Annotated in this window: 105 protein-coding genes and 1 pseudogene (1 of these 106 running past the window's edge); 46 read left to right on the top strand and 60 right to left on the bottom strand. The window is 68.3% G+C overall.

Annotated elements, in window-relative coordinates:
- The 5 genes from IG65_RS0111885 to IG65_RS0111865 form a co-directional block, all read left to right on the top strand.
- Nucleotides 1–706, top strand: the 3' portion of a protein-coding gene (locus tag IG65_RS0111885) for an ABC transporter permease (RefSeq protein WP_051755784.1). The gene continues 89 nt to the left of window position 1, outside the view; 706 of the gene's 795 nt are visible here — the last part of the coding sequence; its start codon lies off the left edge, out of view; the stop codon is at nucleotides 704–706.
- An 84-nt stretch (nucleotides 707–790) separates the two neighbouring features.
- Nucleotides 791–4,546: an ABC transporter ATP-binding protein gene (locus IG65_RS0111880; protein ID WP_081879417.1), complete on the top strand. Its 3,756-nt coding sequence runs from the start codon at nucleotides 791–793 to the stop codon at nucleotides 4,544–4,546.
- A 150-nt stretch (nucleotides 4,547–4,696) separates the two neighbouring features.
- Nucleotides 4,697–8,560, top strand: coding sequence for a multifunctional oxoglutarate decarboxylase/oxoglutarate dehydrogenase thiamine pyrophosphate-binding subunit/dihydrolipoyllysine-residue succinyltransferase subunit (locus IG65_RS0111875; protein WP_197039822.1), 3,864 nt, complete (start codon nucleotides 4,697–4,699; stop codon nucleotides 8,558–8,560).
- Nucleotides 8,561–8,811: 251 nt separating this feature from the next.
- Nucleotides 8,812–9,510 (top strand): PadR family transcriptional regulator, encoded by a 699-nt coding sequence (locus IG65_RS0111870; protein WP_030514941.1) that lies wholly within the window; start codon nucleotides 8,812–8,814, stop codon nucleotides 9,508–9,510.
- Between the two features lie 93 nt (nucleotides 9,511–9,603).
- Nucleotides 9,604–11,091: a DHA2 family efflux MFS transporter permease subunit gene (locus IG65_RS0111865; RefSeq protein ID WP_030514940.1), complete on the top strand. Its 1,488-nt coding sequence runs from the start codon at nucleotides 9,604–9,606 to the stop codon at nucleotides 11,089–11,091.
- 158 nt (nucleotides 11,092–11,249) lie between these two features.
- Here IG65_RS0111865 and IG65_RS0111860 read toward each other — a convergent pair whose 3' ends face one another.
- Nucleotides 11,250–12,938 carry a molybdopterin-dependent oxidoreductase gene (locus IG65_RS0111860; RefSeq protein WP_030514939.1) on the bottom strand — a complete coding sequence of 563 codons (1,689 nt, stop codon included), beginning with the start codon at nucleotides 12,936–12,938 and terminating at the stop codon, nucleotides 11,250–11,252.
- Nucleotides 12,939–13,347: 409 nt separating this feature from the next.
- Between IG65_RS0111860 and IG65_RS0111855 the strand changes: the two genes are divergently transcribed.
- Nucleotides 13,348–14,418, top strand: coding sequence for a trypsin-like peptidase domain-containing protein (locus IG65_RS0111855; protein ID WP_063833588.1), 1,071 nt, complete (start codon nucleotides 13,348–13,350; stop codon nucleotides 14,416–14,418).
- Here IG65_RS0111855 and IG65_RS0111850 read toward each other — a convergent pair.
- Entirely contained in the window at nucleotides 14,385–14,888 is a 504-nt protein-coding gene (locus IG65_RS0111850; protein ID WP_051755823.1) for a helix-turn-helix domain-containing protein, read from the bottom strand. The genes IG65_RS0111855 and IG65_RS0111850 overlap by 34 nt on opposite strands.
- A gap of 119 nt (nucleotides 14,889–15,007) precedes the next feature.
- Between IG65_RS0111850 and IG65_RS0111845 the strand changes: the two genes are divergently transcribed.
- Nucleotides 15,008–15,709: an SDR family oxidoreductase gene (locus IG65_RS0111845; protein ID WP_030514936.1), complete on the top strand. Its 702-nt coding sequence runs from the start codon at nucleotides 15,008–15,010 to the stop codon at nucleotides 15,707–15,709.
- 38 nt (nucleotides 15,710–15,747) lie between these two features.
- Nucleotides 15,748–16,173, top strand: coding sequence for a tautomerase family protein (locus IG65_RS0111840; protein ID WP_030514935.1), 426 nt, complete (start codon nucleotides 15,748–15,750; stop codon nucleotides 16,171–16,173).
- Between the two features lie 48 nt (nucleotides 16,174–16,221).
- Here IG65_RS0111840 and IG65_RS0111835 read toward each other — a convergent pair whose 3' ends face one another.
- The 5 genes from IG65_RS0111835 to IG65_RS0111815 all read right to left on the bottom strand — a co-directional run bounded on the left by IG65_RS0111835 (nucleotide 16,222) and on the right by IG65_RS0111815 (nucleotide 22,130).
- Nucleotides 16,222–16,647 (bottom strand): VOC family protein, encoded by a 426-nt coding sequence (locus IG65_RS0111835; RefSeq protein WP_030514934.1) that lies wholly within the window; start codon nucleotides 16,645–16,647, stop codon nucleotides 16,222–16,224.
- A gap of 172 nt (nucleotides 16,648–16,819) precedes the next feature.
- Nucleotides 16,820–18,610: a long-chain fatty acid--CoA ligase gene (locus IG65_RS0111830; RefSeq protein ID WP_030514933.1), complete on the bottom strand. Its 1,791-nt coding sequence runs from the start codon at nucleotides 18,608–18,610 to the stop codon at nucleotides 16,820–16,822.
- 124 nt (nucleotides 18,611–18,734) lie between these two features.
- Nucleotides 18,735–19,661 carry an alpha/beta hydrolase gene (locus tag IG65_RS0111825; protein ID WP_030514932.1) on the bottom strand — a complete coding sequence of 309 codons (927 nt, stop codon included), beginning with the start codon at nucleotides 19,659–19,661 and terminating at the stop codon, nucleotides 18,735–18,737.
- A gap of 22 nt (nucleotides 19,662–19,683) precedes the next feature.
- Nucleotides 19,684–20,514: an SDR family oxidoreductase gene (locus tag IG65_RS0111820; protein ID WP_030514931.1), complete on the bottom strand. Its 831-nt coding sequence runs from the start codon at nucleotides 20,512–20,514 to the stop codon at nucleotides 19,684–19,686.
- Complete coding sequence (locus IG65_RS0111815) at nucleotides 20,511–22,130, bottom strand: NAD(P)/FAD-dependent oxidoreductase (RefSeq protein ID WP_030514930.1); 1,620 nt, start codon at nucleotides 22,128–22,130, stop codon at nucleotides 20,511–20,513. The genes IG65_RS0111820 and IG65_RS0111815 overlap by 4 nt, the downstream gene beginning before the upstream one ends.
- 60 nt (nucleotides 22,131–22,190) lie before the next feature.
- Between IG65_RS0111815 and IG65_RS0111810 the strand changes: the two genes are divergently transcribed.
- Nucleotides 22,191–22,850, top strand: a complete 660-nt coding sequence (locus tag IG65_RS0111810; protein WP_030514929.1) for a TetR/AcrR family transcriptional regulator — start codon at nucleotides 22,191–22,193, stop codon at nucleotides 22,848–22,850.
- A 2-nt stretch (nucleotides 22,851–22,852) separates the two neighbouring features.
- On the opposite strand, the gene IG65_RS0111805 is transcribed toward IG65_RS0111810, so the two are convergent.
- From IG65_RS0111805 to IG65_RS0111785, 5 genes are all read right to left on the bottom strand, one after another.
- Nucleotides 22,853–24,598 (bottom strand): MFS transporter, encoded by a 1,746-nt coding sequence (locus IG65_RS0111805; RefSeq protein WP_081879415.1) that lies wholly within the window; start codon nucleotides 24,596–24,598, stop codon nucleotides 22,853–22,855.
- A gap of 7 nt (nucleotides 24,599–24,605) precedes the next feature.
- Nucleotides 24,606–25,169 (bottom strand): hypothetical protein, encoded by a 564-nt coding sequence (locus IG65_RS0111800; protein ID WP_051755780.1) that lies wholly within the window; start codon nucleotides 25,167–25,169, stop codon nucleotides 24,606–24,608.
- A 69-nt stretch (nucleotides 25,170–25,238) separates the two neighbouring features.
- The gene (locus tag IG65_RS35800; protein ID WP_051755778.1) at nucleotides 25,239–27,299 is read right to left on the bottom strand and encodes a phosphatase PAP2 family protein; all 2,061 of its coding nucleotides are present in this window, start codon (nucleotides 27,297–27,299) and stop codon (nucleotides 25,239–25,241) included.
- A gap of 31 nt (nucleotides 27,300–27,330) precedes the next feature.
- The gene (locus tag IG65_RS0111790) at nucleotides 27,331–28,248 is read right to left on the bottom strand and encodes a DMT family transporter (protein ID WP_051755775.1); all 918 of its coding nucleotides are present in this window, start codon (nucleotides 28,246–28,248) and stop codon (nucleotides 27,331–27,333) included.
- Nucleotides 28,249–28,345: 97 nt separating this feature from the next.
- A complete protein-coding gene (locus IG65_RS0111785; protein ID WP_030514924.1) occupies nucleotides 28,346–29,386 on the bottom strand; it encodes a glycine betaine ABC transporter substrate-binding protein in 1,041 nt (346 codons plus the stop codon).
- A gap of 178 nt (nucleotides 29,387–29,564) precedes the next feature.
- On the opposite strand from IG65_RS0111785, the gene IG65_RS0111780 reads away from it, so the two are divergent.
- The 3 genes from IG65_RS0111780 (at nucleotide 29,565) to IG65_RS0111770 (ending at nucleotide 32,163) form a co-directional block, all read left to right on the top strand.
- Entirely contained in the window at nucleotides 29,565–30,239 is a 675-nt protein-coding gene (locus IG65_RS0111780; RefSeq protein WP_030514923.1) for a response regulator transcription factor, read from the top strand.
- Nucleotides 30,236–31,726, top strand: coding sequence for a HAMP domain-containing sensor histidine kinase (locus IG65_RS0111775; protein ID WP_081879413.1), 1,491 nt, complete (start codon nucleotides 30,236–30,238; stop codon nucleotides 31,724–31,726). The genes IG65_RS0111780 and IG65_RS0111775 overlap by 4 nt, the downstream gene beginning before the upstream one ends.
- 107 nt (nucleotides 31,727–31,833) lie before the next feature.
- Nucleotides 31,834–32,163, top strand: a complete 330-nt coding sequence (locus IG65_RS0111770) for a heme-binding protein (protein WP_030514921.1) — start codon at nucleotides 31,834–31,836, stop codon at nucleotides 32,161–32,163.
- Between the two features lie 79 nt (nucleotides 32,164–32,242).
- Here IG65_RS0111770 and IG65_RS0111765 read toward each other — a convergent pair whose 3' ends face one another.
- From IG65_RS0111765 to IG65_RS0111750, 4 genes are all read right to left on the bottom strand, one after another.
- The gene (locus IG65_RS0111765) at nucleotides 32,243–33,463 is read right to left on the bottom strand and encodes an NADP-dependent malic enzyme (RefSeq protein ID WP_369801523.1); all 1,221 of its coding nucleotides are present in this window, start codon (nucleotides 33,461–33,463) and stop codon (nucleotides 32,243–32,245) included.
- Nucleotides 33,464–34,014: 551 nt separating this feature from the next.
- Nucleotides 34,015–35,592, bottom strand: coding sequence for an FAD-binding protein (locus tag IG65_RS0111760; protein WP_369801522.1), 1,578 nt, complete (start codon nucleotides 35,590–35,592; stop codon nucleotides 34,015–34,017).
- 51 nt (nucleotides 35,593–35,643) lie between these two features.
- Nucleotides 35,644–35,880, bottom strand: a complete 237-nt coding sequence (locus IG65_RS0111755; RefSeq protein WP_231509157.1) for a hypothetical protein — start codon at nucleotides 35,878–35,880, stop codon at nucleotides 35,644–35,646.
- Nucleotides 35,881–35,906: 26 nt separating this feature from the next.
- Complete coding sequence (locus IG65_RS0111750; protein WP_030514917.1) at nucleotides 35,907–36,761, bottom strand: PHP domain-containing protein; 855 nt, start codon at nucleotides 36,759–36,761, stop codon at nucleotides 35,907–35,909.
- A 32-nt stretch (nucleotides 36,762–36,793) separates the two neighbouring features.
- Between IG65_RS0111750 and corA the strand changes: the two genes are divergently transcribed.
- Entirely contained in the window at nucleotides 36,794–37,876 is a 1,083-nt protein-coding gene (gene corA, locus IG65_RS0111745; protein WP_030514916.1) for a magnesium/cobalt transporter CorA, read from the top strand.
- A 35-nt stretch (nucleotides 37,877–37,911) separates the two neighbouring features.
- Here corA and IG65_RS0111740 read toward each other — a convergent pair whose 3' ends face one another.
- The 4 genes from IG65_RS0111740 to IG65_RS0111725 form a co-directional block, all read right to left on the bottom strand.
- On the bottom strand, nucleotides 37,912–38,511 hold the full coding sequence (locus IG65_RS0111740; RefSeq protein ID WP_030514915.1) for a suppressor of fused domain protein: 600 nt from the start codon (nucleotides 38,509–38,511) through the stop codon (nucleotides 37,912–37,914).
- Nucleotides 38,512–38,533: 22 nt separating this feature from the next.
- Entirely contained in the window at nucleotides 38,534–39,025 is a 492-nt protein-coding gene (locus tag IG65_RS0111735; RefSeq protein WP_030514914.1) for a general stress protein, read from the bottom strand.
- A 160-nt stretch (nucleotides 39,026–39,185) separates the two neighbouring features.
- Nucleotides 39,186–40,235: a fused (3R)-hydroxyacyl-ACP dehydratase subunits HadA/HadB gene (locus tag IG65_RS0111730; protein WP_081879411.1), complete on the bottom strand. Its 1,050-nt coding sequence runs from the start codon at nucleotides 40,233–40,235 to the stop codon at nucleotides 39,186–39,188.
- 120 nt (nucleotides 40,236–40,355) lie between these two features.
- Nucleotides 40,356–41,303, bottom strand: coding sequence for a CoA ester lyase (locus IG65_RS0111725; RefSeq protein WP_030514912.1), 948 nt, complete (start codon nucleotides 41,301–41,303; stop codon nucleotides 40,356–40,358).
- A 50-nt stretch (nucleotides 41,304–41,353) separates the two neighbouring features.
- Between IG65_RS0111725 and IG65_RS0111720 the strand changes: the two genes are divergently transcribed.
- The 9 genes and pseudogenes from IG65_RS0111720 (at nucleotide 41,354) to IG65_RS0111675 (ending at nucleotide 50,362) form a co-directional block, all read left to right on the top strand.
- Nucleotides 41,354–42,706: a magnesium transporter MgtE N-terminal domain-containing protein gene (locus IG65_RS0111720; RefSeq protein ID WP_081879410.1), complete on the top strand. Its 1,353-nt coding sequence runs from the start codon at nucleotides 41,354–41,356 to the stop codon at nucleotides 42,704–42,706.
- Nucleotides 42,703–43,311: a DUF1003 domain-containing protein gene (locus IG65_RS0111715; RefSeq protein WP_030514910.1), complete on the top strand. Its 609-nt coding sequence runs from the start codon at nucleotides 42,703–42,705 to the stop codon at nucleotides 43,309–43,311. Before IG65_RS0111720 ends, IG65_RS0111715 begins: the two co-directional genes overlap by 4 nt.
- A gap of 163 nt (nucleotides 43,312–43,474) precedes the next feature.
- Nucleotides 43,475–44,920: a lytic transglycosylase domain-containing protein gene (locus tag IG65_RS0111710; protein WP_231509155.1), complete on the top strand. Its 1,446-nt coding sequence runs from the start codon at nucleotides 43,475–43,477 to the stop codon at nucleotides 44,918–44,920.
- 164 nt (nucleotides 44,921–45,084) lie between these two features.
- Nucleotides 45,085–45,921, top strand: coding sequence for a lytic transglycosylase domain-containing protein (locus IG65_RS0111705; RefSeq protein ID WP_030514908.1), 837 nt, complete (start codon nucleotides 45,085–45,087; stop codon nucleotides 45,919–45,921).
- 144 nt (nucleotides 45,922–46,065) lie between these two features.
- Nucleotides 46,066–47,202 (top strand): Mrp/NBP35 family ATP-binding protein, encoded by a 1,137-nt coding sequence (locus IG65_RS0111700; protein ID WP_030514907.1) that lies wholly within the window; start codon nucleotides 46,066–46,068, stop codon nucleotides 47,200–47,202.
- 62 nt (nucleotides 47,203–47,264) lie between these two features.
- Nucleotides 47,265–47,546 (top strand): annotated as a pseudogene (locus IG65_RS0111695) (DivIVA domain-containing protein); the annotation flags it as partial.
- 851 nt (nucleotides 47,547–48,397) lie between these two features.
- Nucleotides 48,398–48,970, top strand: a complete 573-nt coding sequence (locus IG65_RS0111690) for a DNA-3-methyladenine glycosylase I (RefSeq protein ID WP_030514905.1) — start codon at nucleotides 48,398–48,400, stop codon at nucleotides 48,968–48,970.
- Between the two features lie 180 nt (nucleotides 48,971–49,150).
- Nucleotides 49,151–49,318, top strand: coding sequence for a DUF3117 domain-containing protein (locus IG65_RS36785; protein WP_064902036.1), 168 nt, complete (start codon nucleotides 49,151–49,153; stop codon nucleotides 49,316–49,318).
- 141 nt (nucleotides 49,319–49,459) lie between these two features.
- Entirely contained in the window at nucleotides 49,460–50,362 is a 903-nt protein-coding gene (locus IG65_RS0111675) for a putative RNA methyltransferase (RefSeq protein WP_081879409.1), read from the top strand.
- A 16-nt stretch (nucleotides 50,363–50,378) separates the two neighbouring features.
- On the opposite strand, the gene IG65_RS0111670 is transcribed toward IG65_RS0111675, so the two are convergent.
- Nucleotides 50,379–51,239, bottom strand: coding sequence for a sigma-70 family RNA polymerase sigma factor (locus IG65_RS0111670; protein WP_030514903.1), 861 nt, complete (start codon nucleotides 51,237–51,239; stop codon nucleotides 50,379–50,381).
- A gap of 87 nt (nucleotides 51,240–51,326) precedes the next feature.
- Between IG65_RS0111670 and IG65_RS0111665 the strand changes: the two genes are divergently transcribed.
- Entirely contained in the window at nucleotides 51,327–51,827 is a 501-nt protein-coding gene (locus IG65_RS0111665; protein WP_081879429.1) for a DoxX family protein, read from the top strand.
- Here the strand turns inward: IG65_RS0111665 and glgA are convergent.
- Nucleotides 51,803–52,960: a glycogen synthase gene (glgA, locus tag IG65_RS0111660; protein ID WP_030514901.1), complete on the bottom strand. Its 1,158-nt coding sequence runs from the start codon at nucleotides 52,958–52,960 to the stop codon at nucleotides 51,803–51,805. The genes IG65_RS0111665 and glgA overlap by 25 nt on opposite strands.
- A 171-nt stretch (nucleotides 52,961–53,131) precedes the next feature.
- Here glgA and glgC point away from each other — a divergent pair, with 171 nt between their 5' ends.
- Nucleotides 53,132–54,346, top strand: coding sequence for a glucose-1-phosphate adenylyltransferase (glgC, locus tag IG65_RS0111655; protein ID WP_030514900.1), 1,215 nt, complete (start codon nucleotides 53,132–53,134; stop codon nucleotides 54,344–54,346).
- A gap of 28 nt (nucleotides 54,347–54,374) precedes the next feature.
- Here the strand turns inward: glgC and IG65_RS0111650 are convergent, their stop codons facing one another.
- The 5 genes from IG65_RS0111650 to IG65_RS0111630 all read right to left on the bottom strand — a co-directional run bounded on the left by IG65_RS0111650 (nucleotide 54,375) and on the right by IG65_RS0111630 (nucleotide 58,837).
- Nucleotides 54,375–54,623, bottom strand: coding sequence for a hypothetical protein (locus IG65_RS0111650; protein WP_030514899.1), 249 nt, complete (start codon nucleotides 54,621–54,623; stop codon nucleotides 54,375–54,377).
- 129 nt (nucleotides 54,624–54,752) lie between these two features.
- Nucleotides 54,753–56,411 carry an ABC transporter permease gene (locus tag IG65_RS0111645; RefSeq protein ID WP_030514898.1) on the bottom strand — a complete coding sequence of 553 codons (1,659 nt, stop codon included), beginning with the start codon at nucleotides 56,409–56,411 and terminating at the stop codon, nucleotides 54,753–54,755.
- Entirely contained in the window at nucleotides 56,408–57,373 is a 966-nt protein-coding gene (locus IG65_RS0111640) for an ABC transporter ATP-binding protein (protein WP_051755774.1), read from the bottom strand. Before IG65_RS0111640 ends, IG65_RS0111645 begins: the two co-directional genes overlap by 4 nt.
- Before the next feature lie 24 nt (nucleotides 57,374–57,397).
- Nucleotides 57,398–58,051, bottom strand: a complete 654-nt coding sequence (locus IG65_RS0111635) for a TetR/AcrR family transcriptional regulator (RefSeq protein ID WP_030514896.1) — start codon at nucleotides 58,049–58,051, stop codon at nucleotides 57,398–57,400.
- Nucleotides 58,052–58,198: 147 nt separating this feature from the next.
- On the bottom strand, nucleotides 58,199–58,837 hold the full coding sequence (locus IG65_RS0111630; protein WP_104392717.1) for an O-methyltransferase: 639 nt from the start codon (nucleotides 58,835–58,837) through the stop codon (nucleotides 58,199–58,201).
- 215 nt (nucleotides 58,838–59,052) lie between these two features.
- On the opposite strand from IG65_RS0111630, the gene sigE reads away from it, so the two are divergent.
- The 5 genes from sigE (at nucleotide 59,053) to IG65_RS0111605 (ending at nucleotide 63,359) form a co-directional block, all read left to right on the top strand.
- Nucleotides 59,053–59,895, top strand: a complete 843-nt coding sequence (gene sigE, locus IG65_RS34615) for an RNA polymerase sigma factor SigE (RefSeq protein WP_063833582.1) — start codon at nucleotides 59,053–59,055, stop codon at nucleotides 59,893–59,895.
- Between the two features lie 65 nt (nucleotides 59,896–59,960).
- Nucleotides 59,961–60,350: a hypothetical protein gene (locus IG65_RS0111620; protein WP_030514893.1), complete on the top strand. Its 390-nt coding sequence runs from the start codon at nucleotides 59,961–59,963 to the stop codon at nucleotides 60,348–60,350.
- Nucleotides 60,335–61,909 carry a trypsin-like peptidase domain-containing protein gene (locus IG65_RS0111615; RefSeq protein WP_051755814.1) on the top strand — a complete coding sequence of 525 codons (1,575 nt, stop codon included), beginning with the start codon at nucleotides 60,335–60,337 and terminating at the stop codon, nucleotides 61,907–61,909. Before IG65_RS0111620 ends, IG65_RS0111615 begins: the two co-directional genes overlap by 16 nt.
- Before the next feature lie 9 nt (nucleotides 61,910–61,918).
- The gene (gene tatB / locus IG65_RS0111610) at nucleotides 61,919–62,383 is read left to right on the top strand and encodes a Sec-independent protein translocase protein TatB (RefSeq protein WP_030514891.1); all 465 of its coding nucleotides are present in this window, start codon (nucleotides 61,919–61,921) and stop codon (nucleotides 62,381–62,383) included.
- A gap of 139 nt (nucleotides 62,384–62,522) precedes the next feature.
- Nucleotides 62,523–63,359, top strand: a complete 837-nt coding sequence (locus IG65_RS0111605; RefSeq protein WP_030514890.1) for a hypothetical protein — start codon at nucleotides 62,523–62,525, stop codon at nucleotides 63,357–63,359.
- Between the two features lie 77 nt (nucleotides 63,360–63,436).
- On the opposite strand, the gene IG65_RS0111600 is transcribed toward IG65_RS0111605, so the two are convergent.
- The 6 genes from IG65_RS0111600 to dapE are packed head-to-tail and all read right to left on the bottom strand — an operon-like array spanning nucleotide 63,437 to nucleotide 69,574.
- On the bottom strand, nucleotides 63,437–64,360 hold the full coding sequence (locus tag IG65_RS0111600) for a glucosyl-3-phosphoglycerate synthase (protein WP_030514889.1): 924 nt from the start codon (nucleotides 64,358–64,360) through the stop codon (nucleotides 63,437–63,439).
- The gene (gene folP, locus IG65_RS36780; protein ID WP_030514888.1) at nucleotides 64,357–65,235 is read right to left on the bottom strand and encodes a dihydropteroate synthase; all 879 of its coding nucleotides are present in this window, start codon (nucleotides 65,233–65,235) and stop codon (nucleotides 64,357–64,359) included. The genes IG65_RS0111600 and folP overlap by 4 nt, the downstream gene beginning before the upstream one ends.
- Before the next feature lie 45 nt (nucleotides 65,236–65,280).
- Entirely contained in the window at nucleotides 65,281–67,050 is a 1,770-nt protein-coding gene (locus IG65_RS0111590; protein WP_030514887.1) for a long-chain-acyl-CoA synthetase, read from the bottom strand.
- A gap of 41 nt (nucleotides 67,051–67,091) precedes the next feature.
- Nucleotides 67,092–67,655 (bottom strand): TIGR00730 family Rossman fold protein, encoded by a 564-nt coding sequence (locus IG65_RS0111585; protein ID WP_036524162.1) that lies wholly within the window; start codon nucleotides 67,653–67,655, stop codon nucleotides 67,092–67,094.
- Nucleotides 67,652–68,455: a TIGR00730 family Rossman fold protein gene (locus IG65_RS0111580; protein ID WP_036524122.1), complete on the bottom strand. Its 804-nt coding sequence runs from the start codon at nucleotides 68,453–68,455 to the stop codon at nucleotides 67,652–67,654. Before IG65_RS0111580 ends, IG65_RS0111585 begins: the two co-directional genes overlap by 4 nt.
- An 18-nt stretch (nucleotides 68,456–68,473) precedes the next feature.
- A complete protein-coding gene (dapE, locus tag IG65_RS0111570; protein WP_030514884.1) occupies nucleotides 68,474–69,574 on the bottom strand; it encodes a succinyl-diaminopimelate desuccinylase in 1,101 nt (366 codons plus the stop codon).
- 109 nt (nucleotides 69,575–69,683) lie between these two features.
- Here dapE and dapD point away from each other — a divergent pair, with 109 nt between their 5' ends.
- Nucleotides 69,684–70,637 (top strand): 2,3,4,5-tetrahydropyridine-2,6-dicarboxylate N-succinyltransferase, encoded by a 954-nt coding sequence (dapD, locus tag IG65_RS0111565; RefSeq protein ID WP_030514883.1) that lies wholly within the window; start codon nucleotides 69,684–69,686, stop codon nucleotides 70,635–70,637.
- 75 nt (nucleotides 70,638–70,712) lie between these two features.
- On the opposite strand, the gene IG65_RS0111560 is transcribed toward dapD, so the two are convergent.
- Together IG65_RS0111560 and IG65_RS0111555 are read right to left on the bottom strand one after the other, a co-directional pair.
- The gene (locus IG65_RS0111560) at nucleotides 70,713–71,084 is read right to left on the bottom strand and encodes a PPOX class F420-dependent oxidoreductase (RefSeq protein WP_030514882.1); all 372 of its coding nucleotides are present in this window, start codon (nucleotides 71,082–71,084) and stop codon (nucleotides 70,713–70,715) included.
- Between the two features lie 68 nt (nucleotides 71,085–71,152).
- A complete protein-coding gene (locus tag IG65_RS0111555) occupies nucleotides 71,153–72,577 on the bottom strand; it encodes an acyl-CoA synthetase (RefSeq protein ID WP_030514881.1) in 1,425 nt (474 codons plus the stop codon).
- 164 nt (nucleotides 72,578–72,741) lie between these two features.
- Between IG65_RS0111555 and IG65_RS0111550 the strand changes: the two genes are divergently transcribed.
- Nucleotides 72,742–73,590: an oxygenase MpaB family protein gene (locus IG65_RS0111550; RefSeq protein ID WP_030514880.1), complete on the top strand. Its 849-nt coding sequence runs from the start codon at nucleotides 72,742–72,744 to the stop codon at nucleotides 73,588–73,590.
- A 143-nt stretch (nucleotides 73,591–73,733) separates the two neighbouring features.
- Here IG65_RS0111550 and IG65_RS0111545 read toward each other — a convergent pair whose 3' ends face one another.
- From IG65_RS0111545 to IG65_RS0111535, 3 genes are all read right to left on the bottom strand, one after another.
- A complete protein-coding gene (locus tag IG65_RS0111545) occupies nucleotides 73,734–73,952 on the bottom strand; it encodes a DUF397 domain-containing protein (protein WP_030514879.1) in 219 nt (72 codons plus the stop codon).
- Nucleotides 73,949–74,833: a helix-turn-helix transcriptional regulator gene (locus tag IG65_RS0111540; RefSeq protein ID WP_030514878.1), complete on the bottom strand. Its 885-nt coding sequence runs from the start codon at nucleotides 74,831–74,833 to the stop codon at nucleotides 73,949–73,951. The genes IG65_RS0111545 and IG65_RS0111540 overlap by 4 nt, the downstream gene beginning before the upstream one ends.
- A gap of 379 nt (nucleotides 74,834–75,212) precedes the next feature.
- A complete protein-coding gene (locus IG65_RS0111535) occupies nucleotides 75,213–75,857 on the bottom strand; it encodes a TetR/AcrR family transcriptional regulator (protein ID WP_030514877.1) in 645 nt (214 codons plus the stop codon).
- Nucleotides 75,858–76,023: 166 nt separating this feature from the next.
- Here IG65_RS0111535 and IG65_RS0111530 point away from each other — a divergent pair, with 166 nt between their 5' ends.
- Entirely contained in the window at nucleotides 76,024–76,890 is an 867-nt protein-coding gene (locus IG65_RS0111530; protein ID WP_030514876.1) for an oxygenase MpaB family protein, read from the top strand.
- A 1-nt stretch (nucleotide 76,891) separates the two neighbouring features.
- Here the strand turns inward: IG65_RS0111530 and IG65_RS0111525 are convergent, their stop codons facing one another.
- The 5 genes from IG65_RS0111525 to IG65_RS0111500 form a co-directional block, all read right to left on the bottom strand.
- Nucleotides 76,892–77,842, bottom strand: a complete 951-nt coding sequence (locus tag IG65_RS0111525) for a proline dehydrogenase family protein (RefSeq protein WP_030514875.1) — start codon at nucleotides 77,840–77,842, stop codon at nucleotides 76,892–76,894.
- Nucleotides 77,843–77,876: 34 nt separating this feature from the next.
- Nucleotides 77,877–79,514: an L-glutamate gamma-semialdehyde dehydrogenase gene (pruA, locus tag IG65_RS0111520; protein ID WP_030514874.1), complete on the bottom strand. Its 1,638-nt coding sequence runs from the start codon at nucleotides 79,512–79,514 to the stop codon at nucleotides 77,877–77,879.
- Nucleotides 79,515–79,626: 112 nt separating this feature from the next.
- Nucleotides 79,627–80,733, bottom strand: coding sequence for a succinyldiaminopimelate transaminase (gene dapC / locus IG65_RS0111515; RefSeq protein ID WP_036524160.1), 1,107 nt, complete (start codon nucleotides 80,731–80,733; stop codon nucleotides 79,627–79,629).
- Nucleotides 80,734–80,747: 14 nt separating this feature from the next.
- The gene (gene fdxA, locus IG65_RS0111510) at nucleotides 80,748–81,071 is read right to left on the bottom strand and encodes a ferredoxin (protein ID WP_030514872.1); all 324 of its coding nucleotides are present in this window, start codon (nucleotides 81,069–81,071) and stop codon (nucleotides 80,748–80,750) included.
- Between the two features lie 242 nt (nucleotides 81,072–81,313).
- Nucleotides 81,314–83,926, bottom strand: a complete 2,613-nt coding sequence (locus tag IG65_RS0111500) for a bifunctional FO biosynthesis protein CofGH (protein ID WP_030514871.1) — start codon at nucleotides 83,924–83,926, stop codon at nucleotides 81,314–81,316.
- A 392-nt stretch (nucleotides 83,927–84,318) separates the two neighbouring features.
- Here IG65_RS0111500 and IG65_RS0111490 point away from each other — a divergent pair, with 392 nt between their 5' ends.
- From IG65_RS0111490 to IG65_RS0111480, 3 genes are all read left to right on the top strand, one after another.
- Nucleotides 84,319–84,834, top strand: a complete 516-nt coding sequence (locus tag IG65_RS0111490; protein ID WP_030514869.1) for a PH domain-containing protein — start codon at nucleotides 84,319–84,321, stop codon at nucleotides 84,832–84,834.
- A complete protein-coding gene (locus IG65_RS34605; protein WP_063833580.1) occupies nucleotides 84,831–86,618 on the top strand; it encodes a PH domain-containing protein in 1,788 nt (595 codons plus the stop codon). Before IG65_RS0111490 ends, IG65_RS34605 begins: the two co-directional genes overlap by 4 nt.
- Before the next feature lie 177 nt (nucleotides 86,619–86,795).
- Complete coding sequence (locus tag IG65_RS0111480) at nucleotides 86,796–88,751, top strand: GMC family oxidoreductase (RefSeq protein WP_030514867.1); 1,956 nt, start codon at nucleotides 86,796–86,798, stop codon at nucleotides 88,749–88,751.
- A gap of 25 nt (nucleotides 88,752–88,776) precedes the next feature.
- Here the strand turns inward: IG65_RS0111480 and IG65_RS0111475 are convergent, their stop codons facing one another.
- From IG65_RS0111475 to typA, 8 genes are all read right to left on the bottom strand, one after another.
- Nucleotides 88,777–89,142, bottom strand: a complete 366-nt coding sequence (locus IG65_RS0111475; protein WP_030514866.1) for a DUF742 domain-containing protein — start codon at nucleotides 89,140–89,142, stop codon at nucleotides 88,777–88,779.
- A gap of 6 nt (nucleotides 89,143–89,148) precedes the next feature.
- On the bottom strand, nucleotides 89,149–89,538 hold the full coding sequence (locus IG65_RS0111470; protein WP_030514865.1) for a roadblock/LC7 domain-containing protein: 390 nt from the start codon (nucleotides 89,536–89,538) through the stop codon (nucleotides 89,149–89,151).
- Nucleotides 89,531–92,023, bottom strand: coding sequence for a nitrate- and nitrite sensing domain-containing protein (locus IG65_RS0111465; RefSeq protein WP_231509149.1), 2,493 nt, complete (start codon nucleotides 92,021–92,023; stop codon nucleotides 89,531–89,533). Before IG65_RS0111465 ends, IG65_RS0111470 begins: the two co-directional genes overlap by 8 nt.
- Before the next feature lie 254 nt (nucleotides 92,024–92,277).
- Entirely contained in the window at nucleotides 92,278–92,712 is a 435-nt protein-coding gene (locus IG65_RS0111460; protein WP_231509148.1) for a hypothetical protein, read from the bottom strand.
- Nucleotides 92,709–92,867 carry a hypothetical protein gene (locus IG65_RS38450; protein ID WP_167331885.1) on the bottom strand — a complete coding sequence of 53 codons (159 nt, stop codon included), beginning with the start codon at nucleotides 92,865–92,867 and terminating at the stop codon, nucleotides 92,709–92,711. The genes IG65_RS0111460 and IG65_RS38450 overlap by 4 nt, the downstream gene beginning before the upstream one ends.
- Before the next feature lie 30 nt (nucleotides 92,868–92,897).
- Nucleotides 92,898–93,827 (bottom strand): N-acetyl-1-D-myo-inositol-2-amino-2-deoxy-alpha-D-glucopyranoside deacetylase, encoded by a 930-nt coding sequence (gene mshB / locus IG65_RS0111450; protein WP_231509147.1) that lies wholly within the window; start codon nucleotides 93,825–93,827, stop codon nucleotides 92,898–92,900.
- Complete coding sequence (locus IG65_RS0111445; protein ID WP_030514862.1) at nucleotides 93,824–95,605, bottom strand: ABC transporter family substrate-binding protein; 1,782 nt, start codon at nucleotides 95,603–95,605, stop codon at nucleotides 93,824–93,826. Before IG65_RS0111445 ends, mshB begins: the two co-directional genes overlap by 4 nt.
- Nucleotides 95,606–95,781: 176 nt before the next feature.
- Nucleotides 95,782–97,683, bottom strand: a complete 1,902-nt coding sequence (typA, locus tag IG65_RS0111440; protein WP_030514861.1) for a translational GTPase TypA — start codon at nucleotides 97,681–97,683, stop codon at nucleotides 95,782–95,784.
- Between the two features lie 161 nt (nucleotides 97,684–97,844).
- Between typA and IG65_RS38445 the strand changes: the two genes are divergently transcribed.
- Nucleotides 97,845–98,021: a hypothetical protein gene (locus IG65_RS38445; RefSeq protein WP_086006963.1), complete on the top strand. Its 177-nt coding sequence runs from the start codon at nucleotides 97,845–97,847 to the stop codon at nucleotides 98,019–98,021.
- Between the two features lie 29 nt (nucleotides 98,022–98,050).
- Nucleotides 98,051–98,344, top strand: a complete 294-nt coding sequence (locus tag IG65_RS0111430; protein ID WP_030514860.1) for a 4a-hydroxytetrahydrobiopterin dehydratase — start codon at nucleotides 98,051–98,053, stop codon at nucleotides 98,342–98,344.
- A gap of 6 nt (nucleotides 98,345–98,350) precedes the next feature.
- On the opposite strand, the gene IG65_RS0111425 is transcribed toward IG65_RS0111430, so the two are convergent.
- The gene (locus tag IG65_RS0111425; protein WP_369801530.1) at nucleotides 98,351–99,679 is read right to left on the bottom strand and encodes a mannosyltransferase; all 1,329 of its coding nucleotides are present in this window, start codon (nucleotides 99,677–99,679) and stop codon (nucleotides 98,351–98,353) included.
- Between the two features lie 358 nt (nucleotides 99,680–100,037).
- On the opposite strand from IG65_RS0111425, the gene IG65_RS0111420 reads away from it, so the two are divergent.
- Both IG65_RS0111420 and IG65_RS0111415 read left to right on the top strand, forming a co-directional pair.
- Nucleotides 100,038–100,880 (top strand): hypothetical protein, encoded by an 843-nt coding sequence (locus IG65_RS0111420; protein WP_369801518.1) that lies wholly within the window; start codon nucleotides 100,038–100,040, stop codon nucleotides 100,878–100,880.
- Between the two features lie 198 nt (nucleotides 100,881–101,078).
- Nucleotides 101,079–101,393, top strand: coding sequence for a hypothetical protein (locus tag IG65_RS0111415; RefSeq protein ID WP_030514857.1), 315 nt, complete (start codon nucleotides 101,079–101,081; stop codon nucleotides 101,391–101,393).
- A gap of 29 nt (nucleotides 101,394–101,422) precedes the next feature.
- Here the strand turns inward: IG65_RS0111415 and IG65_RS0111410 are convergent, their stop codons facing one another.
- From IG65_RS0111410 to IG65_RS0111400, 3 genes are all read right to left on the bottom strand, one after another.
- Nucleotides 101,423–102,154: a DUF1906 domain-containing protein gene (locus IG65_RS0111410; RefSeq protein WP_030514856.1), complete on the bottom strand. Its 732-nt coding sequence runs from the start codon at nucleotides 102,152–102,154 to the stop codon at nucleotides 101,423–101,425.
- 215 nt (nucleotides 102,155–102,369) lie between these two features.
- Nucleotides 102,370–103,500, bottom strand: a complete 1,131-nt coding sequence (locus IG65_RS0111405; RefSeq protein WP_030514855.1) for a hypothetical protein — start codon at nucleotides 103,498–103,500, stop codon at nucleotides 102,370–102,372.
- A 71-nt stretch (nucleotides 103,501–103,571) separates the two neighbouring features.
- Nucleotides 103,572–104,180 (bottom strand): CHAP domain-containing protein, encoded by a 609-nt coding sequence (locus IG65_RS0111400; RefSeq protein ID WP_030514854.1) that lies wholly within the window; start codon nucleotides 104,178–104,180, stop codon nucleotides 103,572–103,574.
- A gap of 179 nt (nucleotides 104,181–104,359) precedes the next feature.
- On the opposite strand from IG65_RS0111400, the gene IG65_RS0111395 reads away from it, so the two are divergent.
- Genes IG65_RS0111395 through IG65_RS0111380 form a run of 4 tightly spaced genes read left to right on the top strand, consistent with a single transcriptional unit; the run spans nucleotide 104,360 to nucleotide 107,934 of the window.
- Entirely contained in the window at nucleotides 104,360–105,010 is a 651-nt protein-coding gene (locus IG65_RS0111395) for an ABC transporter permease (protein ID WP_081879407.1), read from the top strand.
- On the top strand, nucleotides 104,955–106,193 hold the full coding sequence (locus tag IG65_RS0111390) for a betaine/proline/choline family ABC transporter ATP-binding protein (RefSeq protein WP_081879406.1): 1,239 nt from the start codon (nucleotides 104,955–104,957) through the stop codon (nucleotides 106,191–106,193). The genes IG65_RS0111395 and IG65_RS0111390 overlap by 56 nt, the downstream gene beginning before the upstream one ends.
- Complete coding sequence (locus IG65_RS0111385; RefSeq protein ID WP_030514851.1) at nucleotides 106,190–106,945, top strand: ABC transporter permease; 756 nt, start codon at nucleotides 106,190–106,192, stop codon at nucleotides 106,943–106,945. The genes IG65_RS0111390 and IG65_RS0111385 overlap by 4 nt, the downstream gene beginning before the upstream one ends.
- Entirely contained in the window at nucleotides 106,942–107,934 is a 993-nt protein-coding gene (locus tag IG65_RS0111380) for a glycine betaine ABC transporter substrate-binding protein (protein WP_030514850.1), read from the top strand. The genes IG65_RS0111385 and IG65_RS0111380 overlap by 4 nt, the downstream gene beginning before the upstream one ends.
- A gap of 2 nt (nucleotides 107,935–107,936) precedes the next feature.
- Here IG65_RS0111380 and IG65_RS0111375 read toward each other — a convergent pair whose 3' ends face one another.
- Together IG65_RS0111375 and IG65_RS0111370 are read right to left on the bottom strand one after the other, a co-directional pair.
- A complete protein-coding gene (locus IG65_RS0111375; RefSeq protein WP_231509145.1) occupies nucleotides 107,937–108,500 on the bottom strand; it encodes a hypothetical protein in 564 nt (187 codons plus the stop codon).
- Between the two features lie 193 nt (nucleotides 108,501–108,693).
- Entirely contained in the window at nucleotides 108,694–109,359 is a 666-nt protein-coding gene (locus IG65_RS0111370) for a GNAT family N-acetyltransferase (protein ID WP_030514848.1), read from the bottom strand.
- Between the two features lie 342 nt (nucleotides 109,360–109,701).
- Here IG65_RS0111370 and IG65_RS35795 point away from each other — a divergent pair, with 342 nt between their 5' ends.
- Complete coding sequence (locus IG65_RS35795; protein WP_051755769.1) at nucleotides 109,702–110,256, top strand: HAD domain-containing protein; 555 nt, start codon at nucleotides 109,702–109,704, stop codon at nucleotides 110,254–110,256.
- Here the strand turns inward: IG65_RS35795 and hpnE are convergent.
- Complete coding sequence (gene hpnE, locus IG65_RS0111360) at nucleotides 110,253–111,611, bottom strand: hydroxysqualene dehydroxylase HpnE (protein ID WP_030514846.1); 1,359 nt, start codon at nucleotides 111,609–111,611, stop codon at nucleotides 110,253–110,255. The genes IG65_RS35795 and hpnE overlap by 4 nt on opposite strands.
- Nucleotides 111,612–111,848: 237 nt before the next feature.
- Here hpnE and IG65_RS0111355 point away from each other — a divergent pair, with 237 nt between their 5' ends.
- Nucleotides 111,849–112,124: a hypothetical protein gene (locus IG65_RS0111355; RefSeq protein ID WP_197039820.1), complete on the top strand. Its 276-nt coding sequence runs from the start codon at nucleotides 111,849–111,851 to the stop codon at nucleotides 112,122–112,124.
- Between the two features lie 63 nt (nucleotides 112,125–112,187).
- Nucleotides 112,188–112,952, top strand: coding sequence for an SDR family NAD(P)-dependent oxidoreductase (locus IG65_RS0111350; RefSeq protein ID WP_030514844.1), 765 nt, complete (start codon nucleotides 112,188–112,190; stop codon nucleotides 112,950–112,952).
- Here IG65_RS0111350 and IG65_RS0111345 read toward each other — a convergent pair.
- On the bottom strand, nucleotides 112,945–113,784 hold the full coding sequence (locus IG65_RS0111345; RefSeq protein WP_030514843.1) for a mycofactocin-coupled SDR family oxidoreductase: 840 nt from the start codon (nucleotides 113,782–113,784) through the stop codon (nucleotides 112,945–112,947). The genes IG65_RS0111350 and IG65_RS0111345 overlap by 8 nt on opposite strands.
- A gap of 141 nt (nucleotides 113,785–113,925) precedes the next feature.
- Nucleotides 113,926–114,624, bottom strand: a complete 699-nt coding sequence (locus IG65_RS0111340) for an NAD(P)-dependent oxidoreductase (protein WP_030514842.1) — start codon at nucleotides 114,622–114,624, stop codon at nucleotides 113,926–113,928.
- Nucleotides 114,625–114,728: the final 104 nt, after the last annotated feature.

Genomic DNA, 114,728 nt, shown 5'->3' with positions numbered 1-114,728 from the left:
CTGGATGCTGCCCCCGGTGCTCGCGGCCGTGGGCTTCGTCGTCGCCTCTGCCTCCGCGCTGCGCGGGTCGGGTCCGCAACCGCGCGAGGCGCTGGTTACCGGGACCGCGACCGTCGGGTTGTATCTGGCGATCGCGGTGGCGGTGGGTGCGGCGGCGATCGGCGGCGCGGTCGTGGCCGGCGACGAATACCGCTACCGCGGCATGGAACTCACCGCACTGTTCACGCCCGACCGCAACGTGCTCTTCGGCGCGAAAGCCGGTGTGGCCGCGGCCTATTCGCTGGTTCTCGCGGCGTGCGCGGAGATCGGCGCGGCGCTGGGCCTGCTGGCCTTCGGGCGGCACACCGTCGAATTCGGCTGGCGACTGGTGGGGGTGTTCGGCGGCGGCCTGCTCGCGGCGGTGTGCTGGGGCGTGATCGGCGTGGGCCTGGGATTGCTGGTGCGTTCACCCAATCTGGCCGTGATCGCGATGGCGGGATGGCTGTTCATCCTGGAACCGCTGATCTGGCTGGTCGCCAAGGGCGCCGGCATCGCGGGCGTCGTGGTGCTGCTGCCGGGTTCGGCCACCATCGGCTCGGTCGCGGTCGGTTCGTTCCCCGAGAGTCCGTTCCTGCCGCCGAATGCGGCTTCGGCCGTGGTGCTGGTGATCTGGGCGGTCGCCGCCGGGGCGGCCGGGTGGTGGTATCTGCGCACGCGCGACATCTGATTCGACAGCCGATCCGGGTGGAATTTCCCGCACGGGGTGCGGGAGACGCCGGGTGTCGGGGCGCGTCGGTACCGTCGAATCGACATGAACGACACCGACACCCTCGACCCCGGATCCCGCCGCGGCGCCGGCTCGGCCGCAACGGCACCGTCCCGTGAGCGGTCCCGCCGCGCGCCCGATGCGGGCCGCGGCGGCTGGTTGCGACGGCTCTGGACTGCCTGCGCCGGTCATCCGCGGGTGCTGGCCGGGGTCGTTCTGGCCGTGGTGGCGGGAGCCGGCGCGGAGGCCGCGGCACCCCTGGCCGCGAAGGCCGCGTTGGACCGGGCCCGGGCCGGCGAGGTCGGGGCACTCGCTCCGATCGCCGGGATATTGGTCGCCCTGGCCATAGCCCGATTCGCGGCGACCTACGGGCGGCGCTGGCTCGCGGGACGGCTGGCGCTGGACGTCCAGCACGAGGTGCGGGTGGACCTGCTCACCGCGCTGCACCGCTACGACGGACCGCGGCAGGACCGGTTGCGCACGGGCCAGGTGGTGTCGCGCTCGATCAGCGATCTGCAGTTGGTGCAGGGGCTGCTCGCGATGGCGCCGCTCTCGGCCGCCTCGCTGCTGATCTTCGTCTTCGCCGCGGTGGCCATGCTGGTGCTCTCGCCGCCGCTGGCCCTGGTGTCGCTGCTGACCGTGCCGCTGCTGGCGCTGGTGGTGTACCGGGTGCGGCCGCGGCTGCACGCGGCCACCTGGTCGGCGCAGCAGCGGGCGGCCGATCTGGCCCAGCACGTCGAGGAAACCGTCACCGGCGTGCGAGTGGTGAAGGGTTTCGGCCAGGAATCGCGGATGGTGCGGATTCTGGAGGAGCACGGGCGGCGGCTCTACGCGCACCGGATGCGCGCGGCGCGCATCGATTCCCGATTCGCGCCGACGGTGTCGGCGATTCCACAGGCCGGGCTGGTGATCGTGATCGCCCTCGGCGGCACGCTGGCGCTGCGTTCGGTGATCGGCGTCGGCACCTTCCTGGCCTTCGCTACCTACGTGACCATGATGGCGTCGAGCACCCGGATCCTGTCCAACGTCCTGGTCATGGCGCAGCTGACCCGGGCGGCGGCCGAACGCGTCTATCAGGTCATCGACGAGGCTCCGGAGAGCATCGACCCGCCCGATCCGCAACCGCTGCCGGAGGGGCCGCTCGGCCTGCACATCCGAGGCCTCACCTTCGGATTCGAACCGGGACGCCCGGTGCTGCACGATTTCGATCTCACCGTGCGCCCCGGCGAGACGGTGGCGGTGATCGGACCGGCCGGCTCCGGAAAATCGACGCTGACACTGCTGCTGCCGCGATTCCACGCGCCCGAGTCGGGACGGATCAGCCTCTTCGGGGCGGACCAGGATCCGGAGACCGCCGGAATCGATATCGCCCGGGTGCGGGCCGCCGATCTGCGCGAGACGATCGGCGTCGTCTTCGACGAGCCGTTCCTGTTCTCCGACACCATCTCCGCCAATATCGCGCTCGGCGCACCGGATGCCGATCCCGAGGAGATCCGCGCGGCCGCCCGGATGGCCGCGGCCGACGAATTCATCCGCGCCCTGCCGGACGGTTACGACACCGTCGTCGGCGAGCGCGGCCTCACGCTCTCCGGAGGGCAGCGGCAACGCCTGGCCCTGGCGCGCGCCCTCCTCGCCGACCCGCGCATCCTCGTCCTCGACGACGCCACCTCCGCGGTGGACGCCGTCACCGAGGCCGCGATCTTCGACGCCCTGCCCGCCCGCGGCCGCACCACGCTGATCCTCGCGCACCGCGAATCGACCCTGGCACACGCGGATCGGGTGATCCGCCTGCCGGGACCGGGCGGCCGTATCGCGGAGCCGGGCCCGGATGGATTTCCGGATGCCGAACTCGTTGCGGCTGCCGAGGATTCGAGTTCGGAACCGGATTCGCCGCCGGAGATGCGGGCCGCGCTGGCGAGTCTGGCTCCGGCGACCGAACAACCGGAGCTCGACGATCGCGAGCTGGAACAGCCGGATCCGAAATTCCGGCTGGTGCGGTTGCTGCGGCCGGTGCGCCGCCTGCTGGCGGCCGTGGTCGCGCTGCTGGCCGTGGACGCGGCCGTCTCGGTGGCGTTCCCGGCGCTCACCCGATTCGCACTCGACGACGGCGTCGGACAGCATCGCAGCGCCGCGCTGGCGATCGCGGCCGTCGCCGGGGTGGTGCTGGTGGTCCTGAGCTGGGTGGCCGAGGCCCTCAACACCCGGCTCTCGGCGCGCGGCGGCGAGCGAGTGCTGTACGGGCTGCGGGTGCGCAGCTACGCCCACCTGCAACGACTCGGCCTGGACTACTACGAGCGCGAGCTGTCCGGCCGGATCATGACGCGGATGACGACCGATATCGACGCGCTGTCGACCTTCCTGCAAACCGGGCTGGGCACCGCCCTGATCAGCCTGGTCACGGTCGTGGGCATCGTGATCGCACTGCTGGTGATCGACGCCGCGCTCGCCGTCGTGGTGTTCGTGGCGCTGCCCCCGTTGATCGTGGCGACAGTGTTCTTCCGCCGCGTCTCGGCCTCGGCGTATTCGGCCTCGCGGGAACGGGTGGCCACGGTCAACGCCGACTTCCAGGAGAACGTCGCGGGCCTGCGCGCGACCCAGGCCTACCGCCACGAGGCCGAGGCCGCCCGCCGGTTCACCGACTATTCCGACCGATACCGCAGAGCCCGGTTGCGGGCCCAGCGCGCCATCGCGCTGTATTTCGCGTTCGTGCTGGCGTGGGCGGATCTGGCGCAGGCGGCGGTGGTGTATCTGGGCGCCCGCGAGGTCGCGCACGGCACCACGACGGCCGGCACGCTGGTGGCCTTCGTGCTCTACCTGAGCCTGTTGTTCGGGCCGATCACCCAGCTCTCCCAGGTCTTCGACGGCTACCAGCAGGCCCGGGTGGGGTTGCGCCGCATCGAAACGCTGCTGCACACGCCGTCCTCGATCGCTCCCGATCCGGCCGATGCGGTCGACATCGAGGACGGACTGCGCGGCGACGTGCGCTTCGACCGCGTGACCTTCCGCTACCCCGACGCCAGAACGCCTGCGCTGGAAGATGTTTCGCTGCACATCCCGGCCGGCTCGACCCTCGCGCTGGTCGGAGAGACCGGGGCGGGCAAATCGACGGTGGTCAAACTGCTGGCGCGCCTCTACGACCTTCCCCGTTCGCATCCCGGCGCAGACGGAGCCGGCGCACACTCCGGATCCATTCGCGTCGACGAGATCGATATCCGTGACTACCGGCTCGACCGGTTCCGCGCCCGGCTCGGCGTGGTCCCTCAGGAAGCTCACCTGTTCACCGGCGACGTCGCTAGCAACATTGCATTCGGGAAACCTTGTGCCACATCGGCCGACATCGCCCGGGCCGCCGCGGCTGTCGGCGCACTCGAGATGATCGAGACGCTGCCGCGCGGCATGGCCCAGCCGATCGGCGAGGGCGGACGCGGGCTGTCGGCGGGTCAACGCCAGCTGATCGCGCTGGCCCGCGCGGAGCTGGTCGACCCGGATCTGCTGCTGCTCGACGAGGCCACCGCGGTGCTGGATCCGGCCAATGAGGAAAAGGTGCTGGTAGCGAGCAGATCGCTGGCTCGCGGGCGCACCACGGTGATCGTGGCGCACCGCTTGGCGACCGCCGCGCGCGCCGATCGGATCGCGGTTGTCGCGCACGGCCGGATCGTCGAATTCGGCGCGCACGAGCAGTTACTGGCGGAGCGCGGAATCTATAACCGACTCTGGGAGGCAGCCGATTCCGACGAAGGAATATTCTCGACCGGGGACGAGTCGTCACCTATGAGGCTGGGTCTGTCCGGGGGTGGTTAACCGGACAGTGGCGCGGCGGTGCGCCTACGCATGGCCGCGCTGGGGCACGCTGTCACGGCTGGGCCTATCCTCAGAAAGGGCGCATCGGCGCACATCGTGCCGATCGACCCGTGCCGGGCACGTCACAAACGTCGCAGCGCGAAGAACGAAATGAGGCGAACACCTGCTGTGAGCAGCTCAACATCCCAGTTCGGACAGAACCAGTGGCTCGTCGACGAGATGTACCAGAAGTACAAGCAAGATCCGTCGTCGGTCGATGAGAGCTGGCACGAGTTTCTCGCCGACTACACACCGGAATCGCCGGGTGAGATAGCCAACAGCACTCCCGCCGCCTCCGCGCCGACCGCCGCCCCCAGCGCGCCGGCCACTCCGGCTCCGGCCCCCGCGAACGTCAACAACGCCGCGCCGAAGACCGCCCCCACGCCGGCGCCCGCTCCGCCGCCGGCACCGGCGCCCGCCGCCCCGGCGGCCTCCGCTCCGGCCGCGCCCAAGGCCACCGCCGCCGCCTCGGCCGCCGCCGCGCCGCCGCAGGCCCGCGGCAGCAAGCCACAGGCCAGCACCACCCCGGCGCCGACCTCCAACGCCGCTCCCGCCAAGACCGCCCCGGCCGAACCGGCCGCCGACGAGTCGAAGGTGCTGCGCGGACCGGCCGCGGCGATCGTCAAGAACATGTCGTCGTCGCTGACCATCCCGACCGCGACCAGCGTGCGCGCCATCCCGGCGAAGCTGATGATCGACAACCGGCTGGTCATCAACAACCACCTCGCCCGCACCCGCGGCGGCAAGATCTCGTTCACCCACCTGCTCGGCTACGCGATCGTCCAGGCGGTCAAGGCGTTCCCGAACATGAACCGCCACTTCGCCGAGGTCGACGGTAAGCCGAACGCGGTCACCCCCGCGCACACCAACCTCGGCCTGGCGATCGACCTGCCGGGCAAGGACGGCAGCCGCACCCTGGTCGTCGCGGCGATCAAGAACACCGAGACGATGTCGTTCGCGCAGTTCCACAGCGCCTACGAGGACATCGTGCGCCGCGCGCGCGACGGCAAGCTCACCACCGAGGACTTCACCGGCGTCACCATCTCGCTGACCAACCCGGGCACCATCGGCACCAACCACTCGGTGCCGCGGCTGATGCCAGGTCAGGGCGCGATCATCGGTGCGGGCGCCATGGAGTACCCGGCCGAATTCCAGGGCATGAGCGACCAGCAGCTCGCCGAGATCGGTATCGGCAAGTTGATGACGCTGACCTCCACCTACGACCACCGCATCATCCAGGGCGCGGAGTCGGGCGATTTCCTGCGCACCATCCACAACCTGCTGATCTCCGACGAATTCTTCGACGAGATCTTCCACGGCATGGGTGTGCCCTACGAGCCGGTCCGCTGGCGCAAGGACGTCAAAGAGCGCGGTGTCGACAAGAGCGTGCGCGTCCAGGAGCTGATCGCGGCGTATCGCAGTCGCGGCCACCTGATGGCCGACACCGATCCGCTGCGGCTGGTGAAGGACAAGTTCCGCAGCCACCCCGACCTCGACGTCACCCAGCACGGCCTGACCCTGTGGGACCTCGACCGTGAATTCAACGTCGCGGGCTTCCACGGCCAGGAGCGGATGAAGCTGCGCGATGTGCTGTCGGTGCTGCGCGACGCGTACTGCCGCCACGTCGGTGTGGAGTACACCCACATCCTGGAAACCGAACAGCTGCAATGGATTCAGGACCGGGTCGAGCAGAAGCACGCGAAGCCGACCGTCGCCCAGCAGAAGTACATCCTGTCGCGGCTGAACGCGGCCGAGGCGTTCGAGACCTTCCTGCAGACCAAGTACGTCGGCCAGAAGCGCTTCTCGCTGGAGGGCGCCGAGTCGACCATCCCGATGATGGACGCCGTCATCGACCAGTGCGCCGAGCACGGTCTCGACGAGGTCGTCATCGGCATGCCGCACCGCGGCCGCCTGAACGTGCTGGCCAATATCGTCGGCAAGCCGTACTCGCAGATCTTCACCGAGTTCGAGGGCAATATGAACCCGGCCGCCACCCACGGCTCGGGCGATGTGAAGTACCACCTCGGCGCGCACGGCACCTACATCCAGATGTTCGGCGACAACGACATCGAGGTCTCGCTGACGGCCAACCCGTCGCACCTCGAGGCCGTCGACCCGGTGCTCGAGGGCCTGGTCCGCGCGAAGCAGGATCTGCTCACCAAGGAAGACCTGGTGACCAAGGGCGAGGAGGCGCGCACCTTCTCGGTCGTGCCGCTGATGCTGCACGGTGACGCGGCCTTCGCCGGCCAGGGTGTGGTCGCCGAGACGCTGAACATGTCGGGCCTGCGCGGCTACCGCGTCGGCGGCACCGTGCACATCGTGGTGAACAACCAGATCGGTTTCACCACCGCGCCGGAGAACAGCCGCTCCACCGAGTACTCGACCGATATCGCCAAGTCGATCGGCGCGCCGATCTTCCACGTCAACGGCGACGATCCCGAGGCCTGCACCTGGGTGGCGCGCCTGGCGACCGACTTCCGCGAGAAGTTCCACAAGGACGTGGTCATCGACCTCATCTGCTACCGCCGTCGCGGCCACAACGAGGGCGACGACCCGTCGATGACCCAGCCGTACATGTACGACGTCATCGACACCAAGCGCAGCGTCCGCAAGTCCTACACCGAGGCCCTGATCGGCCGCGGTGACATCTCGATGAAAGAGGCCGAGGACGCCCTGCGGGACTACCAGGGTCAGCTGGAGCGGGTGTTCAACGAGGTCCGCGAGCTGGAGAAGTACCCGCCGGAGCCGAGTGAATCGGTCGAGCAGGAGCAGACCGTTCCGGGCACCGTCGTCACCGCCGTGGACAAGTCGGTGCTGCAGCGCATCGGCGACGCCTTCCTCGGCGTGCCGGACGGCTTCAACGTGCATCCGCGCGTCAAACCGGTGCTGGAGCGCCGCCGGGAGATGGCCTACGAGGGCAAGATCGACTGGGCCTTCGCCGAGTTGCTCGCCTTCGGCACCCTGATCGACGAGGGCCGCGCGGTGCGCTTGACCGGTCAGGACTCCCGGCGCGGCACCTTCACCCAGCGGCATTCGGTGATCATCGACCGCAAGTCCGGTGCGGAGTACACCCCGCTGCACAACATCGGCAGCGAGAATCCGGGCTGGTTCGCGGTGCACGACTCGGCGCTGAGCGAGTTCGCGGCCGTCGGTTTCGAATACGGCTACTCGCTGGGCAACCCGGACGCGCTGGTCCTGTGGGAGGCGCAGTTCGGCGACTTCGTCAACGGCGCGCAGTCGATCATCGACGAGTTCATCTCCTCCGGTGAGGCCAAGTGGGGTCAGCTGTCGGAGGTCGTGCTGCTGCTGCCGCACGGTCACGAGGGTCAGGGTCCCGACCACACCTCCGGCCGCATCGAGCGGTTCCTGCAGCTGTGCGCCGAGGGTTCGATGACGGTGGCGGTCCCCTCCACTCCGTCGAACTACTTCCACCTGCTGCGCCGGCACGCGCTCGACGGCATCCGCCGCCCGCTGATCGTCTTCACCCCGAAGTCGATGCTGCGCAACAAGGCCGTGGTCTCCAACGTCGAGGACTTCACCGACGCGAAGTTCCGCTCGGTGCTCGAGGAGCCGACCTACGAGAGCGGCGACGGCGACCGGTCGAAGGTCAAGCGGATCCTGCTGACCAGCGGCAAGCTCTACTACGAGCTGGTCGCCGAGAAGGCCAAGAAGAACCGTGACGACGTCGCGATCGTGCGCATCGAACAGCTGTACCCGATCCCGTCCTACCGGCTCAACGAGAAGCTCGCAACCTACCCCAACGCCACGGATCTGGCGTGGGTGCAGGAGGAGCCGGCCAACCAGGGCGCCTGGCCGTTCTTCGGGCTGAACCTGCCGGAGATCCTGCCGGACCGGTTCAACAAGCTGCGCCGCATCTCTCGCCGCGCCATGTCGGCCCCGTCCTCGGGTTCGTCGAAGGTGCACGCGGTGGAGCAGCAGGAGATCGTCGACGAGGCGTTCGCCCCCACCGACTAGTTCGTATCGCCCGGACGCCGGGTCGGATCGCTCTGCCGAGCGGTCCGGCCCGGCGTTCGTCGTATCCGGGGCCCGAGCGGCGCCGCACATCCGGCGGCGTCACATTCGGGGTTCCTCGATCGTCGTAATGAGTGAAACAGCCTTGTGCCGCCCCACTTCCACGTCGTATATTCGGCGTGGAATATTTGAGCCGGAACATGTCGGTCCGCCCGCGTAGTGTGCGGCGGCAGCGACGAAGGGAGTCGAGACCGATGTCCAAGCAGCCGGGTGCCACGTTGACGCCGTTGGCGATCTCGGTACTGGCGCTGCTGGAAGAAGACCGCATGCATCCGTACGAGATGTACCAACTGCTGCTCAAACGCCGGAAGGACAATCTGCTCAAGATTCGCCCCGGCTCGCTCTATCACACGGTGACCCGGCTGGCCGAACAAGGACTGGTCCAGGCGGAGGGTACCGAGCGTTCGGGTAACCGGCCGGAACGCACCACCTACTGCATCACCGAAGCGGGTACCGCGGCGCTGCGTACCCGGATCGCCGATATCGTCCGGCAGCCGACTCGTGAGTATCCGATCTTTCCCATCGGCTTGGCGGAGGCACACAATCTTCCGGTCGAGGAGGTGATCGCCCTGATCACCGAGCGGATCGGCTGGCTGGACAACGACATCACCGAACTCGACGCCATCCGCGAATGGGCGCGCTCCCGCGAGGTACCCCGGCGGTACTGGATGGTGATCGACTATCTGCGAGGTGTCGCACAACACGAGGTCACGTGGCTGCGCGGTCTCACCGAGGAGTTGCGTGACGGCTCGCTGCCGTGGCTGGAATTCGACGAGGGCGGAACCCGTTGCCCCAACAGAACCGGTGACCTCGGTCACGACTGGGGTGCGGCCCTGACCGACGACGTACTCGCCGAGCTGCGGAAAGGTGGTGCGACCGCTGCCGAGCACTGATCGGGCGCTGGTACGCGGCGCGCCCCGAGACCTTCATACGAACCACCCATCGGTCGTCGTCGTCGATCGATGCCGGGAACAGGAACGAAATCTATGACATCGCAAAGAAATCCGTGGCTGGCGCTGACCGCGCTGGTCGTCGGATTCTTCATGATCCTGCTGGATATGACCATCGTCGCGGTGGCCAATCCGGCGATCATGCAGGATCTGCATACCGACATCAACAAAGTCATCTGGGTGACCAGCGCCTATCTGCTCACCTACGCGGTGCCGCTGCTGGTCACCGGCCGCCTCGGCGATCGCTTCGGACCGAAGAACATCTACCTGGCCGGTCTGGCGGTCTTCACGCTGGCCTCGCTGTGGTGCGCGGTCTCGGCCAATGTGGAGATGCTGATCGCGGCCCGCGCGGTGCAGGGCCTGGGCGCGGCGTTGATGACGCCGCAGACCATGGCCGTCATCACCCGCACCTTCCCGCCGGACAAGCGCGGTGCGGCGATGGGGCTGTGGGGCGGCGTCGCCGGCCTCGCCACACTGGTCGGCCCGATCCTCGGCGGCGTGCTGGTCGACTGGCAGGGCTGGAACTGGATCTTCTACATCAACGTGCCGATCGGCGTGGTGGCGTTCGCGCTGGCGGTGTGGCTGGTTCCGAATTTGGACACCCACCAGCACAAATTCGATTTCGTGGGCGTGGTGCTCAGCGGTATCGGCATGTTCCTGCTGGTCTTCGGCATCCAGGAGGGCAATACCCGGGATTGGGACGCCTGGATCTGGGCGATGATCATCGCGGGCCTGGTGGTGCTGGGTCTGTTCGTGGTGAACCAGGCGCGCAACAAGGACGAGCCACTGGTGCCGCTGAGCCTGTTCCGCGACCGCAACTTCTCGATGTCGAGCGTCGCGATCGCCGCGATGGGCGCCGCGGTCACCTCGCTGATGGTGCCGGCGTACTTCTACCTGGAGGCGGTGCGCGAGTACACCCCGACCCGGGCCGCGCTGGTCTTCGCGCCGATGGCGATCGTCACCGGCCTGACCGCGCCGTTCATCGGCAAGGTCTCCGACCGGATGCCGCCGCGCATCCTGCCCACCATCGGATTCCTGGTGTTCGCGCTGACCGTCTTCGGCTTCGCGGCGTTGATGAAGCCGGACAGCTCCATCGCGGTATTCCTGGTGGTCGCGGCCGTCGCCGGTCTGTCGAACTCCTGCATCTGGGCTCCGCTGGCCTCCACCGCCACCCGCAACCTGCCGATTCATCAGGCGGGCGCCGGCGCGGGTGTCTACAACACCACCCGTCAGGTCGGTTCGGTGCTCGGTAGCGCCGCGATCAGCGCGCTGATCTCGGCCCGCATGTCCGCTCAGGGGCTGGGCAGCGGCCAGTTCGGCGAGGGTGGCGGCACCGGAATGGGCCATATCCCCGAGCAGATCCTCGATAAATTCAGCACAGCCCTGGGCCAGGCGATGATCCTGCCCGGCGCGATTCTGCTGATCGGCGTGGTGGCTTCGGCCCTGTTCGTGGGCAACTCGGCGGAGAAGCAGCAGGCAGCCGAGGCGGGTACCGAACCGGAGAAGGCAGGCATCCCCGGCTGAGGCCGGTCGGCGCGCCGAACAGGGTGCGCGACAGCGCGATACGAGGTCCGCGTGGCAGTGCTGCCACGCGGACCTCGCCGTATTCACTGCGGTGCGGGTAGCCGATCGGCGCCGGGCCGCATATCCTCCGCTCGGCCGCGCCGGCGGAGGTCGCACATCTACCCGACTCGGATCGTCCGCGAGGGGTAGCCGCTCGCCCCGTCCGGGATGACGTCGGCGACCTCCGCGGTCTGAACCGTTCCGGTGCCGTCGGTGGCGCGGGCGCGGACCGTATGCGTTCCCGCGGAGGCGTCCCAGTCGTAACTCCATTGCCGCCACGTGTCGACGGACGGTTCGGCGGCCAGGCGGGCGGGTTGCCACGGGCCGTTGTCGATCTGGACCTCGACGGCGTCGATACCGCGATGTTGCGCCCAGGCCACACCGGCGATGGTCACCTTCCCGGCCCGGACGGCACCGCGCGGGGTGTCGATACGGGTGCCGGTCTTGATGGGCCCGCGTTCGGACCAGCCGCGCCGTGTCCAATAGGCCTGGGCGCGATCGAATCTCGTGATCTCGAGTTCGGTGACCCACTTGGTGGCCGAGACGTAACCGTAGAGTCCGGGCACGACCAACCGGGCCGGATATCCGTGTTCGACGGGCAACGGCTCGCCGTTCATGCCGACCGCGAGCAGGGCGTCGCGACCGTCGGTGAGCGCGGCGAGCGGACTTCCGGCGGTGAAGCCGTCGGCACTGCGCGACAACACCATATCGGCGTCCGGATGCGGCCCGGCCTCGGCGATCAACGCGTCGAGCCGATAACCCAGCCAGCTCGCGTTGCCGATGAGATCGCCGCCGACCGGATTCGAGACGCAGGTCAGCGTCACCAAGCGTTCCACCGCCGGCCGGCGCGCCAGATCGGCGTAGTCGAGCCGGATTTCGCGGTCCACCATGCCGTGGATCCGCAGTGACCACGTCTCCTTGCTGACCTGTGGAACGGTCAGCGCGGTGTCGATCCGGTAGAAGTCGGAATTGGGGGTGAGATACGACGCCAGTCCCGGTACTCGCAGATCCGCGGCCGGATCCACCGGGGGCACCGGCACATTCGGCGGCGGCAACCGCACCGCCGCCCGTTCCCCCGCCACACTGCGCGCGCTCGCCCCGAGTACCCGCCCGGCGATTCCGGCCGCCACCGCCAGTACTCCCACCCCGACGATCCCCCGCATCACCTGCCGCCGATCAACCTGCGCCGCATCGGGTTTCACCACGCGCGGCCAGGCGGCTCCGCGCGCACTCAGGCGGGCGTCGTCTCCCTCGAAGAGCCCCGGCATCGCATCGGGGCCCTCGCTACCCGCAGGGTGTTGCGCACCCGTTTCCGCACCGGCCCCAGCTCCCCTGCCCGCACCAGCACCGCCACCACCCCGCACCATCGCCGGCGCACCGAACGCCTCGTATCGCCGAATCAACCACCGCAGCGACACGATTGCCAGCGCCACCCCCACGACCGACGGCAGCGCCCAGGTCCAGTTGGCGGCCGGGCGTTCGAGCGCGGCCCACGCCGCCCCGATGCCGAAGACGCCGAGCACCACCGATCCGATCGGCCGCGCGGTTCGCTCGACCACCCCGACGAGCGCCGCGACGATCAGCGCCACCACGCCCATCAGCAGATACAGCATCATTTTGTCGTCGGTGCCGAAGGTGTCGATCGCCCATTCCCGCACCCCGTCGGGCGTGTGGTCGACCACCGTCGCCCCGATCGCCGCCAACGGCGCGCTCCCCGCCCCCACCGGCACCGACACCAACTCCGCGACGCCCAGCGCCAGCCCCGCGGACACGATTCCGCAGGCCGCGCGCAGTCCCGATCCGGCCATAACGGCGAGCGTACTGCGGATTCCCCCCGGTGAACCCGCCCGAACGAGCGCATCGACCACAGCGTCACAGTTTCGTCAGAACTCGAAGCCGGACGTGATCCGGCCCATGTCGGCGGTTCCACGGCAAGCACCCAGCCCCTTCTCAGGAATCGCGCGCTTAATTGATAGAGGATCCGAATGCGTCGGGGCCCGGGTCCGAGCCGACACACAGGATGTGACCGAACAGGACGTGATGAGCGTGTATCCGAACGAGGGCAATCGGCCGCACCAGCCCGGACCGTACGAACCACGGTCGGGGGCGTACGGTCCGAACGGGTATCCGGGTCAGCCGCCTTACCCGGGGCAGTACCCCTACCCGCAGCAGTATCCGCCGCGAGGACGCGCGCCACGGCACGGCCTGACCTTCGGAATGCTGGCGGCCCTGGTCGCGGTGGTGGCGCTCGCCATCGCCCTGGTCGGCTCCCGCATCGACGCCCACGGCCCCGGCCAGGCGGCCCCGTTCGGCCACGGCCAGGGCTCGGTGGTGCAGCCGGTCGATTCGCAACCGCAGTCCGCGGCGCTGGAACAGGCGGCGAACGCGGTGGTGCCGGGCATCGTCGTGATCAACACCGAACTCGGAATGCAGAACGGCGCGGGCGCCGGAACCGGCATCGTGCTCGGATCGGACGGCACCATCCTCACCAACAACCATGTCGTGGAGGGCGCCACCGACATCTCGGCCACCGATCTCGGCAACGGCCGCACCTACAGCGGCAGCGTCACCGGATTCGACCGTCAGGACGATCTGGCCGTGGTGAAGTTGCAGGGCGCCTCCGGACTGCAGACGGCGCCGCTCGGCGATTCGGACCAGGTGAAGGTCGGCGACGCCATCGTGGGTGTCGGCAACGCGGGCGGCACCGGCTCCCCGACCGCGGCGGGCGGACGCGTCACCGCACTGGACCGCTCCATCACCGCCAGCGACGAATCGGCCGGCGCCGCCGAGCAGCTGACCGGTCTCATCCAGGTGGCCGCGAACATTCAGCCGGGCGATTCCGGCGGTCCGCTCATCAACAGCTCCGGCCAGGTGGTCGGCGTGAATACCGCCGCGTCCCAGGGCTTCCAGCTCGGCGCGAGCGGTGGTCAGGGCTTCGCGATTCCCATGAACAAGGCGAAGACGATCGCCGCGCAGATCCAGGCGGGGAAGAGTTCGGACCGCGTGCACATCGGCGATTCCGCGTTCCTCGGTATCACGATGAGCGATGCCAACGGTTCCGGTGCGCTGGTCCGCAATATCGTGACTGGCGGTCCGGCACAGGCCGCGGGCCTGGCCGCGGGCGATGTGATCACCGGGCTGGACGGTCACGGCATCGATTCGGCGACCACCATGACCAACACGATGGATCAGCATCACCCGGGCGATACGGTCACACTCACCTGGGTGGACCGCTCGGGACAGAGCGAGTCCGGTCAGGCGTCGCTCGCCCAGGGTCCCGTGGGCTGACCCGACGAGTTCAGCCGGATCTCGATCTCATCGGCCTTCGTGTCCGGTACGGGCTCAGCCGTGACCCGCACCCCCACCACCGCCCCGGATTCCCGGTCGACGAACGACAGCGGCGGCTTTCCGTCCTGCAGATATTTGTCGCCCCACTGCATCAGCGACAGGAATATCGGCAGCAGATCCTCACCGGCCGCGGTCAGGCGGTATTCCGCGCGTTCGCGCCGGCCGGGTTCGCGATACGGCACCCGTTCCACGACGCCCGCCGATTCGAGCTGTTTGAGCGCGCGCGACACCGCCGGCGCCGACGTTCCGATCCGGGTCGTGAAGTCCTCGAATCGGGTTGTCCCGTAGAAACATTCGCGCACGACGAGGAATACCGTCCGCGTGCTGAGCAACTCGAGCACCCGTCCGGCCGAACATCGGTCACCGATCGACCAGGCGTCCCGGTCGCTCAGTCGCGGCTCGAACATCATCGACACGAGACCATGTTACCTAACGCTTGCGTTACTCAGCGAGCTGTGCTGTCATCTAACTAACGAGATCGTTATCCAGAGGGTGGGCAGTCGCCCCGAACGATCCGAAAGGACGAGAGATGGCCGGAATCGAAGGCGCGGTCGCACTGGTGACGGGCGGGCAGCGGGGGCTCGGCAGAGCCTTCACCGACGAACTGCTCAGGCGCGGCGCCGCCAAGGTCTACACCACCGCCCGCGCCCCGAAGGCCGCCCACGACCCCCGCGTCGAGCCGCTCGCCCTGGACGTCACCGACGCCGATTCGGTCGCCGCCGCGGCATTGCGGGCCCGCGACGTCGAGATCGTGGTGAACAATGCCGGCGTTCTCCTCCCCGCACCGCTGCTGACCGCCGATATGGCCGATATCGTCACCACGTTCGACACCAACGTCTTCGGCCCGCTGCGGGTGGCCCAGGCATTCGCGCCGATTCTGGCGGACAACGGCGGCGGCGTCCTGATCGACATCCATTCGGTGCTGTCGTGGGCCGCGGGCGCGGCGGCCTACGGTGCGTCGAAGGCGGCGCTGTGGTCGCTGACCAATTCGCTGCGGCTGGAGCTGGCCGCACAGCGCACGCAGGTGGTCGGCGTCCATTTGGGATTCGCCGATACCGAGATGGTGCGGCGCCTCCCGGGCGACAAGCTCGCACCGAGCGTGGTGGCCGAGGCCGTCTTCGACGGCGTACTGCGCGGCGATACCGAAGTGCTGGTCGACGACGTCACGCGCGGCGTGAAGGCGGCACTGTCCGGCCCCGTCGAGGGCCTCGCACTGACCATCTCCCGCTGAACCCGTTACCGCACATCATCTTTCGAAGGGAATCACCGATGCCACTGTGGCATGTCCACCACCCCGCCGACACCTATTCCGAGGCCGACAAACAGGATTTCGCCCGGGACATCACCGCGCTCTACGCCTCCTTCGGCTTGCCGGAGTTCTACGTCGTCGTGCTGTTCCGGGAGATCGAGGAGACGTCCTTCTTCGTCGGCGGGAAGCCGTCGAACAACACGGTGCGAATCGTCGTGGAACATCTCGCCCGCCATCTGGACGACCCGCAGATGCGCAAGCGATCGACGCAGCGGCTCAACTCGATCATGGAGCCCTACACCGGCGCGCGTGGATTGCACTGGGAATTCCACACCTACGAATCCCCGCGCGATCTGTGGATGATCGACGGACTGTTCCCACCGGACGCCGGCAGTGAGGCCGAAAAGGCGTGGGCGCGCGCCAACGAACCCATTCCCTACAGCTAGCTCCCCACAACCGACGCCGCCCGGCGGGTCACGGCGTGCGGTCGAAATCTATTCGCCGCCGTACAGATTGATCATCCACGGCACCGCGAATTTGTCGGTGACCATGCCGAACTGCTTCGCCCACTCGGTTTTGCCCAGCGGCATGGTGACCTGTCCGCCCGCGGACAACCCGGTGAAGATCCGTCCGGCCTCGGCCTCGTCGTCCACATCCAGGCAGACGCTGAACGGCACGTTGTCGTGGTTGATCTGCTGATCGGGCGGACAGTCCGACCCCATCAGCAGCTGATCCTCCCGCCATGTCAACGCGGCGTTGGCGATGCGCTTGCCCACCTCTTCGGGCAGGTTCCCGCCACCGCCGTCACCCATGTCGCGGTAGCGGACCATCTGCAGTTCCCCGCCCAGTACCGACTGATAGAAGGTGAATGCCTCCTCGGCATCACCGTCGAACAACAGATATGCGGTAGCCGACTTCACGATTGCCTCCTCCGGAGTGGATACGGGCCTGCGGCCGGCGGCCGCGGCCCCACAGATGAGACGGCGGCAGCCGGAGAAAATCATCGCCGGATATCGCGCATATCGCCGCACGTCGAAACGCAGAACGGCCCGCCTCCGAGAAGAAGGCGGGCCGTTCGGCGTTCGGGCGGGCTCAGCCGTAGATCGCCTCGACCTCGTCCGCGTAGTTCTTCATCACCACGTTGCGCTTGAGCGACATCTTCGGCGTCAGCTCACCGCTCTCCTCGGTCCAGTCGACCGGCAGGATGCGGGTCTTCTTGATCGCCTCCGCGTGCGAGACCAGCTTGTTGGTGTCCTTGACCGCCTTGTCGATCTCGGCGTTCAGTTCGGGCAGTTCGATCAGCTTCTCGATCGGGGTGTCCTCGGGCACGTTGTTGCGGGTCTTCCAGCCGGGCAGCGCCTCCGGGTCGAGGGTGATCAGCGCGCCGACGAACGGCTTGCCGTCGCCCACCACCATCACCTGACTGATCAGCGGATGCGAGCGCAGGGAATCCTCGAGCATCGCCGGGGAGACGTTCTTACCGCCGGCGGTGACGATGATTTCCTTCTTGCGGCCGGTGATCGTGATGAAGCCCTGCTCGTCGATCGCACCGAGATCGCCGGTCTTGAACCAGCCGTCGTCGAAGGCGTCCTCGGTCGCTGTCGGGTTGTTCCAGTACCCGGCGAAGACGACCGGGCCGCGCAGCAGCAGCTCGCCGTCGTCGGCCACCTTCGCGGCGTGACCACCGAGCGGGCGGCCCACCGAGCCGACCTTCAAGTGCTCGGGGGTGTTCACCGAAACAGCGGCGGTGCTCTCGGTCAGGCCGTAGCCCTCGTAGATCGTGACGCCGATGCCACGGAAGAAGTGGCCCAGCCGCGCGCCGAGGGGGCCGCCGCCGGAGACGGCGGACTTGCAGCGCCCGCCCATGGCCTCGCGCAGCTTGCCGTAGACCAGCTTGTCGAACACGGTGTGCTTGACCTTGAGCACCAGCCCCGGGCCGCCGTTGTCCAGTGCCTGGCTGTACTCCACGGCGGTGTCGGCGGCCAGATCGAAGATCTTGCCCTTGCCGCCGTCGTGTGCCTTCTGCTTGGCGCCGTTGAACACCTTCTCGAACACCCGCGGCACCGAGAGGATGAAGTCCGGCTTGTACTCGCCGAACTGCTCGACCAGCGTCGACCAGTCGGCCGTGTGCGCGACGGTGACACCGGCGTCGAAGGCCGCCAGCGCGACCGCGCGGGCGAAGACGTGGGCCAGCGGCAGGAACAGCAGCGACCGGTGGCCCGGCTTGAGGAACTGCGGCATCGCGGCGCGGTCGGCAGCCGATTCGGCGTAGAGGTTGGCATGCGAGAGCATGACGCCCTTGGGCCGGCCGGTGGTGCCCGAGGTGTAGATCAGCGACGCCGGCGACGCGGCCCTGACCTGCTTGCGACGCTCGTGCACGACCTCGTCGCCGAGGTCCTTGCCGCGGGCGACCAAGGTGTCGATCGCGCCGTCGTCGATCACCAGCGGCTCGCCCAATTCGGGCAGACCGTCCTCGATCTCGGCGATGGTAGCCCGGTGCCGGGCGTTCTCGACCACGATCAGCTTGGTGCCCGAATCCGAGAGGATCCAGCGCGCCTGTTCGGCGGAGGAGCTGTCGAAGATCGCGACGGTGCAGCCGCCGGCCGCCCAGATGGCGAAGTCCAGCACGACCCACTCGTACCGGGTGGAGGCCAGGATGGCGACCCGGTCGCCGAGTTCGATGCCCGAGGCGATCAGTCCCTTGGCCACCGCGGTGACGTGCTTCGCGAACTCCGCCGCGGTGACATCTGTCCAACCGCCCTTGCCGTCCGGCCTGTTGAACACCACCAGGCCGGGCGTGCGCTCGGCGTGCCGGAAGGCGCCATCGGACATATTGGCGTCTTCGGGGATGGTGTAGGTAGCCGGGACTTCGAACTCTCGCATCGGTGCCCTTCCACGTGGTCTACTCGCCAGTAATTTACGCCAGCCGCAACGGCAGGTTCCGCCCGGCCGCCCGGTCGAGGATTTTCGACGTGGGTGCGGCCGGGCGGAACCTGTCCTACGGCTTCTATCCTATGGATCCGGTTTGCGCTGGTTGCAGCGATTGACCGAGGAATCCCGCCAGTTCGCGCGCGGCGAGCGCGGCCGGCGCCACCAGCGACGCCTGCAACTGCGAGACGTGCCAGAGCCCGCGCGTCACCGAGAACTGCATCGGCACCTCCGCGGCCCGCAGCGCCGCCGCCAGGCGCACGCACTGCGAATGCAGCAACTCGCCCTCGTCGACCTGGACGTAGGTCGCGGGCAGCCCACCCAGGGACCCCAGCAGTGGCGCGTAGCCCGGATCCAGCGGATCGCCGTCGCCCAGATAGGCGGCGGCGCACAACCGCGACCACGCCTTGTTGACCACCAGATCCCGCTCGCGCGCCGGCAGCTCGTTCGGATCGGCCCACGGGGCGATCAAACCGAGTGCGGCGGGCCGCATTCCGTGCCGGTCACGCAACCGCAACGCCAGCGCGAGCGACAGACCGCCGCCGGCGGAATCGCCCGCGACCGCGATCTGCTGCGGCGCGAGTCCGGTGGACACCAGCTCCAGGAAGGCCGCCTCGGCATCGTCGAGCGCGGCCGGATACGGATGTTCCGGCGCCAGCCGATAGTCCGGAACATAGACCGGACAATCGATTTCGCGCGCCAGATGCGCCGCCAGCGACCGATGGGTCGCCGGAGACCCGATGGTGTACCCACCACCGTGCAGGTACAGCACCGCACCCGGGCCGGCGGCCGGTCCGGCGGTCACCCGCTCGGCGGGACGGCCGCCCAGCCGCATCCGATGCACCCGGGTGCCGGCGGGCAGCCTCTGCAACACCGAACCGGCGTCGAGCAGGTAGCGCTGGGCCTCCCACGGCAGCCGACTGTGCATCGCGAACCGGAACATCGGCCCGAGGACGGCCCGCGCGACGGGCAGCGGCAAGGACAAGGGTTTCGAAAGACCAGGCATCACAGTCGGTTCCCGCGGCGGATCAGGGCAGGAACCGGCTGTTGACGACGTTCGCGATGCGCTGGTAGTAGGACGCGGTGGTGCGCACGAACAGATCGAGCGCCTTCGCCTCCCAGCCGATCAGCACGCGGCCGTGGCCCTTGCGCACGGCCTCGGTGATGGTCTGCGCGGCCATCTCCGGGGTGTGCAGCGCGAGCTGCTTGTCGAAGAACGAGGAGAACTTCTGGGCGTCGATCCCCTCGGCGTAGGTGGCGTTGCGCGCCACGGCGGTCTTGATACCGCCGGGATGGACGCAGGTCACCTTGACCGGATGCTTGCGCGCCATCATCTCCTGGCGCAGCGATTCGGTGAAGCCGCGGACCGCGAATTTGGCCGCGTTGTACGCACTCTGGCCCGGCACCGCGATCAGGCCGAACAGACTGGACACGTTGATCACGTGCCCGTCGCCGGATTCGATGAGGGCCGGCAGGAACGCCTTGGTGCCGTTGACGACGCCCCAGAAATCGACATCCATGATGCGCTCGATGTCTTTGAACTGGGAGTCGATCACCTCGCCGTGGAAGGCGATACCGGCGTTGTTGTAGATCTGGTGCACCACGCCGAAGTGCTTTTTCACCTCGTCGGCGTAGAGCAGCACCGCTTCACGCTCGGCCACGTTGAGCCGATCGGACTTCACCTGCGCGCCCAGCGCCTCGACGCGGCGGACGGTTTCGGCCAGACCCTCGGTATCGATGTCGGAGAGGGCGAGCTTCGCGCCCCGGCGGGCCAGATTCTCGGCCAACGCACGGCCGATACCCGAGCCGGCGCCCGTGATCACACATACCTTGCCCGTGAAATAAGCGTCATTGCTCACTGTGCTGCTACCACTTTCAGATCGGGACCCGCGGCCCCGTCGGTCGATCGGGTCGTGTCGTATGCCGCGACGTCGAATTTCTCGGTCAGCTTGCGGAAGCGGAACGTGAAATCGGGCCACAGCGTGGTGTTGTTGCCGTGCTTGTCCAGATACCAGCTGGCACAACCACCGTTGAGCCAGACGCTGTTGGACATGCGGTCCTGCAGATCGCGGTTGTAGCTGTCCTGCGCGTCTTTCCTCACCTCGACCGTACGCAGGCCGCGCTGGTCGAAGGTGGCGATCGCGTCGGCGATGTAGTTGATCTGCGATTCGATCATGTACACCATCGAGGTGTGGCCGAGGCCGACGTTCGGGCCGAGCAGGAAGAACATATTCGGGAAGTTGTGGATCGCCGCACCCTTGTAGCCCTGCTGCCCGATCTCGTCGAACAGTTCGGTGAGCGTGCGGCCGTCGCGACCGGAGATCGTCTCGTACACCGGCGAATCGGTGACGTGGAATCCGGTCGCCACGATGAGCGCGTCGATCTCGCGCTCGGTGCCGTCGGCGGTGACGACGGAATTCGCGCGGATCTCGCGGATGCCGTCGGTGACCACGTCGACGTTGTCGCGGCCGAGCGCCGGGTAGTACTCGTTGGAGATCAGCATGCGCTTGCAGCCGATGCGGAAGTTCGGCGTGACCTTCTCCCGCAGCTGCGCGTCCGGCACCTCGAGCCGCAGCTTCAGCCGAGCCAGGCCCTCCAGCGCGAGCATGGCCGGCGGGAATTTCGCCAGGCCGACGACCTGCGTTTCGCGGGCAGCGTAGATGGCCGCGCGCGACAACTTCTGCACGCCCGGAACGTACTTGAAGGCCAGGCGCTCGGGCAGGGTGTACGGGCGGTCGATCCGCGGCAGCAGCCACGGCGCGGTGCGCTGGTAGACGTCGAGATGGGCCACCTTCGGCGCGATCGACGGCACGATCTGGATGGCCGAGGCGCCGGTGCCGATCACCGCCACCCGCTTGCCGGTCAGATCCGCGTCGTGATCCCAGCGCGCGGAGTGGAAGATGCGGCCTCGGAAGTCGTTGATGCCCTTGATATCCGGAAGATTCGGCTCGCACAGCGCGCCGACGGCGGAGACCAGGATATCGGCGGTGAACGCGCCCTTGCTGGTCTGCACCTCCCAGCGGGCTTGCTCCTCGTTCCACCGGGCGCCGGTCATCTCGCAGTCGAAGATGTGCTTGTCCCGCACGCCGTGACGGTCGGCCACGCCCTGGATGTAGGACTGGATCTCCGGCTGCTTGGAGAACGAGCGCGACCAGTCCGGATTGAGCGCGAACGAGTAGGAGTACAGCTGCGACGGCACATCGCAGGCCGCGCCGGGGTAGGTGTTGTCGCGCCAGGTACCGCCGACGTCGTTGCCGCGCTCGAGCACCAGGTAGTCGTCGCGACCCTGCTGGCTCAAACGGATGGCCAGGCCCAGGCCCGAGAATCCACTGCCGACGATCAACGTATGCACATGACGCGCCCCCGCTGCACCGCGGCTCCGCCCATCACGGCCTTCGCGGCGCTCTCCGTGGTCACGCAAGCTACCGCCTCCGAGCGCGTCGCCACGGCCGTTGTCTGTAACCCTACGACTCATGTATCAAACCCTACGATCCTATTGAGCAGGAGTCAACAGTATTGACTACCGTTCAGTAGGATGGCAACCGTGAGTGACAACGGTCCCGGCACCAAACGGGTGCGGCTGAGCCCGGACGAACGGCGCGAACAGCTGGTGTCCCTGGGCGTGAAAATGCTGCGCGACCGCACGCTGGAGGACATTTCCATCGGGGAGATCGCGCGGCAGGCGGGAATCTCGCGCGGCCTGCTCTTCCACTACTTCGCCTCGAAACAGGATTTTCAGCGCGCCATCGTGCGCCGCGCCAACGAGGAACTACTCGCGCGCACCATGCCCGACCGCAGCCTCGATCTGTTCAGCATGCTGCGCGACGCGGTCGAACGCTACATCGATTACGTCAGCGAGAACCGGATCTCCTATCAGGGCCTGCTGCGCGGACCCGCCAGCGGCAGCCCCGAACTGATGGCCCTCGCCGACGCCACCCGCGATGCCATGGTGGACCGCATCCTCACCGAAACCCCGCTGGCGGCAGACGATCCCGAACTGCCGCGACTGCGCCTGGTGTTCCGCGGCTGGATCGCGTTCGTCGAGGAGACGACGCTGATCTGGTTGCGGGAGGAGCAGATCGGCCGAACCGAGTTGATCGACACCCTCGTCGGCGCACTGCCGGCGCTCGCCATGCATCCCGTTCTCACCGAATGGCTGGCCGGTTCGGCCGACGGCAATGTCCTGCCCGCGTGACCTCAGTCCTCGTGCACGTATCCGGCGCGATCGCCGCGGCGCGGTAACCAGAGCGCGGTGACCACGGCGGCGACCAGGATCATGATCGCCGACACCAGCAGCGCCACCTCGAGTCCGCGGTGGAAGGCCTCGTAGGTGGCATGGATGACCCGGTTCACGATCGGCCCGTAGGCGGCCGAGGCCGCCGCGTCACCGCCTGCCGGAACGTTGCCGGTCTCGATGGCGTCGATGACGATGGCCTGGAAATTCGCCGGAACGCCGATCTGCTGCAACCGATCTCGCAGATCGGAGTTCAGGAATGAGTTGACCAGCGATCCCAGCGCGGCCACCCCCACCACCGCGCCGACCTGACGCATGGTGTTGGTGGCCGCGGCGGCCATACCGGAGTGTTCGGCCGGAACACCGGACAGAACGGCGGAGGTCAGCGGCACCACCGCGATCCCGAAACCGAGTCCCGCCAGCATCAGGGCCAGCGCCAGGGGCGTGAATTCGACTGTGACGCCGAGGAACTGGCGAGTGAGCAGAATACCCGCGGCGCCGAGCACACAGCCGGCGATCATCGGCGTGCGGGAGCCGCGCAGTGCCACCCAGAATCCGGAGATCAGCGAGCCGACGATGATGGCCACGGCCATCGGGCCGAACACCGCGGCGGTTCGCCACCCCGAATAGTCGACCACTTCCTGCAGATACAGCGCGGTGAAGAAGAAGATCGAGAAGATCCCGAAGTAGACCGCGAACGCGACCACCAGCGCACTGCGCACCAGCGGTCGCTCCAGGTAGCGGAAGTCGAACATCGGATTGGCCGCGCGCGACTCGACCACCAGGAAGGCGACGAAGGCGATCGCTCCGATCACGAACAGCGTGATCACCGAGGCGGCCGAATAGCCCACCTGCTCACCGGAGATGGCCGCGTAGATCACGCAGCCGAGAAAGGTCGCGCCCAGGACGAATCCGGCCCAGTCGACCGGTCCGGGCTGCGGATCGGCGCTTTCCGGGACGAATTTCAGCGCCGCCGCCAGCACCACCACGCCGACGATCAGGTTGAACCAGAAGATCGAGCGCCAGCCGAACGCCCCGACAAGCAGGCCGCCGATCACCGGCCCCAGCGCCAGCGCCAACCCGGAGACCGCCGCCCACGCACCCAGCGCCTTCGCGCGGGCGCCGCGATCGGGGAAGATGTGCCGGATCACCGACAGCGTGCCCGGTTCGGAGGCCGCCGCACCGACACCCATCACCGCGCGGCCGGCGATCAGGATAGAGACACTGCCGGCCACCGCGGACAACACCGAGCCGAGGGCGAACACCACCAGCCCGCCGACCATCACGCGTTTGCGGCCCCACCGGTCGCCGAGAGTGCCCGCGGTGAGCATCAGACTCGCGAACACCAGCGTGTAGGCGTTCACCACCCACTGCAGCGACACCACACCGGCATGCAGGTCGGACTGGACGGCGCCCAGGGCGACGCTGACGATCGTGGTATCGAGGAAGGTGACGAACAGGACGGCGGTGACCACCGCGAGCGCCACATAGGGACGCTCGGCGCCGGGCGACACAGGTTGCGCCGCAACGGAATCCACCGAAGCCGCACCGCTCGCCGCCGCGGTCTCGGCCCGCGCACTCGCGGCGGGCCCGGTACCGGGCACATCGGACTCGGAGCCCGCCCCGGCAGCCGCGGCGGCCGATGCGTCGCGGTGCGGCGGGCGACCCGATCCGGCGCCGCGGCGGTCCGACGGGTCCGACGACGTCATCGCAATCTCAACTGGTCGGCGCGGGAAGGATGGTGGGGTTCGCAGGTGTCGCGCCGGGGGCCGGCGTCGCACCCGGACTCGGGGTGCCCGAGGCCGTACCGCAGACCGGCGGGGCCGCGCCCTCCAGGGTGAGCAGCGCGCAGAAGGTCGCGGCCGTCACCTTCCAGGTGCCCTCGATCTGCACCGCGCCGCCCTGCTGCCCGGACAGGGCCGGGGTGCCGTTGAACAGCACGTCGAAGGTGACGTCGGCGTGGTCGGTGCTGGTGCTCGCGACATTGGTGACCTTGGCCGAGGCGGATTTGGCCATCGGCGAATCGGCCTGTGCCTTGATCGCGGCGGCGAATGCGGGCCCGTTCTCGAGGAGGGCGATCTTCTGGTCGGCGGGGGTGGATCCGTCGAAGAAGCGCTCGAAGTTCCGGCTGACCGCCTGGGCCACCGTCGGGGTCCCGCTACTGGACGATTCGGCGGATTTGCTGCCGGAATCATCGCTGCCGCAGGCGGCCGCCACGGTCACCAGCGCGGTAAGTGCGCATGCCGCAAGCATTTTCGCCGCGATCCCACGATCGAACATAATGCGGCCTCCCTCGGTGACGGTAGGCTCGGTGATCAACTCGCTCGAAGACTACTCGCCGGACCGGGGCTACGGACGCTTATCGGCCACGAATGCGGTATCGGCGAGTTCGGCCAGTACGTCGGGCAACTCGGCGGCGACCGCCCGGGCATCGAGGATCGCCGGATCCACCGAAAGCCCGATCCCCAATTCGCCGTTCCAGCTCAGCACCCCGGCGACCAGCGGCACTCCCGGCGCCGACGGCAGAATCGGAAACACCTGGGTGATGGGCATATTCGCGAACGTCATCGCCATCTCGGGGCCGGCCATATTGGAGACGATCGCGTGGAAGAACCGCCCGCCGTACACCGACCGCGCGAAGGCCCCCACCGTCGGTTCGGGAAACAGCCGGAGCACCCGATCCATCACGAAATGCGAGGCGAGCGCCCGGGTTCCGGAATGCAGCCGGTCGCTGCGGGTGCGGATCTCGGCCAGTCGCTGCGCCGGGGTCGCCGCCGTCAGCGGGATATCGATCATCACGGCGGCGGTCGAATTGCCCTCCGCTCCCGACGTGGGGTCGCGCACCATCAACGGCACCGCCACCCGGATCTGCCCGCGCAATCGCTCGTCCAGGTCGGGGCGCAGACGATGCAGCGCGGTGACGGTGACGCTCAGCAGCACGTCGGTCACCCGGGCGCGGTGCGAACGAGCCACGGCCCGAACGGTTTCCAGGTCCAGCGAGCAGACGGTGAACACCCGTCGCACACAGTCGTCGGGCAGTATTCCCTTCGGCTGCGCGTCGGCGGCCAACTGCGCCAGACCGGCCGCGGTACCGGCGACGAGAGTGCCCCAGCTCGGCGGTTTACGCTCGGCCACCGGCAGATCGATGGTCGGTCGCAGCAGGCGCAGCGCCTGCACCACGGTGCCGATGCCGTCGGCGACCACGTGATGCAGCAGCAGGATCACGCCGATCGCGCCGGCCTCCGGGTCGCGCACCAGGACGAGGCGCCACAACGGCCGATCCTTGGGCAGCACCTCGGCGGCCAGATCCGTCACCACCCGGCTGATTGCGTCCACTCGCCGCGCCACCGCGCTCGGCGCCATGGTCATTTCGGCCGTCGCCGCACCGAAAGCCGTCCCGGGGCCGGCCTCTCGACCACTCGGGTCGGCGACGGTATCCGGATCGGTGCCCGGAATCGTGCGCTCGGTGACGTGCCAGTCCCAGTCGACCGGACTGTCCACCCAACGTGCCCGGCGCCACCGCCCCGGCTGGTCCAGACGCTGCTGGAACCGCGGCAGATGGGCCAGCTCGCCCTGGACCAGTTCCCGCACCGCGTCGAGACCGGGCCCGCCGTCGGCCCGCGGCCGGAACACGACCATGCCGCCCACCTGCTGCGGAATGCCGGACTTCTCGATGTGCAGGAAGAACGCGTCGGCGGGAGGCACCACGGGCGGTCGCGCGTACCAGCGGTCGACCAGCTGGATACTCACCGCGACGAAGGCCACCGCGATCACCGCGTCGAGGACGAAGTGGTTCGCGGTCGCGACGATCACATAAGTGGTCAGCCCGACGTGGAAGGCGCTGAGCACCTGCACCACCCAGCCGCCGGAGACGCGGGCCAGCACCACGCTCACCCACAGTGCCCACCCGACGTGCAGCGAGGGCACCGCCGCGAGTTGATTCGCCCCCGACACCAGCGACGAACCCCAGGACCCCCAGGTGTGGCCGTCGACGACGGTGTCGGTGAAGCCCAGCTCGGGCAGCAGCCGCGGCGGGGTGACCGGGAAGAGCGCGAAACACGCGATGGCCAGGACGTTCAGCAACAGGAAGGAGTCGCGGGCACGGGCGTAGTCGGCGCGGCGGCGAAAATACATCCAGAACAGCAGTGCGAAGGCACTGACGATGTAGGTGAACGCGTACTCGTAGTTGGCCAGGGTCGCGAGCAGCACGCGCGACTCCAGCCAGCGGTTGAGTGGACGCTCGAAGTCGATGGCGAGCCACTGCTCGAGATCGAAGATGCGATGGGCATTGCGATCGGCCAGTTCGCGGCGGGCCGGGGTGTGCAGCGCGTCGACCGCCAGGTACAGCCCGAATACCGCGAGCCCGACCACACAGTCCCGCCACAGCACCGGACGCGACGGATTGCCCACACAACCGTCATAACACATGTGTCACAAGCTTTTACGACATCAAGCTGGGCGATTCGTCGGTTATCTCCTTGTTACCGGCGTAGAAGGCGCGGGCCAGCGGCGAATGGGCGAGTCCGCCGATACCGGCGGCGATCAGCGCTCCGGCGACCGCGACCCCGGCCAGCGACCCGGCGGTGTGCGGTAGCGCGACCTTGAAGGCCAGCACGCCGACCACGTAACTGACGATCGGATTCGTCACGCTCATGGCCGCGATCGCCCATGGCAGCGGCCCGGCGGCGAAGGCGGTCTGTTCCAATACCAGCCCGCTGAGCGTGGAAACGGCGAGCAGATAGCCGGGCCAGTCGCCGGCGGTGGCGGGAACGCCGCGATAGATCAGATCCTCGGTGGTCAGCTTCATGAAGACCGCGCTCATCGCGAAACAGACGCCGGCGGCCACCGCGACGAGATTCGCCGCCACCCAGATCGGGCAGCGGATGCTGATCAGGGCGAGCAACGCCACCAGCGCCGCGGCGGAGAAGGTGGCCAGCAGTACGCGGCCGCGATCCGGGTCGCCCTCGAGCGGCGCCACGCCGCCGACGCCGAACAGCACTCCCAGCCCGGCGCAGACCAGCAGCGCGAACCAGATGTCGCGCCCGCGCGGGCGACGCCGGCGTCCGAACGCCTCGAGCGGAACCGCGAACAACAGCTGCGTCGACATCAGCGGCTGCACGGCCGCCACCGAGCCCAGATGCAGCGCCGCCGCCTGGGTGAGGAAACCCGCGAGATTCGTGATCCAGCCGCGCAGCCATGTGCCACTGCGCAGCAGACGGTGCATGAGTGTGGTCATACCGAAGACCCGGGCCGCCCGGGGTTGTTCGGCGACCACGGTGCGTGCCGCGCGCTGTTGCAGATAACCCGCCGCGGCGAACAGGAATGCGGCCAGCACTCCCAACGCAATGACCAGGACCATGCGGAACTCCGCTCAGGGATCTATTCGCACTGTACGCCCGAAGCCGTGTCGAACCTGATCATGAACGATGAGCGGGAACGGCGGACGAGCGGGGTGCTCAGAGGGCGTGTTCGTCGAGCCAGGTGCGGGCGAGGTCGGCCGCCGAGGCGTGTTCGTCACGCACGCGGCGGATCATGGTCGCGAATTCGGCCGTGGTGAGCTCGCCGGCGACGTAGTTGAGTTTCTTGATCTGCCGCTGGTCCAAGGCGCCCTGACGCAGCAGCGGGACCACGTTCTGGGCGCGGAAGGCATAGGCCGGATCCGTGACGACGGCCGGATCCGTGCGGGCGGCCGAATCGCCGGGACCACCCGGCAGCAGTGCGACGGCCGAGGTGAACACGCCCGCGTCGACGGTGCCGTCGCGCAATGCCTTTCGTAGTTCGGCATCGCCGGGAAATTCGACGTGACGGGTGATATCGCAGCCGTAGACCGTGCGCAGCGGCGTCACCACGTCGCGCTGCGGGTCCGGCGGCGGCCGCAGCGGGTCGAGTTGGCGCCCGCCGGCGATGCCGACGGTCAGATCACCGCAATGCGGTGCCAGATCGGCGGCATTCGCCGGATAGCGCGCGGCCGCGGCGGCGCCGAGCGCGAGTTGCGGGCGCAGGTCGGTGGCGTCGGCGAGATCCGACACCGCCAGTCCCTCCGGCACGGCCCGGCTCAAGTCGTCGGCGACCGAGCCGACATAGCGCGCCTCGAGCGTGACCGGCGACCCCGCCGTCGTGTCGACCGCCGGGCCGGGGGCATGGTGTGCCGCGACGCTTTCGGCCGTCGCCCGATCCGGCGCGGTCGCCGAGGACGAGGAGTCGAAGGTGGTCAACAGATCGCCGCTGGTATCGCCGACCAGAGTGATCGTGCCCGCGTCCAGGGCCGCCAGATAGTCCGCACGCTGTCCGAGATGCTTCTTCACCGTCGTCGGCGTGCCGGCGCGCGCGAGCGCCTGCGCATAGATTTCGGCGAGCACCTCCGACTGCGCCGAATCGCCGGCGCCGACGGTGATCGTCGCTTCGCCGTCCTCGTTGGCACATGCCACCGCCAGCGTGGCGGCGGTGACGGCGACCAGAACCCGGGCCGTCACTCGCACCGATCCGGCCAATCCCATCCGGCGACACCCACTCCCGATAGTCAGCGACAACCACATCCGGCGGCCGGGCGCGCCCCGGCACAGGAATCGTAGGTGGGCCGCGTCCGTGCCGCCGCCCCGCACCCCCGCCGGCCGCGAACCGGACTCTCGAGCGGTATTCAGCCGGGTCTCAGCCGGGGCGACGAATAATGTGCGGGTGCAGCCGGGACGCATTCTCCTGATCGAAGACGCCGACGCCATTCGCACGGCGGTCGCTGCGGCCGTGCACGCCGCCGGGCACGAGGTCCTGGCCCGCGAACACGGCGACCGGCTCGAGCCCGACCTGGAGCGATTCCGTCCCGATGTCGTCGTGCTCGACGTGATGCTGCCGGGTCGCGACGGTTTCGGCCTGCTCGAGGTGGTGCGCGCCCGCAGCAGCGCCGGAGTGGTGATGCTGACCGCGCGCGACGGCGTGGAGGACCGGGTGCGCGGACTGCGATCCGGTTCCGACGACTACGTGGTGAAACCCTTCGACCTCGCCGAACTGGTGGCGCGGATCGAGGCGCTGCTGCGGCGGATGGGACGCATGCACAGTCGCATCACCATCGACGATCTGGTGCTGGAAACCGATTCCGGCCTGGTGCTGCGCGGCCGAGAACCGATCAGCCTGACGGCCACCGAATTCAAACTCCTCGCCTACCTCGCCGCGCACCGCGACCGAGTCGTCACCAAAACCCAAATTCTCACCGCGGTCTGGGGTTACGAGGACTACGACCCGAACCTCGTGGAGGTCTACGTCAGCGCGGTGCGCCGCAAACTGGAGGAACACGGACCGCGACTGCTGCACACGGTGCGCGGTATGGGCTACGCGTTACGGGCGAATCCGCGATGAGCGGCGAGCCCGGCCACCGCGCGCCCCCACCGCCCGATCTCCCGGACGACGCGGGCGAATCCGGACCGCACGCGTTGCCGACGATATCGCTGCGCCGCCGGGTAACCCTCACCGCGGCAACGGTTTCCGGGCTCGCACTGGTCGTCGTGGCGCTGGCGGTGCACAGTCTGTTCGGCATCGTGGTGGCGCGCAGCGAGAACGCTGTGCTCACCGATCGGGCGCAACTGGCCCGGCAACTCGCGCAGCAGAACACTCCGCCCGCGGAATTGATCGCCCGCGTGGACAATCGCTCGGTCCGGGCGCGGCTGGTCCTGGCCGACGGTACCGCCTACGGCAGTCTCTCGCCCCGGCACGCCGGCGACAGCGGTATCCGGACCAGAACCATCCCCCTGGGCGGTGGCGGCACGGTGGACCGCGCCCGGCTCACCCTGCAGGTCGACACCCCGCTGCTGACCAAGCTGCGGTCGCGCCTGGGCCTGGTCCTGATCGGGGTGACCGCGACCGCCCTCGTCGTGATCACCGCGGCGCTGTCGTGGGGACTGCGCCGAGCGCTGGCACCCTTGGATTCGATGACCCGGCTGGCCCGCGACATCGCCCGCGGCCGCCGTGGACGCCGCCTCTCCCCCGCCCGTACGGATACCGAATTGGGCCGCACGGCGAGCGCATTCGACGAAATGCTGGACGCCCTGGAGGGCGCGGAGGCCCGGGCCCGGGCCTCGGAACAGCAGATGCGCGCCTTCGTCGGGGATGCCGCGCACGAACTGCGCACCCCGATCGCGGGGATCAAGGCCATGGCCGAAGCGGTGCTGCATCAACCCGCCGATATCGACACCGAAGAGCGTGAGCGCATGTACCTGCTGCTGGTGCGCGAGGCGCAGCGGGCCGGCCGCCTCGTGGAGGATCTGCTGGACATGGCGCGCATCGACGCCGGGCTCACCCTGCAACCGCAGCCGGTCGACCTGCACGAACTGGCCCGCACCCAGCTGGACCGGATGCGAGTCCTGCATCCCGGCACAGCTTTCCGGCTCACCGGCCCCTCGGTGCCGGCGGTCGCCGACCCCGAACGCATCGGCCAGATCCTGGTCAACCTCCTGGCCAACGCCTGCCAGGCCATGGGACAGGACGGAACGGTGAGTGTCACCGTCGTCGAGCCCGGCACGCCCGGCGGCCGGCGGGACACCCTGCCCCCCATGGCCGAAATCCGTGTCGCCGATACGGGGCCGGGCGTGCCCGCCGCGGAACGCGAGCACATCTTCGACCGCCTGGTCCGCCTCGACGCCGCCCGCGACCGGCGCCGCGACGGCGCGGGTATGGGCCTGGCCATCGCGCGCGGGATCGCCCGGGCCCACGGGGGTGACCTCCGCTGCGTCGAGCCGCCGCCCGGAACCGCCGGCGCGGTATTCGTACTGACGCTTCCGCCGGCCCCGCCCTCGGCCGATGGTCACACCGGCCGCGCGGTGAGCGCCGAAGGCCGCCCGCCTTTCTGAAGTTCGGCTGAAGATCCGTCCGGCCCACTCGGCGTTTTCAGGGTCCTTTCAGATTCGGCGCGCAGATTCGGACCCGACACGTTCCCGTCACGAATGGAGTTACCGGTATGAAGCGCACTGTCGCCGCCCTGCTGGCCGGCACCGCCGGAATCGCCGCCCTCGCCGTCGCCGTGCCCGGCGTCGCCTCGGCCGACGCCCCGCAGTGCAGCCCGCAGGCACGCGCCCAGGTCCAGGCCCAGACCGCCCCGCAGGTCGCGGCATTCCTGGCGGGCCACCCGGATCTGGCCGCCGAGCTGGCCAAGGTGAAGGGTATGCCGAAGGATCAGCGCAAGGCCGAGATGCAGGCCTACCGCCAGGGCCACCAGCAGGAGCTGAAGGACTTTCGCGGGGTGCGGCAGCCGATGATCGACTACCGCAAGGCCTGCCACAAGAAGTAGCGGCAGCGCGTCGGCATCCGAATACGGCGAGGGCGCCCCGGGAGTTCCCGGGGCGCCCTCGCTGTGGTCGAACCTGGTGTTACGCAACGCCTTCCGCGCGCGCGGCCGCGGCCACGGCCTCGGCGACCGCCGGAGCGACCCGGGGATCGAGCGGGCTCGGGATGATCTTGTCGACCGAGAGTTCGTCGGCCACCACACCGAAGATGGCGTTGGCGGCGGCCACCTTCATGCCCTCGGTGATCCGGCGCGCACCGGCATCCAGCGCACCCTTGAACACGCCCGGGAAGGCGAGCACGTTGTTGATCTGGTTCGGGAAGTCGCTGCGGCCGGTCGCCACGATGGCGGCGTAGCGGCGCGCGACCTCCGGGTGGATCTCCGGATCGGGGTTCGACATGGCGAACACGATGGACTCCGGCGCCATCGAGGCGATCAGTTCCTCGGCGATGGTCCCGGCCGACAGGCCCAGGAACACATCCGCACCGGCCAGCGCCTCGGCCGCACCGCCGGTGACGCCACGCGGGTTGGTGCGGGCGGCCAGATCGGCCTTCACCTCGTTGAGGTCCGTGCGGTCCCGGCTGACGATGCCCTTCGAGTCGAGCACCACCACATCCGACACGCCGGCGGCCAGCAGGATGTTCGAGCAGGCCACACCCGCGGCACCGGCACCGGAGACGACCACCTTCAGGTCGGCGATATCGCGCCCCTGCACCTTGGCGGCGCCGTTGAGCGCCGCCAGCACCACGATGGCGGTGCCGTGCTGGTCGTCGTGCATGACCGGGCAGTCCAGCGCCTCGACGACGCGCTTCTCGATCTCGAAGCAGCGCGGGGCGGAGATGTCCTCCAGGTTCACCGCACCGAAGCTCGGACGCAGGCGCACCAGGGTTTCCACGATCTCGTCGACATCCTTGGTGTCGAGCACGATCGGAATCGAGTCCAGACCGGCGAACTTCTTGAACAGCGCGGCCTTGCCCTCCATGACCGGCAGCGACGCACGCGGACCGATGTCACCCAGGCCGAGGACCGCGGTACCGTCGCTGACCACGACCACCAGACGGTCGGTCCACGTGTAGCGCTTGGCCAGCGCCTCGTCCTTGTGGATGGCGCGACTCACCTCCGCGACGCCCGGCGTGTACGCGATGGACAGATCACGCTGGGTCTCCAGCGGTGCGGACAATTCCACCGAAAGCTTGCCACCGAGATGGCCGGCGAAAATTTCCTCGTGCGTGATAGCGGACAGATCGGTCGTATCGGTTTCACGGCTCGCTGTAGTGGCATTCGGTGCGTCAGTCACAGATGACACGATTTCACTCCTGCTCGGTCCGGGCTGAACCGGCTCACGGTTACCGCCGGGTTTTCGTATAAAAGTTCTTCGAAATTCGAACGATGTGCGCCGACCGCGCGTTCACGTGGCCGCGCAAAACCGTTCGGTGATTAGCGCCTTTGCGGGCTTGCTTCTTTGCGATCTGGCCGCGCACGATCCGTCGAGCGAGAACCGGACGGGTGGTCCGGGCAAGGCTGCGGGGTGATCCGCGGATCGGAGCCGTGCGTCACGAACCGAAGGTCACCAACCGTCCCGGACCGGGCGGTGGCGTCGGCCGGGAATCCGCAACATTCTGCCAGTACGGACAGGGAGTTGCAAAATCGCTCCTCGACCGGGGCACGATCCCCTCGATGCGGGGCCGGCCCGAGGGCGGGTGTCTACTGCCATCTTCCGAGGGTAGGGCCCCCGAATTACCTGCGCGTAAGGGGAAACTCGCCCCTGCTGGGAAGCAGCGGTGAACAGTCCCACCGCCACCCGGAACGCCGATGTGAGCTCAGGGTCACGCAGGCTGGCGCCTCCGGGCCTGTCCGCTACGCCGGGCGCACCCAGATCTCGTTCACGCCGCCGGTCAGCAGGCGGCGCCGCCAGTTGCGGGCCGGGCCGGGATGATCGGTGCGCCGATGCAGGCCGCGGGTCTCGGTGCGCGCCAAGGCGCTGTACTTCGTCCAGCGGGCCACCGCCAGCAAGGCCGCGGCCTGCCGGGCCCGCACCTGATCGGCGCCGGTGCCGCCGAGCCCGTATTCGGTGACCGGCCACATCGCGTCGAGTTCGGCGATGCTGTCGCGCAGGCTGCCCGCACTGCGCCAATAGCTGCGCCGCAGCGGCAACGTATGTTCCTGCACCAGCCCGATCACCGCACGGGGATCGATGTCCGCGCGCGGATCGTCGCCGGGATGGGAATTCAGCCCGGCCCCCGGAACCGGCCGCGCGTCGCCGACGCGGCCCCGGTGGCGAGCGAACCGCGCCGCGCCCGATCCGGCCCACATTCCGGACGAGATCGCCCACCCGCCGCCGTGCCCGTCGAACCCGCCGACCGCACCGGTGATCGGTTCCCGAGATGCCACGTCACCCGCGGCATAGAGTCCGGAAACCGTTGTGGCGCAATCGAAGCCGGTCAGCTTGATCCCACCGGAACCACGCACGGTGCCCTGCAGGACCGGACGCAGACGCACCCGGCCGGCCGGCGGCGACGCGTCGGCGCTCGCGGGCACCGCCGTGGTACCCGGTGGCGCCGCCGACGCGGGGCCGTACCGTACCGCGGACTCCGGCGGAATGTCGGCGTAGACCGCCCTCCCCTCCGCCAGCGCGGTGAGGGCCGCGGACCGGACGGTGAAGTCGTCCCCGTCGATGCGAGCCCCCGATTCGTCGTACAGCGAGGCGAACCGGGGCTCACGCAGATCGCTCATCGTCGCGAGACCGTAGGCGCCGGAGAACTCCATGCCCGACAATTCGGTGCCCGCCTCCGCCGCCATCAGCAGGCCCTCACCGGTATCGACATCGGTTCCCGCGCCACCGGCCAGAAACGCGCACCCACCCGTCGCGAGCACCACCGCACCCGCGCGGATCGTCCAGCCGCGGTATCGGTCGTCACCGGCGAGCCCACCGGCCCCGCACACCGCGCCATCGGCGTCGACCAGCAGATACAGCGCCGGATGATGATCGACGACCTGGACACCCAATCGGAACAGCGTGCGCCGCAGTGCCGCCAGATACCGCCGGCCCTCGAGGTGGACGCGCGTCGACGGCCCGTCTCCGGCCTGCCGGTATCCCCAGCGCAGCAGGTGGGCGATGCGGTGATGGGTCTCGCCGAGCACCCGGTCCATCCACTCGGGATCACCGAGGTCACCGCCGCGCGAGAGACTGTGCGCCAGCGCTCGCTCCCGCTCCGGCCCGGGCGGGATATCCCACAGCGCGACAACGCCTTTCGACGTCGGACCGCATTCCCCGCAACGACCCTTGTCGACCAGGATCACGCGCGCTCCGGCCGTCGCCGCCGTCAACGCCGCCCAGGCACCCGCCGGGCCGCCACCCACCACCAGCACGTCGGCGGACGTCTCCGCCGCGAACTCGGATTCCGCGCGAATAGTGGACCGGCTACGCACGCTCACAAAGGAAAATATTCGGCCACAATTCATCCGGCCGCAACTGTTACGCGGAGATCAATTCCACCATTGCGTAACCAATAGGTAACCCGCCGCCACAAAGACGACCAGAGATCCGAAAAACGCCGGAATTCCCCGACGCCGGTCGGAAAAAATTTGCGCGCCGAGCGCCAGCCCCGCCATTCCGATATGCCAGCCGACACTGCTCGCCCCCGGCCCGGGAAATCCGCGCCGCACCCCCAGGACCGCCGCGCCGACGACGACCGCCGCCAGCACCACCAGTCCGGCGGCCACCGTTCCGCTGAGCGCCCGCACGACCCTCACGAGGCGGCCACCGCGACGCCGCTGGCCTTCTCGGCCAGACGCTCGAATTGCTCTGCGTCCGTGAGGCATTCGCCCAAACCCACGGGTTTGTCGGCGCCGTGGTAATCCGAGGATCCGGTGCCGATGAGGTCCAGTTCGCGCGCCAGCTCGCGCAGCACCGCCCGGTCGGCGGGATTGTGGTCGGGGTGATCGATCTCGACTCCGCCCAGCCCGTGCTCGGCCAGATCGCGGATGTCGTCGAGCGCCAGCAGCCGCCCCCGGGTGCGGGCGCGCGCGTGCGCGACCACGGTCACCCCACCGGCCGCGGCCACCATCTCCACCGCCTGCCGCAACGGCGTGTCGGCCTTCTCGACGTAATAGCGGCCGCGCGGCGCGAGCAGATCGTCGAAGGCCGCGCCGACGGTCGGGACCACACCGGCCTCGACCAGCGCTCGCGCCAGATGTGGGCGTCCCGCTGCCGGACCCGCCGCGGCGAGTACCGCGTCCGGGTCGATCGGCAGGCCATCGGCCACCATGAGATCGGCCATCGCGCGCACTCGCGAGACGCGTTCGGTACGCAACCGCTCGCGTTCTGCGGCGAACGCGGCATCGGCCGGATCGAACAGATAGGCCAGCAGATGCACCGGCACCGGCCAGCCGTCCTCCCCCATACCGACGCAGGACATCTCCATCCCGCGCACCAACCGCAGCCCCGCCGGCAGCGCGGCGACCGCCTCGTCCCATCCGGAGGTGGTGTCGTGATCGGTGATCGCCACCACGTCCAGCCCCGCCGCCGCGGCCGCGCGCATCAGATCGCCGGGAGTCTCGGTGCCGTCGGATGCGGTCGAATGGGTGTGGAGGTCGATACGCACGCGTTCCATCTTGCCCAACTAGCATCCGGGGCGTGCCCTCGATACCGCCGTTTCCCCCGTTCCGTGGCTCCGGGAGGTCGCGGCGCGGGCCGCAGCTGCCCCGGATTCCGGTTCCCACCGCCCGCGCGATCGTCGATTGCGGCGTCTATATCGACGGCCGCCGCCAGTCCGGACATGTGACCCCGGCGGCCGCGCTGGCACAGGTGCGCGAGCGCGGCGACGGCTTCGTCTGGGTGGGCATGCACGCTCCCGACGCCGACCAGATGACCGAGGTGGGCGAGATCTTCGGCCTGCACGAACTCGCGGTCGAAGACGCCGTGCACGCCCATCAGCGCCCCAAACTGGAACGCTACGACGACACCCTGTTCCTGGTGTTGCGCACCGTGAAATACCTCGAACACGACCCCAACTCGGTCAGCGAGATCGTGCAGACCGGCGAGATCATGATCTTCATCGGCGCGAATTTCGTGGTCACCGTCCGCCACGGCGAGCACACCGCGCTGAAGGTGGTCCGCGAGGAGATGGAGAAGCATCCCGAACGCCTGGCGCTGGGACCGGGCGCGGTCCTGCACGCCGTGGCCGACCATGTGGTGGATACGTATCTCCTGGTGACTCAGTCGGTCGAAGACGATGTCGAGGGCATGGAGGAAGAGGTCTTCACCCCGCGCAGCCGGCTCACCATCGAGGCCATTTATCAGCTCAAGCGCGAGGTGGTCGAGTTGCGGCGGGCGGTCAACCCGCTCGCGCTGCCGCTACAGGTGCTCAGCCGCAGTTCGGAACTGCCGATGCCGAAGGAGATCCGCCGCTATCTGCGTGACGTCGCCGACCACCACACCGCGGTCGCCGAGCGGATCAGCGATTTCGACGAAGCGCTCAGCGCGCTGATCAACGCGGCGCTGGCGAAGGTCAGCGTGCAGCAGAACACGGATATGCGCAAGATCTCGGCCTGGGCCGCGATGGCCGCGGTGCCGACCATGATCGCCGGCATCTACGGCATGAACTTCACCCATATGCCGGAGCTGTCGTGGACCTACGGATACGGGATGGTGTGGATCGTGATCCTGGTCATCTGCGGTGGGCTGTTCGTCGCGCTGCGGCGCAACAAGTGGTTGTGAGGCTGGACGTTTCGCCGCCGGGTGCCCGCGCGGGCTTACAGATTCGCGGCGGCCCGGTGCGGATCCCGGATGTCGATCCCCGCTTCGGCCCACGCGTCCCGTAGCGCCGCGGCCCCACGCACCCGCACCCACGCCGCCTCGGTGGCGGTGATCGGCGCGACCGACAGGAATCGCACCGGATCGGCGGGATCCGGCAGTGCCACCTCGGCGATATCGGCCTCGCCCAGCAGGACCGCGGTGAAGGGAGCGTTGTGCCACAACGGTTCTCCGAGGTCGAGCAGCGCATCCGGTTGCAGCACAACGCCTTCCACCGCGGGCGCGGCGATCAGCACGCCGAGTCCGCGCGGCAGGCCCGCCTGGGCACCGGCTCCGCCGCGCAGCGTCAGCACCAATTCGGCGCGCGGGCCGAGCACGGGGTCGGCCAGCGCCGCCGCGGAGTCGGTCATCGGATGCCGGGAGCCGCCGAGGGTGACGTAGTGCACGAACTCGCCGTCGGGGATGCGCAGGATGTCGATCGGCTCCAGGCCGAGGAAGGTCACCGACGCGGAATCGAAGCGGGTGTCGTCGAATCCCGACCCTGTCCGGGGGATGCCGAAATGCGTCAGTACCGCGGACCGCACCTGATCGAGTTCCATAGCCCTAGAGCGTGCCAGAGCCCTACAGCGCCAGGCGCGCCAGCATATCCCGCGCCTGCTCGGCCACCTTCGGGTCGCACAGCACGTCGTAGCGGCCGGCGACCAGCTGCATGGTGGAGGCGAAGTCGCGGGTGCCGCGGGTGGCGGCGTACGGGATCACCGCCGAGATGAGCCCGAAGATGATGCCGCCGACCAGGCCGACCACCAGCGGCCCGATCACGCCGCCCGTGGTGAACAGGCTCAGCAGCAACCCCAGGAACAGGCCCAGCCAGGCGCCCGAAACCATGCCGCCGCCAATGACTTTGCCCCAGGTCAGCCGGCCCAGCACTCGTTCGACCTGCATCAGATCGACACCCACGATGGTCATGTTCTCCACCGGGAACTGGTTGTCGGCCAGATAGTCGACCGCCCGCTGCGCCTCGGCGTAGGTCGGATAGGAGGCGACCGGCCACCCCGACGGCGGCGTCGGCAAGCCGGGCCGATTGCGATTCGGACTACCCAACGGATTGGTCATAACTCCACGATCCTAGGTCGATATCGCCGCTGCGGCTGGATGCGACGACTCAGCGGCGCACCGCGTGTCCGATTTTACCGCCGAAGGGCAGCAAATCGGACATCGCGCCGCCGAGGATCACACCGGGGGGACCGCATGCATCGACCCGGACGAGTCCGCCTCACGCCAAGCGGACCTCGGCGGTGGCCAGACCGAATATCTTGCGGCCCGCCGACTTCGCGACGACCACCACGACGGCGGTGCGGGCCTGCGGATCGAGGGATTTGATCCGGCCGCTGAATTCGACGACGCCCGCCGACCGGGCATCCACGATCGTGTAGTTCGACAGCCGCACCGCGTATCGGGTCAGCGCTCCGGGGTCGCCCAGCCATCCGGTGACGAAGCCCGCCCCGAGCCCCATCGTGAGCATGCCGTGCGCGATGACGTCGGGCAGGCCCGCGAGCGCGGCGACGCCGTCGTGCCAGTGGATGGGGTTGGCGTCACCCGAGACACCCGCGTAGTTCACCAGATCACCGCGGGTGACCCGCGCGGTGCGCGGCGGGAGCTCGTCGCCCACCGCGACCTCGTCGAAGCGAATGACATTGTGCAGTACGCGCTTTCGCGATACCTCGGAGTAACGGTGGTCGCGGCTGGGCGCGACGGCGGCTTCCAGCACTTCCGCCTCGGAAAGCCCCTGCGCCGCCGACGGCGCCCCGACGCCGTGCATGATCACGCGTTCGATCGCACCGCCGATACCCGCGTCGATATCGTCGCCGGTCACACCGACCGCGGTCGTGTGCATCACATGGACGACCTCGTCGAACTGATCGGTGAAGGTGTTGGTGACGGTGATCAGATCCTTTCCGGCGATGGTGCGCACCGCGGCGACCTCGACGTCGCTCACCAGACGATCACCGGAGACCACCGGCCGATGGAACTCGAAAACCTGATCGGTCTGCACGTACACGTCGTAGCCGGTGATGACGCGTTCGAACAGCCGGCGATTGGCCAGCATCGCGGGAATCGACAGGAACGTGGGCGGCGCGACCACCGCGCCGTAGCCGTACTCCGCGGCGGCCGCCTCCCGCCAGTGCACCGGGCCGTGATCCTGCACCGCCCGGGCGTACTCGCGAATCTTCTCCCGCCCGACCTCGTAGTAGTCCTCGACTCGGTAGGCATATCCCACCAGGGACCGCGTGTATGCCGCCACATCCACGGTTAGCTCGGACAAGCCACACTCCTCAACGCTCGGCTGCGCTGGAGCGTAAGCACGCCGCAGCCACCGGTCGCCGGATCCGCCTACCTTTCGGAAGGTTTCACGACACCCGGGCGGGCCGATTGTGAGTTGTCGCTATGCCTGCGGCGGGACGAAACTCGTGCTGCGGGCCATCCCCGCGGCCCGGCCCTTCTCCGCGACGACCTGCGCCATCTTCGCGCTGGCCTCGTCGATCATCTCGTCGCCGAGCATGACCGCGCCGCGGGCGCCGCCGGCGGTCGAGGTGTGATACGCGTAGGCGTCGAGGATCTCCTCGGCGCGGTCGTAATCGGCCTGGCGCGGGCTGAAGATCTCGTTGCACGCCTCGACCTGCGTGGGGTGCAGCACCCATTTGCCGTCGAAACCGAGGGCCGCGGTGCGGGACGCGGCGCGGCGGAAGCCGTCGAGATCGCGGATCTGCAGATAGGGACCGTCGATGGCCTGCAGGCCGTGGGCCCGGGCGGCGAGCAGGATGGTCATCAGAATGTGGTGGTAGGCGTCGCCGGGCGCGTAGCCCTCGGGCTGTTCACCGACCACCAGGGTGCGCATGTTGATACTGGCCATGAAGTCGGCGGGACCGAAGACCAGGGTCTGCACGCGCCGACTGGCGGTGGCGATCTCGTCGATGTTGCGCAGTCCCTGCGCGTTCTCGATCTGCGGCTCGATGCCGATGCGGCCCACCTCGAGGCCGTTGGCCTTCTCCAACTGGGTCAGCAGCAGATCGAGCGCGCGCACCTGGGCGCCGTCGAGCACCTTGGGCAGCAGAATCGCGTCCAGATCGCGGCCGGCGCCCTCGACCACCGAAATGACGTCGGCGTAGGTCCATTCCGTCGTCCAGTCGTTGACCCGCACCACCTTGATCTGATTGCCCCAGCCGGGCGAGTTCAGCGCGGCCACGATATTGGCGCGGGCGGCGGCCTTGGCGGGCGGAGCGACGGCATCCTCGAGGTCGAGAAAGATCTCGTCGGCGGGCAAACCTTTGGCCTTGTCGATCATCCGAAGATTACTGCCGGGTACGGCTAGCACCGATCGACGCGTTGACATGGGCGGCTCCTGAATCGTCTCGCGGGGCTGCACCACATAGCCTTGCACTTATGGCAGCAACGAAAGTTTTCGCCGCCAGGCTGGCGGGCCTGGTGGTACTGGGTCCGGACGGCGAGTCTATCGGCCGTCTGCGGGACGTGGTGATCTCCATCCGCTACGACCGCCAGCAACCCCGGGTGCTGGGACTGCTGGTCGAATTACCCACGCGCAAACGTATTTTCGTCCCGATGCTCCGGGTCAACGCGATCGAGCCGAACTCGGTCAACCTCAACACCGGCACCGTGAGCCTGCGCCGCTTCGAACAGCGGCCCGGCGAAATGCTGGCGTTGGCGCAGGTGCTCGACTCCAAGGTGCGCGTCGTCGATCCGGAACTCCCGGACCTCGAGGGGGTGGACGTCTTCGTCGTCGACCTCGGCATCGAACAGAGCCGCACCCGCGACTGGGTGCTCTCTCGGGTGGCGGTGCGCGGACATCGGCGCCTGGGCCGGCGGCGCGAGGTGCACGTGGTCGAGTGGTCGGATGTGCGCGGGCTGACCCAGCACGAACTGAATCTGCCCGGTCAGGACGTCACCCAGCTGCTCGGCCAGTTCGAGGGCCTGCGCCCGGCCGACGTGGCGCATCTGCTGCGCGAACTGCCCGAGAAGCGCCGGATCGAACTGGCCCGGGCCCTCGACGACGAACGACTCGCCGACGTGGTGCAGGAACTTCCGGAGAACGACCAGGTCGACGTGCTGCAGAATCTGGGTGTCGAACGCGCGGCCGATCTGCTCGAGGCGATGGACCCCGACGACGCCGCCGACCTGCTCGGCGAGCTGCCCACCGGCGAGGCCGAGGCACTGCTGGCACTGATGGATCCGGAGGAATCGGAGCCGGTGCGGCGCCTGCTCGAATATTCGCCCTACACCGCGGGCGGCATGATGACGCCGCGCCCGGTGGTGCTGACCCCCGCGGCGACCGTCGCCGAGGCATTGGCCCGTATCCGCAACCCCGACCTGACTCCGGCGTTGGCGTCGATGGTGTTCGTGGTCCGCCCGCCGACCGCGACGCCGACCGGCCGCTATCTGGGTTGTGTGCACACCCAGGCCCTGCTGCGGGAACCGCCCGCGACCATGGTGGGCGGGCTGGTCGACAGCGACCTCACCCAGCTGCATCCCGATGCCGCGCTGACGGCGGTCACCCGCTACTTCGCGACCTACAACCTGGTCTGCGGGCCGGTGGTGGACGAGGAGAATCACCTGCTCGGCGCGGTGAGCGTCGACGACGTGCTGGACCATCTGCTGCCCGAGGACTGGCGCGAACAGGACGAGGACGCCTCCGAACCGGCGAGCACCATTCATTCGATCGCAACGGCGGGGCGCGCGGCGGAGGCCGCTGAAGCGGCAGCCGGAAGGGCGAAAGCATGAGTGAGCGCAGCGAACGCGCGAGCCGCCCGGACAAGCCGATCGCCCGGCAGCGCTTGGAAACACCTGTCGAATCGCGGTTCCGATTCGAGATCGACCCCGAGGCCGTGGCGCGGGGCAGCGAGACCGTGGCCCGGTTTCTGGGGACCGGTCGTTATCTGCTGTTGCAGTCGGTCGTGGTCGTGGTCTGGATCGGGCTCAACGTCTTCGCGGTCAGCCTGCAGTGGGATCCGTATCCGTTCATCCTGCTCAACCTGGCCTTCTCCACCCAGGCCGCGTATGCCGCACCGCTGATCCTGCTGGCCCAGAACCGGCAGGACAACCGCGACAAGGTATCTCTCGAGGAGGATCGCCGCCGCGCGGCACAGACCAAGGCGGACACCGAATTCCTGGCCCGGGAGCTGGCGGCGCTGCGGATCGCGGTGGGCGAGGTGGCTACTCGCGACTATCTGCGCCGCGAACTCGAAGACATCAAGGACGCTCTGGCGCGGCTCCAACTCCATGCGCCTCTGGACGACGAAGATGCTGTCGAGACGGCGAAGTCCAAGAAAAGTACCGATCGAAAGAGGGGTCGAGTACCGATTTCGCCTCAAATAGATGGCAGCTGACCGCAATTATCGATAACAAGGTGCTGACCGACAGGTAACCTGGATCACGTTGTCCGTGGCGGCCCCGCGCGAATCAGGTCGCTCAACGACTACGAGGGGATTGGTTGTGCCGATGCGAATGTCTGGACCGATTACCGTATCGGCGCTGGTGGTTGCGGGTTTGATGGCTACAGGTTCGGCGGCGCACACGACCGCGCGAACCAGTGCGCCCAAGACGGCCGAGGCGCGCTTGGCGGCAGCAAGCTCCCCCACCGACGCCGGCAACTCCGACCCCGAGGCGGTGGGGCTGGTACCCGCCGCTCCCGAACCTCCTCGCAAACTCAGAGCTATGACGGCGCCCGCGGATGGGGCGCCGTTGTTCGGCGGTACCGTGCCGCTGCAGGACATCGCGTTGCCGGGCGGTAGCGGAGCCTTCGGAATTCCGGAGATCGTGCTCGCCGCCTATCGCAATGCCGAACTGACACTGCAGTCCTCGGAGCCGAACTGCGGTCTGAGCTGGAGTCTGCTCGCCGGGATCGGGCGCATCGAGTCCAATCACGCCGGGCACGGCCGCACCGACGCCGCGGGCACGACCATCGGCACCATCTACGGGCCGTCGCTGGATGGCACGCTGCCGGGTAACGAGGTCATCAAGGCCGCCGACGGCAATTTCGTGCGGGCGGTCGGCCCGATGCAGTTCCTGCCCGGCACCTGGTCGCTGTACGCGTCCGACGGTAACGGCGACGGCGTCGCGGATCCGAACAACGTCTTCGACGCGTCGCTGGCCGCGGGCAAGTACCTGTGCTCGGGCGGGCTGAATCTGCGTGACCCGCAGCAGGAACTGCGCGCGGTCCTGCGCTACAACAACTCGATGGCCTACGCCGCCAACGTGCTGAGCTGGGCCAATGCCTACAAGACCGGCGGCGCGCCTACCCAGGTGCAGATCTCGCCCGATCTGATTCCGCCGGGCACGATGCAGGCCCCGCCCGCGGGCCCGGACATCCTCGCCGCCAACGGCAGCATTCCGACCACCACCGCACCGCCGTCGCAGGCCACCCCCACCGCGCCGACGCCGCAGCAGCCGACCCAGGTGATGATCAATATTCCGGGGCTGCCGCCGATTCCGTGCGGCATCTTCTGCCCGCCGCCGAAGCCGAATCCGTGCGATCCGGCCGTGGTGCCGGCGCCGATGCCGCAACCCGGGCAACCCGCACAACCGGCCGCACCCGCGCAGACTCAGCGCTGGGCGGCGGGCGACCCGGTGCGCCCGATCGATCCGCAGGCCGCCGAGGGCAAGCCCGTCGATCCGAACGCGCCCGCGAATCAGAATGCGGCCCCGGCCGATCCGAACGCACCGAAGCCGGCGGCCCCGGCGTGCACGCAGCCGCAGGGCCAGCCGGCGCCCGGCAGCCAGCCCGGGGCACCGGCACAGCCGGACGGGGCACCGGCACCGGCCGCGCCCGAGCAGCAGTCGCAAACGCCTTCCAAGACACCGGAACCCGGCCCGGAGGCTGCCGCGCCCGCACCGGCGGCGCCACCGAGCCCGACCCAGCAGCCGGGAATCACGCTGCCGTTCGGAATCGTCGTCCCGCTGCCCGTCCTGCCGGGTCCGCCGGCGCCGCCGCAGTAGTCGCTCGATACCCCCGCTACGATCCGAAACCCCCGCTGAGGCGGGGGTTTCGGCGTAAACGGGACAGGCGGTCACGAAGCAGTAACGAAAAGGTCTCGGATGCGGTAATCTGATCTCGTTGTGTCACGAAAAGCTCACAGCGAGCATTGGAGGGTCACCACATCGTGGGACGTCACCGTAAGCAGCCGGCCACCCCTGTCCGGCGCGGATCCGTTATCGCTCTGACCGGACTCGTCCCCGCGGGACTCGTCGCCGTCGGCGCCTCCGCCGCCGAGGTCAACACCGGCGAATTCACCGCTGTGGCTCTGCCGCAACACACTCCGGACGCCCAGCAGGCCGTCGACCAGCAGGCCGCGCCGGACGAAATGATGCGCGCCGCAAAGCATCCCGGCCCGCCGATCGTGAAAACCGTTGCGCAGCCGGAAGGCCGGGTCGCTGCCGATCTGCCGCCCGGACCGAACGGTATGCCCGGCATCGCCTACGCGGCATACCAGAACGCGGAACGCATTCTGGCCCAGGAGGAACCGGACTGCCACATGCCGTGGTCCGTGCTGGCCGGTATCGGACAGGTCGAATCGCATCACGCCTACGGCAAGGCCGATTCCAAGGGTGTCGCGCTCGACCCGATCTACGGGCCCGTCCTCGACGGCAGCCTGGCGGGCAACAACGTCGTGCACGCGAACGGCGACGACCTCGATGGCGGTATGCAGGGCTTCACCCGCGCGGTCGGCCCGATGCAGTTCCTGCCCGAGACGTGGCGCAAATTCGCCGGAGACGGCGACGGAGACGGCATCGCCGATCCGCAGAATCTGTTCGACGCCGCCTTGACCGCGGGCAACTACCTCTGCTCGGGCGGACTGAACATGACGGATCTGTCGCAGCAGTCCAAGGCGATCATGCGCTACAACAACTCGATGGCCTACGTCGCCAATGTGATGGCGTGGGAGGTCGCGTACCGCACGGGTGTGGCGCCCAAGCCCAGCCAGCTGCCGCGAATCTGAGCCGGACGGTGACGGGCCCAGGCTGCCGCCCAAAACAAACCCGTCGCTCCGGTCGCTGTGTCTATGGCGACCTACGCGGCGGCCTCCGGGGTTACGCAGGCTGCCGCCTCCGGCCCCGTCGCTCCGGTCGCTAGACTCACGGCTATGCCAGTGGTTACGGAAACGGATGTGCGGGGCGCGCTCGCAAAGGTGGACGACCCGGAGATCCGCAAGCCGATCACCGAACTCGGCATGGTCAAGAGCGTCTCGGTCCGCGACGACAGCAGTGTGCACGTCGAGATCTATCTGACGACCGCGGCCTGCCCGCTGCGCACCAAGCTCACCGAGATGGTCACCAAGGCGGTGGCCGACGTCGCGGGCGTCGGTGCCGTGACCGTCGACCTCGATGTGATGAGCGACGAGCAGCGCACCGAACTGCGCAAGCAGCTGCGCGGCGATTCCGCCGACCCGGTGATCCCGTTCGCCCAGCCCGGATCGCTGACCCGCGTGTACGCGGTCGCCTCCGGTAAGGGCGGTGTCGGAAAGTCGAGCGTCACCGTCAATCTCGCGGCCGCGCTCGCCGCGCGCGGTCTGTCGGTCGGCGTGCTCGACGCCGATATCTACGGCCATTCCGTACCGCGCATGCTCGGCACGGACCAGCGGCCCACGCAGGTCGAGCGGATGATCATGCCGCCGGTCGCCCACGACGTGAAGGTCATCTCGATCGCCATGTTCACCCAGGGCAATACCCCGGTGGTGTGGCGCGGCCCGATGCTGCACCGGGCGCTGCAGCAGTTCCTGGCCGACGTGTTCTGGGGCGATCTGGACGTGCTGCTGCTGGACCTGCCGCCCGGCACCGGTGACGTCGCGATCTCCATCGCTCAGCTCATTCCCAACGCCGAGATCCTGGTGGTGACCACGCCGCAGCCGGCCGCCGCCGAGGTCGCCGAACGGGCCGGGGCCATCGCCCTGCAGACCCGCCAGCGCATCGCCGGTGTGGTGGAGAACATGTCGTGGCTGGATCTGCCCGACGGATCCCGCATGGAGCTCTACGGGTCGGGCGGCGGCCAGGCCGTCGCCGACCGGCTCACCCGCGCGGTCGGCGCCGAGGTGCCACTGCTCGGCCAGATTCCGATCACCCAGGAATTGCGCGAGGCCGGTGACGAGGGCACCCCGATCGTGCTGAGCGACCCGGAAAACCCCGCGGCACAGGCCCTTCAAGGGATCGCCGATAAATTGGCGGTGCGCCGCCGCGGGCTGGCGGGCATGTCGCTGGGCATCGACACCACCCGTCACCTGTAGGGCGGTACCGGCCCGCCACAGCTGCCGAGATCGCTGTCGGTGTCGCCACCTAAGCTCGACCTATGCTCACGCTGCTGTTGTACGTGCTCATCGTCGGCTTGGTGGCCGCGTTGCTGTTCCTGGTGGCCAGTGCGGTGTTCGGGCGCGGGGAGGAATTGGGGCCGCTGCCGGAGGGGACAACGGTGACGGTGCTGCCCGCCGCGGGTATTCGCGGATCGGATGTGCGCGCATTGCGGTTCCAGCAGGTGTTCCGGGGATATAAGGCGGGCGAGGTCGACTGGGCGCTGAGCCGATTGGCCGCCCGGATCGACGAGCTGGAAATGCAACTCGAGCGCAGCCGCAGCACCTACCCATCCGCCGCCGGGGAACCCGAAATCACACCGGCGCAACCGAATACGGGAAGCACGCTCCCTCCCACGGACACTCCCCCGGCCGCCGGCAACGGCACGACCACCAACTTCAGCACCGGTACCTTCTTCGGCGGCGCCACCTTCGCGGGTCCCGGCGGCGCCACCTTCGCGGGTCCCGGCGGCGCCACCTTCGCCGGTCCCGGCAGCGCGACTCCCCACGGTCTAGGCGGACCGGCTTCGGCCGGTCCAGGCACCCCGGCTGTCGGCGGTGCGACCGGTCAGATTCCTGCCGATAGCTCCGGCACCGGCTTCACCCCGGGCGCGAGCTTCGCCCCCGGCGGTGGTTTCGGTAGCCTGCCCGCCGGGTCGGGAATGCCCACCGGCACTGCCCTCCCCGGCACTGCCTTCCCCGGAACCGGCTACCCGGCGAACGGATACGCACCGGCTACCGGCACCGCCCCGACCGTCGCGGGCCCCCACACCGCCACGCCCACCGGGACCACTGTCGGTGATCCGGGCAGCATCGGGCAGGCCCCCGGCACGGTCGGTGTCGCTTCACCGACCGACACCACCGCGCAGGCACCGGCATCGGGCTTCGTCGAGCAGGGCACCACCCCGCAGGCTTCCGCCGGGCACGACGGTGTGGCGCCGACCGACCGGTCGACGACCGTCCGCTCCGAGTCGGAGAACACGAGCGAGGCGGGAGTGGCTGGAACCACCGGTTACATCGCTCCCTCCGGGCCGGACTCGACGACCGGATTCGCCCCGGCGACGGAGACACCCGCGACCGGCTGGGCGCCGCCGCCGTTACCGGGAGACCCCCCATCGGCCGCCGGAGGGCTTCGATGAGCGTCGAGGCGGTGGTGGACGACGGGAAGGTGCGCTGCGGCTGGTCGCAGTCCTCGCAGCTCTACCGGGACTATCACGACACCGAGTGGGGCCGGCCGCTGCACGGCGACGACGCGCTGTTCGAGCGGATGTGTCTCGAGGCGTTCCAGTCCGGGCTGTCCTGGATCACGATCCTGCGCAAGCGGCCGGCGTTCCGGGCGGCCTTCGCCGGATTCGCCATCGACCGGGTGGCCGAATTCGGGGACGACGATGTGGAGCGGCTCCTGGCCGATCCAGGCATCGTGCGCAATCGCGCCAAAATCCTTGCGTGTGTCGCCAATGCCCGGGTTGCGCGGGAGTTGAGCCCCGGGCTGGACGAGCTGCTCTGGTCGTTCGCGCCGCCCGCTCGCCCGCGCCCGCGCGAACTGTCCGACGTGCCCGCCGTCACACCCGAATCCGTCGCTCTCGCAAGAGAACTCAAGAAGCGCGGGTTCCGGTTCGTAGGTCCGACCACGGCGTACGCATTGATGCAGGCGACCGGAATGGTCGATGACCATCTGGCCGATTGCTGGGTCGATCTGCGGCGTTGATCACGCGCCACGCCGGTCGGTTTTCGAACTCAGGTACCCGGCCGGTTCGCTGATAAGGAAGAATAGGCGTGGTGCAGCCCAACCGGACATGCCTGTCGCGTCCGGCGGCTGCCTGTTGGTGACAACACATTAGTTCCGAGAAGTGCGCAGCAGACCGCGCGGATCTGGAGGGAGCAGAGGATGGCGGCCATGAAGCCCCGCACCGGGGACGGTCCCCTCGAGGCAACCAAGGAAGGGCGTGGAATCGTCATGCGGGTTCCACTCGAGGGTGGCGGGCGTTTGGTCGTCGAGCTCACGCCGGAGGAAGCGGCAGCTCTCGGTAAAGAGCTCACCGCGGTCACCAGCTAGCCGCTCGACCCAACGAAATACACCGGTGATGAAATTGCCGGCGCGAACCCGCGCGCGCAGATCCGGCCGGGTCACCGGCTGGATCTGCGCCCGTCGCGTCGGCCTCCTCGACCGGGCGGCCGAGAATGCCCGGCGGATCACATGACCGGACCGAACCGCGGAACACGGCAGGCGGCACCGGGCACGACGCCGGAGCCGCCCACAGACCACGCCTCACCCTTGGCCTCGATCGCATCCGCGGTGGCCTGCCCGGAATGCCGTGCGGGCGTCGAGCTCCGGGATCGTCGCCTGGTGTGCGAGTCGGGCCACAGCTTCGACATCGCCAAACAGGGTTACGTCAGCCTGCTGACCGGCGCCGCGACCAAGATGACCGGCGATACCGCCGACATGCTGGACGCCCGGGCGCGATTCCAGAGCGCGGGCCATTTCGACCCGATCGCGCGCGCGACGGCCGACGTCGTCGCGGACGGCGCACCGACCGGCACGATCCTCGAAATCGGCGCCGGAACCGGTTACTACCTGGCCGCCGGGCTGGAGGCGGCGCCCGACGCGCACGGCATCGCACTCGACGTCTCGAAACCGGCGGCGCGCCGGGCCGTTCGCGCCCATTCGCGGGCGGCATCGATCCTCGCCGACGTGTGGCGGGGGCTGCCGATCCGGGACCGTGCGCTCGACCGGGTGCTGTGCGTCTTCGCCCCGCGCAATCCGGCCGAGGTCGCGCGGGTGCTGCGCCCCGGCGGCGCCTTCGTCGTCGTCACACCCACGCCGCGCCACTTGGCCGAACTCATCGCCCCGTTGGACATGGTGGGCGTGCAGACGGACAAGGACGCGCGCCTGACCGACGCGCTGTCCGCGGATTTCCGGCCTGCCGGACGCGTCACGGTCGAATACGAGATGACCCTCGATCACGCCGCGATCGCGAATGTGGTCGGCATGGGTCCGTCGGCACACCACGCCGCCACATCCCGCGACGACCTGATCGCCGGCCTCCCCGAAGCGATGCCGGTGACGGCCTCGGTCACCGTCGCGGCCTACCACCGCTGACCGGCGACCACCCTGCTCACCGGAAGAAAGCCGCAACCCGCTCCCGGTCGGCGTAGACGTAGATCTCCGCGATACGTCCGTTCGTCACCGTGAAGGCGAGCAGCACTCCGGGCTGCCCGTCGAACATGATCACCGCACCGGCGGCGCCGTTCACCAGCACCGGCCGCACATCCGAGGACGGCCGGGCGAACAGCAGGGCGCGGGTGGCGGTGTCGCGCGAGCCGTGAATTTCCCAGCCGCCTCCCGCACCGGCGTCGGCGCGCAGCACGATCTCCGGGGCCAACTGCGCCACCAGAGCCTCGAAGTCGCCACGGCGGGCGGCCGCGAAGAATGCCTCCACCACCGCCCGCTGGTCGGCGAGTTCCCCGTCGGGTGTCGGCGCGGCCCGCAGCCGGCGACGAGCGCGGCTGGCCAATTGGCGGGTGGCGGCCGGGGTCCGGTCCAACAGCGCGGCGATGTGATCGAACGGCACCGCGAAGCTGTCGTGCAGAACGAAGGCGATACGTTCGGCCGGATCCAGCTGTGACAGCACCAACTGCATCGCCAGGCCGACCGAATCCGCCAGCAGCGCTTGCTCTTCCGGCGCCGCGGGACCGTCGGCGGCGACGAGCAGCGGATCCGGCAGCTGGGTGCCGCTCGGCTGTTCGGGCCGAGACCGTCGGGTGCGCAACAGATCCAGGCAGGTGTGCGCCACGGCCGTGGTGAGCCAGGCATCGAGGTTGCCGACCGCGCGGGGCGGGCTGCGATGCACGCGCAGCCAGGTCTCCTGGACGGCATCCTCGGCATCGGTCGCCGAGCCGAGCATGTGGTGCGCGAGCGCCCGTAATCGCGGCCGCTGGTCGTGCAGCCGTTGCAGGGCCTGCTCGCGCTCGCTCATGCCGGTCACATCCTCGCCACGCGCTACGCCGTATCAAGTGCGGCCGTATCAGTGCGACCACTCACCATCATCAGCCAGGAGGCAGCCATGCGCAGTCTTTCCCGCTCCGCGCCGGCCGGTACGACCACGTCGGCCGGCACCATCGGACGCCTTGCCCGCCGCGACCGCTCACCCGTGCTCGCGACAGCCGACGGCCGCTACCGCACCGTCGGTTATCGGGTCGCCACCGCGGCCATTGTCGCCGAGGCCGGGGTGGGCGGCGTCTGGGATCTCGCCCGCATCCCGTTCGTGACCGATGTGGTCACCCAGCTCGGGTACCCACGCTATTTCCTGGTGTTGCTCGGCGTGTGGAAGATCCCGGCCGCGATCGTGCTGGCCGCTCCCCGGCTTCCCCTGTGCAAGGAATGGGCTTATGCCGGAACGTTTTTCGTCTACACCGGCGCGATCGCCTCACATCTGGTCACCGGTTACGCCCGCGCGGAAGTCGGGATTCTGAGCGTCATGACCGCGCTGACCGTCACGTCCTGGGCGCTACGGCCCGCCGACCGTTGCCTGCCCGGCCGTCAGCCCTTGCGGATGCGGTCGTAGAGGTCGGTGGTGCGGGCGGCGACCTGCGCCCAGCTGAATTCGGCCGTCGCGCGTGCCCGGCCGGCCGCCCCGAATCGCGCCGCGGTCTCCGCGTCCCCGGCGAGGTCGTTCACCAGGTCGGCGAGGTCTCGTTCGAAGTCGCGCGGCGCCTGCGGGTCGTAATGCGCCAGCCGTCCGGTCTGCCCGTCGAGAACCACCTCCGGAATCCCGCCGACGTCCGAAGCGACCACCGCGGTGCCGCAGGCCATCGCCTCCAGATTGACGATTCCGAGCGGCTCGTACACCGAGGGGCAGATGAAAACGCTTGCGGCGGAGAGGATCTGGCGCACCTGCTCGGTCGGCAACATATCGCGGACCCAGAACACGCCGCCGCGTGTTGCCGCGAGTTCGCGCACCGCCGCGGCCGCCTCGGCCTCCAGCTGCGGCGTATCCGGTGCGCCGGCGCACAGCACCAGCTGAATCCCCGGGTCGATATCGCGCGCCGCGGCGAGCAGGTGGGCGACCCCCTTCTGCCGGGTGATGCGGCCGACGAACGCCGCGATCGGCGCATCGCCGCGTACCCCCAATTCGGCGAGGACATCGCGGGCCTCGGGCACCGGCCCGCCCGGGAACCAGGCCCGCGTGTCGATCCCGTTGTGCACGACGTGTACTCGCCCGGGATCGACGGTCGGGTAGGCATCGAGCACATCGTGGCGCATGCCCTCGCTGACCGCGATCACCGCGTCGGCATTCTCCATGGCGGTGCGCTCCGACCACGACGACAACCGGTAACCGCCGCCCAGCTGTTCGGCCTTCCACGGCCGGCGCGGTTCCAGCGAATGCGCGGTGAGGACGTGCGGGATGCCGTACAGACTCGCGGCCAGATGTCCGCCGAGCCCGGTGTACCAGGTGTGGGAGTGAACCACGTCGACCGCGCCGACGGCATCGGCCATGCGCAACTGCGCCGACATCATCTGCAGGGCGGAATTGGCGGCGTAGAGCATCGGATCGGGCTGATGGACCACCGCATCACCGCGTTCGGCGCCCATGCAGTGCACCGTCACGTCGCACAGCCGGCGCAACTGCGGGACCAGTTCGGTCACGTGTACTCCGGCCCCGCCGTACACCTCGGGGGGATATTCGCGGGTCAACATCGCGACCCGGAGCCGGTCGGGGTCGGCAGGCGATATCGGCTCGCGGCCGCCATCCGCGAAACTCACCGGTCCAACCTAATCGGTACGCCCCCGCCCCACCACACCTGCCCGGCCACGCCGGAGTGAACCGGCATCGGACACGCCGTGGCCTGGGACGGTAGGTTGAATTCCGTGAGGAGCCAGCCGCACGTACTCGGAGTAGTGCTAGCCGGTGGTGAGGGCAAACGACTCTTTCCCCTCACCAAGGACCGCGCGAAGCCGGCGGTCCCGTTCGGGGGCGCGTACCGCCTGATCGACTTCGTCCTCTCCAACCTCGTCAACGCCGGTTATCTGCGTATCTGTGTGCTGACCCAGTACAAATCGCATTCCCTGGACCGGCACATCTCCCAGACCTGGCGGCTGTCCGGCTTCGGCGGCGAATACATCACTCCGGTCCCGGCCCAGCAGCGGCTGGGACCGCGCTGGTATACCGGCAGCGCCGACGCGATCATGCAGTCGCTGAATCTGATCTACGACGAGGACCCCGACTACATCGTGGTGTTCGGCGCCGACCACGTCTATCGCATGGATCCCGAACAGATGGTCGCCCATCACATCGATTCCGGTGCGGGGGTGACCGTGGCCGGAATCCGGGTGCCGCGCAGCGAGGCCAGCGCCTTCGGCTGTATCGATTCCGACGAATCGGGCCGTATCACGCAATTTCTGGAGAAACCGGTCCATCCGCCCGGCACGCCCGACGATCCGAATATGACCTTCGCCTCGATGGGCAATTACGTCTTCACCACGAAGGTTCTCGTCGACGCGATCCGCGCCGATGCCGACGATGTCGATTCCGATCACGACATGGGTGGCGACATCATCCCGGCGCTGGTCTCCCAGGGGCAGGCCGGTGTCTACGATTTCGCGCGCAACGACGTTCCCGGTTCCACCGACCGCGACCGCGGCTACTGGCGCGACGTCGGGACGATCGACGCCTTCTACGCAGCCCATATGGATCTGGTGTCGGTGCACCCGATCTTCAATCTCTACAACAAGCACTGGCCCATTCGAGGCACGGCCGAGAATCTGGCACCGGCGAAATTCGCGCAGGGCGGGCTCGCCCAGGAGTGCATCGTGGGCGCGGGCAGCATCCTGTCCGCGGCGACGGTGCGCAATTCGGTGCTGAGCTCGAATGTGTTCATCGAGGACGGGGCGACCGTGGAGGGCAGTGTGCTGATGCCCGGAGTGCGGATCGGCCGCGGCGCGGTGGTGCGGCGCGCGATCCTGGACAAGAACGTGATGGTCGGCGAGGGCGAGATCATCGGCGTCGATCTGGACCGCGACCGCGAGCGGTTCGCGGTGAGCAACGGCGGCGTGGTCACCGTCGGCAAGGGCGTCTGGGTCTGAGCCCCCGATGTCGGGGTGAGCAGCCGGCTCAGCGGCCCGGCATCGGATACTGCGGCGGCGGGGCCGGTTCGGTGACTCCCGGACTTTCCGGCGTGTAGCAGAACGGCGCACAGGTACCGTGCGGCACTCTCGGATATCTCGACGGATCGTCGAACTTGTCGTCACTGACCAGCAGCATCACCAGCAGTGCCACGAAGACCGCCGCGCCGAGGCTGACGAGAGCCAGGACCAGCCACCCGCGAGGCGCGACCTCGATCAGGATTCCGCGCTCGTACACTCCCCGCCTCCCGGTACCGCCGAATTACCCACTGTGCCAATGGTATCGGCAGTCCGGTGGTCCCGGCCACGGAAAGTGCCGCCCGGCGCTCCGGGAGAGGAGCGACCGGGCGGCGAAATGCCTTGCGGATCAGCGCAGATCGCGTCGGCGCCAGCCCGCGAGTCCGACCGCGGTGATCACCACCGCGAGCACCAGCAGCACGATCACCGGCATCGCGCGGAAGTCCTCCGCCGGCAGTTTCGGCAGATGACCGTAGGGGTTGAGGTCCAGAACCCATTGCGGCATACCGGAGATCGAGCCGAGCAGATAGATCGCCACCCCCGCGGTGAACACACCCCACGCCACCGGGGTCCAGCGCGGCAGCAGTCCGAACAGCAGCACGGTGATCGCGGTGAACACCCACACTGCGGGAATCTGGATCATCGCCGCTTCCAGCGCCTGCGGGAACTTGCCGCCCAGATCCGACGCGGCGATCCCGTAGGACAGGCCGCCGATTACGCCGGAGGCGAACAGCGCCACCACCGGACCGCCGAACGCGAAGATCAGATGGCTTGCGGCCCAGCGAATTCGGCCGACGGCGCCGGTCAGCACGGTTTCGGCGCGATCGTCGCTCTCCTCCGCGTACATCCGCAGCGCGGCCGAGATCGAGAAGGCCGCCGCTCCCAGGCCGACCATCGAGAAGGCGGTGTTCAGGAAGGCCTGTTCCACCCCCTGCGAACCGCCGAGCCGGGCGATGATGTCGCGGACGGTCTGGCTGGAGCCGATCTCGTCGCCGATGCCGTGAACCACGCTGCCGATGATCAGGCCGTAGAGCGCGAGCCCGACCGTCCACGCCGCCAGGGTGCCGCGCTGCAACCGCCAGGCCAGCCCGAACGGCCCGCTCAGCAGGGCTGATCCGGCGGTGGGACCGGGCCGGTCGGCGATCAGCCCGGCCCCCATGTCGCGCCGCCGCAGCAGCGTGTAGGCGACCGCGACCAGCACGACAGTGGTCACCGCATGCAGCAGCAGCACCCACCAGCGATCACCCGCGAAGGGACGGACCTGCAGCGACCAGCCCTGCGGCGACAGCCAGGTCAGGATGTCGGTCGGGCCGTCTCCGGCCCGCGCGTCACCGATGGCGCGCAGGGTGAAGGTCACCGCGAGCACCGCCAGCGCGATGCCGCGGGCCAGCCGGGCACTCGCACTCAGTTGCGCGGCGACCGCGGCGACGGCCGCGAAGACGATGCCCGAGGCCGCCAGCGCCGCGCCGAAGGCCAGCGAGCCGTCGAACGGCACTCCCGCCGAGGCGATGCTCAGCGTCGCGACGATTCCGACCGCCACGCAGGCGGCACAGGTCAGCAGCAGGGTCGCGGTCAGGGCGGCGAAGCGGCCCACCCGGGTCGAGGCGAGCAGCTCCTCGCGTCCGGTCTCCTCCTCGGCGCGGGTGTGCCGGATGACGGTGAGAATCGTGGCGATGCCGATCAGGGTGTAGAACGCCCCTGCCTTCCACACGCCGGCCGCACCGATGCTGGTGTTGTAGATCGGGCCGTACAACGCCAACTGCGCCGGGCTGGACAGGATGGTGTGCGCGAAATTCTGCAGATCGGCCGGCGACGAGTACAGATTCTTCACGCTGGAGACGTAGACGCTGCCCAGCGGCGCCGAGAGCAGCAGCACCCACAGCGGCAATACGATGCGGTCCCGCCGCAGATACAGGCGCAGCAGCTGCCCGGTGCCGGTGAAATCCGAGGACCGAGTGGAGCGTTCGGCGAATCCGCCGTGCGGGCGGTCGAGGGTCGCGGTGGTCATTTCGTCGCCTCGCTCAATGCCTGCTCGTCCCGCGACGCGGAGGTGTGCGCGGGTCGCCGGGCATCGGCCGGCGCGTCGCCGTCGAGCGAATAGTGGCGCAGGAACAGCTCTTCCAGCGTCGGCGGCTGACTGACGAGGCTGCGCACTCCGGCGTCGCCGAGCACCCGGATCAGTTCGCCGAGATGTTCGCTGTCGACCTGGCAGTGCAGCGTGTGGTCCTCGATCGTGACGTCCTCGACGCCCGCGATGGCGCCGATATCGCCCGGGTCGCCGATGAGTTCGGCCTTGATGGACGTGCGGCTGAGATGACGCATCTCGGCCAGGGTGCCGCTCTCGACCGTCTTACCGGCGCGGATGATCGTGACCCGGTCGCACAGCGCCTCCACCTCGGAGAGGATGTGGCTCGACAGCAGCACGGTGGCGCCGCGCTCGGCCGCCTCTCGCGCGCATTCGCGAAAGACCTGTTCCATCAACGGATCCAGGCCCGAGGTCGGTTCGTCGAGCAACAGCAGTCGCGCGTTCGAGGAGAACGCGGAGACGAGTGCGACCTTCTGCCGGTTGCCCTTGGAGTATGCGCGCGCCTTCTTGCGCGGATCGAGTTCGAAGCGCTCGATCATCTCTGCGCGGCGAGCGGTATCGATGCCGCCGCGCATCCGTGCCAGCAGATCGATCGTCTCCCCGCCCGACAGCGACGGCCACAGCGTGACATCGCCCGGGACGTAGGCGATATCGCGATGCAACTCGACCGCATCGGTCCACGGATCGCGCCCGAGCACCCGGGCCTGCCCCGAGGTGCGCGCCAGGATGCCGAGCAGAATGCGGATGGTGGTCGACTTGCCGGCCCCGTTGGGCCCGAGGAAGCCGTGCACCTCTCCCTCGGCGACCTCGAGGTCGAGGCCGTCCAGGGCGCGTACCGATCCGAAATGCTTGTGCAGCTTCCGGACCTCGATTGCCGATGACATCGAATCTCCTTGTGAGATAAGGGTTCACATTTCGGCGAGCAACGAGTCGAGCACCGAGGAATCGGCGAACAGGCCGTGGGTGTTGGCCTCGACCGCCGGCAGCATCATCTGGTCGGCGTACTCGCGCAACGCTTTTCGAAAGTCGAGCTTTCCTTCGTGGCGGGCGGCGTAGAGCTGCAGGAAGAAGAAGAATCCGCCGCCGTTCTGCACCGCCAGATAGTTCGCCGTCGCCGATACGTCCCTGGGCCGGCGCAGGGTGCCGGCCTCGATACCGACCTCGAGATAGGACTCCACGTCCGCGCGCATCTGATCGAACAGCGAGGTCATCAGCGTTCCGCCGGCCTGGAAGCTGCGCATCAGATACGCGGTGTAGGGCGCGAACTCCTCGATTTCGGCGAGGGCCTTCAGGGTCGAATTCGGCGAGGGCTGCTGGACGTATTCCGTCTTCGCGGCCCGGATGACGGCACGTACGTGCTCGTCACACGCCTCGCGCAGGCCGTCCTTGGAACCGAAGTGGTGATTGACGAGGCCGGGCGAAACCCCCGCCGCTTTGGCGATGGCCCGCACGCCGACCCCGAATCCCTCTTCGCCGAAGACGACGATCGCCGCGTCCCGGATCCGGGCGGGCGTGCTCAGATCCGAGGCGGATCCTTCCGGTACGGCTGCTCCCTTAAACACATGTTCAATATACTAAACACTCGTTCAATCCGCACGCAAGACTCGGCCCGCGACAAATTTCGGAAGCCGAACGCGCAGGTAGACAGCTTTCAGCGAGCTATTTCCGGAACCGGCTCGATCGAACCGCCGGAGAACCGGGAGCGGCGACTAGCCGCGCGAGGCGCAGAGCAGCCCGTCTCCGACCGGGATCAGCACGCTGGTCAGGGCGGGGTCCTCGGCCACGGCCCGGGTCGCCGCCCGCACCGCCTGGGTCGCGGCGTCGCGCTGCGCCGGATCGGGCACCCGCCCGCCCAGCAGCGCGTTGTACATCAGCACCGCCCCGCCCTCGCGCAGCAAACGTACGGCCTGCTCGACGTATTGCGGATGCTCGAGTGGAGCCGCGTCGATGAACACCAGGTCGTAGGCGCCGTCGGCGAGCCGGGGCAGCACGTCCAGAGCGCGGCCGTTGATCAGCCGGGTGCGCGCGGGCGCGATATCGGCCGCGCGGAAGGCGTCCTTGGCCGCACGCTGATGTTCCGGCTCGGAGTCGATCGTGGTCAGCGTCCCGTCCTCGCGCATGCCGTCGAGCAGCCACAGGCCGCTGATTCCGGCGCCGGTGCCGACCTCGACCACCGCGCGGGCGCCGAGCAGCTGCGCGTACATGCTGAGCAGCGCTCCCACCGACGGCGGCACCGGCGCGGCGCCCAGTTCGGTGGCCCGCTCCCGCGCGGCGATGAGGATCTCGTCCTCGACCACGGATTCCTCCACGTAGGCGAGGTTGCGCTGCAGGGCCGATGCCGCTGGGATGTGGCTCACGAATATGAGGCTAACGGCGTGGCTGTCCGGGGGCGCGACGACGGCCGGTGTTTTTCTCAGGTGTCCCTCAGCCTCCCCATACCACCGGCACATCGGGAACCGCCAGAGTATTGACCAAGCAAGGGCCGGCCGACCGCCGGACGGCGCCCGGGAACACCGGACTCGGGTCCGGGGTTGTACCCGGTACGCGACGACCACCAGTCGTCGTGCGCCTACCACGGTCCCGAGTAGGAGGTCACCCCATCCACAAGGTCGATGCGGCGCGCGAGTACGCCACCCTGCCCGAGTCGAGTCTGCCGATCGGCGTCTCGGCCGATTACGAGCTGCCCGCTGCCGCTCGTAGCGATGTCCGTACCGAAGTCGAAGTTCGTCCGGAAGCCGAAGTCGGTCCCGAAGCCCGGGCCGTCGTCGCGAACGGCGCCGACTTCGACGATACCGAATCCGTCGCGGGCGAGGCCGCGGACGACGACGCGCTGAGCGGTACCGCCGCCTTCGACGCCACCGGCGACCGCACCATGATGCCGACCTGGGACGAACTGGTCCGCGAGCACGCCGACCGGGTGTACCGGCTGGCCTACCGCCTGACCGGTGACCCGCAGGATGCCGAGGATCTGACCCAGGAGACCTTCATCCGGGTCTTCCGCTCGCTGCAGAACTACCAGCCCGGCACGTTCGAGGGCTGGCTGCACCGGATCACCACGAATCTGTTCCTCGACATGGTCCGCCGGCGCAACCGCATCCGGATGGAGGCGCTGCCCGAGGACTACGACCGGGTGCCGTCCGAAGGTCCCGGGCCCGAGCAGGTCTATCACGATGCCCGGCTGGATCCGGACCTGCAGCGGGCGCTCGACGCGCTGGCGCCGGAATTCCGCGCGGCCGTCGTGCTGTGCGATATCGAAGGTCTGTCCTACGAGGAGATCGGCGCTACCCTCGGTGTGAAGTTGGGTACCGTGCGCAGCCGGATCCACCGCGGCCGTCAGGCACTGCGGGAATACCTTGCGCATAATGGTTCTCAGCAGCGGATCGCCGCTGAGGAGAAAGTCGGGTAAACAGCGGTGCAGCGCCGCGGCCGTGCCCGGCGAAGCTGTAGTCCGTCGGAAGGGTGTGCATCCGTATGACCGGCGAGGGTCGTTTCGCCCCCACCGAACACCTGGCCAATGAGGCCGTCGTCGCATATGTCGACGGCGAGCTGAGAATGAACGCCTATCTGCGCGCGGCCGAACATCTGTCCCGCTGCCCCGAATGCGCCGCCGAGGTCGAGGCGCAGCAGCAGGCCCGGGTGGCATTGCGCCGAGCGGCACAAATGCAGATTTCCGCGCCGACCGACCTGCAGGACACGCTGAGCAGAATTCCGCTGGCCGACCTGACCGGACGTAGCACCGAAGATATGTCGCGCGGCGCGAGTTTCCTCGGGCTGCGGGCGGATTCGTTCCGTTTCGCTTCCTCCTCGAATCGAGAAATGGGATTCGAGAGCAGGCGGTGGACGGGATGGTGGCGCAAGTAGAGTTTGCGAACGTGACCACCGAATCGACGCCGTCCGCTTCATCGGATTCGGCGGCCAGGGGGAACCTGAGGCCGTCGGACGCGCCCGTGCTGGGGCCGCGCCCGGTGTACCGCCCGGATATCGATAAACACACCGCCCGCGCTTTCCGCCGCCCCGAGGGGCAGGCCGGATCCTTCGCACCGCACGCCCAGGCCGCGTCCGCGCCGCGCCACGACAGTCCCGAATTGGTCAATCGCCCGCCGGACGCGGTGCTGGCCGAGGCCTTCGGCCGGCCTGCGGGTTCGGACGAGCGCCTGCAGCGCGATCCGGACGCCGCAACCGACACGCCCGATAGCGGCGCACCGGTCGATCCCTGGCGCGATCCCGCCGCCGCGGCCCGCCTCGGTGATCCCGCCATCCACACCCCCGCCCCGCAGCCGCTGCCGCCGGGTACCAAACTCGGCGCCCGCGAGGTGCTGTTCGGCGGCAGGGTAGCGCCCAAGGCGTTGGCCGTCCTGGGTGTGGTCGCCCTGATCATCGGCGTGCTCGGCGGCCTGGTGGGCCGGTTCACGGCCGAGAACACCGGGGCGCTGACCTCGCGCAAGATCGCGCTGCAGCAGGAGAGCAACACCGACAAACCGCACAGTCAGGTCGCCAAGGTGGCCGACGCGGTACTGCCCTCGGTCGTCTCGATCCGCGAGACCGTCGGCGACAACGGCGCCCTCGGTTCGGGCGTGGTCATCGACGGCAACGGCTATATCGTCACCAACAATCACGTCATCTCGATGGCGGCACAGGACAAATCCGGGCGGGCCAAGATCCAGGCCACCTTCTCCGACGGCACCAGGGCTCCGGCCCAGCTGGTCGGCCGCGACCCGAAGACCGACCTCGCGGTCCTGAAGGTCGACGTGAAGAACCTCACCGTGGCCCGGCTCGGGAAGTCGAGCGATGTGCAGGTCGGTGACGACGTGCTGGCCATCGGCTCGCCGCTGGGCCTGAGCAAGACCGTCACCTCCGGCATCGTCAGCGCGTTGCATCGCGCGATCCAGGAGAGCCCGGAGGCCGGCGACGACACCGCCGGCGCCTTCGACGCCGTGCAGACCGATGCCGCGATCAACCACGGCAACTCCGGCGGCGCCCTGGTCGACGGCGAGGGCCGGCTGATCGGGATCAACACCGCCATCCGCAGCGAGAGCGGCGGATCGGTCGGCCTCGGCTTCGCGATTCCGGTGGATCTGGTGCAGCGGGTGTCGCAGACGCTGATCCGCGACGGTGTGATGTACCACCCGTGGCTCGGCGTGAGCGCGAAGACCAAGCAGGTCGAGAACGACGTCATGAGCGGCGCCGCGGTGGCCGATGTGGTCGGCAACAGCCCGGCCGCCAAGGCGGGTATCGCCGAGGGCGACGTGATCGTCAAGGTGGGTGATCGGCAGGTCACCGAACCGGCCGAACTCACCGTCGCCGTCCAGTCCCACCAGATCGGCGAGACGGTGAATTTCCAACTGATCCGCGACGGCCGTCAGGTCGATGTGCCGGTGACGCTGGAATCCGATAAGAACGCCCCGCAAGCACCCCAGTAGCCTGGTCTTATGTTCAATATCGGCTGGCCCGAGATGGTGATCCTGGTGGTCGCCGCGCTGGTGATTCTCGGCCCGGAACGGCTGCCGGGGGCGATTCGCTGGACCGCGCAGAGTCTGCGTCAGGTCCGCGACTACGCCTCCGGCGCCACCAGCCAGCTGCGCAACGATCTGGGACCCGAGCTCGACGAACTGCGCAAACCGCTCGAAGAGCTCAACGAGCTGCGCAAGCCGCTCGAAGGTCTGCGTGGTATGACGCCGCGGTCGATGGTCACCAAGCACCTCTTCGACGGTGACGATTCGCTGTTCACCGGCACCTTCGGGGCAGCGAATCCGGGCAACGGCTCGTCCGGCGATTCCGGCATCTCACAGACCGGCTCGCCGAATTCTGTGACCGCACCCAGCTATTCGGTGCCCGAGCCGCCGAAACCGCTCGACCGCAACGAAAAACCGCCGATCGATTTCGACGCCACCTGACCGAAAAGCACTGATAGCACCCCTTACGGACCGTCCGGTCCGGCCCAAATGTCCGGCGCTCTCGATGGATTCGGCCCCTGCGGCGGATTCGTCAACCGGACTAGACACATCCGGCTGTCGAGCTATCTAGACTTCGCACATGTCAGCCGACGAGGTGGCACGGGTGTTCGCGATCGAAGACAAGGTCGAACGCCTCAAGGCTGCCACCGAAGGGGTCGCGGCGGCCCAGCAGACCATCAACGAGCTCACCCGCATCCGCCGAGCGGTGATCAGGGAGTTGCACGCCGAGGGCTGGACCTTCGCCAGGATCGGTGCGGCAGCAGGACTTTCACGCGCCCGGATTCACCAGGTCAGCACCCAGGGCCCGGTGCCGGAGGGGCTGTTCTTCGGGCACGGACCACTCACCGTGCTCACCCCGGACCTGCGCGCGGTCACACGCGCCACGCCGCTGATCGGCGCGCCGGACGCCGCCGCCCCGCACCGGCTGGCAGAACTGTTGCGACAGCTGGGATTCACCGTCACGGTCGAACGATTTCTCCCCGGACGTCCGCTGAATCTCGACCGCGAGGGCTTGATCGTGCTCGGCGGGCCCGAATTGTCGCCCAGTCTGCGCTATCTGGTGTCGGCGGATCCGCGACTGCGCCGGACCCTGGCCCGGGCCGGGCGGGTCCGCCGCGCGATCGAGGACCGGGCCGCCCGCCGGATCTACCGGCCGGGCGGCACCGAGCCCTACGACATCGCCTACCTGGCGCGCCTGCCCCGCCCCGACGGCCACGGAACCATTCTCGTCATCGACGGACTACATCCGCCCGGATCGCTGGGCGCGATACGGCTTCTCGGAACACGGCTGGCGACTCTGCACGAACGCGCCGACACCCGCGCCTTCTCGACGGTGGTCGGCGTCCGCTACGACCGCCACACCGGCGAACCGATCGAAGTGGATCTGTTGACCCCGATCTACCGTCACGAACGCTGAATCCTCGCCGTCGGCTCCGCCGCGGCGAGGTTTCGGGAGCACCGGCTCGCAGCGGGATTACCGGCTCGCAGCGAGATTCAGGCGGCAACCTCTTCGGGGCGCAGGGTGTTCATCGGCGGCCGATCCGCGAGGTGCACATCGGTGGTCAATGCCGTGAATTCCTCACCGATCAGCGGGAATTGCGTCAATGCCGCACCCGAATCGCGAATTCCGCTGCGTCCCAGCACGGTTCCGAGAATCTGCCGGCTCATGACACCCAGATCCGACAGCGGACGATTGCGATGCGTGCGCACGCCCAGATTCACCTGGCCGATCGCCGAGAGGCCCAGCATGTCGAAAGTGTCCAGCAGCAGACCGATCTCCACACCGTAGCCCGGGGCGAACGGCACCGCGGTCAACAGCTCGCGCGTTCCCGCGTACTCACCGCCCAAGGGCTGCAACACCTTCGACAGATCCGGACGCAACGCCGCCAGCAGCGGCCGCGCCACCAATTCGGTCACCCGGCCACCACCGTGCTGCTCCACCGCCGCGCCCTGGCGCAGCGGCCGCCGGTAGTAGGCCTTCACCAGATGCATACCGTCCACGGTCAGCAGCGGACCCAGCAGTTTCGGCACGAACATCGGATCGGGATCGATCAGATCCGAATCGACGAACGCCACCAGGTCGCCGGAGGTCGCGGCCAGTGAGCGCCACAGCACCTCGCCCTTGCCGGGCACCGGCTCCAGTTCGGGCACGGCCTGCTCGCGGGTGACCACCTGCGCCCCAGCCGCCCGGGCCCGCTCGGCCGTCGCGTCCACGGAACCGGAATCCAGCACCACCAATTCGTCGACCAGCGTGCCGAGCAGCGGCCGGATACTGGCCACCACATCGGCGACCGTGCGTTCCTCGTTCAATGCGGGCAGCACCACCGACACGGTGCGCCCATCCTTCGCGTCGACCAATTCGTCGATCGCCCACTGTGGTCGGTCCCACGTATTCGTGGCAGTCCAATCGAACGTCATACCAGACCTCGCAAGGTTCGTGCGGGGGGCCGGATGCCCTGAATCGCCGCGATCATGTCCACTACTCGCCGGGTCGCGGCGACCTCGTGAACTCGGAAGACCCGGGCGCCGGCCGCGGCCGCCCACGCGGTTGCCGCCAATGTCCCCTCCAATCGCTCGGAAAGTCCGACACCAAGAGTCTCTCCGATGAAATCCTTATTACTCAGCGCCATCAAGACCGGCCATCCGGTATTTACAAGAATGTCCACGGCCCGCAACAGTTCGAGCCCGTGATACGTGTTTTTCCCGAAATCGTGGGTCGGATCGATGAGAATCGCATCCGCCGCGACCCCTGCCGCGCGCGCCGCCTCGGCGGCCCGCACCAGGGTGTCGGTGACCTCGGACACCACGTCGGCGTACCGGACCCGATGCGGGCGGGTGCGCGGCCGAGCGCCGCCGGTGTGGCTGCACACGATCCCCACGCCCAGTTCGGCGGCCACGCCCGCGAGCTGCGGATCCGCCCCGGCCCAGGTGTCGTTGATCAGATCCGCACCCTCGGCCACCGCCGCCCGCGCCACCTCACTGCGCCAGGTGTCCACACTGATCAACAGGTCCGGATAACGCGCGCGGATGGCCGCCACGAACGGCACCACGCGCCGCGCCTCCTCCGCGGCGTCGACCTCGTCCCCCGGCCCGGCCTTCACCCCGCCGATGTCGACCAGATCCGCCCCCTCGGACACGGCGCGCGCCACCGCGGCCATCGCGGCGTCGTCGGAGAAGGTGGCGCCCCGGTCGTAGAAGGAATCGGGGGTTCGGTTGACGATCGCCATCACCAGCGCCCGATCCGTCGCCACCGGCTTACCGCACAGGGTGGACAGCGGTGACGCAGAACTCATGGAGGTGAGTCTAATTGCCGGGCCGTCGGCGCCCTCGGACACGACCTAGCCCCGGGGTGCGGTACCGGCCGCCACCTCGTCGGGATAGCTCGGGTAGAACGGCACATATCCCTGGTCGCGGCCCTTCAGCGCATAGACCTCGGTCGAATCGTCCGGGGTGAATCCCTGCTTGCGCAGGTCCACCTTGCGGCTCTTGAAGGTCGACGTGGTCTCCAGTTCGGGCACCACGCGGACGAACAGCGGCACCGCATATCCGGGCAGGCGGTCGTAGAGCTGAGCGGCCAGGCCGGAGCCGTCGAAGGCGGCCCCGGCGGCGAGGGTCACCGCGGCCATCCCCGCCTTGCCGTCGGCTCCGGGCACGTCCACGCCGTACACCACCGCCTCGGTGATGCCGGGCGCGCCGTCGAAGGCGCCCTCGACTTCGGTGGTCGCGACGTTCTCGCCCTTCCAGCGGAAGGTGTCGCCGAGGCGGTCGACGAAGGCGATGTGGCGCCAATGCTGGTCGCGCACAAGATCTCCGGTGTCGAACCAGCAGTCGCCCTCGTCGAATGCGTTGCGCACCAACTTCGATTCGGTCGCCGACTTGTCGGTGTAGCCGTCGAACGGGGAACGGTCGGTGACCTTCGCCAGCAGCAGGCCCACACCGCCGGAGGCAACCTTGCGCAGTCGTCCGTCGGGGTATCGCCGCGCCTTACCGGTCTCCTCGTCGAATTCCACCACGGCGTAGGGCAGCGGCCCGAATCCGGCGGTGCGGTCCACGCCGAAGGCGTTGATGAAGGCGATATTTCCCTCACTCGCGCCGTAGAACTCGACCACCCGGCCGATGCGGAAGCGCCGCCGGAATTCGTCCCACAACTCCGGGCGCAGGCCGTTGCCGACGGCCAGCCGCACCGAATGTTCGTGTTCGCGAGACGATTCCGGCTGGTTGAGCAGATAGCGGCAGAGCTCGCCGATGTAGATGAAGGCCGTCGACCTGGTCGCGATGACCTCGCTCCAGAAGTTCGACACCGAGAATTTGCGTCCCAGCCCCAACGTCGCGCGCGAGCCGAGCACCGCGCCGAGCGCGACGGTCAGCGCGTTGTTGTGATACAGCGGCAGGCAGCAGTACATGGTGTCGCCACCACGCAGGCGGATGCCGAGACCGCCCAGCCCGGCCATACTCTTCGTCCAGCGCAGGTGGGTCATCACGCTGGCCTTCGGCAGGCCCGTCGTGCCGGAGGTGAAGATCAGGAACGCGCGCTCCCGGGCACGAATGTCGGCGCACACCTCGGGGTCGGCCGGATCGGCGTCGCGGGCCAGTTCCCGCAGTTCCTCGGAGTACAGCAGATTCGGCGGCGGCTCGGGCAGCGAGCGCACCGCGTCCTCGCATTCCTCGCCGATCACGTTGACGGTGCTGTCGAGCAGGCCGAAGCTGTGGGCGAGTACCTGTTCGCGCTGATTGTGATTGAGCAGCCCGACGGTCGCGCCCAGCTTCACCGTCGCCAGTACCACGAACAGGGTCTCGGGGCGGTTGGTCATCAGCACGCCCACCACATCGCCGCGGCGCACACCGCGCTGCGCCAGCACCTGCGCGAAGCAGTTCACCTCGGTATTGGCCTCGCCGTAGGTGTATTCGCGGCCCTCGAAGCGCAGGAACGGCCGATTGGGATACCGCCGTGCCGCCTTCTGGAAGTACAGCCCGACCGAGGATTTGCCGTCGGCGCGCACCAGCATGCCGGTGGCGCCGCGCAGCATGCCCGGCGTCTCCACCGCCATCGCGGGCAGCCTGCGCACCAGATCCCAGAGACTGATCGTGTTGCGGGCGTCGGTGCTCACATTCTCCTCCAACGGGTTCCGGTCGGGCGGTGTCGAATCGCTCAGGCGGTGCCGATGCGCGGCGCCGTCAGGGCTCGGAATGCGGATGCCACATCCGCGGTCACGGTAATCCGATCCAGTGCGGGCCGCCCGATGAATCCGGCCGCGCTCAGTTCGTCCAGCCACGTGAACAGCCCGCGGTAGTGGCCGTTCGGATCCAGCACCACCAGCGGCTTGCCGTGCAGTCCCAGGTATCCGCCGGTCCACGCCTCGAAGAATTCCTCCAGCGTGCCGATTCCGCCCGGCAGGGTCAGGAAGGCGTCGGCGCGATCCTCCATGATCTGTTTGCGTTCGCGCATGGTGTCGGTGACGATCAGCTCGTCGCTGTCCACATCGGCGACTTCCTGATGCACCAGGCGTTTCGGGATCACGCCCGTGGTGCGGGCGCCCCCGGCGCGCGCGGCCACCGCCACCGCACCCATCATCGACACATGTCCGCCGCCGGAGACCAATTGCCAACCGCGCCGGGCGATTTCACTGCCCACCTCGGCGGCCAGCCGCAGCGCGTCCGGATCCGTGGCGCTGGCCGAACAGTAGACACACACCGCGAACGGCTGCCCGTTCACCACTTGTCCTCCGTCCCCGTGGACTCCTCGCCGCGGCGCGCGGCGGCCTGCAGCACGATGTCGATCAGCTCCTCCACACTGTCGGTCACGTGCAGCAGTCCCAGATCACCGGGCGAGATCTTGCCCGAGCCGGCCGGCGAATCCCGCAGCCAGTCGACCAGCCCCGCCCAGTACCGACTGCCGAACAGGATGACCGGGAAGCGGGTGATCTTGTTGGTCTGGACCAGCGTGAGCGCCTCGAACAGCTCGTCCAGGGTGCCGAAGCCGCCGGGCAGGCAGATGAAGGCCTGGGAATACTTGACGAACATCGTCTTGCGGGCGAAGAAGTAGCGGAAGTTGATGCCGAGGTCGACCCATTCGTTGAGGCTCTGTTCCATCGGCAGTTCGATGCCGAGGCCCACGGAGTATCCGCCCGCCTCGCAGGCGCCGCGATTGGCCGCCTCCATCACTCCGGGGCCGCCGCCGGTGATCACCGCGAAACCGGCCTCGGCCAGCGCGCCGCCGATGGCCCGCGCCGCCTCGTATTCGGGTGTATCCACCTGCGTCCGCGCCGAACCGAAAACCGATACGGCCCTGGGTATTTCGGCGAGGGCGCCGAAGCCCTCCACGAATTCGCTCTGGATCCGGAGCACCCGCCAGGGGTCGGTGTGCACCCAGTCGGTGGGTTCGCGGCCGTCGAGCAGATGCTGATCGGTGGTTCCGGTGCCCTGTTTGCGGGCCCGGCGCAACATGATCGGGCCCCTGAACTTCGGAGTGGACTTCGGTGATCTGGTCGGTGCGGGCTCGGACGCGGTGGACATGGGACCGAACCTACCGGTTCAGCCCTTGTGACCGGTCAGGTAGTTGCGCAGGATCTCGGTGACGACGGTGATCTGGCGGGTGGGTACGCGCTCGTCCACCTTGTGCGCCAGATTGGGGTCGCCGGGCCCGAAATTGACCGCCGGGATGCCGCGAGCGGCGAATCGCGACACGTCGGTCCAGCCGTATTTCGCGCGCACCCCGCCACCGCCATGGGAATGGACGCGTTCCACCAGGTTCTTCGCGGCCGGAGACGACAAACCCGGCAGCGCGCCCGGCGCACCGTCGGTCCGCTCGAAGCTCACATCGAGTCCGTCGAACACCTCGCGCACGTGCTCGGTCGCCTCGTCGAGGGTGCGATCGGGCGCGAACCGGAAATTCACCAGCACCTCGGCCTCGTCGGGCACCACATTGCCGGCCACACCGCCCTCCACCTTCACCGCGGACAACCCCTCGCGGTACACGCAACCGTCGATCTCCACCTCGCGCGGCACGTAGTCGCGCAGCCGCTGCAGGACGGGCGCCAGCTTGTGAATGGCGTTGTCGCCCAGCCACGCTCGCGCGGTGTGGGCGCGGGTGCCGCCGAGGCCGAGGCGGACGCGCAGGGTGCCCTGGCAGCCGGCCTCGATCCACGCGCCCGACGGTTCGCCGAGGATCGCCAGATCGCCGTCCAGCCATTCCGGCAGCTCGCGTTCGATGCGGCCGAGACCGTTGTATTCGGCGGCGATCTCCTCGCAGTCGTAGAAGATCAGGGTCAGATCGCAGACCGGGTCGGCGACGGTCGCGGCCAGGTGCAGGAAAACCGCGTCACCGGATTTCATGTCGACGCTGCCGCAGCCGAACAGCACTTCCTCACCGTCGATCGTCTCGAACCGGCCCGGCACGTTGTCGGCGATCGGCACGGTATCCAGGTGACCGGCCATGATCACCCGGTGCGGCAGCCCGCGATTCGTGCGAGCCAGCACGGTGTTGCCGTGCCGCAGCACCTCGAAGCCCTCGGTCTGCTCACGCAGGGCCCAGGCGACGGTGTCGGTGATCGCCGCCTCGTCGCGGGAGACGCTCGGGATGTCGACGAGGGTCGCGGTGATCGAGATCGGGTCGGCGCGCAGATCGATGGTCACCGGACCAGCCTAATTGTTCGCACGTCTCACGACCGGGCCGAGCGGCTCCGGCCCTGGCGGCACAGGGAGCCCGCCACCTCGCGATCCGCACCCAGTAGGCTGAGGGGCCGTGAGCACACAGGGAGCATCCGCAGTCGGCCTAGCGACGGTGACCGTGAACGGGACGGTCCTCGACACCTGGTACCCGTATCCGGAACTGGGCACGTTCGAGACGTCCGAGACCACGCGGCTGAGCCCGAGCGACCCGGAGTACGCGCGCTTCGCCGACCTGGTCGGCCCCGACGAGGCCCGCCGGGTCGAGGTAGTCGCGGTGCGCACCACGATCGCGGACCTGTCCGCGCCGCCGATCGACACCCACGACGAATATCTGCGCCTGCATCTGCTCTCGCACCGGCTGGTCCGCCCGCACGGGCTCAGCCTGGAGGGGCAGTTCGGCCTGCTGGCCAATGTCGTGTGGACCAATTACGGCCCGTGCGCGGTCGAGGACTTCGAGCTGGTGCGCGGAAAGTTGCGCGCCCGCGGCCCGGTCACCGTCTACGGCGTCGACAAATTCCCCCGCATGGTCGACTACGTGCTGCCCGCCGGCGTCCGCATCGCCGACGCGGACCGGGTGCGGCTGGGCGCGCATCTGGCCGAGGGCACCACGGTCATGCACGAGGGTTTCGTGAACTTCAACGCCGGCACCCTCGGCGCCTCCATGGTCGAGGGCCGCATCTCCGCCGGTGTGGTGGTCGGCGACGGTTCCGATGTGGGCGGCGGCGCCTCCATCATGGGCACCCTGTCCGGTGGCGGTAAGCAGGTCATCTCCATCGGCGAGCGCTGCCTGCTCGGCGCGAACGCGGGCCTGGGCATTTCGCTGGGCGACGATTGCGTCGTCGAAGCCGGCCTCTACGTCACCGCGGGCACCAAGGTCGCGCTGCCGGACGGCCGCACGATCAAGGCCGCCGAACTGTCCGGCCAGTCGAATTTGCTCTTCCGCCGCAACTCGCTGACCGGCAGCGTCGAGGTGGTCGCGCGCAAGGGCACCGGCATCGAACTCAACGCCGCCCTGCACGCCAACTGATCTCACGCGAAACGCCCCTTCCCGCTCGGCATCCGATCCGAGCGCGGAAGGGGCGTTTCGTGACTCGTGCCGGGCCTAGTCGATGCCGAAGCCGAGCACACGCTGCGGAGTGATGCGGATCAGTTCCCGCGAGCCGCCGTCGAGGTAGGTGTCGACATCTCGCAAAGCCTGTGCCACGCCACGGATTTCGAGGCAGCGCACCTGCCAGGGATTCACCGAGGCGATATCGTCGACGACAAACGCGACCCGCTCCTCCTTGGCGAGATTGCGGAACTTCTGCGAGGCGCCCATGTTGTGGCCCGCGATATCGATGGTGCCGAGGGCTTCGTTGTAGCGGAAACCCACCGGGTTGTTCTGCGGCGATCCGTCCGGGCGGATGGTGGCCAGCCGACCCAGGCGTTGGCCCGCCAGATACTCGATCTGGGCTGCAGACAGCGTTGCGATCATGCGCCGACCTTAGAACCTCGAGTACGGTACAGGTCAACCCGCCACGTTCCCGGCACCGGAACGATGGATCAGCGCAACTGCTTCTTCTGCACCTTGCCCATGGCGTTGCGCGGCAACTCGGTCACCATCAGCACCTCGCGCGGCCGTTTGTGCGCCGACAGCTGCTGGGCGACGAAGTCGATCAGTTCCCGCTCCGACATCGGGGTGTCCGCGCGCGGCACGACGTAGGCCCGGATGCGCTGCCCCAGATCCGCGTCCTCGATCCCGACCACTGCGACCTCGGCCACATTCGGGTGACCGAGCAGGCAGGTTTCGATCTCCCCGGCCCCGACGCGATAGCCACCGGATTTGATCAGATCCACCGATTCGCGCCCGACGATGCGATGGAATCCCTCGGCGTCGATCGCGGCCACATCGCCGGTGACGAACCAGCCGTCCTCGGTCCAGCTGTCGGCGGTGGCCTCCGGCCGGTTGAGATAGCCGTCGAACAGCATGGGCCCGCGCACCTGCAGTCCGCCGATACTTTCGCCGTCGTGCGGAACCGGCGCGCCCGTCTCGTCGCGCAACCTGGTCTGCACACCCGCCACCGGCAGGCCGACCCAGCCCGGCCGGCGCTCGCCGTCGGCCCGGGTGGAGAGCGTGATCATGGTTTCGCTCATGCCGTAGCGCTCCACCGGCGCCTGCCCGGTGAGCTCACGCAGCCGTTCGAAGACCGGAATCGGCAGCGGCGCACTGCCGGAGATCAACAACCGGGCATTCGCCAATTCCTTTGCGGCATCCGGGTCTTCGGCGATACGCGACCACACCGTCGGCACGCCGAAGTACAGGGTGCCGGCCGCGGCCGCATAGGCGGCGGGCGTGGGCTTTCCGGTGTGCACGAGCGGGCTGCCGACTCGCAGCGGCCCGAGCACGCCGAGGATCAGACCGTGCACGTGGAACAGCGGAAGACCGTGCACGAGCGTGTCTTTCGAGGTCCACGACCACGCCTCGAACAGGGCGTCGAGCCCGGCGGCGATCGCGCCGCGACTGAGCACGACCCCCTTGGGCGCACCCGTGGTCCCCGAGGTGTAGAGGATGAAAGCCGTTGTGTTCGCGGCCGGTTCGGGATGGCTGTGCCAGGAGCGGGCGTGTTTGCGCACCGGAATCACCGGCAGCGTGGGGTTGTCCGGCGCCGCACCGAGCCAGGCCCGCGCCCCGGAATCGGCGAGGATATGGTCCAGTTCGGCCGATCCGGCATCCGGCGGCACCGGCACGGCGGCGACCCCGGCGATCAGGCAGCCGAGGATGCCCAGCACGGTGGTGGCGGTCGGGCGGGCGAGAATCGCGACGCGACCGGCGCCGGCGATGCGTTCGGCCACCGAGGTCGCGGCACCGACCAGATCGCTGCGCGACAGCGTCTCACCGTCGATGGTGACCGCATCGGGAATGTCGTATCCGGCGGCCACGGCGGCCGGATTCAGCGAGGGCAACAGCGGCAGCGAACCGTAGGACATCGCGCCAACCTATCAATCCGGCTCGACGATCCGGCACTGCCGGCACTCTCGCCGACCGAGCGGCCGATTGCGAATTCGTCTCGTCGTCCCGCGGCCGTTGACAGCGCATTGAGGTGGTGAGACTGTCGAAGTACAGCCTTCTCACGCGGAGATGGGGGTCGATGATGACCACGTCCATTCGCAGGTCGCCCGGGCAACCGGTCGCCGACTACGATGTCGCGGCGCACCTGGACGGCTCGGCCGCCTTCTTCGGTGCCGCGGCCAACGTCATCATGCAGTTGTCGCTTCCGCCCGTCGGCTACGGCGTGGTGGAGAGCACCGTCGACAGCGGCAAGGTGATGGTGCATCCGGTCAAACGCACCCGCACGACGCTGACCTACCTCGCCGTGGCCATGCTGGGCAGCGACGACGAACGCGCCGCCTACCGCGCGGCGGTGAACTGGCAGCATCGTCAGGTCCGCTCCACCGCGCAGAGCCCGGTCAAGTACAACGCCTTCGATCCGACGTTGCAGCTGTGGGTGGCGGCCTGCCTGTACTGGGGTTCGCGCGACCTCTACGAGCGCATGCACGGCCCGATGCCCGAGCAGGAGGCCGAGGCCTTCTACCGCCACGCCGCCCGGTTCGGGACCACCCTGCAAATGCCGCAGGCACTGTGGCCGGCCGACCGCGCCGCATTCGACGCCTACTGGAACCGGCAGATCGCCGAGGTCCGGATCGATCCGACGATCCGCGCGTACTTCGACGATCTGGTGGACCTGAAGATGTTCCCGCCGCCGATCCGCCTGGCGTTCGGGCGATTTCACCGCTGGGTGGTCGCCGGACTGCTGCCGCCGAATCTCCGCACGCAGATGGAGATGCCGTGGACCGAATCCGACGACCGCCGCCTGGCCCGGTTACTGCACGCGGTCGGCGCGGTGGAGGATCGAGTTCCCAAGTCGCTCAAAATGTTTCCGGTCAACGCGTATTTGTTCGACATGCGCCTTCGGCGGCGTTTGGGACTGCGGCTGGTATGAGGCAACACGAAGTAGGCACCGAGTTCCCTCCACGACGGCACGAGTCACCTCGTCGTCGAGAATCGTGGCCGGCCAGCCAACCTGTGGCCAAGCATTTCGAGATGTGGCCACGACTCTCGAGACCCTACAACGACCTGTGATCGCTACGCCTGGTCGAACTCGCCGTCCTTCGCACCACCGATGAATGCCCGCCACTCGCCGGGAGTGAAGACGAGCGCCGGGCGAGTGCGATCTTTGCTGTCGCGCACCCCCACAAGGCCACCATCCAGGAATGCCACCTCCACGCACTCCTTTCCACCCGAAGTGCGACTGCTGGTGAACCACTGGGCATCGGACAGGTCGACGTCGTACTTTCCGCTCACGTTGCGAACTCCCTTGCTATCCGGCGAAGCAGGTCTCTGCTCGCCTGCTCATCCAGGGTGGCCCGCTGGATTCCCTGATGCGCCTCAGTGTAGTGGCGCACGTCGGCCGGCTTCTCGAGATACAGGTCGCCCGTTGGATGTTCGAGATAGACGATCGGCGGCTCGATCAGATTGCCCTTGGCGTCCTTGCCGAACTCGAGAACGATGAACTGGCTGTATACCTGGCCGAGCGGAATGCCTGCGGAGAACGGCAGTATTCGCAACGAAACATTCGGCATCGTGCTGATGTCCGCCAAGCGCTTCGCCTGAGCCGCCATCACACGTCGCCCGCCGACTGCCCGACGAATGGCCGCTTCCCCCAGCACCATCCGAAGTTCGGCCGGGCCGCGGCGCCGAGTGATGAGCGACTGCCGGCGCATTCGCATGTGCACCCGCTGCGCGATCTCTTCCGGTGTGGCGCCGGGAAAGACCTCTCGCGTCAGCACCGCTGCGTAATCCGGAGTCTGGAGCAAACCCATCACCGCATCCGGCGAGTAGACCACCAACCGCTCCGCCGCCGCCTCCAACCCCATGTACACATCGAAGTCCTGCGGGATCACGTCGTCGTACTCGTGCCACCAGTTCTGCACATTCGCTTGCTGCGCGAGGCCTTCCAGGGCGGCGGTCATGGTTTCGTCCGCGCCGAGGACCGCGCAGATTTCGCGAATGTCCGCCGATCGGAGTTTGGTCGGGAAGCGGCCGTTCTCGTAGCGCTGCACCGTGCTCGCGCTGATCTCGGCCTTCTGCGCAACCTCGTGCAGCGTCATCCCGGTCTGTGATCGTAGGTCGCGAAGGTATCGGCCGAGTTGCCGCCTGGGTACCGTACTGCCGGGTTCTGACATGTCGACTATCTCCTTCTCGGGTTCGAGGAGCTTCGATCCGGACCGGAGTCGTCCCGGATTCTTGGGGATCGTGCTGGCGATACGCCGAAGTGCCCCCGGGAAATTCATCTCCGCCGGTCCCCACAGCTCGATCGTGATGTTCTGTGCGCGCTCACCCGGCAGCCCCCGAGGCGCGGGCCCGGCTCTATGAACCGGTACGCGGCGTGGCACCGCCGCGAAGATCTGGAGAGGTCACGAAGACAACGATGGAACAGCAGACCAATGCGTCGAGCGAATGCTATAGCACCGAGATACTCGGCACCCGATACCCCAGTCTAACACTGGCACAACAGACTTCACCACGGCCCGACGAGCCGGACCTTATGGGCTGATCCAGTGACTAGGGAATTCGGAAACCGGGGACCACGTGGTCGCGGGCGAACTGCCGGCACGCGGCCTCGTCGTCGACCGGGATCAGCGTCTGCGGAGTCAGCGCGAGCGAGAGCGCGTTGCGCGCGACGAGTTCGGCCAGTGGCAGCGGATCATACTGCGGCAGTTTGTCTTCCGTCTGCAGGCGGGTGATGAACTCGGCGACGTAGTCGCGCCCCAGCTCGATCACCGGCGCGCCCTGCACGGTGAGATAGGGCAGCACGACCTCCGGTTCGGTGGTCAGCAGCCGGTCCAGCAGTTTGTTGCCGCGCAACCCGTCCAGGAAGGCGACGAACAGTTCGACGATCTGATCCTCGGCGCTGGCGTCGCGATCGATCTGGCGCTGCACCGCGGCGTCGACCTGTTCCACGAACTGGCGTGCCTGCCACAGCCCGACGGCCTGAATCAGATCGGATTTGCCGGCGAAGCGCCGATACAGCGTCGCCAGCGACAGCCGGCCGCGCCGCGCGACCTCGACCATGCTGGTGCGTTTGATGCCGAAATCGAGGAAAGCCAGCAGTGCCGCGTCGAGTACCGTGGTCTGATTGCGGTCCTCCGGACCCGCGCCGCGAACCAGCGGCAGGAGCCGAGTCGACAGTCTGGTCGAGCCGGTCATGGTGGTTCCTCTCGTTCGCCCGGGTCGCGGACACGGTGACGCTCTCATCATCCCATATGGTCAGCGGCCTCGATTGACACGATGCCACACCGATGAGAAGGTTTATACGAAAGCTTCTCATATTCTCTCGCCGATCCGGCGGGGAGGAACAGGAGACGAGTCGACGATGACCGCCCCCCTGCGCGCGACCGAGCCGCTGCCCGAGATTCCGGGCGACGAGCTGACCCCGGAGACGGTGCGCGAACACATCGACGGCGTGGCCGCCTTCCTGGGCGGTGCCGCGAACGTGATCATGCAGCTCAGCCATCCGCCGGTCGGCTACGGCGTGCTGGAGAGCACGGTCGACAGCGGCAAGGTGACGTTGCACCCGCTCAAGCGGCTGCGCACCACGCTGACCTATCTGGCCGTGGCCTGGCTGGGCAACGACGAGGACGTGCAGAGCTATCGGGAGGCGGTCAACGCCTCGCACCGCCCGGTGCATTCGGGACCGAACAGCCCGGTCAAGTACAACGCCTTCGATCCGAAGTTGCAGTTGTGGGTGGCGGCCTGCCTGTACTGGGGCGTCGACGATCTGTACCGGCGCATGCGCGGACCGATGGATCCCGAACTCGCCGAGCGTTTCTACCGCTACAGCGTCCGGCTCGGCACCGGGCTGCAGATGCGTCCGGAGATGTGGCCGGCCGACCGGGACGCGTTCTACGCGTTCTGGGAGGAGAACCTCGCGACGAAGACCATCGACGAGCCGGTGCGCCGCTACTTCAACGATCTGATCGACCTGAAGATGCAGCCGCGCCTGATTCAGCTGCTGGCCGGGCGGTTCCATCGCTTCACCGTCACCGCCCTGCTGCCGCAGCATCTGCGCGACGAGATGGGGATGCGCTGGACCGCGCGCGACGAACGCCGGTTCCGATTCGTCCTGCGCACGATCTCGGCGGTGTGGACGCGGATGCCCACGGTGATCCGGGTCTTCCCGTTCAACTTCTACCTCGCGGACATGCGGTTGCGCCGGCGCTTCGGGCGACCGCTGGTCTGATTCAGCGCTCGGCGAGGGCACGGAGGAAGAAGCCGAGGTTGGCCGGGCGTTCGGCCAACCTTCGCATCAGGTAGCCGTACCACTGGTTGCCGTAGGGGATGTAGACCCGCACCGCGTGCCCGACCTCGGCGAGGCGCCGCTGTTCGAGCGAGCGGATGCCGTAGAGCATCTGGAATTCGAAATCGCCCGGGGCGCGCCCGTTCCGGTCGGCCATGTCATGGGCGGCGGTGATCATGACCGGATCGTGGGTGGCGACCATCGGATACCCCGGACCGGCCATGAGCAGTTCCAGGCACCGCAGATACGACTCGTCCACATCGGCGGCGCGCTGGTAGGCGACGAACTCCGGCTCGCGATACGCGCCCTTGCACAACCGGATTCGCGCGCCCTCGGCCGCGGCGATGCGACAGCGATCCTCCGCGCGGCGCAGATAGGTCTGGGTGGCGACCGCCAGCCAGGGGTAGTCGGCACGCATCATGTGCACGGTCGACTCGGTGGTTTCGGTGGTGGTGTGGTCCTCCGCGTCCACGGTGATCCACACCCCCGCCTGCTGCGCCCGCTCGCACAGGGTCCGCAGATTCGCGGTGGCGATCTCCGGGCCCGCCAGCCCCAGCGACTGGCCCAGCGCGGAGAGCTTCACCGAAACCTCCACCGGCGCAACGGGTTGCGCCGGTGGCCATCGGTTCCATCGGGCCAGATCATCGATCAACGCGAGGTATTCGGCGACGGCGTCGTCGGCCATCGAGCGCTCGGTCGTGTACTCACCGAGAAAGTCGACGCTCACCATCCGGCCGCTGCCCAGCAGCTCGCCGACGACCGGGGCCAGGTCGGCGCGGGTCTCACCGGCCACGAACCTGTGCACGACCTCGGCGGTGACCGGAAACCCGGTGATCGCCCGCTTCATCCGCACCGATCCGGCGGCGGCGAGGATCGCGGGGCGCAGCGGGTTCATCGTCGCCTGCCGGGTGGGGCCACCGATAAGCCGTTCATTCCGACTCCATATGCGGATAGCGGTAATCGGTCGGCGGCAAGAAGGTTTCCTTCAGCGTCCGGGGCGCGACCCAGCGCAGCAGGTTCAGATACGACCCGGCCTTGTCGTCGGTGCCGGACGCGCGCGCACCGCCGAAGGGCTGCTGGCCGACCACCGCGCCGGTCGGCTTGTCGTTGATGTAGAAATTGCCCGCGGTGAAGCGCAGTGTGGTGGCGGCCCGGTCGATCGCGGTCCGATCGCGGGCGAAGACGGCGCCGGTGAGCGCATAGGGCGCCGCCGAATCCACTTCCGCCAGTATCGAATCGAAGGCTTCGGGGTGATCGTCGTCGTACACGTACACCGCCAGGATCGGCCCGAAGTATTCGGTGGTGAACGCCTCGTCGCGCGGGGTATCGGCCAGGAGCACGGTGGGCTCGACGAAGAAGCCCTCGCTGTCGTCGTAGGTGCCGCCCGCCGGTATGCCCAAACCGGCCGCGCGGGCCCGCTCGATCGCGGCGACGTTCTTGTCGTAGGCGCGCCGATCGATCACGGCCCCACCGAAATTGGCCAGATCGGCCACGTCGCCGTAGCTCAGTTCGTCGACCTCGGTGAGGAAATCGTCGCCCATCTCGCGCCACAGCGAGCGCGGAATGTAGGCGCGGGAGGCGGCCGAACATTTCTGTCCCTGATATTCGTAGGCGCCGCGAATCAGCGCGGTGCGCAAGGCATCCGGATCGGCCGAGCGGTGCGCCAGGACGAAATCCTTCCCGCCGGTCTCCCCCACCAGCCGCGGATATCCGTGGTAGTGACCGATATTCGCGCTCACGCGCTGCCACAGGTGCTGGAATGTGCGGGTGGAGCCGGTGAAGTGGATTCCGGCCAGCCGCGGATCGGTCAGTGCGGCTTCGGACAGTTCGATGCCGTCACCGGTGACAAGATTGATCACCCCCGGCGGCAGCCCGGCCTCCTCGAGCACCCGCATCGTGTAGTACGCCGCCAGCGTCTGGGTGGGCGAGGGCTTCCACACCACGGTATTGCCCATCAGCGCGGGCGCGGTCGGCAGATTCCCCGCGATCGCGCTGAAGTTGAACGGGGTGATCGCGTAGACGAATCCCTCGAGCGGGCGATAATCCATCCGATTCCACACGCCCGCAGACGATTCCGGCTGCTGCGCCAGAATGTGGCTCGCGAAGGCGACGTTGAACCGCCAGAAGTCCACCAGCTCGCAGGGTGCGTCGATTTCGGCCTGATACGCCGATTTCGACTGCCCCAGCATGGTCGCGGCGGCCACCGTCTCCCGCCACGGCCCGGCCAGCAGGTCGGCGGCCCGCAGCAGCACCGCGGCGCGCTCGGTGAACGGCAGCGCGCGCCACTGCGGCGCGGCGGCCGTCGCCGCCTCGATCGCGGCCCGGCCTTCCTCCTGAGTCACATCGGCGTAGGTGCCCAGCGCGTGCTCGTGCCGATGCGGCATCACGATCTCGGATCGGGGCCCGGTCCCCGGCCGATGCTTACCACCGATCACGAGCGGCACATCGACCATTCGCCCGGAGATTTCGGCAAGTTTGCCGATCAGTAGTTCTCGTTCCCGGCTCCCCGGCGCATACGAGTGAACCGGCTCGTTCGCCGGAGTCGGGACAACCGTGACAGCGTCCATAACGCCAGGCTAGTCCCGCATCGGGGCGATGCTGCGGTAAACCGACGAGTACGACGCGCGTCGCGTCGCCGGTTGATTGCTGAGGAAACCGAGGCGCGGCCCGGCCGCCGTCTCAGGCGGACAGCCGGACCGCCGCGGCCGCGATGCGCTCGTCGGTCGCGGTCAGGGCGATGCGTACGTGCTCGGTGCCGGTGGGGCCGTAGAAGTCACCGGGTGCGGCGAGGATGCCGCGCTCGGCGAGCCAGTCCAGCGTGGTGCGGCAGTTCTCGCCGCGCGTGGACCACAGATACAGGCCGGCCTCGGAGTGGTCGATGCGGAAACCCGCCTCCTCCAACGCCTTTCGCAGCACCTCGCGGCGGGCGCGGTAGCGTTCGCGCTGCTGCGCCTCGTGCCGGTCGTCGGCCAGTGCGGCGGTCATCGCGGCCTGGATCGGGTACGGGACCATCATGCCGGAATGTTTGCGCACCTCCAGCAGCTCCCGGATCAACTCGACGTCGCCGGTCACGAAACCGGCCCGGTAGCTGGCCAGATTCGACGTCTTCGACAGCGAGTGGATGGCCAGCAGACCGGTGTGGTCGCCGTCGCTGACGCGCGGGTCGAGGATGGATACCGCTTCGGCATCCCAGGTCAGGCCCAGGTAGCACTCGTCGGAGGCGACGATCGCGCCGCGTTCGCGGGCGAAGGACACCACCTTGCGCAAATGGTCGATGCCGAGCACCCGGCCGGTGGGATTGGACGGTGAGTTCAGGTAGATCAGCGCCGGCGATTCGGGGCCGAGCCGAGTCATGCCGTCCGCCCGCAGGATTCGCGAACCCGACAACAGCGCACCCACCTCGTAGGTCGGATACGCAACCTCGGGAATCACCACCAGATCCGCGGGGCCGAGGCCCAGCAGTCGCGGCAATCCGGCGATCAGTTCCTTGGTGCCGATCACCGGCAGCACCGCATCGGAGTCGATGCCGGACATGCCGAAGCGGCGCGCGACCGCCGCCACCGCGGCCTCCCGCAGTTCGGGAGTGCCGTAGGTGGCGGGATAACCGGGGACGGCGGCGGCCGCGTCGAGCGCGGCGCGGATCAGCGGGTCGACCGGGTCGACCGGTGTGCCCACCGACAGGTCGACGATGCCGTCGGGATGCGCCGCGGCGCGAGCCTTGGCCCCGGCGATGGTGTCCCAGGGAAAATCGGGCAGCAGACTGCTGACCCGCACACGATCGCGGATCACCGAGGCGCTACCTACTCGTTCGCCATCGGCGGCAGCGCGGCGATGAACGGCACGTCGTAGTCGGTCTTGCCGACCTTGGTCGCGCCGCCGGGCGAGCCGAGGTCATCGAAGAAGTCGACGTTCGCGTTGATGTACCCGCTCCACTGGTCCGGGGTGTCGTCCTCGTAGAAGATCGCTTCCACCGGGCACACCGGCTCACATGCACCACAGTCCACGCACTCGTCGGGTTGGATGTACAGCATGCGATTGCCCTCGTAGATGCAGTCCACGGGGCATTCCTCGATGCACGCCTTGTCCTTCACGTCAACGCACGGTTCAGCGATGATGTACGGCACTGCCGTTCTCCTAGTCTGTCCTTGCCTGCGGGACACTTCCGCCCGCGCAACAGTATCCCGGGGACTCACATTACAACTGGTCAGCCTTGCCTAACTTGTCCATCCCGACGGGATGCGACACACCGTCTCCGGCGCTGTTCGCCGACCCGGTCCGGCGGGTGTCCGAATCGCCGGAGCCGCCGGTGTGCGCGACGGCCACCTCCGAAGTTCCGCGGCGCGGGTCCGGAGGCAGCGCCGCCGGCTCAGCCGACCGTCAGCGGCAGGGCCGACACCTGGTGTCTCGGTATCCCGTAGGTGGTGGTGCGCTCCCGCACCGGGCGACCGATCCCGGCGCCGATCTCGACCAGTTCGGCCACCGACTTCGCCGAGCCGTGCTCCGATCCGGCCATCCGGGAAATGGTCTCCTCCATCAACGTACCGCCCAGATCGTTGGCGCCGCCGTTGAGCATCACCTGGGTGCCGGTGATGCCCAGCTTCACCCAACTGGTCTGGATATTGGCGATGCGCCCGTGCAGCATGATGCGGGCCAGCGCGTGCGCGGCGCGGTTGTCCCGGATCGTCGGCCCCGGCCGCGACGCGCCCGCCAGATACAGCGGCGCGCTCTGGTGTACGAACGGCAGCAGCACGAATTCTGTGAACCCACCGGTCTCGTCCTGGATGCCGCGCAGCACCCGCAGGTGGCCGACCCAGTGCTTCGGATTGTCGACGTGGCCGTACATCATCGTCGAACTCGACGGAATGCCGAGTTTGTGGGCAGTGGTGATGACGTCGATCCACGCCGAGGTGGGCAGCTTGCCCTTGGTGAGCACCCAGCGCACCTCGTCGTCGAGAATCTCCGCCGCGGTGCCCGGAATCGTGTCCAGCCCGGCCTCTTTCAGCGCCGAGAGCCAATCGTGCACGCTCTGGCCGCCGCGCGAGGCGCCGTTGACGATCTCCATCGGACTGAACGCGTGCACATGCATCGACGGCACCCGCTTCTTGACCGCCCGCACCAGATCGGCGTACCCGGTGACCGGCAGGTCGGGGTCGATGCCACCCTGCATACACACTTCGGTCGCGCCTTCCACATACGCTTCCCAGGCGCGTTCGGCGACCTCGTCGGCGGAGAGGGTGAAGGCGTCGGCATCGCCCTTGCGCTGCGCGAACGCGCAGAACCGGCAGCCGGTGTAGCAGATGTTGGTGAAGTTGATATTGCGGTTCACCACGTAGGTCACGTCGTCGCCGACGGTGTCGCGGCGCAGCTGATCGGCCAGTGCGGCGATGGCGTCGAGTTCCGGGCCGTCGGCGGTGGCCAGCGCCAGGTACTGGTCGTCGGTGAGCCCGGCCGGATCCTTCTCCGCGGCGCGCAGGGCGCTCAACACGTCGGTGTCGAGCTTCACCGGCGCGCTGAGCGAAAGTACTTGTTCCCGAACGGTTTCCCAGTCGCCGAAGGCGCCGAGGCCGTCGCTGTCGAGCCCGGAATCGCTGCGCGACTCGGTATTGCGGCCCTCGGTGTCGATGGCGGTGTTGAGATCCACCCGGCCCAGCGACTCCCAGGACTGGTCGGGTTCCTGCCACGGGCGCCCGGACGGATTCACGTCGCGGGCCAGACCGGTGTACGGATCGGCCAGTGCCACAACATGTCCCAGCACGCGCGGGTCGATCCAGGGATTGCCGGCGAGTACATATTTCGGATGGGCCGTGAGCCGCTCGGTCAGCACATAGCCGGCCTGCGCGGTCACCTCGGCGAGCACCTCGAGATTCGGCCACGGCCGCTCCGGATTCACGTGATCCGGCGTCAGCGGCGAGACCCCGCCCCAATCGTCGATACCGGCATCGATCAGGGCCCGGCACTCGTCGAGCGACACCAGATTCGGCGGGGCCTGAATCCGCATCTTGGGGCCCAGCAACAACCGGGTCACCGCGATGGTGGCGCGGAACTCCGCGAGATCCGCATCGGGGGTGTCGCGCATGGCGGTATCGGACTTGGCCAGGAAGTTCTGCACGATCACCTCCTGCACATGCCCGAAAGCCTTGTGCGACTTGCGGATCGCCAGAATCGAGTCGACGCGCTCGGCGTAGGTCTCACCGATGCCGACGAGGATGCCGGTGGTGAACGGGATGCTCAGCCGTCCGGCATCGGTGAGGGCGCGCAGCCGGACCTGCGGATCCTTGTCCGGGCTGCCGTAATGCGCCTGACCGCGCTCGGTGAACAGGCGCTCGGAGGTGGTCTCCAGCATCATGCCCATCGACGGGGCGACCGGCTTGAGCCGCGACATCTCCGCCCAGCTCATCACCCCGGGATTCAGATGCGGCAGCAGGCCGGTTTCCTCGAGCACCCGGATCGACATGGCGCGCACGTAGTCGAGCGTGGAATCGTAGCCGCGCTCGTCCAGCCACTGCCGCGCCTCCGGCCAGCGGTCCTCCGGGCGATCACCCAGCGTGAAAAGCGCTTCCTTACAACCCAATTCGGCGCCCTTACGGGCGATATCGAGGACCTCGTCGGGTTCCAGATACATGCCGTGGCCCTCGGCGCGCAGCTTGCCGGGCACCGTCACGAATGTGCAGTAATGACATTTGTCGCGACACAGGCGGGTGAGCGGAATGAACACCTTGCGGGAATAGGTGATGGGCAGGGTGTCCCCGGAATACGTCTCCCGCAACCCCGCATCCCGCACCCGCGCCGCGGACGCGGCCAGATCTTCGAGATCCGCACCGCGCGCGTGCAGCAGCACCACGGCCTCGTCGAGATTGAGCGTCGCCCCGTCGCGCGCACGCCGCAAGGCTCTGCGCATGGCCGAAGAACTCGGCGGAACGGGCGGTACACCAGGAGTCGGTAGCCCAGTGTGCGGTTGTTCGTTCACGCCGTCGATCATGCGCCAACCATCCGAGTGTTCTCCCTTCGGTGCCCTGTGACGTGAGACAACCCGAGGGCCTTCACCGGTTATTCCTGCTTCGGGCGACCAGTTTGCGCCCGGAACGACGCCGCGGACGAGTGTGCTGGTGAGAGCGTCGACAGGTGGCGGTCGCGTTAGGCTGCCGGTCACACCGGATACATACGAGGCGGCGATGCCATGCGATTCGGGTTACACGGATTGGGAATCGGCTCCGGCTCCCGGCCGGAGATCGTCCGGGCGACCGCCCGGCGATCTCGGCATCACGGAACTGATCCTCGTCGACGCCCCACCGGACACCGCCGAGGAATGTCCCGTTTGGGTCGATCGGCTCGCCGACCGATGGATCATCTGAAACATGTCACGATGGCTGCATGACCCGGTCGCCGGAAGTCTCGCCCGTGCGCACGATATCGGCCGCTCCGGCGTGGCGGGCCAGTCGGCGGGCACCGCTGTTGTGGGCGGCCGGGCCGGCGATCTTCTGGGCGTTCGCGCTGGTGGGTGAGCTGGTGTGGGTGGTGCTGGACGGCTCGCATCGGGGGTGGGCGCTCGCTCTGGTGGCGGCGACGGTGGTCGCTGCGGGGTTCGGCGTCGGGGTCGTGCCGGTGTGGCGATATGCGGTGCATCGGTGGGAGGTGACCGACACCGCGGTCTACACGCGGACGGGGTGGTTCAACCAGGAGAGCCGGGTTGCGCCGATTACGCGGGTGCAGACGGTGGATACGCATCGAGGACCGTTGGAGCGGATGTTCGGGTTGGCGACGGTGACGGTGACCACGGCCTCCTCGGCGGGCGCGGTGCGGATCGCGGCGCTGGATCTGGAGGTCGCCGAGCGCACGGTGAACCGGCTGACCGATATCGCGTCGATTCATCGGGAGGATGCGACGTGAGTGATCCGCGGGTGGGGGCAACCGCCGACTGGCGCCGGCTGGATATGCGGATGCTGCTCGTGCATCCGGTGCGGGAATTGTTCAAATACATTCCCGTACTGCTGGGCGCGGTGATCGTGGGGACCCAGAGCGGCGGGCCGGCGTGGAGTCCGGTGGCGGTCGCGGTGGTGATCGTGGCGTTCGCGTTGACGCGGTGGTTCACCACCAGTTACCGGATCGGCGCCGACTCCGTGCAACTGCGCCGGGGCTTGCTGCAGCGACGGACCCTGACCGTGCCGCGGTCCCGGATTCGGTCGGTGGACGTGCACGCGGACCTGATGCATCGGCTGCTCGGGTTGGTGGTGCTCGTCATCGGCACCGGGCAGCACGCCGATCGGGAGAAGCGGTTTCACCTCGACGGTGTGGACGCGCGGCAGGTTCCCGAACTGCGGGCCTTGCTGTTGCGGCCGGCCGAGAACACCGAGCCGGGCACCGGTGCGGCAACCGGCGCGCCGAGTGCGAATCCCGGGGCTTTCGGTCACACGGCCGGCAGCGGATCGGCGACCGAACCTAGGATCCGTGACCATTCGAATACGCCCGCACATCAAGGCACTTCGGTTCACAACGGGATCACCGCCGGCCGGGCCGCACTCCAGCGAGCCCTGAACGGCAATACCGACGATCTCGCGGACGAGGCGATCGAGATCGGGCATTGGCAGCCGCGCTGGGTTCGGTACGCACCGCTGTCGCTGACCGGCCTGGCCATCGTCGGGCCGGTGATCGGCCTGGCCGCGAAGGTCGGAGTCGCCGATGTGCTGGTGCGCTCGCAAGCCGTGCAGGACTTGACCGAGCACAGTGCGGTTTTCATCGCCCTCGCCGTGACGGGTGCGGTCACGGTGCTGCTGGTGATCGCCGCGATCGCCGCCTGCGTCCGCTATCTCACCACGTATTTCGGGCTGCGGGTACTCGACGACGGTGCGGCGCTGCATATCCGCGGCGGCCTGTTCACCACCCGTCAGACCACGCTCGACCTGTCCCGACTGCGCGGTGCGACGGTCAAGGAACCGCTGCTGCTCCGGCTGGCCGGCGGCGCCGAACTCGAGGCCATCATGACCGGCACCAGCCCGCGCCAGAAGCTCCTCCCCCAGGCGCCGCGCGCCGCCGTCGACCGCACCCTCGCCCAGCTCCTCACCAGCGGATCCCGCCGCACCGACGCCACCCCAGCGGGCGGCGCTGCGATCGCGACCGCGGCCGCCCCCGCGTTGGTGACGCTCGAACAGCACGGCCCGCGCGCACGGCGCCGGCGCTACACTCGCGCTTTCATGCCCGTGTGGGTGATGCTCGCCCTCCTGGTCGCGATATCCCTTGCCGGACTTCATGTTCCGCTGTGGGCCTGGATTCTCCTCGCGGTCGTCGCCCTCTTTGCTGCGGCGCTGGCGCACGATCGATATCGCGGACTGGGGCATGCGGTGATCCCGTCGGACGGCGCGCGTCCGGTCTGGCTGATCACCCGGCGCGGATCGCTGGATCGCGACCGTGACTGCCTGGAGGCGCCGGGTGTGATCGGGTGGACCCTGCGGCAGACCTTTTTCCAGCGGCGGGTGGGACTGGCGACCGTGATCGCGGCCAGCGCGGCCGGGAAGAAGAAGTACAGCATCGTGGATCTGCCCATCGAACGGGCGTGGGCGCTGATCGACCAGGTGACGCCCGGGCAGCTGGGCGTGCGTGCGGAACATGAGACGACGCCCGTTCCGACACCGGACTCCACATCGGACGACGCCGTCGCGAAACTGCGCGCAACCTGACGCCGACGCTGCGCCGCGGCGCCGATCACCGAACTGCATGTAACCGGCAGTTCTCCCGCGAAAACTCGGCGCCGCCCCCCGAAAATGGGCCATATCTGCATGTATGTGGCAGATAAGTAAGCACGGATTCACGCATCGTGATACAACTCACCCCAGTGTTGTGAAAGGTGAGCTTTTATGGATCCGACAGCGAAGCAGCGCGCAGCCCTGGGCCTGATCTGCGATACGTTCACACCGGGCGACGGGCTGAGTTTGCCGTCGGCGACCGAATTAGGTTCCGTGGCTACGGTTTTCGACATCCTGAGCCGCAACCCGCGCCCCTCAGAGGTGAAACAGCTCGCCACCCTGCTCGATCTGTGGGATTCCCGATTGGCGGGGGTACTGCTCGGCAACCGGGGCCGGCGCTTCTCGGCGCTGACCGCCGACGAGCGCGAGCGCACCCTGCTCCGCCTCGGCGATTCCCGAATCACGCTGAAGCGCACGCTGTTTCAGGCGCTCAAGCAGGCCGCTCTGCTGTCCTACAACGTCACGCCGGGCCCCACGGGTAGCCACCCGCTGTGGAAGGCCATCGACTATCCGGGCCCGCCCAGCACGCTCGCCTCGGCGCCGGCGCCCGCCCTGTCCGTGCTGCGTCCGACCGCAGCGACCACACTGACCTGCGATGTCGTCATCGTCGGTTCGGGGGCCGGCGGTGGCACCGCCGCCGCCGTACTGGCCGAGGCGGGTCTCGACGTCATCGTGCTGGAACGCGGAAACTATTACGACGACCAGGATTTCGGCACCGGCGAACTCGACGCCCTGCTCAATCTGTACGCCCCCGGCCCGCCCGCCACCAGCGAAGGCCAGATCACCCTGGTCGCGGGAACCTGCCTGGGCGGCGGCACGGTGGTCAACTGGAGCACCTCGCTGCGCACGCCCGACGAGGTGCGCGCCGAATGGGCCGGACTCGGTGTGCCGCAGTTCGCGCAGGACGAATTCACCGCCGCCCTCGACGCGGTGACCGGCCGTCTCGGCGTCAACGACCGCCACTCCCCGCTCTCGGCGCGCGACAGCGTGCTGGAACGCGGCGCCACCGCTCTGGGCTGGCATATCGACACCCTGCCCCGCAATGTCGGCGACGCGTGCGACGCCGGGGTCGAATGCGGTCGCTGCCCCTACGGCTGCCGCGTCGGCGCCAAGCAGTCGGTCACCAAGACCTGGCTCGCCGATGCCGCCGAGCACGGCGCCCGGTTCGTGGTCGACGCGAATGTGCGGCGCATCCTCGTGAACAACGGTCGCGCCGAGGGAGTCTCGGCCGTGAGTTCGAACGGCACCCCGATCGAGGTGCGGGCCCGCGCCGTGGTCGTGGCCGCCGGTGCGGTGCAGACCCCGGCGCTGCTGAAGCGATCGGGTCTGGGCAACAAGAACATCGGCAACTATCTGCGACTGCATCCCGCCGCGGCGGTCTTCGGCGTCTTCGACGAGCCGATCCGGCCGTGGGAGGGCGGTATGCAGGCCCGGATCAGCCGCCAGCACCGCGATCTGGACGGCAACGGCTACGGCGTCATCTACGAGACCGGTCCCATCCATCCCGGCATGGGCGTCGGTTTCATGAACTGGCGCGGCGCGGCGGCCTACCGGACGAATCTGCTGGAGCTGAACAAGTCGGTGGCCCTCGGAGTGATCACTCGCGACCGCGACCACGGCAGTGTCGGCGTCGACAAGAACGGCGAAGCGGTGGTCTCCTATCGGCTCTCCGACCACGATCGCGGCCATCTGCACACCGGAATCCTCGGCGCCGCACAGATTCTCGAGGCCGCCGGGGCGCGTCGCATCTATTCCGGCCAGCAGGCCGGCCCCGCCTACGAGCCCGGACGCACCGGGTCGCACGCCGAATTCGCCGCCGCGTGCGCCGCCGCCGGCTACGAACCCGGGCAGTGCGCGATGGGCGCGCTGCACATCATGGGTTCGGCGCGGATGGGCGGCTCCCCGGACATGTCGGCGGTCGACCCCGACGGCGCCACCTGGGACGTGCCGAACGTCGTCGTCGCCGACGCGTCCTGCTTCCCCACCGCGTCCGGGGTGAATCCGATGGTCTCGATCGAGGCGATCGCCCATATGAACGCGAAACGCCTTGCGGCACGGTTGCGCTGAGCCGTGCCGGAGGCACTCCGCCGTGTCAGAGCCCGCGAATACCGTCCAGCAGCGCCTGCAGCAGGCCGACGTCGGATGCCTCGTCCTGACGAGGCTGGCGGTATTCGAGGCGGCCGTCGTCGATGAGGTCGCCGATGAGCACCTTCGTCATCGTCAGCGGAAGTTCCAGCCGCGCAGCGACTTCCGCGACCGACTGCGGTGTGCGGCACAACTCCACGATGGCGGCGTACTCGGGTTCGTGGCGGCGCAGCGCCGCGCCCCGGCCGATATCGACCACCAGGGTCAGCATATCCAGCTCCGGCCGATTGCTGCGGCCACGCCCCTGCGTGACCGCGTACAACCGGACCAGCGGTCCGGCCTCGTCGTCGAACCAGGCGTCACCGTCGTTCACGGTGACTCATCGTCGGTCGACGGCGAGATGTGAACCGACCCGCTGCACGGTCTGGTTCATCGCATACGCGACCATGCCCAGATCGGCGTTGTCCGCGGCCAGCAGGCCCAGGCAGGCGTTGTCGCCCGCGGCGGTGATGAACAGCACCGCCCGGTCGAGTTCCACCATGGTCTGGCAGACACCGCCGGCGTCGAAATGGTGTCCGGCGCTGCGGGCCAGGCTGTGCAGCGCGGACGCCATCGCACAGAACCGCTCGGCATCGGAGTTCTCGAGCTCCGAGGAGTTACCCAGCAGCAGTCCGTCGGTGGACAGCAAGACCGCGTAGCGCACACCGGTGAGACCCTTCACCAGATCATCGAGCAGCCAGCCGACGTCACTTCGGTTGGGATTAGCCATCTTCACCCTCGTCTGTGTCGAATTGTGATGCCGTGGAGCCGGTTTCGGCAGCGGGTCGGCGGCCCTGCCGAGTGCCCTGCTCGACGGCGCTGATCAGGTTGCGAGCTTGATCGGCGGTGCGTTGCCGAACGGTATTCGAGCCGGCCTCGGGCGTATCGGCGCGATCGGCCGAACGCACCCGGCGCGGCAGCGGCGGGCGGCCCTCACCGGCGCGAACCACGCCCGGAGTGGTCACGGGCGCACCGAACACCCCGGTCGCGGGCGCGGAATCGATGTGCTCGGAGGCCGAGGTGAACCAGGCCGAGCGTCGTGTGCCCGGGTCCGGATCGGTCGCCGGTGGCGTGGACACTTCGGTCACCGGAACATCCTCGGCGACAACCACTTCGGCACGGGCGGCGGAAGCGTTGGTCGCCGGTCCGAGCACGGCGAACTCACCGGTGGCGGGTCCCGGATCCTCGAACTCCGTACCGTTCACGTCGCCGGCTTCCAGCACCGGCGTGCCGATCAGCACCACCGCGCGCACGCCGCCGTACACCGATTCGCGCAGCTTCACCGAAATACCGTGGCGGTTGGCCAGTTTCGCGACCACGAACAGTCCGAGCCGGGTGTCGCTGGAGAGTGCGGCCACACTGAACTCCGGCGGATGCGACAGCATCTCGTTGCGCCGGTCGAGCTCGTCGGCGGTCATGCCCAGGCCCTGGTCGACGATCTCCACCGCTACCCCGCGACCCACCACCGCGGCATGCACCTCCACCCGCGCCTGCGGCGGCGAATACGAGGTGGCGTTGTCCATCAGCTCGGCCAGCAGGTGGATCAGGTCGGCGACCGCGGTGCCCATCACCCGGGTGCGCGGAATGCGGCCGATGCGAATTCTGGTGTAGTCCAGGCTTTCCGCGACCGCGCCGCGAATCACCTCGATCAGCGGCACCGGATTGCGCCAGCGCCGGCCGGGCTGCTTACCGCCGAGGATGATCAGATTCTCGGCGTTGCGGCGGGCGCGAGTCGCCAAATGGTCGAGCTGGAACAGCAATTCGAGCTGGTCGGCATTCTCCTCGCGCCGCTCGGCCTGGTCCAGCAGCGCCAGCTGACGATGCACCAGCGCCTGGCTGCGATGGGCGATATCCAGGAAGATCGTGTTGATACCGGCGCGGGTATTCGACTCCGCGACCGCCGCCGATACCGCCGCCACCTGTGCCCGGTTGAACGCCTGCGCGACCTGGCCGAGTTCGTCGGAACCGAAGTCCAGCCGCGACACCTCCAACGGGGCATCCACCGTCTCGCCCGCCGACACCCGGCGCATGATGTCGGGCAGCCGTTCATTGGCCAATTCCAGTGTGTCGCGGCGCAATCGGCGCATCCGGCCGATGAACCGGTTCGCCAGCACCAGCGAGGCGAGGAAGGCCAGAACCGACACCAGCAACACCGCACCGCCGCCGGCCAGCGATCCGATGGCGGTGCGGTCACCCTGATCCCGCGCCTCGGCATGCGCGTCCCGGCTCTTGTCCTGCCACAGTGTCAGCAGTCCGGACGCGATCTGCGCGGAACCGTCCTGCCAGGCCTGCAGGGTCATCGGCAGCGGTTTCGCGGTCTGCCGGGTCGTGCGCGAACGAGTGGTGTCGCCGGCCCTCGTACTCGAGTCGGCATCGTCGGTGGCCGGTGTCGGACCGCGCGCGGCGATCGCATCGGCCATCTCGTTGATCTGGGCCCACGCCGGACTGTTCACGATCGCGTCGAGCTGATCCGCGCGTTGGCCCTTCAGCACCGAGAGCGAATAGGCTATCTGGCCGCGGAATTCACCCAGATAGTTGGTGTACTGGGTCCACTGCGCGGGCGTCGACGTGTTTGTCACCAGGAACAATTCACCCAGCGTCGTGGCTTCGGACAGCGCCTCCGCGGCCCGCATCACCTGGACGGCATAGCCGAGTTGCACGGCGATGCCGGCATCCGGTGCGACCCGGGCCGCCAGCATCGAGGCATCGATGATCGCCGCGGTGAAACGGCTGAACAGTCCGAAGACCTGATCGGCCGGCGCCTGGCCGGAATCGATGCCGCGGCGCACCAGCGGCAACTGTGCGAGCAGCTGGCCGTAGGCGGCGATATCGGCTCCGGAGTTGTCCGGATTCATCTTCTGCGCCTCGTCGCCCTTGGCGGTGAGGGCGGCCAGCGCCGCATCCGAGCGCTGCCGCGCCGCCGTCAATTGTGCTGTGGCGCCGGGATCACCCGCCAGTTGCAGCATCGAGAGCCGGCGTTCCTCACCGAAGGTCTCCATGATGGCAACCGCGGGAGCCGCGGTGCTGCTGGCGAGTTCGGCCCACTGCCGGGCATCGCGACCCGACCGCACCAGATACGACGCCGCGCCCACGCCGATGGCGAGCAACGTGACGCTGGAGATCAGCACGATCGCGAGCAGGCGCACGCGCACACTGACCCGCCCGCGCACACCCCGGCTCATCAGGCCGAGCCAGCGCGAATCCTTTGTGTTCACAGGCAATCCAGGAAGCTTCGACCACTCAACCACGGGTGATCTTCCTGTTGTCGGGCGATGTCCGCGCGCATTCGGATCTCGGCGCACCCGAGCCAACCGGCCAGCTGAGCAACCGGCCCCCACTTCCTAACCACACCGCCCGCCGGGCGGCAGAACCACAGATAACGCCTGAGAGACTAACCGACCCTCCGGCCCGCTACAGCGGTTCGCCGATATCTCTTTCCGGCAATGCCTTTCCCGCGACCGGCACTGGTTCAGAGCGTGGCGGGCGTGGCCTTCGGACGCAGGAACGCGCGGCGGAACAGATAGAAGCCCACCGGCACGATGCCGCACGCCAGCAGCAGCGGAGAGGTCCACGAATCGGTCAGCAGCACATCGCCGCCGGGCCCGGTGGTCGAGCAGATCAGGAATCCGAACAGCCACGCGATCACGGGCAGCCCCATCGCGGCCGGGCGCGACACGACCACACCCATTCCCCGCACCAGCAGCACGTTCACCACCGCGGCGACCAGGGCCGCGATCGGGAACGGCGTGGCGCCGATGTGGAGCGGCAGATAGAGCACCTCGAGCACGACCGAGAGCAGCCCGTCGAACACCAGCACCGCCGCCAGCACGCCGCCGAGCATCGGCCAGGCATACTTCGACCCGCCGGGCACATACGCGGTCCGGCTGGTCGTCGCCGCCGTCACGGTACCGGCGGGAAGCCGAGCAGGGTCAACAGATGACTCTGCATATCGACGAATCCGTAGAGCACCGACAGGTACAGATCGTGCTGCGCCTGCCAGTTCGGCTTCTGGCTCTCGACGAACGCGACGATGGCGTCCTGCAGGCTCCAGTTGTACATGCCCAGCAGTCTAAGCCGAAGCACCCACGATCAGGCCAGCCCCGGTGCCGGCTCCCACGGTCGATCCAGCCCGGCGAACAGATCGTCCTCGTGTCCGTCCGGGCCCACCGGCCCGAGACGACCACGCACCAGCACGTAGTGCTCCTCCGGCAACACCGGCTGGGCGATGTTGTTCGACAGCGCGAATTCGCGGCCCGAGGGCGCGACCGTCACCTGAGTGGCGTGCGCGCGCAAGGCGGCGCGCTTGGCCGCCAGCACATCCGAGACATCGATCGTGGTGGTCACGGTCTCACTCGACACACATGCCAGCTCGCCCACCGCCGGCAACCGCCATCCGCTCGGCAGGGCCCCGGGCAGACGATCGACCGTGCGGCGGGCCAAGGCCGCGGTATGCCGGCGCAGCACGTCGGCGTCGGTCACCGTCCAGTACACCTTCGGTGTGTCCCAACCCTTTTCGGCCGCCGCGGCCACCGCGTCCATGGTGACCCGGTGGGCACGCATATGGTCGGGATGGCCGTAGCCGCCGCGCGGGTCGTAGCCGACCACCACGCGCGGGCGCAGCCGCAGCAGCACCTCGCTCAACTCCGCCACCGCGGCCGGCCCGGAATCGACGAAGGCACGCGGATGCGTCGGCACCAGGGGTTTGGGGTCGGCGGTCGTACCGGTCATCCCGGAATCCCGCCAGCGCCCCGCCCCGCCGAGAAAATGCGGCGCTTCGACACCGAGGGCGGCCAGCGCCGCGGTCAGCTCGTGAATGCGGAAGCCGCCCAGCTGATCGGCGTGGGCGCTGGTGAGCTGTTGCCAACGCTCTCCGATGACCTCGCCCTCCTCGCCGAGCGTGCAGGTCACCACGGTCACCGGAACCCCACGGGCGCGGTAGTGCGCGATGGTGCCGCCGGTGGCGATCGACTCGTCGTCGGGGTGGGCGTGTACCAGAACCAGTCCGCCGGTTCCGGTCACGACAGCCGTCGCCAGGTACTCGCGCCGCCGAAGATCCCGACCTGGATCGAACCGCTCAGCGAAACCCCGTCCATCCGCGAACTCGCCGCGGCGACACCGGTGTCCTGCACGATCGGCAGCACGGTCGCCAGATCCCACAGCTTCGGCTCCGCATCACCGATCGCCTTGGGCACATCCACCCCGCGCAGCGCCGCGTCGATCTGCGGCTGCAGCGAGGGATCACAGATCCCGGACACATTGCCCGGCGCCTTGCGGATGGCATCGATCTGCGAGGTGTCCTCCTGACCGGGCGCGGCCACCGGCGGGCAGCCGTACCGCGAGGACAGGATCGTCGCCGGATCCTCACCGGCCCGCTCCCAGCCGACCACCGCGTCGACGGTTCCGTCCGCGAGATCCTTACCGTAGAGCTCGTCGGCAGGCAGGCTGCGCACCGACGCATCGATTCCGGCGCTGCGCAGCTGATCGGCGGCGGTGTTCGCGACGGCCAGCGTGGTCTGATCCTTGTCCACCGCGCCGATGCGAATCGTCAGGGTCCGGCCGTTCTTGGCGACCGGACGCGGCTGCGGCGCCGGCGAAGTCGTCGGATTACCCGACGCGGGAGACTCGGGCGCACGGCCGAATCCGGCGTCGGCCAGCAGCCCGAACGCCTGGTCGGGAGACGGCCGCGGCGGGGCCGTCGGCGCGTATCCCGGATCCGAGGGCGCCAGGATCTGCGCCCGCACCGGATCCACCCACGCGCCGGTCTCGGCGCCCACCGAGGCCAGCAACGCCGGATCGAGCAGCCCCAGCACCGCATGGCGCACCCGCGGATCGGCGAGATCCCCGGACCGCCCGTTGAGCACCATCTGCATCTCCCGCGCCTGCGGCATGATCGCCGTCCGCACCTGCGGAATCGCGGCCAGCTGCGCCTGCGTCGCGACACCGCCGTGCACCAGCGCCATCTGGGCGTCTCCCGCGCGCAGCGATTCGGCCAGCTGCGCCGGAGTTCCGCCGCGCCGCAACAGAATCTGATCCGGCACCGCCGGAGTACCCCAGTAGCGGTCGTTGCGTTCGAGCAGGATCTCTTCGCGGCCCGCGTCGGCCTGCTTCACCCGGAACTGCCCGCCGGAGATCGGATTCTGATCGATCAGCCCACGTTCCACGGCCAGCGCCCGCTGGAAACCACCCGGTGCGTCCTTGAGCAGATGCGAGGGCAGCAGATCCGAAAACAGTTGCCGCCAAGCCGGATACGGCTGACTCATCGTCACCGTCACCGTCTTGCCGCCCTCCGAGGACTTCACATCGTTGATCAACCGGTAGCCCGCCGGATCCACCACCCCGGGCTGGCTGATCATCTGCTGCCACAGATAGCGGAAATCCTCGGCCGCGATCGGCGCCCCGTCCGACCACGACGCCTGATTCTGAATCTTGTAGGTCAGCGTGAACTGATCCGGCTGCGCCGGATCCGACGGCGTCACATCCGCCGACACCATCAACGCCGCATCCGGCACCCAATCCGTCCCCCCGGGCACGGTCGGCGACGGCACCGGACGAAACGGGCTCGGAAACACCATCGACGCAACGGCATTCGTCGCCGGCGACTGGTTCGACCGCAGATGCGGATTGAATCCGATCCCGATGTCGTCGACCGCCACCACCACCGTGGACTTCGTCGGCGTAGCCGGAGTCGTCTTCGGGCTGTCGGTGCTCTCGATCGGCGGCGGCGGATTGGCGGTGCACGCGGTGAGCACTCCGAGCGCCAACATCAGCACCAGTACCACGCGCTGCCCTGCACGCATACGAACTCCCGACATCACGGCTTGTACTCTATTGCGCCGGGTGGGGCCTTTCAGTTCGCGGGGTTGTTCGGGAAATGAACTTCCGGGTGTTCTGGCGTCTGGAAGCACTTTCACCTGGAAACACAGAGGCGCACGTCCGCTGGACGTGCGCCTCTCGGATTTCCGCGGAGATACGCCTACGCGTTCTGGGCGGCGCGGTCGCGGGCCTTGCGGCGCGACGTCTCGCGGCCGCGTTCGGTGGCGCCCAGGATCACCTTGCGCACGCGCACGATCTCGGGGGTCACCTCGACGCATTCGTCGGCGGCGCAGAACTCCATGGCGCCCTCGAGGTCCAGCTGCAGCGGCTTGGCCAGGGTCTCGAGCACGTCGCCGGTGGCCGAGCGCATATTGGTCAGCTTCTTCTCGCGGGTGACGTTGATGTCGAGGTCCTCGGCGCGGGGGTTGATACCCACCACGTGGCCCTCGTAGGTGTCGGCGCCCGGCTCCACGAAGAACTGGCCGCGGTCGGCGAGCTGAATCATCGCGAACGGGGTCACCGTGCCGGCACGGTCGGAGACCAGCGAGCCGGTGTGGCGGGCGCGAATCTCGCCGGCCCACGGCGCGTAGCCGTCGAAGACCGCGTTGGCGATACCGGTGCCGCGCGTCTCGGTGAGGAAGTCGGTGCGGAAACCGATCAGACCGCGCGAGGGGACGATGAACTCCATGCGCACCCACCCGGCGGAGTGGTTGCTCATCTGGACCATCTTGCCCTTGCGGGCGGCCAGCAGCTGCGTGACCGCGCCCAGGTACTCGTCCGGGCAATCGATGGTCAGCTCTTCGAACGGCTCGTGCACCTTGCCGTCGACCTGCTTGGTGACCACCTGCGGCTTGCCGACGGTCAGCTCGAAACCCTCGCGGCGCATCTGCTCGACCAGGATCGCCAGCGCCAGCTCACCACGGCCCTGCACCTCCCAGGCATCCGGACGGCCGATATCGAGCACGCGCAGCGAGACGTTGCCGACCAGCTCCTGATCCAGCCGCGACTTCACCATGCGGGCGGTCAGCTTGTGGCCCTGCACCCGGCCGACCAGCGGCGAGGTGTTGGTGCCGATGGTCACCGAGATGGCCGGCTCGTCGACGGTGATACGCGGCAGCGCCACCGGGTTGTCCACATCGGCGAGAGTGTCGCCGATCATGATCTCCGGAATGCCGGCGATGGCGACGATATCGCCGGCCACGGCCTCCTCACCCGGCTTGCGCTCGACGCCGATGGTCTGCAGCAGCTCGGTGATCTTCACGGTCTTGACGCCGTCACCGTGCATCCACGCGACGTTCTGGCCCTTGCGCAGGGTGCCGTTGTGGATGCGGACCAGGCCGATGCGGCCGAGGAACGGCGATGCGTCCAGGTTGGTGACGTGCGCCTGCAGCGGGGCCGACGGGTCGCCCTTGGGCGCGGGCACGTACTTCAGCAGCACCTCGAACAGCTCGTCGAGATTCTCCGCATCCGGCGCGCTGCCGTTCTCGGGGCGCTGGGTGGACGCCTTGCCCTCGCGGCCGGAGGCGTAGAGCACCGGCAGATCCAGCGCCAGCTCGGCCGCCTCGGACGCTTCGTCGTCGAGGTCGGAGGCCAGATCCAGCAGCAGGTCGTGGCTCTCTTCGACGACCTCCTCGATCCGGGCGTCGGGACGATCGGTCTTGTTCACGACCAGGATCACCGGCAGCGAGGCGGCCAGCGCCTTGCGCAGCACGAACCGGGTCTGCGGCAGCGGCCCCTCCGAGGCGTCGACCAGCAGCACGACACCGTCGACCATGGACAGACCGCGCTCGACCTCGCCACCGAAATCGGCGTGACCGGGGGTGTCGATGACGTTGATCACAGTGACGCTGCCGTCGCCGTGATGACGATGCACCGCGGTGTTCTTGGCGAGAATGGTGATGCCCTTCTCGCGCTCCAGATCACCGGAGTCCATCACCCGGTCGACCGGCTCGGCACGCTCGGCGAAGGCACCGGACTGCCGCAACATGGCATCGACCAGCGTCGTCTTGCCGTGGTCGACATGAGCCACAATGGCGACATTGCGGAACTCGACAGACGACACGTTGAATCCTCCTGCTGAATGAATGGGTTGCGGCCGACCCGCGCCGTAGCGGGTCCGAACAAGGCAGGTGGACTGATCTCACCGGACATGCGGCCAGGTACACAGTACCGAAACCCGGTCGGCCACCGTTTCCGGCATCATGGTTGGTTACCCTGGGCCGCATGGGCAAGGTGAAGGCCAAGGAGGTCGCACACCTCACACCGAAGAAGAAGTGCTGCCGTAAGAAGAAGCGCTGTCTGAAATGTCCTGTCGTGGTCTCGAAAATGAAGAAGTGCCAGGCCGCCGGGGTCAAGGGCAAAGATCTCAAAAAGGCTCTCAAACTCGCGCGTGCGGCCTGAGCCGCGACCGCTGGGGTAGAACCGAAAGTATGAGTACCCCATTGCTCTCCGACAGCGAGATCGCCACTGGGTTGCGCGAACTACCCGCCTGGACCCACACCGGCAGTAGCATCTCCCGAACCGTCGAGGCCCCGTCGTTCATGGCCGGCATCGAACTGGTGCGACGAGTGGCCGAATCCGCCGAGAAGGTCAACCACCACCCCGATATCGATATCCGGTGGCGGCGGGTCACCTTCACCCTCTCCACCCACTCCGAGGGCGGCATCACCCGCAAGGATCTCGCGCTGGCCGGCCAGATCGACCGCCTCGCCGACCAGAGCTGAACCGGCCTAACCCGCCACCGAACCCGCCGCGACCGCGGGCGCCGACACCGGTGTGCCCGGCCGCCCGCGCTGCGCGCCCGCCCAGATGATCCACAGATAGGTCGCGACCACGCCGAAAACGTAGATCGCACCCAGCCAGGCCAGGACGGCCGGGCGGGAGATCTCCCAGATCGTCGGCTGGAAGAAGGTCAGGATCCACGGAATGCCGAGCAGCGTGGTCACCAGCCAGAATCCGGCCACCACCCGCGCCCCCGCGATCGAACGCAGCGGACCGTGCACCAGCCACATCATCAGCGGCAGCAACCACACCCAGTGGTGCGACCAGGAGATCGGCGACACCATCAACCCGAACAGCTGCACCACCAGCAGCACTCCGAGCCGATCGCCGAAATCGACCGCGCGCCAAGCGAACCAGGCCAGCACCACGGTCAGCAGCACCGCACCCAGCCACCACGGCCCGAACGGGATGCGATGCCCCGCCACATACCAGGGCGCTCCCGCGTCGTGGCCGAGAATGCGGCTCAGCGCCCCGCGCAGCGACTGGTTGACCACCGAACCGACCGGGCCGATGCGGTTGGCGTCACCGATCAGCGGCCCGAAATAGGTCCGGGTCTCCGACGGCGAGATCAGATAACTCACTCCGATCGTCGCCGCGAACACCACTGCCGACCACACCGCGGCCGCCCACCGCCGCTGCGCCAGGAAATACAAACCGGTGATCCCCGGCGTCAGCTTGACGCCCGCGGCCACACCCACCAGCAGCCCCGACAGCCACCAACGGGCGGAGTACGCCGCCGCCAGCCCGGCCAGGAGCAGGAAAACGTTCACCTGTCCGTAGTCCAGCGTCGTCCGCGTCGGCTCCAGCCACAGCCCCAGCGCGGTCCACAGCATCGCCGCCGCCCGCCGATCCGACTCCGCCGCCGAACCCGGCAAGAGCGCGAAAGCGATCCGCACCGACGCGTACAGCGCCACCACGATCAACCCGAACCACAGCAGCGTCACCAGCCCGAACGGCAGGAAATGCAGCGGATAGAACACGACCGCCGCGAACGGCGGATAGGTGAACGGAAGCGGGAAATTCGGAGTCTTGTCGGCATAGACGAAGTCGTAGAGATGCCCACTGCCCAAGTTGGCCGCGCCCTCGACGTATACGCGCAGGTCGACCACGTCGAGCCCGTGTGGAAGCACGAACATCAGTACCAGACGGGCCACGACCGATACGGCCAGAACAGCCCCGGCCACGCGGATGTCGGCCAAACGGAGGTGTCGGGTCACGGGCTGTAATTCTGCCCTCGCTTCCCGGCGTGCGTAGCCCCGGGCATACGTCGCCGATATGTACACCCTCGGTAGGTCTCGGCCCGCCTCGATTTTGGACTGAGGGAGCGAGGGAACACAGCGACCGAGCGGAGGAGTGAAAAATCGAGGCCCAAAGGGCCGAGACCCCGCCGAAGCGAAGCGAAGGCCGAAAACACAGGTTATGTTCTGATAACGCGCCGTGCGGGGTGATCGGAATTGCCGGGCGGTGCAGGCAAGATCACACCCATGGCTGTACAACACGGCGGCACTGTCTTTAGAGTGTCGCGAAGCGATGCCCGCATCGCACGATGTTCTCGCATCACATGACGAGGTAACCCCGAGGTTAAGGACGGCAACACCAGTGCTTCGCACCAGAGGAACGCGGTTCGCATTGTCCGTGCTGGCCCTGACAGCCGGCGCGACACTCGCCGCGTCGACGATCGCGGTTGCCGAGCCGGCACCGAAGGCCCAGGCCGTTGATGTTCCGCTGGTCCCGGAGGGCGTTCCGGTCGACGCGATCGCATCGCTGGCTCCGGCCATCGTCGGCGCTGCCGCCCAGGCGGGCAACATCGCCTCGCCGGGCGCTCAGACCATTCTCGATCAAGCGATCCAGCTGCTCGAGCAGTCGAATCTGCCGCCGCAGGTCAAGCAGACGTTGCAGGCCATCGTCGCCTTCCTCAACGGCAGCGGTGGCGGCGGTCCCGAAATCCCGAAGAACGGTCCGGCCATCGCGCAGTTCCTGTACCCGACCATCGGCAAGGACTGCATCGGCCCCGGCTCCGACTCGGTCGGCACCGCGCTCGCGGTTCCGGGTCCGGCCGAGCTGCCCCCGCCCGGACCGGCCGCCGGTCAGGCCGGCTTCGTCTTCACCGCGCTGGGCACCAAAGGTCTGACGTCGCAGCAGAATCCGCCGATGACCGTCCAGTGGTACAACCTGGACAATCGCCGCGGCGGCACCGTGGCGCTGACCGACGAGGCGCACATCAACCCCGACGGTCCGGCCACCCTGTCGGCCATCGTCGACACCGGCCCGGGTCGCGTCGTCTCGGTGATCGCGGGTTCCCTGACCACCCAGCCGGCCGCCGATCAGGCGCCGATCACCTGCTCGTTCCTGCCCACGCTGGGTCTGTTCACGGTGGCGTCGGGTCCCGCCCAGGCCGCGGCTCCGGTGAACCCGGCCGGCACGGTGCCCGCCGCGCACGCGGTGCAGCAGCCCGCAGCGGTACGCCCGCAGAACTGATCTCGAGCTCTCGACGGCCCGGAGATGTCGCGAAGGCGACACTCCGGGCCGTTTGCTGTCAATGCGCCATGGGATGTCCCCGACTGTGGTAGACCGCTAGGTATGTCGACTGTCGATCAGCTCGAACGGTCTGCACCCGTCACGTCGGACACCGGCGCCGTCCCCCGCGGCCGGCGTGGGAAAGCCGGGCACTCGGTGATGTCACGACGCTCCTACCGATCGGTGTTGTCCACCCGATCGCATCGCTCGATCCTGTCGTTCCGATCCGAACGGTCGATCCTCTCGATCGGCTCGGCCTACTCCGTTTTGTCGATCGGCAGCGTCGGATCGGTGCTGTCGGTCGGTTCGGTGGGCTCGTTCTTCAGCCTCGGCTCGGCGTTCTCGGGCCTGTCGCGATGGTCGCTGCTGTCCTGGATGGGGGTGCGCGACGCACCCGAGGCGCGCCCGACACTGACGGTCGTCCCGGACGAACCCGATCTGCTCGCCGACCCCACCTGCCACTGCCAAACGTAGGTAGCTGCCGATTCACCACGCGCTGGTGATCACCACTGCCCGTACTGCGCGGTGAGGATGTTGTTCACATCCACTCCCACGCCGTCGACCGTGCGATCGTCGATCTCGACCTGGTGCAGATTCGCCGCCGGGTGCACGAACCCCTTCGGCGTCCCCCAATTGTGTTGCCAGTACCAGGAACCCAGGCCGGCGACCTTGGCCAGTTCGATGGTCGGCGCATTGGCGTAGACGCCGACATTCTCGTTGCCGAGCACCGATTTCCAGCCCTCGAGGTACGGCGCGATCAGGGTGGCGAAATCGACCGGCGTCGGATTGTCGTCGATGGAAGCGTAGATCGGCACCCCGTCCGGGCCGCCGGCCTCGCGGTGCAGCTGCAGACCGCGGTCGGCGTGACGCTTGCCGGCCTCGAGGCCGCCCTTCCAATCCGCGGTGGCACCCTTGCCGAACTGGTAGCACGACACCACGGTGAGCCCGGCCGCGTGCAGCGCGTCGACCTCGCTCGCGCGCAACGGCTTTCCCACCATCCATTCCGCGCCCGGGCGCCGGTCGGAGACATAGCGAATCGCGCCGGCATGTCCCGCGGCGCGGATCGCCGCCGCGTCGGGCACGCCGCCGGCATAGTCGAGCAGGGTGCCGAGGACGTTGTCGGCGGACGCGGTCGGTGTGAGGACGGCGGGTGCGAGCGCGGCCAGACCGGCTGCGGTCGCGGCGGCACCGGCATATCCGAACAGGGTGCGGCGGGTCATCGGAACGGAACGCATCGAAAACTCCTTCGCGCTGCAGCGATATAGAGATCTCACCTGATGCCGGCCACCCCGCGGACCGGTGGAAATGCAAGCATGTCCGGCGCGCCTTCCCCGACGACAACACTGCTGTCATCCACGCGCCGGAAGCCTCGAACGTGGACTCATTTCACCACATGCACATATGAACCGCTAGGCCAATCCGGTCACATGAACACCACAAGTAACAGGTGTCAGGAGGTGGCCGCGTCGATCCGGCCGGCGACGTCGATGGTGCGGCCCCGAGGATCGGCCAGTTCCGCACGAATGACTTGGGCGACCTGTGCGGCGATCTGGCGGCGGATCTTGCCGACCGACCCCAGCACCTTCGCGCGCCATCCCTCGGCCTGCAGTTCGACGGCGACATCGGCGCTGCGCGGCGGGGTCACATCGATCACGATGAGCAGCGGTTCACCCGCACGCGCCACCAGGAGCAACCCGACCTCCACCTCGGCGCGATAGCGATTCGCCTTGAGCACGTCGACGGTGATGTCGAGCCCGACCGGAATGGTCAGATCGAACGACACCGGATGGTCGCCGTCCCGCCGGGCCAGCCGCGGCATCCGCACGGCCCCCTGTACCTCGACCGTGGCTGCCTCACCGGGCCCGGTACGCAGCGGGCCCACTTCGACCGCGCGACCGGCCAGACCTTCCACCACGTCGCGGACCCGATCCGGGGTGACGATGAGCGGGAAGAAACGCCGGCCGAACTCGGCGTAGTCGATCCATTCGAAGTCCGTGCGCAGCACATGCTCCGAACGCGTGCCGTTCATGATCGCCTCGATGTCGAACACCCGGCCACGACGGGCCGCGGGATCGGCGAGCATGGCGTTGAGCCGGCTCGCGACCTCACGCTGAACCAGAGTGGCGATCGGGTCGAGCAGTACGTCGACGGCGGCGCCGACCGCCTCCGCGCGGACAGCGAAACTCACGTCGCGCGAGCGCACCCGCGGAATGTCGATGACGATCAGCAGCGGATCGGCGGTTCGCGCGTGCAGGGTGAGGTCGATCTCGACGGTGGCCTCGATCCGGAACTGCTGCCCACCGAGAGTCACCGTGAGGTGCATCGACACCGGCACCCGGACCTCGAAGGTGACATGCGGTTCGCTGCGGGCGATCACCGGCTTGCCGACCTTGCCCTCCGCCACCAGCCCGGCCAGCCCCGCCGGACCGATCGAGAACGGCCCGATACTCATCCCCCGTCCGGCCATCCCGGACACCGCGGCCTCGATCCGATCCCGGTTGACCGCGTGCACCACGAAACGTTCACCGAAGTCGGAGTAGTCCATCCATTCGGTCTCGTCGTGCGCGCCGGGCTCTGCCATCTGCTCCCACTCCTCCACCGATCACCTGCACGCAGATCCCCGTCGATCGCCCAACGGTGGACGAAAACGTTTCACATCTGGCCGAACCCGACGATACCGCCAACCGCCGCCGGGTCGTAACGGTGAATGCGCACCGAACCGCGCTCGTTACCGCCGATCGTGGTCAGGGTGTGGTCACCGGCCGCCAGCACGATATTCGTGTGCTGCCCGAACGGACTGCCGGGCGCATAGATCACCACATCGCCCGCGCGTGGCGAATATCCGGAACCCAGCGCCGAGAATCGGCCGTTCGCTTCGAAATACTCCTGCAGCGTCGCCACACCGGGAATCCGCCACGATCCGGAATTCGGATTGGACAGCGGCCGGCCGGCCTGACGCATGGTCCAGCTGACGAAATCGGCACACCATGGCTCATCCGCGCCCTGTGCGTATTTGGGTCCGTCGCCGGGGTGTGCGTATTCCGTGCGCAGTACCGCGACGATGCGACCGCGATCCGAATCCAGCGCGCTCACATCGATATCCGGGAAATCGTCGAGCCGCTGCCCGGCGATGGCGGCGGTGCGATCGTGCCACCAGGGCAGAGCCACCACGACTCCCGCTGCCAGCACGCCGATCACCACCAGCGCCGCCGGCAACACCCAGCGAGTACGCCCGAGCCTTCGAGCACCTGTGGCACTCATGAATCCCTCCGTCCCCGACCGGAAATCGGCCTCCTGAGGTATAGGACGTACGAGGGACCGTCAGGGTTCCGGCGCATCCGGCGCCGGTACACACACGCCCGGTCTCGCTCGTTTCCTGCGCCCGCGCCGCGAGATCGATAGACTGCTCGGACGCCGCCGAGCTCTGGGAGGTCATCGCCCTGGATACTCTGTGGACCTTTCTGGTGGACCATCGCAGACAACTGCTCACCGATTCCTATCTGCATGTTTCGGCCGTCGTGCAGTCCGTGCTGATCGCGACCGCGGTGGCGGTGTGCCTGGGTGTCGTCGTCTATCGCAGCCCGTGGGGTTCGGCGGCGGACACCGCGGCGGCGAGCATCGTCCTCACCGTGCCCTCGTTCGCGCTGCTGGGACTGCTCATTCCCGTGCTGGGCCTCGGCGTGCGGCCGACGGTCACCGCGCTGGTGCTGTACGCGCTGCTGCCGATTCTGCGCAACACGATCATCGGGCTGGCATCGGTGAATCCGGCGGTCTCGGACGCCGCGCGCGGGGTCGGCATGAACCGCGCCCGGATCCTCGCCCGGATCGAAATGCCGCTGGCGTGGCCGTCGATTCTGGCCGGAATTCGGATCAGCACCCAGATGAGCATGGGCATTCTGGCGATGGCCGCCTATGCGAAGGGGCCGGGTCTGGGCAATCTGATCTTCACCGGCCTGGCCCGGCTGGGCAGTCCGACCGCCGTCCCGCAGGCACTGTCCGGCACGGTGCTGATCATCGTGCTGGCCCTGCTGCTCGATGCCGTCCTCGTGGGCATCGGCCGGCTCACCACCTCGAGGGGAATCCGTGACTGATACCGCGACCGCCGACCGCACCGACCACGAACCCGCGGAGATCGTGCTCGACGCGGTGACCAAACACTATCCGGGCCAACGCGATCCGGCGGTGGACCGGATCTCGCTGACGATTCCGGCGGGTGAGATCGTGGTGTTCGTCGGCCCCTCGGGCTGCGGTAAGACGACCACGATGCGAATGATCAACCGCCTGATCGAACCGACCTCCGGCACCATCACCATCGCCGGGCGGGACGTGACCGCGGTGAACCCGGACCGGCTACGGCGCCGGATCGGCTATTCGATTCAGCAGGCCGGCCTGTTTCCGCATATGACGGTGGCCCGCAACATCGCCACGGTCCCGGGACTGCTCGGCTGGGATCGTGGCCGGGTCCGGGCGCGCGTCGACGAGATGCTGAATCTCGTGGGACTCGACCCCGAGACCTTCCGCGGCCGCTATCCGCGCCAACTGTCCGGCGGCCAGCAGCAGCGAGTCGGTGTCGCCCGCGCGCTCGCGGCCGATCCGCCGGTACTGCTGATGGACGAGCCGTTCGGCGCGGTCGACCCCATCACCCGCGGACTGCTGCAGGACGAACTGCTGCGGCTGCAGACCGAACTGCACAAGACGATCGTCTTCGTCACCCACGATTTCAACGAGGCCGTCAAGCTCGGAGACCGAATAGCGGTGCTCGGCAACAATTCCCGCGTCCTCCAGTACGACACCCCGGCCGCGATCCTCGCCGGGCCCGCCGACGAGACGGTCGCCGGTTTCGTCGGCGCCGACGCCGCACTCAAACAGCTCACGCTGGTCCGGGTCGCCGATGTGGAACTGGGCAGCTGCGCCACGGCCGCGCAGAACGATCCGGTCGATACGCTGCGTGCGGCGCTGGCCGCTCAGGAGTGGAAGTGGGGGCTGATCCTCGACTCCGACCGCCGGCCGCTGCGCTGGATATCGGAACCACAACTGGCGCAGGCACGCTCGCTACACGACGCGGGCGTTCCGGTGACCGGCACAGTCACGTCGGATTCGACGCTGCAGGCGGCACTCGAGACGCTGCTCGCCGAAAGTACCGCCAATGCCGTGGTGACCGGGCCGCGCGGTGAATACGCCGGCCTGGTCGCGATCGACACCCTGGTCGCACACCTGTCGCGCACCCGCGCCGAACACGAAGCGGCCGCGGCGAATTCGGGCGACCGGCCATGAGTCCCGTACAGCGACACGAGCGCCGCGCCGACCGGATCCGGTTGTTCGCCCAGCCGGTGCTGGCCGTGGCCCTGGCGGCCGGCGTGCTGGCGTGGGCCTTCGACCGCACCCTCACCGCGACGCAGCAGGCCAGTATCAATCCCACCACGATCGGCACCGTGGTCCGCCAGCATGTGGCGATCACCGCGACCGTGGTGCTGATCGTCGTCGTGGTGTCGGTTCCGTTGGGCACCTTGCTGACTCGGCCGCGCTACCGGCGCCTCACTCCCCTGTTCGTCGGCATCGCCAATATCGGTGCGGCGGCGCCGGCGATCGGCCTGATCGTGCTCACCTATCTGTGGACCGAGAAGACCGGCTTCTGGGTAGGTGTCGCGCCGATCGCCTTCTACGCGCTACTTCCGGTGCTGCGCAATACGATTCTGGGATATCAGCAGGTCGATCCCGCTCTCGTCGATGCCGGACGAGGACAGGGCATGTCGGCGATGACGGTGCTGCGCCGGATCGAATTCCCGCTCGCGGTGCCCTACATCCTGGCCGGGCTGCGCACCTCGCTGGTGCTGGCCGTCGGCACGGCCACGCTGTCGTTCCTGGTCAGCGCCGGCGGTCTGGGCATCCTGATCGATACCGGCTACAAGCTGCGCGACAACGTGACGCTGTGGGTGGGAGCGATTCTCGCGGTGGCCCTCGCACTGCTCGTCGACTGGCTGGGGGCCCTGGCCGAACAGTTCCTCGGACCGCGGGGGCTGCGATGAAGCGGCGAGCACGTCACCTCGGACGCAGCGCGGCCACCGCTACGGCGACACTGCTGGTCGCCGTGGTCGCCGCCTGCGGTCTCGAGGCCGGTGGCGCCGTGCCGCTGCCGGTCGGGCCGGGCAGTATCCAGCCGATTCCCGCCCTCGACGGCGTGCAGATCACCGTGGGCTCCAAGGATTTCACCGAACAGAACATCCTCGGTTACCTCATCGAATTCGCGCTCACAGCGGCCGGAGCTCAGGTCCGTGACCTCACCAATATCACCGGATCCAACAGCCTGCGCGATGCGCAATTGCACGGACAGGTGGATGTCGCCTACGACTACACCGGGACCGGATGGATCAATTATCTGGGTAACGAGACACCGATTCCGGACTCCACCCGGCAATTCGAGGCGGTGCGCGATACGGATCTCGCACAACACGGCATGGTGTGGGCCGACCCGGCCCCGATGAACAACACCTACACCATGGTCACCAATGCGGGCAGTGCCGCCCGCACCGGCGCGAAGACGATTTCCGACTATGCCCGTCTGGTGAATACCGATCCCAGCACCGGATCGACCTGCCTCGGTACCGAATTCAGCGTCCGGCAGGACGGATTTCCGGGTCTGGCCCGCAAATACGGTATCGACCTCGGCAAGGTGCACAAGCAGATAATGCAGGATTCGCTCGTGTACTCGGCCACGGCGAACGGCACCTGTCAATTCGGCGACGTCACCGCGACCGACGGCCGCACCAAAGCACTGAATCTGGTGCAGCTCGCCGACGATCAGAACTTCTTCCCCAAATACAATGCGGCACTGGTGATGCGGAAATCGTTCGCCGACGCGCATCCCCAGGTGGCGCAGGTCATGGCGCCGATCTCCGCGCTGCTCACCAACGAGACGATCACCGAGTTGAACCGCAAGGTCGACGTCGACGGCGCCGAACCGGCCACCGTCGCGCGCGATTGGATGATCCGGCAGGGGTTCGTCACCGCGGGCTGAGATCAGGCGAGCGCCGTGCGCACCGCCAGCCAGCGGCCGCCCGGGTCGGCGTAGCCGTGGTACATCAGCGGAATCCGTTGGTCCACACCGAAATAGCGGAAGACCGCGAGCATCGCCTGCCGCACGGAGTAGTCGGCGAAATCGTCGATGCGGCGCGGGCCGATCGCGCGTTCGGGCAGTGCGGCCAGCCGCTCCATCTCCTCCGGATCGCACACGTCGAGGCCCATCGGCCCGTCGGCGATGTAGTGATCATGGAAGATATGGCGCATCGCCGAGGTATCGGAGCGTCGAGAAACGCAGGGCAGCAACCGGATTACCGCGCCCGGCAGGCTGGGCGCTTCCAGGGCGGCGGTCAGCTCGGGAGCCGGCGCCGGCACATCACGCACCGGAACCTGTTCGAGCAGATGCAGCATGGAGGCGCCCCGCACCCGCGGCTCGGGCACCAGGAACAGACTCACCATCGGGCCGGTGTGGGCGGCATCGGTCAGGCATATCCGCGTATGGGATCGATCGTGCGCTCGCGGCGCGGCGGGTGTGGACGGGGGCGTGGGGATCCGGTCGGACATGCGGTCTCCTGGCGGGGAGGGCGATCGCCCCTCCCGCGAACGCGCTGGTACGAGGTCCGAAGCATGCGCCGGCCGCCGAGTTACCCGACTCGGACCGATCTCCTCGACGTCCGACCGTTGTGCCATGAATTATAGGAGCCGGGGACACGACGCGATATCCGGAATTCGCTATCCGGTTGCTTCCGGGGTGCGATCAGGCGTTCAGCAACCGGGGCAGGCGGGCCAGCTCCGAGTCGATGCGCCGGCGCACCGCCGGCCATTCCTCGTCCAGGATGGAATAGAACGCGGTACTGCGCACGGTTCCGTCCAGACCGCGCGAATGCGCCCGGCGGACGCCGTCGCTGGTCGCCCCCAGCCGCTCGATCGCCATGCGCGAGCGCACATTTCGCACATCGGCGCGTAGCGCGATCCGGCGGACCCGCCACACGTCGAAGGCGTGCTCGAGCAGCAACAATTTCGATTCCAGATTGATACCGGCGCCGCGCGCCTGCGAGCAGAGCCAGGTATTGCCGATCTCGGCGGCGTCGGGCACCGCGAGCAGCGGATCTCCGGTCGGCATACCGTGCACGATCGGCCACACCAGCGGCCCCTGCCAGTAGTCGAAGCGGTTGAAGCGCGTCGAGCCCAGTACCCGGTTGTCGGCCGTCGCGACGACCGCGAAGGCCAGCGCCGAACCGACGGCGTGCGCCGCCGCGGCCTGTGCGACGTAGTCCGCGGCCTCGGCCCGGCCGTGCGGTACGGGGGTGAACGCGAACGCATCGCGATCCTCGGCGCCCGCCTCGGCGAGCCCCGGAACATGGTGCGGTGCCAAAGGTTCCAGCCGCACGAGGCGGCCGGTCAGGATGACGGGTGCAGGCACGTTCCCTCGATCTTTCGGGACGGACTCCGGTAACGCCCAACGATCGTCACACCGGCCCACAACGCTCCGGATCGACGACCAGTCCTGGCGCGCCGGCAGCAGCATCGGACAGTGAGATGAACGATAACCGAACGTGTGCCGTCGAGAATGCAGGTCTGGCGTAAATTTAACGGGATTGCTCGCGTGTCGCTCGGCGCGTCGCAGACGGCCCGCAGGGGCGGTTCCCGAGGCGATTTTCGGTGCGTTCGCCCCGGTTATCGGGTCGACACGAAACCGTTGCCGCGAGTGGCGGACTCATCCGCAGGTGCCGTCGTAGCCTGGGATGAGCGAACGGGGGGCGTCATGACCGAAACATCACGGGCCGCGATCCTGCTCGATGTCGACGGCCCCCTCAATCCCTACCCCCGGCCCACACACCCACCCCCGCACGGTTACCGGCCTTATGTGTTGCAGCACAGCATCATTCCCGCGATTCCGCCCATCGATCAGCAGGTGCTGCTCGACGCGGCCGTCGGCTCGCGGCTGCTGGAACTGGCCGACATCACCGATGCCGAACTGGTGTGGGCGACCGCGTGGGAATATGCGGCGAATACGGTCCTCGGTCCCGTCCTCGGCCTGCCGCCGCTGGAGGTGATCATCTTCGAGGACACCGGAATTCGGCATCGCGAGGGTCACCACGGCAAGCTTGCGACCATCGACCGCTGGGCCGGACGCCGGCCGCTGTGCTGGTTCGACGACGAATTCCAGCCCGCCGACCAGGGCTGGGCCGAGCGCCGCACCGCCACCGTCGCCCCGACCCTGCTCGTCCCGGTCGACCGCCACACCGGTTTGACGCCCGACCACCTCGAGCTCGCCCGGGCGTTCCTGGAGCCGCTTCGCGGGCCGCGAACTCGCTAGAGCGGCGGCAGTCGCAGCAGCGCCGCCACCGCCTTGGAGGCGCTCTGAACAGCGCTTTCCATGGTGGCCGACCAGTCGGTGCTGGTCCAGTCTCCGGCCAGCATCAGGGTCGGCACCGAGGTGCGCTGATCGGGTCGCAGGCCGTCGGTGCCGAGGGCCTGGGAGAAGGTCGCCTTCGGCATCTTGACCACATGGCCGTGCACCACCCGCGCATCCGCCGCCTCGGGGTAGTAGCGACGCAGCAGCGCCATCTGCTCGTCGATGATGTCGTCGCTGCTCTTGTGGATCTGTTCGTAGGCGCCGCTGGTGGTCAGGCAGTACAGCCAGGTGCCGTTCGGTTCGCGGCCGTGCATGCGCTGCCGGTCGAACACCTCGTCGATCACTCCCGTCCCGCCGATGATCGCCTCCATCGCACTGCGGGTGCCGAGCGGCCGGTCCAGATACAGATTGGTGCTCACGATCGGCGTGGCACCCAATTTGTCTGCCGCGGCATAGATTTCGGCGTGTTCGGGGAGATCGTCGAGCAGGCCGTGGATCCGGGAATTGGGTACCGCACAGATCACGGCATCGGCCGGGACCGTGGTGCCGTCCACCAGATCGACACCGGTCACCGCGCCGTCCACGATCCGGATCCGGTCCGCCACCGCGCGATAGCGGACCTCGACTCCGTGGCGGCGGAACACCTCCTCCGCACCGGTGATGTAGAGCGTGTCGAGGTCGACGGTCGGATAGCCGATGGTGACCGCGCGCCGATCCCGCACTCCCAGCCGGATGCCGGTGGCCAGCACATCGGCGAAGACCTTCGCGCATTCCCGCTGCACCGGCTCGGCGGCGATGCCCAGCGCCAGCCAATCCCACAGCGCCTCACGCGCTTTCGCGGGCATACCGATGCGCTCGAACCACTGCTCGGTGGTGATGTCGGCCAGATCCGCGGGCTGGAACAGACACTGCAGACCCAACCGCATCGTCGCCCGCGCCGCGGCCAGCCGCTCGCCCAACCCGGCATCCGGATGTGCGCCCAGCAGTGTGCCGAAGGCCCGGATACCTCTGGTGTGCAACGCCGTTGCGCGTCCGCCCGGCCAGCGCAGCGTTCCCCCGGTGGGAAATTCCAGATATTTTTCGGTGCCGACGCTCGCCAGATACCGGAAGAGGTGGTGGTAGCCGCTGGCGATCACGTGCTGACCGTTGTCGGGCGTATCGCCGACCTCGGCGACCGTCATCGCCTGGGTGCGACCACCGAGCCGGGCCCGGCGCTCCAGCAACGTCACCCGCTTCCCGGCCTCGGCCAGCCAGACGGCCGATGCCAGCCCGGCCAGACCACCGCCGATCACCACGAACCGACGAGCGTCGTTCATTCGAACCTCCGTGCGCGACAGCGGGTTTCGACCCGCAGCGACCTCGATCCGAGGGCCGAGCCGCACCGAGCCGGTTCCGATCACTGTAGGCAGCCGGACATCGACGGTCAACGGTGAGTGAAGAGTTGTCACATTCTCTCGCCCAACTCATGGGAAGCGACGGCGCCCGATGCCGCGGCACCGAGGCGAGAGAATGGTCGTCCGAACCGATGAACACCAGGAGGCACAGTGCAATTCATGGTTCTTTCCCGGCGCCGCACCGAATCGTTCACCGACGCGGATTTCGAGAAAGTACTACCGGCCGAGACCGAGCACGTCCGCAAGCTCTATCTCGACGGCGTCGTCCGCCAGATCTGGTTGCGCGGCGATATCGCCGGCGCCTGCTTCACCATCGAGGCGGCCGATGCCGAACAGGCGAAGGCGATCGTCGCGGAGCTGCCCATGGCCGCGGCCGGAGTCTCCGAATTCACCGTGATCCCCCTGAGCCCGTACCGGGGTTTCGGCGGGGCCTAGCCGAAGTCGCCCCGGGCAACTTTGGACTTGCTGGTCCAAAAAATCGCTCGTAGCTTCGGTCTCATGTCACGACTCTCGGGCCGAACAGCCCTCATCACGGGTTCCACCAGCAATATCGGACGCGCCATCGCGGTGGCCTACGCCGCGGCGGGGGCGCATGTCGTCGTCTCCGGCCGCGATGACGAGCGCGGCGCCGCGGTCGTCGCCGAGATCCGCGCGGGCGGCGGCCGCGCCGACTATGTGCATGCGGATCTCGACGGCAGTGCGGCCACCGCGCGTGCGCTGGCGGATGCGGCCACCCGAGCGCTCGGTGGGCGCATCGACATCCTGGTCAACAATGCCGGGATCTTTCCGCCGGCGACCACGACGACCGCCGACGAGCAGATGTTCGACCGCGTCTACGCCGTCAACGTCAAGGCGCCGTTCTTCCTCACCCAGGCGGTGGCTCCGGCGATGGTCGAGGCGGGTGGCGGCGTGATCGTGAATCTCGGCTCATGGGTAGCGCGGCTGAGCGTGCCCGTCGGTGCCCTCTACGCCTCGACGAAGGGGGCGGTGGAAACCCTCACGCGGGCGTGGTCGGCGGAGTTCGGCCCGAAAGGCGTTCGCGTCAACGCCATTTCGCCCGGCGTCGTGCTGCCGCCGGAGCGTGACCCCGCCGCCGGTGCCATGATGCACGGCACGCCCGCCGGAAGGGCCGGAACCGCCGAGGACATCGCGGCGGCCGCGGTCTTCCTGGCCTCCGACGAGGCATCGTTCGTGCACGGCACCGTCGTGGACGTCGACGGCGGGCGGACGGGTGTGGCCGTACTCGCCGGCACGCCTACTTGAGCATGCTGCCCGCGTCGACGGTCACCGGCAGGCCGGTGATGTAGCGCGATTCGTCCGAGGCGAGGAACAGCACCGCATTGCTGATATCCACCGGCTCGACCCAGCCGACCGGCAGGACGTGCATGAACTTCGCCACCGGTTCGAAATCCTCGACGCCCGGATTCTCCAGATCCGGGCGGAACATCTTCATCGTTCCCTCGTTCATGAACATCGGGGTGTTCACGTTGGTCGGATGGACCGAATTGACCCGGATCGAATTCGCGCCCAGCTCGACCGCGAAGGTCCGCATCAGGCCGACCACGCCGTGTTTGGCGGCGACGTAATGCCCGGTGTTCGGATAGGCCTTGAGTCCGCCCACCGAACTGGTCAGGATGATCGAGCCGCCGTTGCCGCCGGAAATCAGATGCGGCACACCGGCTTTCACGGTCTTCCAGACACCTTCCAGGTTGATGCCGATCATCGTGTTCCAGTCCTGCTCACTGGTTTCGGCCAGGGTCGCACCCCCGTTGCCGATCCCGGCGTTCGCCACGATGATGTCGAGCCGGCCCAGCTGCTCGACCCCGTTGTCCACGGCGGCCTTCAACGCGCCGAAATCGCGGACGTCGACCTCGGCGGTGACGATGCGCCGGCCGAGACCCTTGACCAGCTCCACCGTCTCGGCCAGATCGGCCGGGGTCGAAGCCGGGATCAGATCGGTACCGCTCACCGGTTTACAGACGTCGACGGCGATGATGTCGGCGCCCTCCTCCGCGAGCCGCACCGCATGACTTCGCCCCTGGCCGCGTGCCGCACCAGTGATGAAGGCGACCTTGCCCTCTACCCGCCCAGCCATAACGCACCTCGTTCATTGCCACTCGGGCACACCGATGCCCGATGCCGGATTCCCGACCACCCGCGCCGAGCGATCGCTCACTTGCTAATCAAATTCTCCAACATCGAGAATGAAATTTCCATACCTTGTGCGCGGTGTGGTTCAGTGGCCGCCGCTCGCCTGCTGCCGGATCCATCGCAGCAGGGTGGGGTTACCGGAATCGGTGGTGATCACACCGGCCGCGGCGCGGACGAAGCGGCTCTCGGTCACGGCGGCGAGCATGCTCGCGGCCAGATCGCTTCGGGCGGTGAAGATCCCGTCGGCGTAGTCCTCGACCATCGTGTAATCGGTGACATCGGGGCGGTCGTAGAGTCCGCTCGGACGCGCCACGGTCCACTCCCGATCGCTGTCGCGCAGCAGTGCTTCCATCCGCCGCATATCGTCGTAGAGCGTCTTGCCCGCCACCCGCGTCACATACGGCACCAGCAGCCGATTGAAGAGGAAGCCGCCCTCGCTGTAGGGGCGCGGATCGACGCCGGCCGAACTCACCACCACGATCCGGCTCACCCCGTGCCGCCGCATCGCCGTCACGATGTTCGACACACCCTCCGAATACGTGGTGATCGGTTCCTTGCTCGGCAGCACCCCGAGCGCGGACAGCACGGCGTCGCACCCCTTCACCGCGGTGTCGACCGCGGCCGGGTCGAGCACATCGGCGCCGATCACGTCGAGCCGCTCATGGCGCAGCGGGAATTCGCCCGGCCGCCGCGTCACCGCCGCGACCTGATGTCCGGCGGCCAGCGACTGCGCGGTGAGCTGGCGGCCGGTGGGGCCATTGGCCCCGAAGATGGTGATACGCATGGCTTTTCCCTAAGTTTGTAGGTGTCTGGGGTTGGTGCCCTGGATGCCCAGAGCGGTGGGGTGTAGCTGATGGGTTTTTGCCTTGTTCGAGGCTCCGAAGGACT

Origin of the sequence: Nocardia sp. NRRL WC-3656 (genome assembly GCF_000720265.1) — a bacterium.
GTDB classification, from domain to species: Bacteria; Actinomycetota; Actinomycetes; order Mycobacteriales; family Mycobacteriaceae; genus Nocardia; species Nocardia nova.
The sequence above is the reverse complement of the archived record's forward strand: the minus strand, read 5'-3'. Positions and strand labels throughout refer to the sequence as shown.

Excerpts from the sequence above, each read along its gene's own strand:
- IG65_RS0111880 (WP_081879417.1), top strand. The coding sequence starts at position 791 with ATGAACGACACCGACACCCTCGACCCCGGATCCCGCCGCGGCGCCGGC.
- IG65_RS0111875 (WP_197039822.1), top strand. The coding sequence starts at position 4,697 with ATGAGGCGAACACCTGCTGTGAGCAGCTCAACATCCCAGTTCGGACAG.
- IG65_RS0111870 (WP_030514941.1), top strand. The coding sequence starts at position 8,812 with ATGTCCAAGCAGCCGGGTGCCACGTTGACGCCGTTGGCGATCTCGGTA.
- IG65_RS0111865 (WP_030514940.1), top strand. The coding sequence starts at position 9,604 with ATGACATCGCAAAGAAATCCGTGGCTGGCGCTGACCGCGCTGGTCGTC.
- IG65_RS0111860 (WP_030514939.1), bottom strand. The coding sequence starts at position 12,938 with ATGGCCGGATCGGGACTGCGCGCGGCCTGCGGAATCGTGTCCGCGGGG.
- IG65_RS0111855 (WP_063833588.1), top strand. The coding sequence starts at position 13,348 with ATGCTGGCGGCCCTGGTCGCGGTGGTGGCGCTCGCCATCGCCCTGGTC.
- IG65_RS0111850 (WP_051755823.1), bottom strand. The coding sequence starts at position 14,888 with ATGATGTTCGAGCCGCGACTGAGCGACCGGGACGCCTGGTCGATCGGT.
- IG65_RS0111845 (WP_030514936.1), top strand. The coding sequence starts at position 15,008 with ATGGCCGGAATCGAAGGCGCGGTCGCACTGGTGACGGGCGGGCAGCGG.
- IG65_RS0111840 (WP_030514935.1), top strand. The coding sequence starts at position 15,748 with ATGCCACTGTGGCATGTCCACCACCCCGCCGACACCTATTCCGAGGCC.
- IG65_RS0111830 (WP_030514933.1), bottom strand. The coding sequence starts at position 18,610 with ATGCGAGAGTTCGAAGTCCCGGCTACCTACACCATCCCCGAAGACGCC.
- IG65_RS0111825 (WP_030514932.1), bottom strand. The coding sequence starts at position 19,661 with ATGCCTGGTCTTTCGAAACCCTTGTCCTTGCCGCTGCCCGTCGCGCGG.
- IG65_RS0111815 (WP_030514930.1), bottom strand. The coding sequence starts at position 22,130 with ATGAGTCGTAGGGTTACAGACAACGGCCGTGGCGACGCGCTCGGAGGC.
- IG65_RS0111810 (WP_030514929.1), top strand. The coding sequence starts at position 22,191 with ATGGCAACCGTGAGTGACAACGGTCCCGGCACCAAACGGGTGCGGCTG.
- IG65_RS0111805 (WP_081879415.1), bottom strand. The coding sequence starts at position 24,598 with ATGACGTCGTCGGACCCGTCGGACCGCCGCGGCGCCGGATCGGGTCGC.
- IG65_RS0111800 (WP_051755780.1), bottom strand. The coding sequence starts at position 25,169 with ATGTTCGATCGTGGGATCGCGGCGAAAATGCTTGCGGCATGCGCACTT.
- IG65_RS0111790 (WP_051755775.1), bottom strand. The coding sequence starts at position 28,248 with ATGGTCCTGGTCATTGCGTTGGGAGTGCTGGCCGCATTCCTGTTCGCC.
- IG65_RS0111785 (WP_030514924.1), bottom strand. The coding sequence starts at position 29,386 with ATGGGATTGGCCGGATCGGTGCGAGTGACGGCCCGGGTTCTGGTCGCC.
- IG65_RS0111775 (WP_081879413.1), top strand. The coding sequence starts at position 30,236 with ATGAGCGGCGAGCCCGGCCACCGCGCGCCCCCACCGCCCGATCTCCCG.
- IG65_RS0111770 (WP_030514921.1), top strand. The coding sequence starts at position 31,834 with ATGAAGCGCACTGTCGCCGCCCTGCTGGCCGGCACCGCCGGAATCGCC.
- IG65_RS0111740 (WP_030514915.1), bottom strand. The coding sequence starts at position 38,511 with ATGGAACTCGATCAGGTGCGGTCCGCGGTACTGACGCATTTCGGCATC.
- IG65_RS0111735 (WP_030514914.1), bottom strand. The coding sequence starts at position 39,025 with ATGACCAATCCGTTGGGTAGTCCGAATCGCAATCGGCCCGGCTTGCCG.
- IG65_RS0111725 (WP_030514912.1), bottom strand. The coding sequence starts at position 41,303 with ATGTCAACGCGTCGATCGGTGCTAGCCGTACCCGGCAGTAATCTTCGG.
- IG65_RS0111720 (WP_081879410.1), top strand. The coding sequence starts at position 41,354 with ATGGCAGCAACGAAAGTTTTCGCCGCCAGGCTGGCGGGCCTGGTGGTA.
- IG65_RS0111715 (WP_030514910.1), top strand. The coding sequence starts at position 42,703 with ATGAGTGAGCGCAGCGAACGCGCGAGCCGCCCGGACAAGCCGATCGCC.
- IG65_RS0111710 (WP_231509155.1), top strand. The coding sequence starts at position 43,475 with ATGGCTACAGGTTCGGCGGCGCACACGACCGCGCGAACCAGTGCGCCC.
- IG65_RS0111700 (WP_030514907.1), top strand. The coding sequence starts at position 46,066 with ATGCCAGTGGTTACGGAAACGGATGTGCGGGGCGCGCTCGCAAAGGTG.
- IG65_RS0111690 (WP_030514905.1), top strand. The coding sequence starts at position 48,398 with ATGAGCGTCGAGGCGGTGGTGGACGACGGGAAGGTGCGCTGCGGCTGG.
- IG65_RS36785 (WP_064902036.1), top strand. The coding sequence starts at position 49,151 with ATGGCGGCCATGAAGCCCCGCACCGGGGACGGTCCCCTCGAGGCAACC.
- IG65_RS0111675 (WP_081879409.1), top strand. The coding sequence starts at position 49,460 with ATGACCGGACCGAACCGCGGAACACGGCAGGCGGCACCGGGCACGACG.
- IG65_RS0111670 (WP_030514903.1), bottom strand. The coding sequence starts at position 51,239 with ATGAGCGAGCGCGAGCAGGCCCTGCAACGGCTGCACGACCAGCGGCCG.
- IG65_RS0111665 (WP_081879429.1), top strand. The coding sequence starts at position 51,327 with ATGCGCAGTCTTTCCCGCTCCGCGCCGGCCGGTACGACCACGTCGGCC.
- glgA (WP_030514901.1), bottom strand. The coding sequence starts at position 52,960 with ATGTTGACCCGCGAATATCCCCCCGAGGTGTACGGCGGGGCCGGAGTA.
- IG65_RS0111645 (WP_030514898.1), bottom strand. The coding sequence starts at position 56,411 with ATGACCACCGCGACCCTCGACCGCCCGCACGGCGGATTCGCCGAACGC.
- IG65_RS0111640 (WP_051755774.1), bottom strand. The coding sequence starts at position 57,373 with ATGTCATCGGCAATCGAGGTCCGGAAGCTGCACAAGCATTTCGGATCG.
- IG65_RS0111620 (WP_030514893.1), top strand. The coding sequence starts at position 59,961 with ATGACCGGCGAGGGTCGTTTCGCCCCCACCGAACACCTGGCCAATGAG.
- IG65_RS0111615 (WP_051755814.1), top strand. The coding sequence starts at position 60,335 with ATGGTGGCGCAAGTAGAGTTTGCGAACGTGACCACCGAATCGACGCCG.
- tatB (WP_030514891.1), top strand. The coding sequence starts at position 61,919 with ATGTTCAATATCGGCTGGCCCGAGATGGTGATCCTGGTGGTCGCCGCG.
- IG65_RS0111605 (WP_030514890.1), top strand. The coding sequence starts at position 62,523 with ATGTCAGCCGACGAGGTGGCACGGGTGTTCGCGATCGAAGACAAGGTC.
- IG65_RS0111600 (WP_030514889.1), bottom strand. The coding sequence starts at position 64,360 with ATGACGTTCGATTGGACTGCCACGAATACGTGGGACCGACCACAGTGG.
- folP (WP_030514888.1), bottom strand. The coding sequence starts at position 65,235 with ATGAGTTCTGCGTCACCGCTGTCCACCCTGTGCGGTAAGCCGGTGGCG.
- IG65_RS0111580 (WP_036524122.1), bottom strand. The coding sequence starts at position 68,455 with ATGTCCACCGCGTCCGAGCCCGCACCGACCAGATCACCGAAGTCCACT.
- IG65_RS0111560 (WP_030514882.1), bottom strand. The coding sequence starts at position 71,084 with ATGATCGCAACGCTGTCTGCAGCCCAGATCGAGTATCTGGCGGGCCAA.
- IG65_RS0111555 (WP_030514881.1), bottom strand. The coding sequence starts at position 72,577 with ATGTCCTACGGTTCGCTGCCGCTGTTGCCCTCGCTGAATCCGGCCGCC.
- IG65_RS0111550 (WP_030514880.1), top strand. The coding sequence starts at position 72,742 with ATGACCACGTCCATTCGCAGGTCGCCCGGGCAACCGGTCGCCGACTAC.
- IG65_RS0111540 (WP_030514878.1), bottom strand. The coding sequence starts at position 74,833 with ATGTCAGAACCCGGCAGTACGGTACCCAGGCGGCAACTCGGCCGATAC.
- IG65_RS0111535 (WP_030514877.1), bottom strand. The coding sequence starts at position 75,857 with ATGACCGGCTCGACCAGACTGTCGACTCGGCTCCTGCCGCTGGTTCGC.
- IG65_RS0111530 (WP_030514876.1), top strand. The coding sequence starts at position 76,024 with ATGACCGCCCCCCTGCGCGCGACCGAGCCGCTGCCCGAGATTCCGGGC.
- IG65_RS0111525 (WP_030514875.1), bottom strand. The coding sequence starts at position 77,842 with ATGAACCCGCTGCGCCCCGCGATCCTCGCCGCCGCCGGATCGGTGCGG.
- pruA (WP_030514874.1), bottom strand. The coding sequence starts at position 79,514 with ATGGACGCTGTCACGGTTGTCCCGACTCCGGCGAACGAGCCGGTTCAC.
- IG65_RS0111500 (WP_030514871.1), bottom strand. The coding sequence starts at position 83,926 with ATGATCGACGGCGTGAACGAACAACCGCACACTGGGCTACCGACTCCT.
- IG65_RS0111490 (WP_030514869.1), top strand. The coding sequence starts at position 84,319 with ATGACCCGGTCGCCGGAAGTCTCGCCCGTGCGCACGATATCGGCCGCT.
- IG65_RS0111480 (WP_030514867.1), top strand. The coding sequence starts at position 86,796 with ATGGATCCGACAGCGAAGCAGCGCGCAGCCCTGGGCCTGATCTGCGAT.
- IG65_RS0111470 (WP_030514865.1), bottom strand. The coding sequence starts at position 89,538 with ATGGCTAATCCCAACCGAAGTGACGTCGGCTGGCTGCTCGATGATCTG.
- IG65_RS38450 (WP_167331885.1), bottom strand. The coding sequence starts at position 92,867 with ATGTACAACTGGAGCCTGCAGGACGCCATCGTCGCGTTCGTCGAGAGC.
- IG65_RS0111445 (WP_030514862.1), bottom strand. The coding sequence starts at position 95,605 with ATGCGTGCAGGGCAGCGCGTGGTACTGGTGCTGATGTTGGCGCTCGGA.
- IG65_RS38445 (WP_086006963.1), top strand. The coding sequence starts at position 97,845 with ATGGGCAAGGTGAAGGCCAAGGAGGTCGCACACCTCACACCGAAGAAG.
- IG65_RS0111430 (WP_030514860.1), top strand. The coding sequence starts at position 98,051 with ATGAGTACCCCATTGCTCTCCGACAGCGAGATCGCCACTGGGTTGCGC.
- IG65_RS0111415 (WP_030514857.1), top strand. The coding sequence starts at position 101,079 with ATGTCACGACGCTCCTACCGATCGGTGTTGTCCACCCGATCGCATCGC.
- IG65_RS0111410 (WP_030514856.1), bottom strand. The coding sequence starts at position 102,154 with ATGCGTTCCGTTCCGATGACCCGCCGCACCCTGTTCGGATATGCCGGT.
- IG65_RS0111405 (WP_030514855.1), bottom strand. The coding sequence starts at position 103,500 with ATGGCAGAGCCCGGCGCGCACGACGAGACCGAATGGATGGACTACTCC.
- IG65_RS0111400 (WP_030514854.1), bottom strand. The coding sequence starts at position 104,180 with ATGAGTGCCACAGGTGCTCGAAGGCTCGGGCGTACTCGCTGGGTGTTG.
- IG65_RS0111390 (WP_081879406.1), top strand. The coding sequence starts at position 104,955 with ATGCCGTCCTCGTGGGCATCGGCCGGCTCACCACCTCGAGGGGAATCC.
- IG65_RS0111385 (WP_030514851.1), top strand. The coding sequence starts at position 106,190 with ATGAGTCCCGTACAGCGACACGAGCGCCGCGCCGACCGGATCCGGTTG.
- IG65_RS0111380 (WP_030514850.1), top strand. The coding sequence starts at position 106,942 with ATGAAGCGGCGAGCACGTCACCTCGGACGCAGCGCGGCCACCGCTACG.
- IG65_RS0111375 (WP_231509145.1), bottom strand. The coding sequence starts at position 108,500 with ATGTCCGACCGGATCCCCACGCCCCCGTCCACACCCGCCGCGCCGCGA.
- IG65_RS35795 (WP_051755769.1), top strand. The coding sequence starts at position 109,702 with ATGACCGAAACATCACGGGCCGCGATCCTGCTCGATGTCGACGGCCCC.
- hpnE (WP_030514846.1), bottom strand. The coding sequence starts at position 111,611 with ATGAACGACGCTCGTCGGTTCGTGGTGATCGGCGGTGGTCTGGCCGGG.
- IG65_RS0111355 (WP_197039820.1), top strand. The coding sequence starts at position 111,849 with ATGGTTCTTTCCCGGCGCCGCACCGAATCGTTCACCGACGCGGATTTC.
- IG65_RS0111350 (WP_030514844.1), top strand. The coding sequence starts at position 112,188 with ATGTCACGACTCTCGGGCCGAACAGCCCTCATCACGGGTTCCACCAGC.
- IG65_RS0111345 (WP_030514843.1), bottom strand. The coding sequence starts at position 113,784 with ATGGCTGGGCGGGTAGAGGGCAAGGTCGCCTTCATCACTGGTGCGGCA.
- IG65_RS0111340 (WP_030514842.1), bottom strand. The coding sequence starts at position 114,624 with ATGCGTATCACCATCTTCGGGGCCAATGGCCCCACCGGCCGCCAGCTC.